92 protein-coding genes and 1 pseudogene (2 of these 93 cut by a window edge) are annotated in these 115,343 nt (G+C 73.0%); 48 read left to right on the forward strand and 45 right to left on the reverse strand.

Annotated features, from left to right (window positions below):
- Together LRS74_RS12755 and LRS74_RS12760 are read left to right on the forward strand one after the other, a co-directional pair.
- Positions 1–1,269, forward strand: the 3' portion of a protein-coding gene (locus tag LRS74_RS12755) for an FAD-dependent oxidoreductase (protein WP_277741120.1). Its footprint begins 561 nt before the window's first position; only the last 1,269 of its 1,830 coding nucleotides appear in the window; its start codon lies off the left edge, out of view; the stop codon is at positions 1,267–1,269.
- A 135-nt stretch (positions 1,270–1,404) separates the two neighbouring features.
- A complete protein-coding gene (locus LRS74_RS12760; RefSeq protein WP_277741121.1) occupies positions 1,405–1,815 on the forward strand; it encodes a hypothetical protein in 411 nt (136 codons plus the stop codon).
- Here LRS74_RS12760 and LRS74_RS12765 read toward each other — a convergent pair.
- The gene (locus LRS74_RS12765) at positions 1,796–3,352 is read right to left on the reverse strand and encodes an MFS transporter (protein WP_277741122.1); all 1,557 of its coding nucleotides are present in this window, start codon (positions 3,350–3,352) and stop codon (positions 1,796–1,798) included. The two genes, LRS74_RS12760 and LRS74_RS12765, sit on opposite strands and share 20 nt — an antisense overlap.
- 156 nt (positions 3,353–3,508) lie before the next feature.
- On the opposite strand from LRS74_RS12765, the gene LRS74_RS12770 reads away from it, so the two are divergent.
- Positions 3,509–4,105, forward strand: coding sequence for a CGNR zinc finger domain-containing protein (locus LRS74_RS12770; protein WP_277741123.1), 597 nt, complete (start codon positions 3,509–3,511; stop codon positions 4,103–4,105).
- Positions 4,106–4,643: 538 nt separating this feature from the next.
- Here LRS74_RS12770 and LRS74_RS12775 read toward each other — a convergent pair.
- The gene (locus tag LRS74_RS12775; protein WP_277741124.1) at positions 4,644–6,545 is read right to left on the reverse strand and encodes an MFS transporter; all 1,902 of its coding nucleotides are present in this window, start codon (positions 6,543–6,545) and stop codon (positions 4,644–4,646) included.
- Positions 6,546–6,867: 322 nt separating this feature from the next.
- On the reverse strand, positions 6,868–9,873 hold the full coding sequence (locus LRS74_RS12780; protein ID WP_277741125.1) for a D-alanyl-D-alanine carboxypeptidase: 3,006 nt from the start codon (positions 9,871–9,873) through the stop codon (positions 6,868–6,870).
- Positions 9,874–10,127: 254 nt separating this feature from the next.
- Here LRS74_RS12780 and LRS74_RS12785 point away from each other — a divergent pair, with 254 nt between their 5' ends.
- From LRS74_RS12785 to LRS74_RS12805, 5 genes are all read left to right on the forward strand, one after another.
- Entirely contained in the window at positions 10,128–10,865 is a 738-nt protein-coding gene (locus LRS74_RS12785) for a GPP34 family phosphoprotein (RefSeq protein WP_144381134.1), read from the forward strand.
- A gap of 368 nt (positions 10,866–11,233) precedes the next feature.
- Complete coding sequence (locus tag LRS74_RS12790; RefSeq protein WP_144381133.1) at positions 11,234–12,097, forward strand: helix-turn-helix transcriptional regulator; 864 nt, start codon at positions 11,234–11,236, stop codon at positions 12,095–12,097.
- Between the two features lie 204 nt (positions 12,098–12,301).
- Positions 12,302–12,508 (forward strand): DUF397 domain-containing protein, encoded by a 207-nt coding sequence (locus tag LRS74_RS12795; RefSeq protein WP_277741126.1) that lies wholly within the window; start codon positions 12,302–12,304, stop codon positions 12,506–12,508.
- Positions 12,509–12,805: 297 nt separating this feature from the next.
- The gene (locus tag LRS74_RS12800; protein WP_277741127.1) at positions 12,806–13,990 is read left to right on the forward strand and encodes a PLP-dependent aminotransferase family protein; all 1,185 of its coding nucleotides are present in this window, start codon (positions 12,806–12,808) and stop codon (positions 13,988–13,990) included.
- Between the two features lie 274 nt (positions 13,991–14,264).
- On the forward strand, positions 14,265–15,662 hold the full coding sequence (locus LRS74_RS12805) for a glycosyltransferase 87 family protein (protein ID WP_347178129.1): 1,398 nt from the start codon (positions 14,265–14,267) through the stop codon (positions 15,660–15,662).
- Here the strand turns inward: LRS74_RS12805 and LRS74_RS12810 are convergent.
- Positions 15,647–16,771, reverse strand: coding sequence for an ADP-ribosylglycohydrolase family protein (locus LRS74_RS12810; RefSeq protein WP_277741129.1), 1,125 nt, complete (start codon positions 16,769–16,771; stop codon positions 15,647–15,649). The two genes, LRS74_RS12805 and LRS74_RS12810, sit on opposite strands and share 16 nt — an antisense overlap.
- A gap of 292 nt (positions 16,772–17,063) precedes the next feature.
- Between LRS74_RS12810 and LRS74_RS12815 the strand changes: the two genes are divergently transcribed.
- Complete coding sequence (locus LRS74_RS12815) at positions 17,064–17,597, forward strand: GNAT family N-acetyltransferase (RefSeq protein WP_277741130.1); 534 nt, start codon at positions 17,064–17,066, stop codon at positions 17,595–17,597.
- A gap of 16 nt (positions 17,598–17,613) precedes the next feature.
- On the opposite strand, the gene LRS74_RS12820 is transcribed toward LRS74_RS12815, so the two are convergent.
- The 3 genes from LRS74_RS12820 to LRS74_RS12830 all read right to left on the reverse strand — a co-directional run bounded on the left by LRS74_RS12820 (position 17,614) and on the right by LRS74_RS12830 (position 22,590).
- Positions 17,614–18,918: an RDD family protein gene (locus LRS74_RS12820; protein ID WP_277741131.1), complete on the reverse strand. Its 1,305-nt coding sequence runs from the start codon at positions 18,916–18,918 to the stop codon at positions 17,614–17,616.
- Between the two features lie 53 nt (positions 18,919–18,971).
- Positions 18,972–21,566 carry a bifunctional FO biosynthesis protein CofGH gene (locus tag LRS74_RS12825; protein WP_277741132.1) on the reverse strand — a complete coding sequence of 865 codons (2,595 nt, stop codon included), beginning with the start codon at positions 21,564–21,566 and terminating at the stop codon, positions 18,972–18,974.
- Between the two features lie 169 nt (positions 21,567–21,735).
- On the reverse strand, positions 21,736–22,590 hold the full coding sequence (locus LRS74_RS12830) for a TIGR03619 family F420-dependent LLM class oxidoreductase (RefSeq protein WP_277744735.1): 855 nt from the start codon (positions 22,588–22,590) through the stop codon (positions 21,736–21,738).
- 180 nt (positions 22,591–22,770) lie between these two features.
- On the opposite strand from LRS74_RS12830, the gene LRS74_RS12835 reads away from it, so the two are divergent.
- The gene (locus LRS74_RS12835; RefSeq protein WP_277741133.1) at positions 22,771–24,327 is read left to right on the forward strand and encodes a CehA/McbA family metallohydrolase; all 1,557 of its coding nucleotides are present in this window, start codon (positions 22,771–22,773) and stop codon (positions 24,325–24,327) included.
- Between the two features lie 288 nt (positions 24,328–24,615).
- Here the strand turns inward: LRS74_RS12835 and LRS74_RS12840 are convergent, their stop codons facing one another.
- The 4 genes from LRS74_RS12840 to LRS74_RS12855 all read right to left on the reverse strand — a co-directional run bounded on the left by LRS74_RS12840 (position 24,616) and on the right by LRS74_RS12855 (position 30,998).
- On the reverse strand, positions 24,616–26,241 hold the full coding sequence (locus LRS74_RS12840; protein WP_277741134.1) for an APC family permease: 1,626 nt from the start codon (positions 26,239–26,241) through the stop codon (positions 24,616–24,618).
- A gap of 215 nt (positions 26,242–26,456) precedes the next feature.
- Positions 26,457–28,199: an amidohydrolase family protein gene (locus LRS74_RS12845; RefSeq protein ID WP_277741135.1), complete on the reverse strand. Its 1,743-nt coding sequence runs from the start codon at positions 28,197–28,199 to the stop codon at positions 26,457–26,459.
- Positions 28,200–28,549: 350 nt separating this feature from the next.
- Positions 28,550–29,674 carry an LLM class flavin-dependent oxidoreductase gene (locus LRS74_RS12850; protein WP_277741136.1) on the reverse strand — a complete coding sequence of 375 codons (1,125 nt, stop codon included), beginning with the start codon at positions 29,672–29,674 and terminating at the stop codon, positions 28,550–28,552.
- Positions 29,675–29,783: 109 nt separating this feature from the next.
- A complete protein-coding gene (locus tag LRS74_RS12855; protein WP_277744736.1) occupies positions 29,784–30,998 on the reverse strand; it encodes an MFS transporter in 1,215 nt (404 codons plus the stop codon).
- 279 nt (positions 30,999–31,277) lie between these two features.
- On the opposite strand from LRS74_RS12855, the gene LRS74_RS12860 reads away from it, so the two are divergent.
- Together LRS74_RS12860 and LRS74_RS12865 are read left to right on the forward strand one after the other, a co-directional pair.
- Positions 31,278–32,081, forward strand: a complete 804-nt coding sequence (locus LRS74_RS12860) for a helix-turn-helix transcriptional regulator (protein WP_277741137.1) — start codon at positions 31,278–31,280, stop codon at positions 32,079–32,081.
- A 48-nt stretch (positions 32,082–32,129) separates the two neighbouring features.
- Positions 32,130–32,540: a VOC family protein gene (locus tag LRS74_RS12865; protein ID WP_277741138.1), complete on the forward strand. Its 411-nt coding sequence runs from the start codon at positions 32,130–32,132 to the stop codon at positions 32,538–32,540.
- A 236-nt stretch (positions 32,541–32,776) separates the two neighbouring features.
- Here LRS74_RS12865 and LRS74_RS12870 read toward each other — a convergent pair whose 3' ends face one another.
- Both LRS74_RS12870 and LRS74_RS12875 read right to left on the reverse strand, forming a co-directional pair.
- Complete coding sequence (locus tag LRS74_RS12870; RefSeq protein ID WP_277741139.1) at positions 32,777–33,562, reverse strand: glucose 1-dehydrogenase; 786 nt, start codon at positions 33,560–33,562, stop codon at positions 32,777–32,779.
- A 47-nt stretch (positions 33,563–33,609) separates the two neighbouring features.
- On the reverse strand, positions 33,610–34,572 hold the full coding sequence (locus tag LRS74_RS12875) for a TIGR03619 family F420-dependent LLM class oxidoreductase (protein ID WP_277741140.1): 963 nt from the start codon (positions 34,570–34,572) through the stop codon (positions 33,610–33,612).
- Positions 34,573–34,733: 161 nt separating this feature from the next.
- On the opposite strand from LRS74_RS12875, the gene LRS74_RS12880 reads away from it, so the two are divergent.
- On the forward strand, positions 34,734–35,942 hold the full coding sequence (locus tag LRS74_RS12880) for an SMI1/KNR4 family protein (protein ID WP_277741141.1): 1,209 nt from the start codon (positions 34,734–34,736) through the stop codon (positions 35,940–35,942).
- A gap of 9 nt (positions 35,943–35,951) precedes the next feature.
- Here LRS74_RS12880 and LRS74_RS12885 read toward each other — a convergent pair whose 3' ends face one another.
- Positions 35,952–36,662 carry a hypothetical protein gene (locus LRS74_RS12885; RefSeq protein WP_277741142.1) on the reverse strand — a complete coding sequence of 237 codons (711 nt, stop codon included), beginning with the start codon at positions 36,660–36,662 and terminating at the stop codon, positions 35,952–35,954.
- Positions 36,663–36,895: 233 nt separating this feature from the next.
- Between LRS74_RS12885 and LRS74_RS12890 the strand changes: the two genes are divergently transcribed.
- The 9 genes from LRS74_RS12890 to LRS74_RS12930 all read left to right on the forward strand — a co-directional run bounded on the left by LRS74_RS12890 (position 36,896) and on the right by LRS74_RS12930 (position 41,541).
- The gene (locus tag LRS74_RS12890) at positions 36,896–37,762 is read left to right on the forward strand and encodes a helix-turn-helix transcriptional regulator (RefSeq protein ID WP_277741143.1); all 867 of its coding nucleotides are present in this window, start codon (positions 36,896–36,898) and stop codon (positions 37,760–37,762) included.
- A 2-nt stretch (positions 37,763–37,764) separates the two neighbouring features.
- Positions 37,765–38,004 (forward strand): DUF397 domain-containing protein, encoded by a 240-nt coding sequence (locus tag LRS74_RS12895; RefSeq protein ID WP_277741144.1) that lies wholly within the window; start codon positions 37,765–37,767, stop codon positions 38,002–38,004.
- A 100-nt stretch (positions 38,005–38,104) separates the two neighbouring features.
- Entirely contained in the window at positions 38,105–38,317 is a 213-nt protein-coding gene (locus LRS74_RS12900) for a hypothetical protein (protein ID WP_277741145.1), read from the forward strand.
- Positions 38,301–38,813 carry a DUF6879 family protein gene (locus tag LRS74_RS12905; RefSeq protein WP_277741146.1) on the forward strand — a complete coding sequence of 171 codons (513 nt, stop codon included), beginning with the start codon at positions 38,301–38,303 and terminating at the stop codon, positions 38,811–38,813. Before LRS74_RS12900 ends, LRS74_RS12905 begins: the two co-directional genes overlap by 17 nt.
- Entirely contained in the window at positions 38,810–39,643 is an 834-nt protein-coding gene (locus LRS74_RS12910) for a helix-turn-helix transcriptional regulator (protein WP_277741147.1), read from the forward strand. Before LRS74_RS12905 ends, LRS74_RS12910 begins: the two co-directional genes overlap by 4 nt.
- A gap of 111 nt (positions 39,644–39,754) precedes the next feature.
- Positions 39,755–39,877 carry a hypothetical protein gene (locus LRS74_RS12915; protein WP_277741148.1) on the forward strand — a complete coding sequence of 41 codons (123 nt, stop codon included), beginning with the start codon at positions 39,755–39,757 and terminating at the stop codon, positions 39,875–39,877.
- 77 nt (positions 39,878–39,954) lie between these two features.
- Positions 39,955–40,362, forward strand: a complete 408-nt coding sequence (locus tag LRS74_RS12920; protein ID WP_277741149.1) for a hypothetical protein — start codon at positions 39,955–39,957, stop codon at positions 40,360–40,362.
- A gap of 49 nt (positions 40,363–40,411) precedes the next feature.
- Positions 40,412–40,645 (forward strand): hypothetical protein, encoded by a 234-nt coding sequence (locus tag LRS74_RS12925; RefSeq protein WP_277741150.1) that lies wholly within the window; start codon positions 40,412–40,414, stop codon positions 40,643–40,645.
- A 41-nt stretch (positions 40,646–40,686) separates the two neighbouring features.
- Positions 40,687–41,541: an SDR family NAD(P)-dependent oxidoreductase gene (locus LRS74_RS12930; protein WP_277741151.1), complete on the forward strand. Its 855-nt coding sequence runs from the start codon at positions 40,687–40,689 to the stop codon at positions 41,539–41,541.
- A 51-nt stretch (positions 41,542–41,592) separates the two neighbouring features.
- Here the strand turns inward: LRS74_RS12930 and LRS74_RS12935 are convergent, their stop codons facing one another.
- Positions 41,593–42,837, reverse strand: coding sequence for an amidohydrolase family protein (locus LRS74_RS12935; protein ID WP_277741152.1), 1,245 nt, complete (start codon positions 42,835–42,837; stop codon positions 41,593–41,595).
- 328 nt (positions 42,838–43,165) lie between these two features.
- Between LRS74_RS12935 and LRS74_RS12940 the strand changes: the two genes are divergently transcribed.
- The 4 genes from LRS74_RS12940 (at position 43,166) to LRS74_RS12955 (ending at position 50,033) form a co-directional block, all read left to right on the forward strand.
- Positions 43,166–45,811 carry a BTAD domain-containing putative transcriptional regulator gene (locus tag LRS74_RS12940; RefSeq protein WP_277741153.1) on the forward strand — a complete coding sequence of 882 codons (2,646 nt, stop codon included), beginning with the start codon at positions 43,166–43,168 and terminating at the stop codon, positions 45,809–45,811.
- Between the two features lie 111 nt (positions 45,812–45,922).
- Complete coding sequence (locus tag LRS74_RS12945; protein ID WP_277741154.1) at positions 45,923–48,856, forward strand: BTAD domain-containing putative transcriptional regulator; 2,934 nt, start codon at positions 45,923–45,925, stop codon at positions 48,854–48,856.
- A gap of 240 nt (positions 48,857–49,096) precedes the next feature.
- Positions 49,097–49,447 carry a hypothetical protein gene (locus LRS74_RS12950; RefSeq protein WP_277741155.1) on the forward strand — a complete coding sequence of 117 codons (351 nt, stop codon included), beginning with the start codon at positions 49,097–49,099 and terminating at the stop codon, positions 49,445–49,447.
- 379 nt (positions 49,448–49,826) lie between these two features.
- On the forward strand, positions 49,827–50,033 hold the full coding sequence (locus LRS74_RS12955; protein ID WP_277741156.1) for a hypothetical protein: 207 nt from the start codon (positions 49,827–49,829) through the stop codon (positions 50,031–50,033).
- Between the two features lie 161 nt (positions 50,034–50,194).
- On the opposite strand, the gene LRS74_RS12960 is transcribed toward LRS74_RS12955, so the two are convergent.
- Positions 50,195–51,877 (reverse strand): FadD3 family acyl-CoA ligase, encoded by a 1,683-nt coding sequence (locus LRS74_RS12960; protein ID WP_277741157.1) that lies wholly within the window; start codon positions 51,875–51,877, stop codon positions 50,195–50,197.
- 272 nt (positions 51,878–52,149) lie between these two features.
- Here LRS74_RS12960 and LRS74_RS12965 point away from each other — a divergent pair, with 272 nt between their 5' ends.
- From LRS74_RS12965 to LRS74_RS12975, 3 genes are all read left to right on the forward strand, one after another.
- Positions 52,150–53,301 carry a lipid-transfer protein gene (locus tag LRS74_RS12965; protein ID WP_277741158.1) on the forward strand — a complete coding sequence of 384 codons (1,152 nt, stop codon included), beginning with the start codon at positions 52,150–52,152 and terminating at the stop codon, positions 53,299–53,301.
- 6 nt (positions 53,302–53,307) lie between these two features.
- A complete protein-coding gene (locus LRS74_RS12970; RefSeq protein ID WP_277741159.1) occupies positions 53,308–53,772 on the forward strand; it encodes an OB-fold domain-containing protein in 465 nt (154 codons plus the stop codon).
- 80 nt (positions 53,773–53,852) lie between these two features.
- Positions 53,853–54,620, forward strand: a complete 768-nt coding sequence (locus LRS74_RS12975; RefSeq protein ID WP_277741160.1) for an enoyl-CoA hydratase/isomerase family protein — start codon at positions 53,853–53,855, stop codon at positions 54,618–54,620.
- Positions 54,621–54,680: 60 nt separating this feature from the next.
- On the opposite strand, the gene LRS74_RS12980 is transcribed toward LRS74_RS12975, so the two are convergent.
- The 3 genes from LRS74_RS12980 to LRS74_RS12990 form a co-directional block, all read right to left on the reverse strand.
- The gene (locus tag LRS74_RS12980) at positions 54,681–55,232 is read right to left on the reverse strand and encodes a hypothetical protein (protein ID WP_277741161.1); all 552 of its coding nucleotides are present in this window, start codon (positions 55,230–55,232) and stop codon (positions 54,681–54,683) included.
- Between the two features lie 692 nt (positions 55,233–55,924).
- Positions 55,925–58,603, reverse strand: a complete 2,679-nt coding sequence (locus LRS74_RS12985; RefSeq protein ID WP_277741162.1) for a PQQ-binding-like beta-propeller repeat protein — start codon at positions 58,601–58,603, stop codon at positions 55,925–55,927.
- A gap of 193 nt (positions 58,604–58,796) precedes the next feature.
- Positions 58,797–59,594 (reverse strand): VOC family protein, encoded by a 798-nt coding sequence (locus tag LRS74_RS12990; RefSeq protein ID WP_277741163.1) that lies wholly within the window; start codon positions 59,592–59,594, stop codon positions 58,797–58,799.
- Between the two features lie 463 nt (positions 59,595–60,057).
- On the opposite strand from LRS74_RS12990, the gene LRS74_RS12995 reads away from it, so the two are divergent.
- Positions 60,058–60,705 (forward strand): TetR family transcriptional regulator, encoded by a 648-nt coding sequence (locus tag LRS74_RS12995; protein ID WP_277741164.1) that lies wholly within the window; start codon positions 60,058–60,060, stop codon positions 60,703–60,705.
- A gap of 408 nt (positions 60,706–61,113) precedes the next feature.
- Here LRS74_RS12995 and LRS74_RS13000 read toward each other — a convergent pair.
- Both LRS74_RS13000 and LRS74_RS13005 read right to left on the reverse strand, forming a co-directional pair.
- Positions 61,114–61,575, reverse strand: a pseudogene (locus LRS74_RS13000) (nitroreductase family deazaflavin-dependent oxidoreductase); the annotation flags it as partial.
- Positions 61,572–63,374 carry an acyl-CoA dehydrogenase family protein gene (locus LRS74_RS13005; RefSeq protein WP_277741165.1) on the reverse strand — a complete coding sequence of 601 codons (1,803 nt, stop codon included), beginning with the start codon at positions 63,372–63,374 and terminating at the stop codon, positions 61,572–61,574. The gene LRS74_RS13005 and the pseudogene LRS74_RS13000, both read right to left, overlap by 4 nt.
- A 280-nt stretch (positions 63,375–63,654) precedes the next feature.
- On the opposite strand from LRS74_RS13005, the gene LRS74_RS13010 reads away from it, so the two are divergent.
- The 4 genes from LRS74_RS13010 to LRS74_RS13025 all read left to right on the forward strand — a co-directional run bounded on the left by LRS74_RS13010 (position 63,655) and on the right by LRS74_RS13025 (position 67,167).
- Positions 63,655–64,431 carry a VOC family protein gene (locus tag LRS74_RS13010; RefSeq protein WP_277741166.1) on the forward strand — a complete coding sequence of 259 codons (777 nt, stop codon included), beginning with the start codon at positions 63,655–63,657 and terminating at the stop codon, positions 64,429–64,431.
- Between the two features lie 79 nt (positions 64,432–64,510).
- Complete coding sequence (locus LRS74_RS13015) at positions 64,511–65,773, forward strand: acetyl-CoA acetyltransferase (protein ID WP_277741167.1); 1,263 nt, start codon at positions 64,511–64,513, stop codon at positions 65,771–65,773.
- A 512-nt stretch (positions 65,774–66,285) separates the two neighbouring features.
- The gene (locus LRS74_RS13020) at positions 66,286–66,996 is read left to right on the forward strand and encodes a pyridoxal 5'-phosphate synthase (RefSeq protein WP_277741168.1); all 711 of its coding nucleotides are present in this window, start codon (positions 66,286–66,288) and stop codon (positions 66,994–66,996) included.
- A gap of 42 nt (positions 66,997–67,038) precedes the next feature.
- Complete coding sequence (locus tag LRS74_RS13025; protein WP_277741169.1) at positions 67,039–67,167, forward strand: hypothetical protein; 129 nt, start codon at positions 67,039–67,041, stop codon at positions 67,165–67,167.
- On the opposite strand, the gene LRS74_RS13030 is transcribed toward LRS74_RS13025, so the two are convergent.
- Entirely contained in the window at positions 67,139–67,723 is a 585-nt protein-coding gene (locus LRS74_RS13030; protein ID WP_277741170.1) for a GNAT family N-acetyltransferase, read from the reverse strand. The genes LRS74_RS13025 and LRS74_RS13030 overlap by 29 nt on opposite strands.
- 99 nt (positions 67,724–67,822) lie before the next feature.
- Positions 67,823–68,287: an OB-fold domain-containing protein gene (locus LRS74_RS13035; protein WP_277741171.1), complete on the reverse strand. Its 465-nt coding sequence runs from the start codon at positions 68,285–68,287 to the stop codon at positions 67,823–67,825.
- Positions 68,288–68,437: 150 nt separating this feature from the next.
- Between LRS74_RS13035 and LRS74_RS13040 the strand changes: the two genes are divergently transcribed.
- The 4 genes from LRS74_RS13040 (at position 68,438) to LRS74_RS13055 (ending at position 74,175) form a co-directional block, all read left to right on the forward strand.
- Positions 68,438–69,595, forward strand: a complete 1,158-nt coding sequence (locus tag LRS74_RS13040; protein ID WP_277741172.1) for an NAD(P)/FAD-dependent oxidoreductase — start codon at positions 68,438–68,440, stop codon at positions 69,593–69,595.
- Between the two features lie 220 nt (positions 69,596–69,815).
- On the forward strand, positions 69,816–72,047 hold the full coding sequence (locus LRS74_RS13045; RefSeq protein ID WP_277741173.1) for an acetate--CoA ligase family protein: 2,232 nt from the start codon (positions 69,816–69,818) through the stop codon (positions 72,045–72,047).
- Positions 72,048–72,357: 310 nt separating this feature from the next.
- Entirely contained in the window at positions 72,358–73,188 is an 831-nt protein-coding gene (locus LRS74_RS13050) for an enoyl-CoA hydratase-related protein (protein ID WP_277744737.1), read from the forward strand.
- A 342-nt stretch (positions 73,189–73,530) separates the two neighbouring features.
- Complete coding sequence (locus tag LRS74_RS13055; protein WP_277741174.1) at positions 73,531–74,175, forward strand: flavin reductase family protein; 645 nt, start codon at positions 73,531–73,533, stop codon at positions 74,173–74,175.
- On the opposite strand, the gene LRS74_RS13060 is transcribed toward LRS74_RS13055, so the two are convergent.
- From LRS74_RS13060 to LRS74_RS13075, 4 genes are all read right to left on the reverse strand, one after another.
- Complete coding sequence (locus LRS74_RS13060; RefSeq protein ID WP_277741175.1) at positions 74,150–75,307, reverse strand: Zn-dependent alcohol dehydrogenase; 1,158 nt, start codon at positions 75,305–75,307, stop codon at positions 74,150–74,152. The two genes, LRS74_RS13055 and LRS74_RS13060, sit on opposite strands and share 26 nt — an antisense overlap.
- A 91-nt stretch (positions 75,308–75,398) precedes the next feature.
- On the reverse strand, positions 75,399–76,967 hold the full coding sequence (locus LRS74_RS13065) for an aldehyde dehydrogenase family protein (RefSeq protein WP_277741176.1): 1,569 nt from the start codon (positions 76,965–76,967) through the stop codon (positions 75,399–75,401).
- Positions 76,968–77,012: 45 nt separating this feature from the next.
- On the reverse strand, positions 77,013–78,200 hold the full coding sequence (locus LRS74_RS13070; RefSeq protein WP_277741177.1) for an acyl-CoA dehydrogenase family protein: 1,188 nt from the start codon (positions 78,198–78,200) through the stop codon (positions 77,013–77,015).
- A 24-nt stretch (positions 78,201–78,224) separates the two neighbouring features.
- Positions 78,225–79,136, reverse strand: a complete 912-nt coding sequence (locus LRS74_RS13075; RefSeq protein ID WP_277741178.1) for an SDR family oxidoreductase — start codon at positions 79,134–79,136, stop codon at positions 78,225–78,227.
- Positions 79,137–79,379: 243 nt separating this feature from the next.
- Here LRS74_RS13075 and LRS74_RS13080 point away from each other — a divergent pair, with 243 nt between their 5' ends.
- A complete protein-coding gene (locus LRS74_RS13080) occupies positions 79,380–80,306 on the forward strand; it encodes a cyclase family protein (protein ID WP_277741179.1) in 927 nt (308 codons plus the stop codon).
- A gap of 255 nt (positions 80,307–80,561) precedes the next feature.
- Here LRS74_RS13080 and LRS74_RS13085 read toward each other — a convergent pair whose 3' ends face one another.
- The 4 genes from LRS74_RS13085 to LRS74_RS13100 all read right to left on the reverse strand — a co-directional run bounded on the left by LRS74_RS13085 (position 80,562) and on the right by LRS74_RS13100 (position 85,291).
- Positions 80,562–81,041 (reverse strand): ATP-binding protein, encoded by a 480-nt coding sequence (locus tag LRS74_RS13085; RefSeq protein WP_277741180.1) that lies wholly within the window; start codon positions 81,039–81,041, stop codon positions 80,562–80,564.
- Between the two features lie 458 nt (positions 81,042–81,499).
- Entirely contained in the window at positions 81,500–82,696 is a 1,197-nt protein-coding gene (locus tag LRS74_RS13090) for an acyl-CoA dehydrogenase family protein (RefSeq protein ID WP_277741181.1), read from the reverse strand.
- Positions 82,697–82,704: 8 nt separating this feature from the next.
- The gene (locus LRS74_RS13095; RefSeq protein ID WP_277741182.1) at positions 82,705–83,991 is read right to left on the reverse strand and encodes an acyl-CoA dehydrogenase family protein; all 1,287 of its coding nucleotides are present in this window, start codon (positions 83,989–83,991) and stop codon (positions 82,705–82,707) included.
- A gap of 7 nt (positions 83,992–83,998) precedes the next feature.
- The gene (locus LRS74_RS13100; protein WP_277741183.1) at positions 83,999–85,291 is read right to left on the reverse strand and encodes an amidohydrolase family protein; all 1,293 of its coding nucleotides are present in this window, start codon (positions 85,289–85,291) and stop codon (positions 83,999–84,001) included.
- Positions 85,292–85,464: 173 nt separating this feature from the next.
- On the opposite strand from LRS74_RS13100, the gene LRS74_RS13105 reads away from it, so the two are divergent.
- Positions 85,465–87,060, forward strand: a complete 1,596-nt coding sequence (locus LRS74_RS13105; protein WP_277741184.1) for an AMP-binding protein — start codon at positions 85,465–85,467, stop codon at positions 87,058–87,060.
- A 104-nt stretch (positions 87,061–87,164) separates the two neighbouring features.
- Here LRS74_RS13105 and LRS74_RS13110 read toward each other — a convergent pair whose 3' ends face one another.
- Together LRS74_RS13110 and LRS74_RS13115 are read right to left on the reverse strand one after the other, a co-directional pair.
- The gene (locus tag LRS74_RS13110; RefSeq protein ID WP_277741185.1) at positions 87,165–89,630 is read right to left on the reverse strand and encodes a protein kinase; all 2,466 of its coding nucleotides are present in this window, start codon (positions 89,628–89,630) and stop codon (positions 87,165–87,167) included.
- Between the two features lie 235 nt (positions 89,631–89,865).
- On the reverse strand, positions 89,866–91,812 hold the full coding sequence (locus LRS74_RS13115) for a protein kinase (protein ID WP_277741186.1): 1,947 nt from the start codon (positions 91,810–91,812) through the stop codon (positions 89,866–89,868).
- Positions 91,813–91,971: 159 nt separating this feature from the next.
- Here LRS74_RS13115 and LRS74_RS13120 point away from each other — a divergent pair, with 159 nt between their 5' ends.
- A complete protein-coding gene (locus LRS74_RS13120; protein WP_277741187.1) occupies positions 91,972–93,147 on the forward strand; it encodes a serine hydrolase domain-containing protein in 1,176 nt (391 codons plus the stop codon).
- A 205-nt stretch (positions 93,148–93,352) separates the two neighbouring features.
- Here LRS74_RS13120 and LRS74_RS13125 read toward each other — a convergent pair whose 3' ends face one another.
- Positions 93,353–95,074 carry a glycerol-3-phosphate dehydrogenase/oxidase gene (locus LRS74_RS13125; protein WP_277741188.1) on the reverse strand — a complete coding sequence of 574 codons (1,722 nt, stop codon included), beginning with the start codon at positions 95,072–95,074 and terminating at the stop codon, positions 93,353–93,355.
- A 240-nt stretch (positions 95,075–95,314) separates the two neighbouring features.
- On the opposite strand from LRS74_RS13125, the gene LRS74_RS13130 reads away from it, so the two are divergent.
- Complete coding sequence (locus tag LRS74_RS13130; protein ID WP_277741189.1) at positions 95,315–96,577, forward strand: nucleotide sugar dehydrogenase; 1,263 nt, start codon at positions 95,315–95,317, stop codon at positions 96,575–96,577.
- Between the two features lie 172 nt (positions 96,578–96,749).
- Here LRS74_RS13130 and LRS74_RS13135 read toward each other — a convergent pair whose 3' ends face one another.
- Entirely contained in the window at positions 96,750–98,972 is a 2,223-nt protein-coding gene (locus LRS74_RS13135) for a DUF6049 family protein (protein ID WP_277741190.1), read from the reverse strand.
- 336 nt (positions 98,973–99,308) lie between these two features.
- On the reverse strand, positions 99,309–100,463 hold the full coding sequence (locus LRS74_RS13140) for a rod shape-determining protein (RefSeq protein ID WP_277741191.1): 1,155 nt from the start codon (positions 100,461–100,463) through the stop codon (positions 99,309–99,311).
- Between the two features lie 92 nt (positions 100,464–100,555).
- Here LRS74_RS13140 and LRS74_RS13145 point away from each other — a divergent pair, with 92 nt between their 5' ends.
- Complete coding sequence (locus LRS74_RS13145; RefSeq protein ID WP_277741192.1) at positions 100,556–100,777, forward strand: hypothetical protein; 222 nt, start codon at positions 100,556–100,558, stop codon at positions 100,775–100,777.
- A 290-nt stretch (positions 100,778–101,067) separates the two neighbouring features.
- Complete coding sequence (locus LRS74_RS13150) at positions 101,068–101,724, forward strand: hypothetical protein (RefSeq protein ID WP_277741193.1); 657 nt, start codon at positions 101,068–101,070, stop codon at positions 101,722–101,724.
- Positions 101,725–101,784: 60 nt separating this feature from the next.
- Here LRS74_RS13150 and LRS74_RS13155 read toward each other — a convergent pair whose 3' ends face one another.
- The 5 genes from LRS74_RS13155 to LRS74_RS13175 form a co-directional block, all read right to left on the reverse strand.
- Positions 101,785–102,051 carry a hypothetical protein gene (locus tag LRS74_RS13155; RefSeq protein WP_277741194.1) on the reverse strand — a complete coding sequence of 89 codons (267 nt, stop codon included), beginning with the start codon at positions 102,049–102,051 and terminating at the stop codon, positions 101,785–101,787.
- A 177-nt stretch (positions 102,052–102,228) separates the two neighbouring features.
- Positions 102,229–103,356, reverse strand: a complete 1,128-nt coding sequence (locus tag LRS74_RS13160; RefSeq protein ID WP_144381039.1) for a GuaB3 family IMP dehydrogenase-related protein — start codon at positions 103,354–103,356, stop codon at positions 102,229–102,231.
- Between the two features lie 112 nt (positions 103,357–103,468).
- Positions 103,469–104,971 (reverse strand): IMP dehydrogenase, encoded by a 1,503-nt coding sequence (gene guaB, locus LRS74_RS13165; RefSeq protein ID WP_277741195.1) that lies wholly within the window; start codon positions 104,969–104,971, stop codon positions 103,469–103,471.
- A 132-nt stretch (positions 104,972–105,103) separates the two neighbouring features.
- Positions 105,104–105,679, reverse strand: a complete 576-nt coding sequence (locus LRS74_RS13170; protein WP_144381035.1) for a sigma-70 family RNA polymerase sigma factor — start codon at positions 105,677–105,679, stop codon at positions 105,104–105,106.
- A 354-nt stretch (positions 105,680–106,033) separates the two neighbouring features.
- Positions 106,034–106,645, reverse strand: a complete 612-nt coding sequence (locus tag LRS74_RS13175) for a response regulator transcription factor (RefSeq protein WP_003948568.1) — start codon at positions 106,643–106,645, stop codon at positions 106,034–106,036.
- Between the two features lie 388 nt (positions 106,646–107,033).
- Here LRS74_RS13175 and LRS74_RS13180 point away from each other — a divergent pair, with 388 nt between their 5' ends.
- Complete coding sequence (locus LRS74_RS13180; protein WP_144381033.1) at positions 107,034–107,351, forward strand: WhiB family transcriptional regulator; 318 nt, start codon at positions 107,034–107,036, stop codon at positions 107,349–107,351.
- 411 nt (positions 107,352–107,762) lie between these two features.
- On the opposite strand, the gene LRS74_RS13185 is transcribed toward LRS74_RS13180, so the two are convergent.
- A complete protein-coding gene (locus LRS74_RS13185; protein WP_277741196.1) occupies positions 107,763–108,686 on the reverse strand; it encodes a LysR family transcriptional regulator in 924 nt (307 codons plus the stop codon).
- An 80-nt stretch (positions 108,687–108,766) separates the two neighbouring features.
- Between LRS74_RS13185 and LRS74_RS13190 the strand changes: the two genes are divergently transcribed.
- Positions 108,767–109,429, forward strand: a complete 663-nt coding sequence (locus tag LRS74_RS13190) for an MOSC domain-containing protein (protein ID WP_277741197.1) — start codon at positions 108,767–108,769, stop codon at positions 109,427–109,429.
- A 61-nt stretch (positions 109,430–109,490) separates the two neighbouring features.
- The gene (locus LRS74_RS13195) at positions 109,491–110,258 is read left to right on the forward strand and encodes an SDR family oxidoreductase (protein WP_277741198.1); all 768 of its coding nucleotides are present in this window, start codon (positions 109,491–109,493) and stop codon (positions 110,256–110,258) included.
- A gap of 330 nt (positions 110,259–110,588) precedes the next feature.
- Here the strand turns inward: LRS74_RS13195 and groL are convergent, their stop codons facing one another.
- Together groL and groES are read right to left on the reverse strand one after the other, a co-directional pair.
- On the reverse strand, positions 110,589–112,217 hold the full coding sequence (gene groL, locus LRS74_RS13200) for a chaperonin GroEL (RefSeq protein ID WP_144381025.1): 1,629 nt from the start codon (positions 112,215–112,217) through the stop codon (positions 110,589–110,591).
- Between the two features lie 139 nt (positions 112,218–112,356).
- Complete coding sequence (gene groES, locus LRS74_RS13205; protein WP_006130737.1) at positions 112,357–112,665, reverse strand: co-chaperone GroES; 309 nt, start codon at positions 112,663–112,665, stop codon at positions 112,357–112,359.
- Positions 112,666–112,939: 274 nt separating this feature from the next.
- Between groES and LRS74_RS13210 the strand changes: the two genes are divergently transcribed.
- A complete protein-coding gene (locus tag LRS74_RS13210; RefSeq protein ID WP_277741199.1) occupies positions 112,940–114,115 on the forward strand; it encodes a class I SAM-dependent methyltransferase in 1,176 nt (391 codons plus the stop codon).
- 23 nt (positions 114,116–114,138) lie between these two features.
- Here LRS74_RS13210 and LRS74_RS13215 read toward each other — a convergent pair whose 3' ends face one another.
- Positions 114,139–115,343, reverse strand: the 3' portion of a protein-coding gene (locus LRS74_RS13215) for an MFS transporter (RefSeq protein WP_347178196.1). 274 nt of this gene lie beyond the right edge of the window; 1,205 of the gene's 1,479 nt are visible here — the last part of the coding sequence; the start codon falls outside the window, past its right edge; its stop codon occupies positions 114,139–114,141.

Raw genomic sequence — 115,343 nt, forward strand, 5'->3', positions numbered from 1 at the left:
ACCGGACTGCTGGACACCGCGCTCCGGCTGCCCGCCTCCGAGGTCGTCTACTTCGCCCAGCGGCTGCTCGTCTACCTGACCAGCGGTGAGCGGCGTCGCGTCGAGCAGTGGGAGCGGACCCGCTGGTGGGAGTACATCAGGGCCGAGCGGATGTCGGCGGACTACCAACGACTGCTGGCCATCGGGCTGACCCGCAACATCGTGGCCACCAAGGCGGAGGAGGCCAGCACCCACACGGTGGCGCACGTCCTCGAGGCGTTCCTCTTCTCCTTCCTCGGCCGCGGCAACGACGGCGAGCCCGACCGGGTGCTCAACGCACCGACCAACGAGGCGTGGATCGACCCCTGGCTGCGCTACCTGCGCGCGCACGGCGTGCGCTTCGAGACCGGCTCGCCCCTGCGCGAACTGCGCTACGAGAGCGGGCAGATCACCGGCGCGATCGTCGAGGACGCCGCGACCGGCGCCCGCCGCGCGGTCACCGCCGACTACTACGTGAGCGCCCTGCCGGTGGAGCACGCCCGCGGGACCTGGGGGCCGCGACTACGCGCCGCGGACCCGCAGTTGGGCCGCTGCGACGCACTGCAGACGGACTGGATGACCGGCGTCCAGTTCTATCTGCGCGAGCGCACCCCGATCGTGCACGGGCACGTCAACTACCTGGACTCCCCCTGGGCGATCACCTCCATCAGCCAGGCGCAGATGTGGCCCGGTCGCGACTTCGCCGCCGACTACGGCGACGGCACGGCGGCCGACTGCTTCTCGACCATCGTCTCGGAGTGGGACCAGCCCGGAATCCTGTACGGGAAGACGGCCAAGCAGTGCACCAAGGAGGAGATCGTCAAGGAGGTCTGGGCGCAGATCAAGGCCGCGCTGAACGACAGCGGCCGCACGGTGCTGCGCGACGACCTGGTCCACTCGTGGTTCATGGACCCGGCGGTGGAGGGCCTCGGTGGGCCGCGCCCGACCAATGACGAGCAGTTGCTGGTCCACCCGGCGGGCACCCTGCACAACCGCCCCACCGCGCACACCGCCGTCCCCAACCTCTTCCTCGCCGGCGACTACGTGGTCAACGACATGGACCTGGCCACCATGGAGGGCGCCAACCAGACGGGCCGCGCGGCAGCCAACGCGCTGCTGAAGACCGACGGGTCCAGCGCCGCGCCCTGCACCCTCCAGACCCTGTTCCAGCCCCCGGAGCTGGCCGGACTCAAGCGGCATGACGAGACCCGCTTCCGCCTGGGGCTGCCGAACGCCTTCGACCTCGGCTGAGCGCCCACAGGCAAAGCACCGGCAAAGCACCGGAGGCGCCCGAAAAACCCGTGCCACACCAGGCAACCCATCCTCATGTGTCCCCATCTATCAGGGCGAAGTTCGGTTAAACGTGCTGACACGGGAGGAACCACCATGAAGCGCACGCACCGTCTGGCCGTCGCCGCCACCCTCGCCGCCGCCCTCCTCACCGGTGGTGCCGCCACCGCGATGGCGGCCACCGCCCCGGCCAAGCCGGCCCCGGTCAAGACCGCCCCGGCCAAGCCGCAGGCCAAGACGACGATCACCGCCAAGTCGTCGGTGGACATCGTGCGCGCCTGGCAGGAGTTCCGGGTGACCGGCAAGACCACCGGCATCAAGGCGGGCAGCAAGGTCTCCCTCCAGCAGAAGCAGCGCGGCAAGTGGGTCACCCTGCCGGCGAGCACCGTGGTCAACAAGAGCGGTGCCTACAGCCTGCGCGTCAAGCTCGGCGCCAAGGGCAAGAACGAGCTGCGCATGGCGAGCGGCTCCACCCACTCCGCCGCCTTCACCGTGGCGGTGCGCTGACCGCGCTCGGCACGCCCCGCACCCCGTCCCCCGCCGGCCGGGCTCGACCACCGTCGAGCTCGGCCGGCGTCATGACCCGCAGGAACGGCACGACGGAGACGGCCACCAGGGCGGCGAAGACGAGGAACGCCGCCCGCGCGCCGAGCCCCTGCGCCAGCAGCCCCACCACCCCCGCGCCCACCGGCATGGCCCCCCAGCTGAACAGGCGCCCCACCGCGTTGCAGCGGCCGAGCATGGCGTCGGGGACGATCCGCTGGCTGATCGTCCGGGCGTTGACCGACCAGAGGGTGCCGCCCAGGCCGCCCGCGAAGGCCGCCGCCGCGACGGCCCACAGTTCGGTGCTCACGGCGGGCACGGCCATCATCGCGAAGGTACCCACCAGGTCGGCGAACATCACCCGACGACGACCGAAGAACCGGTTGATGTGAGTGACGGCGACCGCCCCCACCAGCCCACCCACCCCGAGCGCGCTGAGCAGCATGCCGTACTCGTGCGAGCTCAGCGCCATGGTCTCGGTGGCGTGGAGCGGCATCAGCGCCAGCCAGGCGCCCCAACAGGCACACAGCGCGGTGAGGATGAGCGACATCGTGCGCAGCAGCCGCTGCCGCCACAGATAGCGCAGCCCCTCGACGATCTGACGATGCACGGTCGCGGTCCCGGTCACGGCCACAGACCCGGCCACAGTCCCGGTCGCTGCCACACTCCCGGTCGCGGTCCCCGTCGCGGCCGCAGACCCGGTCGCGGTCCCCGTCGCAGCCACGGTCCCAGCCGCGGTCCCAGCCGCGGTCCCAGCCGCGGTCCCAGCCGCGGTCCCAGCCGCGGTCCCAGCCGCGGTCCCAGCCGCGGTCCCAGCCGCGGTCTCAGCCGCGGTCACGGTCCCGGTCATGACCTCGGCTCCGCCGCCGGCCCCCGCCCCCGACTCGACCGCGCCGCGCGCCGCGCGGAAACGGCCGGTGAGCAGCAGCAGGACGAGCGAGGCAGCGAGGTAGGCCACCCAGGTCGCACCGAGCGCGACCCCCGCGCCCGCGGCCAGCAGGAGTCCGCCGACGAACGGGCCGCAGAACTCGTTGCAGACCGTCTCGGCTCCCGCCAGCCATGCGTTGGCCCGCTCCCGCCCGTCCTCCGGCACCAGGGCGGGGACCAGCGCGGCGGCCGCGGTGAGCGCGACGACCTCGGCGACACCGAGCACGACCGCCGCCCCGCACAGCATCCAGATGCCCGGCCGCCCGGTCGCCGCGGCATGGAGCAGCACCCCGATCGCCGACAGCCGCATGCCGTCGGCCAGCCACAGCAGCCGCCTCCGGTCGAATCGGTCGACGAGCACGCCGACATGGAGCGCGACCAGCAGCCAGGGCAGCGTCAACGCCAGTGAGACGGCCGTCACCTGGGCCGGCGAGCCGGAGGCACGGGCGGCCAGCAGCGGCAGGGCGATCTTGGTGACGCCGTCCGCGAGGTTGGTGACCGCGGTGAAGAGCAGCAGTACGGCGGCGTTGCGGCGGGCGGACGCCTGCGGCGGGCGCGGCGCGTGGTCACTCATCGAGCGTCGGTTCCCCTCGTCCGTCGATAACCGTCTATCGACTTTTGCCGGTTACAGCGCGCAGAGGTGAGTCTGACACGGCACCCCACGCCGGCGCTACCGGTAAAACGAATGACTGGTTAGCGAAGGCGCTAGGCTGGGGCCGAGGAGGTGGCCATGCTGGAGGCCCCGGCCTCGGCCCTGCTGGTCGAGGCGTTCGCCAACACGGTCGATGTGGAAGAGGGGACCGACGACCTCTCCACGCCCGCACAGCTCGCCGACTGGCTGTGGGAGCGCGGGCTCACCGATCGCCACCGCCGGGTCGGCGCCGACGACCACGAGCTGTGCCTGCGGCTGCGCGCCGGGATCCGCGAGGAGCTCGGCACCCATGTCGGGGACGGCGCGGACGCGGCCGTCCTGGCGGCGGCCGACGCCGCGCTGCGCGAGCTTCCCGTCCTGGTGACGGTGGGCGGCGGCGCCTCCGCGCCCGCCCCCCATCTGCCGCCGGCGCGACAGGCCCTGGCCCGACTCGCCATCGCCTGGGCCGAGCTGATCGCCACCGGCGAGGCCCATCGCCTCAAGCGCTGCGCCGAGCACAGCTGCGCCTGGGCGTTCTGGGACGTGTCCAAAAATCGCAGCCGCCGCTGGTGTTCCATGCGGGTGTGCGGTAACCGCACCAAGGCTCGCAAGCACGCGGCCAAGCAGGCCGCTGCCGCCGGCGCCGACACCCCGACGGCGTCCACGCGGGCCGCGACCACGGAGGTACGCCCTTAGCGGCGGCCCACGGGCAGGGCCTCCCTGCCCCGTCCGGCGGTGTAGGCCGCCGGGTCCGCCGTACGCGCCCACTCGCGACCGCGCACGTCGGCACCGCATGGACACCCACCCGACGGCATCCGCGCGACGTCCCGCCCGCACGCGCCCAGGTCGCCGGCCCGCTCGTCCCCGCCCCCGTAGCCGCGGCCACGCCCCATAGCCGCGAGCACGCCCGGAGCCGCGGTCCCGTCCCGTAGCGGCGGACCACGCCCGCAGCCACGACCCCCCTCCGCTCGCTCGCGCGGGGAGCGTCCTCGCGCGTCGCGCGGATACGCGCCGCCGCGCGGGACGCCGCCACCCACCGGGCGCCACCGTCCACGCGAAGGCCCCTCACCCCGTCCCGGGGTGGCCGACAGCGCCGACCCCACGCCGGTCGGGCGCCGCGGGCACGGCCACGGCCGCCGCGACACGCCCGCACAACGCGACCGCGCGGCCGCGATGACGGCCCAAGGGGGGCCGAGATCGCGACCGCGCGGGTCGGGATGTCACCAGGCGCCGGCTACTCCACCAGCCCGTCCGGGCAGGGCGTGCCGCGCGGCAGCTCGTAGGGGGCGCCGATGCGGTAGAGGCCGGGGCGCGGGGCGTGCAGCACGGTCCACTCGTCCTCCGGCTGCCCCTCCTCGGCCTCCTGGACCTGCCGGGTCAGACAGCCGTCGCGGTTGACGAGCGGGGCGTCGCCCTCGCTGCTGGGCGGCTTGATCCGGTCGCCGTCTTCGTCGACCAGGGCCAGCCACGGCGAGTACTGCATGCGGATGAGCACCGGTCCCGGCGACTCGACCGAGATGACCAGTTCCTCCGCGCCGGCACGCCGCACCGTCGCCGGCGGGTCGGCGATCGGTGTCGGATTGGCGACCTTGAAGAGCTTCCAGTTGGCGTCGGACCAGACCTCGTGGAGGTACGGCAGCCCGCCCGCGATGAGCTCGGTCTCCTTCCTGGCCGCCGTGTCCGGCTCGTCCGCGGGCAGCACGACGTAGTGCACCGCCATGCGGTCCAGCCAGGCCCGGTAGCTGGCGGCCGTGAGCGGGGCGTCCTCGTCGTCGTAGAAGATCGGGTTCCGCTTCAGGTCGGCCTGGCGGTTCCAGCCGCGCGCGAGGTTCACGTAGTCGTCGAGCGCGGAGGACTCGCGGTGGCTGCGCACCGGGACCACCTCGACCCGGCCGCGGTCGGCGTCGACCCGGTCCAGTTGGTCGATCAACGGCGCCAGCTCCCGGTTCCAGGCCGCGGCGGGCGTGGTGTGGATGATGTCGTCGATGGTCTTCACCAGTTGCCAGGTGGTCACGCCGACCACCGCCAGCACCAGCGCGAGCCACTTGCGGCCGTTCACCGTCGTGCGCAGCTCCGCGCGGGCGGGCCTGCGGTAGTAGGGGAGCGCGGCGACCAGCACCACGCCACCGAAGATCATCCCGAGCCGGGTGATGTTGGTGCCGATCTGGGAGGGGATCAGCCAGGTGAGGAGGGTGCCCACGACGTAGAGCGCGCCACCGACCCGGACCGTCTTCCACTCCTTGGGCACCAGCGTGAATACCGCGACGCCGGTGAGCACCGGAAGTATCGTCGACGCGAAGCCCATCGGCTGCGTGCCCGAGAACGGGAACAGCCAGGACGACAGGCCGACCACCAGCGCCGGGGTGACGCCCAGCGCGTACCCGGCGGGGCGCCGCTTGGACAGCCACAGCGCCGCCGCCACCACGCCCACGAACAGGCCCGCCACCGGGCTGGACATGGTCGACAGCGCCGCCAGCACGCCGGCCAGCAGAGCCCGAAGTATCTTGTGCGTGTACTTCTGCGAGCGCCACCTGGTGGGCCACGCGAAGATCACGGCGATGGCCCCGAGGCCGAACATCGTGCCCAGCCCGAAGGTCACCCGGCCCGAGATCGCGTTGCAGATCAGCGCGAAGGTCCCGTAGAGCGTGGGCCACATCGGCCGGCGCACCCGGCTGCGCACCATCAGCAGGGCCAGCAGACCCGCCGAGATGGTGCCCGCGATCATCATCGTCGTACGAACGCCGAGGACGGCCATCAGATACGGCGAGATGATGCTGTAGGAGACCGGGTGCATGCCGCCGTACCAGGCGAGGTTGTACGCCGAGTCCGGGTGCTGGAGCGCGAACTCCGCCCACGCGTCCTGCGCCGCCAGGTCACCGCCGCTGTTGGCGAGCAGCGCGACCCACAGCAGGTGCAGCAGCGCTGCGAGGATCAATGCGGCGGGCACGGGATGGAAGACTACGCGCCGGAGCAGCCCCGCACGGCCGGCGCGCTGGGGTGCGGCCCCGGCGTCGGCGGCGGCGGGAGTCGGGTCGTCGACCTCCGGCCGGCGCGGCCCGGGTACCCGTATTCGCGCGGCGGCGCCACGCTTGTCGCTATCGCTCTCCTGGGCCCGCGTCGGATCCACGGTCGTCACTGCGGCACTCCCCGTCTACCCCCGAGATCTCCCCCACGCATCCACGTTGTCCCGGTTCGCTCCGGTTCCGCCGCGGCGGGGCGGAGCACGCGCGGAGGCGCTGGCGACGCTAGCACGCAGCGCCGCGCGGGCGCGCCCTCGGGAGAACGCGACCGGGGTGGCGACGGAGGTGAAAGCAGTGAGGGAGGCATAAGACACATGATTCGTGTGAAGGGAAGGACGCCATACGACCGCGCGGCGTTGAGTCGCACCGTGGTACGGCTCAACGCCGCGCGGCTGAACACCGCTGGGCTCAACGCGGGACGGACGGCCCCGGCACGGCTCAGCCGATCCTGGTCAGCTTCGTTCCGAAGGACGGCTCGGACAGATCACTCTTGAGGGCCACCGGCACGCTCGCGCTGCCCGGTCCGCCGCCCGCGGTCAGGTCGCCCACGACGGTGCCCGCCTTGGCCGTGTGCGGCAGCGACCGCCCGCCCGCGGCGAGGGAGAACCTGACCTTGTGACCGGCCCAGCCGACGCCCTTGAGGTCCTTGGTGGCCACCACCGGGGTACGGCCGCCGAGGCCGTCCTCGACATAGCCCACCACCTGGCCCTTCTTGACCAGGGTGTCCGCGACGAGGGCGCCGCGCGTCGCCGAGATCTGCTTCTGGACCTTGGCCAGGGCCACGGCCAGATGGGCGTTGGGGTCCTTGCTGTTGTGGTTGCGCTGGTCCAGGGTGACGCCGAGGATCAGCTGGTCCTTGCCGCCGACCGTCTTGTAGGCGGCCCACATCAGCGCGCCGCCGGCGGCCGAGCTGGAACCGGTCTTGATGCCGGCGGTGCCGGGCTCCGTGGTCACCAGGGAGTTGTTGTTGAAGATCCGGTCCTTGGTGACCGGGTCGTTGAGACCGGGGATCCGGATGTTCTCCGTGCGCACGACCTGCCGGAAGGTCCGGTCCTTCATGACCTCCTTGGCCAGCTTGAGCTGGTCCACCGCGGTGCTCTTGGTGGTGGCCGACAGACCGCTGGGGTCGGTGTAGACGGTGTTCTTCATGCCCAGCTTCTTGGCGGTGTCGTTCATCTTCTTGACGAACGCCTCCTCGGAGCCGGCGTCCCACCGGGCCAGCAGCCGGGCGATGTTGTTCCCCGACGGGATCATGAGCATCTCCAGCATCTGCCGCTGGGTGTACTCCTGCCCCGCGCTGACGGCGACCCGGGACTCGTCCGTGGCGTCCGACTCGTCGCCCGCCTGCGCGTCGACCTTGATCTTCGGGCCGGGCTTGTCCGCCTTGAGCGGGTGGTCCCGGAGGATGACGTACGCCGTCATCACCTTGGTGACGCTGGCGATCGGCACCGGCTTCTGCTCGCCGAAGGTGCCCACCATGCCCGCGCCCTGGACCTCCGCGGCCGCCTGACCCTCCTCGGGCCAGGGCATGGCGAACGGCGTGCCCTGGAAGGTGAACGCCGCCGAGTCCTTGGCGATCTCGAGCTGCGGAGTCGGCAGCGGGCGCATCGCCTGCACGGTGACGAAGATGATCGCCAGCAGGATGACCAGCGGGGTCCAGATCTTGATCCGCCGCACGATGGTGCGGGTCGGGGTCTCCGGGGGCGGCGGGGTGTTCGTGAGCTGCGCCAGCAGGTCCAGCGGCGCCGGGGCGCCGGCCCCCGGCGTGGGCGGCAGCGGCTGCTGCTTGGTCCGCTCGAAGTCGGGCAGCGGCGCCGGGGCGTTCTTGTCGGCCCCGGGCTTCGCGGGCGCGGCCGGCTTCGCCGGTGCGGTCGGCTTCGCGGGCGCGGCCGCCGTGGCCGCCGTGTCCGGCTTGGCCTCGGCGGAGCGGGCGGTCGCCGGCTTGGCGGGCGCCTGCCGCGCGGGCGCCGGGTCGTCGGCGGACCTCAGCGGCACGAAGGTGCTGGGCTTGCCACTCGGCGCGGCGGGCGCACCGGTCCCTGCGGCGGTACCGGCGCCGGCGGGCGCGGCCGCACCGGCGGCCCGACCGGCTTCCGCGGCCTTGCCGGCCTCGGCGCCCCTGCCCGCACCGGCGGCGGGAGCCTGCGGCGCCCGGAACGCGGTGGTCGGCTGGTCGGCGGGCCGACCGATCGCCGTGCCGGCGCCCACGCCGGCGGACCCCGGGGCATCCGTGCCGGCACCCTTACGGTCGGTGACGCCCCCCGCGCTCACGCTCTCCTTCTTATCCGCGCTCTTCACCGCGTCGGCCTCCGCGTCCGCGTCGGCGCCCCTGGCTCGCAGGGTGCCGAACACGGCGGTGGCACGGTCGACGCCGCCGGAGGAGGCGGGAGAACCGGAGGAGGCGGGAGCGGAAGCGGCGGCCGATCGGGAGGTCGCGGCCTGCTCGCCGCCGCCGGCGGACGCGCCCGCGCGGTCGGCCGTGGCGTCGGCGGCGCTGTCGGGCGACTTCTGGCGGAGCGCGCCGAAGAACGCCGTCGGCTGGTCGACCCGCCGGGCCGACGCCTTCTCGGCGTCCTTTGTGTCGGCCTCGTCGGCGCCCCGGTCCGTGCCCTCGGCCGCGTCCGCGTCGCCGGGCGCGGCGGAACCCGCGCCCGCGCGGGGCGCGGCGGAGTCCTTCGCGTTCTCCGCGCGGTCCGCGGTGCCGGCGCGGCCGGCCGCCGTCTTGCCCTCGGGTGCGTCGGCGTCGCGTGCGGCGGCGCCGGAATCAGCGTCGGAAGCAGAGCCCGCGGTGTCGGCGTCGGCGGGCTCGTTGGCGCTGGAGACCCAGGCCGCGACGGCCGCCCGAAGGCGTGCGTCGCCGCCCTCGACCGTCGCGGAGACGCCCGCGCGGTCGCTGGAGGCGGAAGCGTCCCGGCTCGTGGCCTCGGGCGCGGCCTTGGCCGCGTCGCCGCCCCGGCCCGCGGGGCGCATCGGCAGCGGCTCCACGTCGTCGCCGGCGCCGTCCGGCTTTCCGTCCGACTGCGCCGCGCGCTCGGTCACGTCGGCTTCACGCTCGCGAACATCATCCGCGGCGGCCTTGCCGCTCGCTTCGGCCGCGCCGCCCGAGCCGCCCGCGGGCGAACCGTGGCCCGCCGGCGAACGGTCACGCGTGGTCGCGTCCTCGTCCGTACGCAGGGTCCTGAGCACCGCGGTCGCGCGGTCGACCGGGGGCTCACCCGCCTCTGCCGCACCATCACCGGCGCCTGTCGCGTCGTCACCGGCGTCTGCCGCGCCGGTGCCGGCCGCACCGTCCGCGGCACCGGTGGCGCGGCTCGCCGCGCCGCGCTCACGCGCGACGGCGAGCCGCGGGTCGCGTTCGCCCTGAGTCGTCTCCCCCGACGACTTCTGCTGCTCCGACGTGTCGGGGGACTCGCCCGCCACCGATACCTCCTTGAAACTCGTCACGCGGCGATTCCCGCCGCCTCATGGCACGGCAATTTCACGCAGCGTTCTATCAAGTGTCCAGCGTCCCCACTACGCGTCAGCGCAGCGGGGCTGTCGTTACCGAACCGGTGCGCATTCACAGCACACCCGGGGCACCGCCGCCCTGCTAGACGAGAACGACATACCTGCTGGTTCCCACCCGAACCCCCCACGCACTCTCGACAGACCAATGTGAGAGGGGTCACCCTGTCATTCATCCACGCGGGGAGGCATGGATGGGCAGGAGCCGCAGAACAATTCCGGAGGAGCTTCTGCTGCTCGCCTTGGACCCGGCCACGGGCACCACGGCGCAGCCGCAGTCGCTCGACCTCGGTCTTGCCGGGGCGCAGCTAGTGGAGCTGGCTCTGGCAGGACGGATAGCCCCTGACGGGGATCGTATCGCCGTGGTGCTGCCACGGCCGACTGGAGATCCGACATTGGACTCCGCGCTCGAGTTGCTGCGTCGTCGTGGCAGCCCGGTGCGGGCGGTCCACTGGATCGGCGGGCCCCGACTGGGGCTGCGTCAGACCTACCTCACACATCTGGAGCGGTGCGGCATGGTGCATGCCGTGGCGGGCCAGATGTGTGGAGTTCTGCCGACGACTCGCTATCAGGCGACCGACACGGCCATCAGCCGGGAGATCAGGACCCGGTTGGACAGCGCGATCCGCACCGGCGTGCCGCCGGACCCGCGGACCGCGGCCCTCGCCGCCCTGGCCCACGCGGTCGGGCTCGGCAAGCACCTCTACCCCGGGAACGAGGGGCGTTCTTCGCGCTCCCGGCTCCGGGACCTGATCCGGCACGACCCGATGGGCGGGCTCGTGGCGCACGCCGTGATGGACGTGCAGAACGGTGTCGCGGCTCAGCCGAGGCGCGCGCCGGCCACGGCGCGACAGCCGGCGGTGCGTGCCACGGCCGGAGTTCCGGCCCAGCCGTCCCGCCGCGGGAGCATGGCCCGCGTGGGGGCCCGTTAGCACGCCGTCCCCAGGGCGTCGCGGGCCGTCGGCACAGCCATCGGCACGGCAGTACCACCAGTTCGAAGCAATCGGCAGTAATCCGCTCCACCGCGACCCGACCGCGACACAGTCGCCACTGACCCGGTACGGGAGCCGCTGTCAGCGCGCGGGGTGGTGGACCGGCCGCCCCGGACGACGGCCGATCCACCGCCCCGCGCGCACGCGTGCGTACGGCGCCCGCTTTCGTACGTCCTGCTTCGTTTACGGCCGTCGGCCACGCACCCGACGAACACTCTGTGGGGCCGTTTCCCAGCGCGCTCACGACCGTTGGTGGCAGTCTGCTGACCAGCAGAAGGCAGCAGTACGAAGCCGGAGGTGCACGTCCCGTGACGTCCAATGTCGGCCCCACCGTCAGGCGACGCCGGTTGGGTCAAGAACTGCGCAGGCTCCGCCAGGAGAAGGGCATGACGGCGGAGGAGGTCGCCGAGGAGCTGATGGTCTCCCAATCCAAAATCAGCAGACTGGAGAACGGCCGTCGCAGTATCAGTCAGCGCGATGTGCGCGATCTGTGTCGGGTCTACAAGGTCGAGGACAAACACCTCGTCGATTCCCTGATGCAAATGGCCAAGGAGTCGCGCCAGCAAGGCTGGTGGAATGCGTTCGGCGAGGTTCCGTACAGCGTCTACATCGGATTCGAGAACGACGCGGCATCGCTGCGGATCTATGAACCGCAGGGATTGCCCGGTCTGCTGCAGACCCCGCGATACGCGGAGGCGGCCGTCACCGGCGTGCTTCCGGAAGCCGCTCAGGAACAGATCTCCCAGCGCGTGCAGGTGCGACTCAAGCGGCAGGAGCGGATCAGCGACCCGCTCAATCCGCTGCGGCTGTGGGCGGTCGTCGACGAGGCGGCGCTGCGGCGCGTGGTCGGCAGCCCGCGCATCATGGCCGAACAACTGGAGCACCTGGTCCAGATGAGCCACGAGCCGCATGTGACCGTGCAGGTGCTGCCCTACGACGTGGGCGCGCACCCGGGAATGAGCGGCCAGTTCGCCATTCTGGAGTTCTCCGACGAGTCCGACACCAGCGTGGTCTACCTCGAAGGCGTCACCAGCGACCTGTACCTGGAGAAGCTCACCGACGTGCAGAGCTACAGCATGATGTACGAGCACCTGCGCGCCCAGGCGTTGAACGTCGAGCAGAGCCGTCGGTTCGTCCTGGAGGCGGCGCGCCAGCACCTGGAAGCCCGGTAAAACCGATCCATAACGTGCCGAACTGCCGAGGGAGGCCGGAGAGTACACCTCCGCGCCTGCCACACGGAAGAGGCCGATGGAATATGCCATCCGGTCGAGTGACGATCCCATTCTCCATCCGAGGCCGCCGAGTAGTGTCGATCACGCCTCCTTAACCGAGGCGGAACACCATCGACGAAACACCTCGAACGCATCGGAGTTGACGTGTCTATTCAGCCTGGAAAGCAGAGCATGTGGACCAAGTCCTCTTACTCGACCACCGGCGCCTGCGTGGAAGTTGCCTCTCCCACCGCGGTTGAGATCGCCGTGCGCGACTCCAAGAACCCGCAGGGGCCGGCGCTCGGCTTCGCCCCCGAGGCGTGGTCCGCATTCGTGGCGGACGTCAGCGGTGGGGCTTTCGACATCGATTGATAGCCGCTGTCGTCTCCCAAGCGACAACCGCGCAGAGCCCTCTCGACCGGCCGCCGTCCCTGCCGAGGGGGCTCATTGCCGCGCTCTTCCGCCCCGCCGGTGTGGGGTGGGTGCCGAGTTTCGCATTCCCACCCCACACCGGCCGGAATTCCCTTCCTCGGATCGGCAGCCGCTCGCGCCTCGATCCTTCGCTCCCCGCTCCGTCGCTCGACCTCCGGCGCCCACATCCCGGACGATGTCGTTTCATGGTGAATCCTTCGCCGTAGGCTGCGGTCACCCGAGCCGCGAAGGAGCACCATGCGCACCGCCGTTCCCGATCTCGCCGCCCGCGCCACCTCGGTCGCCGGTTCCCCGGTACGCGACATCCTCGCGCTCACCGCACGCCCCGAGGTGATCTCCTTCGCCGGCGGGCTGCCGGCTCCGGAGCTCTTCGACGCGGACGGCATCGCCGACGCCTTCCGCCATGTCCTCGCGGCCGGTCCGCGCGAGGCGTTGCAGTACTCCACGACCGAGGGCGACCCCGCCCTGCGGGCCGTCACCGCCGCCCGGTTGACCTCCCGCGGCCTGCCCACCGGGGCGGACGACCTCCTTGTCACCACCGGCTCGCAGCAGGCCCTGACGCTGCTGGCGGCGGCCCTGTTGGAGCCCGGCGACACCGTGCTGGTGGAGAGCCCGACCTACCTCGCCGCACTCCAGTGCTTCGGCCTCGCCGGCGCGCGCGTCGTCCCGGTGCCCTGTGACGAGCAGGGGCTCGACCCGTGGGCGTTGGAGGAGCTGACCGCGCGGGAGCGGCCGAAGCTGCTCTACACCATCCCCACGTTCCAGAACCCCACCGGGCGCACCCTCCCCGCCGAGCGGCGCCGCGCGGTCGCCGAGGTGGCCCTGCGACAGGGGCTGTGGCTGGTCGAGGACGACCCGTACGGCGAACTGCGCTTCGCCGGCGCACCGGTGCCCTGGATCGCCGCGGACCCGCGGGTCGCCGACCGCGCGGTGCTGCTCGGCAGCTACTCCAAGATCATGGCTCCCGGGCTGCGGCTCGGCTGGCTGCGTGCCCCCGAAACCCTGCGCCGCGCCTGCGTCGTCGCCAAGCAGGCCGCGGACCTGCACACCTCGACGGTGGACCAACGGGCCGCGGCGCGCTATCTGACCGTCGCCGATCTGGACGCCCACCTCGGGCGGGTCCGCGGCGCCTACCGCGAGCGTCGGGACGCGCTGCTCGCCGGGCTGCCCGACGCCCTGCCGGAGGGCTCGCGGTGGAACGAGCCGGAGGGCGGCATGTTCGTCTGGGCCTCGCTGCCGCGCGGGAACGACGCCACGGAGCTGCTGCGCGCGGCGGTGCGGCACGACGTCGCCTACGTCCCGGGCGCGCCGTTCTTCCCCGCCGAGCCGGACCCGGCGGCGCTGCGCCTGTCGTTCGTCACGCACACCCCGGAGGAGATCGCGGAGGGGCTGACCCGCCTGACGGCGGCGCTGCGCGTCTGAGCCGCGGAATCGGGGTGTGGCCTCTCCCGAAGGCGACCCCCGGGAGGGGCGCAGGGCGCCCCGGGGAGGGGCGGAGGGGCACCCCGGGAGCGGCACGAAGGGGCTCACTCAAGGGCAAAACGGATCATTCCGCGTTATCCTGCCGCTCGCCACCGCCTCGCCTCCCGGCAACCCTCCCGGCAACCGGGAGGCGAAGGCTCTCCTGTCGGCGGGTCACGGGATGTCGGCGGCCCGCGCGGACCGCCCGTGTCGCCCCCTGGATGGTGGAGCCCCCGTGAAAGCCCTGCCGCGCCGCCGCCCCACCCTCTGGGCGGCGGTCTTCTGCCTGCTGTCCTTCACCGGCCTGTGGCTGGCGCAACGGGCCGCGCAGGTCTCGATGGTCGACCTGATGGTCTACCGCGCGGAGGGCTGGGCGGTGCGGACCGGCACGGACCTGTACGACCTGCGGGCCACCCGCTATGAGCTGCCCACCACCTATCCGCCCTTCGCGGCCCTGCTGTTCACCCCGCTGAGCCTGCCGACGGTCGGTGTCGTGAAGGTGCTGGCGACGGCGGTCAACCTCGCCCTGGTGGCCGCCCTGACCCAGCTGTCGCTGCGGCTGGTCGGCGACCGCCTCCCGGTGCCCCGGCCGGCGGCCGCGCTGCTGGTGGCCGCCGTCGCGGTGTGGTGCGAGCCGGTGTGGTCCACCCTGCGGTACGGCCAGATCAATCTGCTGATCGCGGTGCTGGTGCTGTGGGACCTCACCCGGCGCCCCGGCCATCGCTGGGCCGGCGTGGGCATCGGGATCGCGACCGGGATCAAGCTCACCCCGGCGCTGTTCGTGGTGTTCCTGGCGCTGGCGGGGCTCGCGGCGCGGCGGGGGCGCCGGACATGGGGCCGACGGCACCGGGAACCGCGGCCCTCGGGGTCGCCGCAGCCCTCGGGGTCGCCACGGCCACGCGAGGGGCTACGGCGGGAGGAACTGCGGCGGGCGGGCGTGGCGACGGCCGCCTTCGCCGCCACCGTGGCGCTGGCGGGCCTGGTGCTGCCGCGCGACTCGCGACGCTTCTGGACCGACGTGGTGCTCTCCGCGGACCGGCCGGGCGACGTCGAGGAGGCCGGCAACCAGAACCTCCGCGGCGTCCTGGCCCGCGCCCTGCACACCGTCGACCCGGGCCTGTGGTGGCTCCTCGCCGCCGCCCTCGTCGGCTGCGTGGGCATGGCCGTCGCGGTCGGTGCCCACCGCGCGGGCGAGCGGTTGCCGTACGGCCGGGCCTGGTCCGCGCTGGCGTGCGCGATCACCGCGCTGCTGGTCAGCCCGGTCTCCTGGTCGCACCACTGGGTGTGGGCGGTGCCCGTGGCCCTGCTGCTGTGCGCGGAGGCGCGCCGCCGACGCACCGCGCGGTGGGTCGGCGGGGCGGCGCTGACCGGGCTGCTCTTCTGCTCGTACGCGATCTGGTACCCGCCGCACGTCGTGCCCCGCCACGTCGAACTGCGTCTCGGCTCGGGCCAGATGCTGCTGACCGCGGCCTACCCCCTGCTCGGGGTCGCCTTCCTCGCCGTGGCCGGCTGTCTGACCGTACGGGCCCTGCGCACCCCGCCGGCCGCGAGCCTCGCGCCGCAGGGGCCGCACGGACCGCGCGCCCGCGCGGAGGGCGTGTCGCGCCGGCGGCCGTCCTACGCCCGCGGGTAGCGCGCCAGCCAGGCGGGCGCGGAGGACCCCGGGCCGTGCAGGGACGGCCCCTGGGTCATCTCCATGGCGAAGTCGTCCGCCAGTTGCAGCACCGTGGCGCGCCCCTCCACCTCCGCCACCCACGCCGGGGGCAGCGCCGTGTCGCCGTGCAGCGCGCCCAGCAGGTTGCCGCAGAGGGAGCCGGTGGAGTCGCTGTCGCCGCCGTGGTTGACGGCCAACAGCAACCCGTGGCGCACGTCTTCCGCGACCAGCGCGCAGTACACCCCCATGGCCAGGGCTTCTTCCGCGACCCAGCCCTCGCCGAGGGACTCGACCCGCTCGGCGGTCGGCAGCCCCTGCCGCACGGCACCCAGCGCGTGCTTGAGGGCGTCCGTGGTCTCCTCGTGGCCGGGTCGTGTGGCCAGGTGGGCCAGGGCGCGCTGGATGGAGCCGTCGAGGGTCTCGCCGCGCGTCAGGCCGTGCACGATCAGGGCGAAGGCGCCGGCCGACAGATAGCCGGTGGGGTGGCCGTGGGTCTGGGCCGCGCACTCGATCGCGAGTTGGAAGACGAGTTGCGGCTCCCACCCCACCAGCAGCCCGAAGGGCGCCGAGCGCATGACCGCGCCACACCCCTTGGAGTCAGGGTTCTTGGGCCGCTCCAGGGTGCCCATGGTCTCGTCGGCCAGCCCCGCCAGACAGGCCCGTCCGGGGGCGCGCTGCGCGTACAGCCACTCCTCGCGGGCGAGCCAGCCGTCGTCGTCCCTCCGCTCGTCCGGGCCCCAGTCGCGCTGGGTGGCGTACCAGCGCCGGTGGGCGGCGTGGATGTCGGTGGGCGGGTGCCAGGCGCCGGTGTCGCGCCGCACCTGGGCGCGGATCAGACCGTCGACGGTGAAGAGGGACATCTGTGTGTCGTCGGTGACGGTGCCCCGCCTGCCGTACGCCGGGACGAAGTCGGTGACGCCCGAGGAGCCGTGCCGGCGCCGGATCTCGGCGAGCGAGTCGAACTCGATGCCCGCGCCCAGCGCGTCGCCGATCGCGCCGCCGAGCAGACAGCCACGCACCCGGCTGCGGAAGTCCTGCTGTTCGGCCCGGCCCCACGCGGCCGCGGCCGCGCCGACGGAAGCGCTCACGGCCCTGCCCCTTTCGTAGCTTTCCGTAGCGTGTCTTCGGCTTTCTGTAGGCATACGTACGGACCCGAACTCGTTCTGCACTGTAATAGACCGCGAACGATCCCTTACCGTCTGGCTCGAAATGTGAAAGACGTCATCACGGCAGGCTGTGACGGACCGTCCCATTCCGCTGAAGTCGCCGCAATCCCCACGTAGCCTGACCCCCATGGCACACGAAATTGCGGTGGCCGACGGGGGCCGAGTACGAGAACTGTCGGCGGTTTTGGCCAGGGCGTTTCATGAAGACCCGGTCATGGCATGGATATTTCCGGATTCCGCCGGGCGGCGTCGCGCCCTCCCCCGGCTCTTCTCCGTGATGCTGCGCTTTCAGCACCTGCGTCACGGAGCGAGTGAATTCATCACCAGCGAGGGCGGTGACCGGATCATCGGCGGCACGCTGTGGGACCCGCCCGGTCAGTGGAAGCAGCCCTTCTGGCGGGAGCTGCTGGCGCTGCCGCCCTACGTCTGGGCCTCGCGGACCGGCACCCCGCGAGCCATCACCGTCGTGAACGCCATGGCGGCCGCGCACCCCGCCGAGCCGCACTGGTACCTGTCCATCATCGGTACCGACCCCGACCCGCGGTTCCGCGGCACGGGCGGCGGCACGGCGCTGCTGCGCTCTCGACTCGACCGGTGCGACCGCGCGGACCAGCCCGCCTACCTGGAGTCGACCAACCTGGACAACGTCCCCTACTACGAGCGTTTCGGCTTCACGGTGGTGCGGGAGATCACCGTCCCGAAGGGCGGCCCGGTGGTCGCCGCGATGTGGCGCAAGCCGGGTGCGTGAGGCGGCACCGGCCGTACTACTCCATGCGCCGGTAGGTCGGGCAGTCTCCGGTGGTCGACTCACCACCGCACATCCGGAGCGTGTCCTGGTCCACGACCTCGATGGTCACATCGTGCGTCTGGTAGAAGCAGCTTCCGCCGCCCCCGGAGAGGGACACCGAGACGACCCGCCCCTCGTACCGGCTCCCCTCGCCGGTGACGACGGCCTCCGCCGGATCCGTGTCCGGGCCGAAATTCTGCTCGCACCCCGAGGGGTCGGTGCCGAAGGTCTCGGCCGTCGTCCAGGTCACGTGGTAGCCGCCGCCGTCGGCCGGCGTGACGAAGAGCTGGAAGCCTCCCGTCTCGTCCTCGTAGTCGCCGGCGAGCGAGGGCTCCTGGCCGGACGTCGTGGGCGGGGGTGGGGCTGAGGTCGGCGTGTCCTGGCCACCGTCGGCCTCCGGACCGTCACCGCCGCCCCCGGCGCCCAGCGCGACCCCGGCGGCCACCGCCGCCGTGACGGCGGCCGTCCCCATGAACAGCCCTACCGTGGCGGCGGTCGACAGGCCGCCGGACGGGGGCGTCTCGGCGGCCCGAGGGGCGGCGGCCAGGCGAGCGTCGCTCCAGCCCGCCGGGGCGCCCTGGGCCCCCTCCTCCCTGGCGTCGCGGCGCCTTTCGCGGCCCTCGGCCGGGGACGCGGTGACGGCGGCCTTGACGAACAGCAGCAGGGTGATCAGCACCGCGACGAACCTGGCCTGCCACCGCCAGAGAGAGAACGCCCAGCCGTACCTCTCCCTGAGCTCCTCGGACGCCGTCTCCAGGCGCTCTTTGAAGTCCGTCAGACGGGCGGTCGTCGTCCGCGGCAGGGAGGGATCATCGGCCTGGGACCGGCCCAACACCTCGCTGCCGAACGCGTAGTCGTGCAGACACCGGTGGCGTCGGTTGGCCAGCGAGACGAGTGTCCCGAGCCCGAACACGTCGACCACCAGATAGCCGACCGACTGCCGCGCGGTCGCCCAGCCCAGCCCGGCCGGGGTGCGCGCCGGAGCGGCCCCGTCGAGGCGGCGCACCGTCAGGCCCCGCATGGCCTTCCCCACGGTCTGGCCGGTCAGCCACACCTCGGTCGCGAGAAGGCTGATGAACGCCAGCGCGAAGATCAACAGGAAGATCGCGAGGAACCCGAGCGTTCCCCAGCCCGTGCCCCACACCAGCCCCCCGGCCGCGATCACCCCCGGCACCAGCACCGCCACGAGGACGAACAGCACGTCGGCGGCGAAGGCCGCCAGCCGTACGGAGTGGGGGGTCACCCGCAGCGCGTCCGCGCCCGGAGCTCGCGGGATCGCCATACCGATCACCTCCCGCACCTCCACCATGGCACGGGTCGGTGATCGGCGCAGGCTCAGTTCTCCAGCACCGGGAGCAGCTCCGGCAGGTGTCCGTCCGAGGCCAGCGCCGCCCGCTGCCGCTCCTCCGGGACCTCGCCGTAGGTGGTGGTCCGGGGCCGGGCCGGACGGCCGGCGGCGTCGGCGATGGCGACCAGGTCGCGGATGGAGCGGTAGGAGCCGTAAGAGGAGCCCGCCATACGGGAGATGGTCTCCTCCATGAGGGTGCCGCCCAGGTCGTTGGCGCCGGACCGGAGCATCTCGGCGGCGCCCTCGGTGCCCAACTTCACCCAGCTGGTCTGGATGTTGGTGATGTGCGGGTGGAGCAGCAGCCGGGCCATGGCGGTGACCGCGCGGTTGTCGCGGACGGTGGGGCCGGGGCGGGCGATCCCGGCGAGGTAGACCGGGGCGTTGGTGTGGATGAACGGGAGCGTCACGAACTCCGTGAAGCCGCCCGTCTCCTGCTGGATCTCCGCCAGCAGCCGCAGATGTGTCAGCCAGTGGCGCGGCTGGTCCACATGGCCGTACATCATCGTCGAGGAGGAGCGAAGGCCGAGTCGGTGGGCGGTCTTGATGACCTCCACCCAGGTGGCGGTCGGCAGCTTGCCCTTGGTGAGGATCCAGCGCACCTCGTCGTCGAGGATCTCGGCGGCGGTGCCGGGGATGGAGTCCAGGCCCGCCTCCTTCGCCGCGGTCAACCACTCCCGGATGGACAGCCCGGTGCGGCTGGCGCCGTTGACGACCTCCATGGGCGAGAAGGCGTGCACATGCATGCCGGGCACCCGCTCCTTGACCGCGCGGGCGATGTCGAAGTAGGCGGTCCCGGGCAGGTCGGGGTGGATGCCGCCCTGCATGCAGACCTCCACCGCGCCCACCTCCCACGCCTGCTCCGCGCGGTCCGCGACCTGGGACAGCGACAGGGTGTAGGCGTCGGCGTCGGTCCGGCGCTGGGCGAAGGCGCAGAACCGGCAGCCGGTGTAGCAGACGTTGGTGAAGTTGATGTTGCGGGTGACGATGTACGTCACCTCGTCGCCGACGACCGCCCGGCGCAGGTCGTCCGCGATCCGGCACAGGGCGTCCAGCGCCGGGCCGTCCGCGTGCAGCAGCGCCAGCGCCTCCGGGTCGGTGAGCTTCGTGGGGTCGTCGGCGGCCACCGACAGCGCCGCGCGGACGTCCGCTTCGATGCGCTGCGGCACCATGCCCGGTGCCGCAGCCTCGCGCAGCGCCTCCCAGTCGCCGTAGACCTCGTCGAAGTCGTCCCGGCGGTCGGAGGTTCGACCCTCGGTGTCGATGGTGCGGTGCAGCTCGGTGCGGCCGGAGGCGGAGAACACCTCCTCGGGCTCCTGCCAGGGTCGGCCCTCCACCGGAGCGTCCTCGCGGGCCAGCCCGCTCTCCGGGTCGGCCAGCGCGCGGACGTGCGGCAGCAGCCGCGGGTCCAGCCAGGGCTCGCCGCGCTGGACGAACTCCGGGTAGACACAGAGACGCTCGCGCAGCTCGAAGCCGGCGGCGGCCGACCGCGCGGCGAGCTCCTCGATCTGCGGCCAGGGGCGCTCGGGGTTGACGTGGTCCGGAGTGAGCGGGGAGACGCCGCCCCAGTCGTCGATGCCGGCGCGGATGAGCCGGACGTACTCGGCGTCCACCAGGTTCGGCGGCGCCTGGAGGCAGCCGGAGGGGCCCATGATGTGCCGGGCGACGGCGACGGTGGCGACCAGTTCGTCCAGCTCGGCGTCGGGCATGCCGCGCATCGCCGTGTCCGGCTTGGCGCGGAAGTTCTGCAGGATCAGCTCCTGGATGCCGTGGTACGCGCGGGCGACGCGACGCAGCGCGAACAGCGACTCCGCCCGCTCCTCGTAGGTCTCCCCGATCCCGATCAGCAGCCCGCTGGTGAACGGGACGGAGCTGCGGCCGGCGTCCTCCAGGACGCGCAGCCGAACGGCCGGCTCCTTGTCAGGGGAGCCGTGGTGCGGCCCGCCGGGCTCGCTCCACAGCCGTGTCGCGGTGGTCTCCAGCATCATGCCCATCGAGGGGGCGACCGGCTTGAGCCGCTGGAAGTCGGTCCAGGACATCACGCCGGGGTTCAGGTGCGGCAGCAGCCCGGTCTCCTCCAGGATGCGGATGGAGATCGCGCGGACGTAGGCGATGGTGTCGTCGTACCCCGCGGCCTCCAGCCATTCGCGCGCCTCGGGCCAGCGGTCCTCCGGCTTGTCGCCCAGGGTGATGAGCGCTTCCTTGCAGCCCAGTTCGGCCCCGCGGCGGGCGATGGCCAGCACCTCGTCGGGGGACATGAACATGCCGTGCCCCGCGCGGCGCAGCTTTCCCGGCACGGTGGCGAAGGTGCAGTAGTGGCACTTGTCGCGGCACAGCCGGGTGAGCGGAATGAAGACGCTCTTGGAGTACGTGATGACGCCGGGTCGGCCCGCGGCCTCCAGGCCCGCGTCCCGCACCCGCGCGGCGGAGGCGCACAGGTCCTCCAGGTCCGCACCGCGCGCCTGGAGCAGCACCGCCGCCTCGGCGACGTCCAGCGCGACCCCGTCACGGGCGCGCTTGAGCGCGCGTCGCATGGCGTTGGCGGTGGGGGCGGGCGACGGCGATCCCTGCGCGCTGGTGGTCATCCCCCGAGCATACGAGCGAGCGGTGACAACTCCCGGGTCGCCGTGCGGCAGATGGTGTGGGGCTGATCACGGCCTGTTTCACCCGGCCGGGGGAAACCCGCCGCCGCCTGCTGTCCGGCGTGGCCCGTCCGCCCGGACGGAATCGCCGCCGGACCGTCGGCGCGCCCCCTCACAGGAACTGCGCGTAGGCGTCCAGCGTTCGCAGCACCTCTCCCTCCTCGCCCGGCGGAAGCTGGACGACCACCTCCGCGATCCCCAGATCGCGGTAGTGCGCGAGCTTTCCCGCCGAGGGCAGCACGCCGTAGGGGACCACGGTCAGCGCCGCCGGGTCGCGCCCCGCCTCCTCCCACGCCCGGCGCAGCACGGGGAGGTTCTGGGTCAGCCCGCGGCCGCCGGTGGGCAGCCAGCCGTCGGCGTAGCGGGCGATGTGGGCGAAGAGCGTGGGGCCCGCGCCGCCGCCGAGGAGGGTGCGCGGGCCGGTCAGCGGGTCTCCCGCGGGCCGGTCGCGGCCGGGCTTGGGGTGGGCGTGGCTGGCCCGCACCGAGCCGAACTCGCCCTCGTACGCGGTGGGCTCCGGCGACCACAGCGCCCGCATCAGCGCCATCCGGTCGGCGACCAGGCGGCGCCGGGCGGACCAGTCCACACCGTGGTCGGCCGCCTCCTCCCGGTTCCAGCCGAAGCCGACGCCGAGGGTGAGACGGCCGTCGCTGAGGAGGTCGAGGGTGGCGACCCGCTTGGCGAGGGCGATCGGGTCGTGCTGGGCGACCAGGGTGACACCGGTGGCCAGCTCCAGCCGCTCGGTGACGGCGGCGGCCTGGGCGAGGGCGGTGAACGGGTCGAGCATCCGGCCGTACTCGCTCGGCGCGGGCTCGCCGGTGGCCGGTGCGCGGGAGGTCCGGGCGACCGGGATGTGCGTGTGCTCGGGGAGGTAGAGGCCGGCGAAGCCGCGCTGTTCCAGCTCTCGGGCGAGCCGGACGGGCCGAATGGTCTCGTCCGTGAGGAAGATGGTGGTGGCGATACGCAAGGTGGACATGGTGCGTGGCACCTCCCGCGTCGGCGGTGGGACGGTGGCTCTGGTCGCGGGCATGTTCCCGCACCGTCATCGAGTTATCCACAGGCGTTTCGCTTCGCGTCGCACCGGCGTACAACGGTGTCGTGCGGCACTTCCGACTCTCGGCTGATCCGATATCTGTGGGGGCACCGGATGCGAAGGCGAGACGTACTGAGACTCTCGGCCCTTGCGGGCGCGACGGGCGGGCTGACGCTCGACCCCGTGACGTTCGCGCATGCGCGGGATCCCGGCGACGCGGGCGAGGGGCCGGGCACCGAGCGGGACGGCGGCCGCGAGTCCGGGCGGGAGCGGAAGCGCACCGTCCGGGGCCATCTGCCCACCGGTTCTCCCGACTTCGTCTATCTGCCGGTCGACGTGCCTGTCGGGGTGCGCGAGATCGCCGTGTCGTACGCGTACGACAAGCCGTCCGTCCCCCCGGGCACCCAGGGGAACGCGTGCGATATCGGCATCTTCGACGAGCGGGGTGTCGAGCTGGGCGGGCGCGGCTTCCGGGGCTGGTCGGGCGGGGCGCGCTCGGAGTTCGCCATCAGCGCGGAGCGGGCGACCCCCGGCTATCTGCCCGGCCCGGTGCGCCCGGGCACCTGGCATGTGGTCCTGGGTCCGTACACGGTGGCGCCGCAGGGCCTGGACTACGAGGTGACGGTGGAGCTGCGGTTCGGGCCGCCCGGCGAGACCCCGGCGCCGGGATACCCGCCGCGGGCCAGGGGTCGCGGCCGGGCCTGGTACCGGGGCGACTGCCATCTGCACACGGTGTACTCCGACGGGCGGCGCACCCCCGCCGAGGTGGTGGCCGCCGCCCGCGCCGCCGGGCTGGACTTCATCACCACCACGGAGCACAACACCCATGCGGGGCATCGCGCCTGGGACGGTCTGTGGGGCGACGACCTGCTGATCCTCACCGGGGAGGAGGTCACCACGCGCAACGGACACGTGCTCGCCCTCGGCCTCGACCCCGGCACCTTCATCGACTGGCGCTACCGCGCCCGGGACAACGCCTTCGGGCGCTACGCCCGTGCGATCCGACGGGCGGGCGGCCTGGTCGTCCCGGCGCACCCGCACGGCACCTGCGTCGGCTGCAACTGGAAGTTCGGCTTCAACGAGGCGGACGCGGTGGAGGTCTGGAACGGCGTGTTCGGGCCGGACGACGAGGCGAGCATCGCGGAGTGGGACAACACCCTGGTGGCGGCCGTCCGGGGGGCCGGGCGCTGGCTCCCGGCGATGGGCAACAGCGACGCGCACCGCGAGCCGCAGCCCGTGGGCTCCCCGCAGACCGTGGTGCTCGCCGACGAGCTCTCGCGCGACGCGATCCAGAAGGGCATTCGAGCGGGGCGCAGTTGGCTGGCCGAGTCCTCCGCGGTCGAGCTGCGTTTCTCGGCGGCGGGCGGCCGGGGCCGGCACGCGGGCATCGGCGGCCGGCTGCGGGTCTCCCGCGAGGATCCGGTGACGGTGCGGCTGGAGGTCTCCGGGGTCGGCCCCGGCTGTTCGGCGCGGTTCATCACCGATCAGGGCCCGCTGTACGCGACGGCGCTGCCCGCTTCCGGGTCGGGCACGGTGGAGTGGCGGACGACGGCCTCGTACGCGGCGTACGTCCGGGCCGAGATACGCCGCGCCCCGGCGGACGGCGGGGCGTCCGGGCTGCCGGGGCCGATGGTCGCCATGACCAATCCGGTCTTCCTCGGCGAGGACTGAGCCGAGGACTGGCTACCGCCACCCGGCCGGGGATCGGGGCGTCGGGTCCCCGCCGACCGGCCGGGGTGCCGGAGGCTGAGCTACCGCCACCCGGCCGGGGCGCCGGAGCTGGACCGCCGCGGCCGGCGGGGCTGAGGGCTGGACCGCCGCGGCCGGCTCGGGGGCTGGGCCACCGCGAGCCGGCCCGGGGGCCCGGAGGGGGGACTGAGCTCCCCCGGGGACCTCCCGGAGGAACTCAGCCGGCGAGGGCCGCGCCCCGGGGACCTCCCGGGACACCGGCCCTCGGGTCTAGTCGGCGACGACCAGCGCCGGGGTGCTGCGGGTGAGCACCTCACCGCGGAAGAAGGCGGGGCTGCGGCGCTGCATCACCATCATGATCGCGACCCCGACCAGCAGCAGCCCCACGCCGATGACGAAGACGCTGCCGACGCCGAAGACGGAGCTGCCGGTGCCGTAGGCCGGGTCCCACATGTCGTACAGCGTCTTGCCGAAGACGGCGGCCAGCAGCAGGCCGCCGAGGACCGGGAAGACGCCCTTGAACAGCGCGTCGCGGACGGAGGAGCGCAGCTCGCGGCGGAAGTACCAGGCACAGGCGAAGGCGGTGATCGCGTAGTAGAAGCAGATCATGAGGCCCAGTGCGTAGATCGTGTCGATCAGCACGTTCTCGCTCAGGAAGGTCATCACGGCGTAGAAGACACCGGTGGCGACGCCCGCGGCGATGGTGGCAAGGCCGGGGGACTTGAAGCGGGGGTGGACCTTGGCGAAGGCCGGCGGCAGCGCCTGGTAGCTGCTCATGGCCAGCACGGTGCGGGCGACCGGGATGAAGGTGGTCTGGAGGCTGGCGGCGGCCGAGGCCAGCACGGCGACGAAGAGCAGCACGCCCAGTGCGGTGCCCATGACCGGGTCGGCCAGCGCGGCGAAGACGTTGTCGGAGGTGTCGGGGTTGCCGAGGCCCAGGCCCTTCTCACCGACGCCGGAGAACATCTGGGCGGCGACCGCGGTCAGCAGGTAGGAGCCGACCAGCACCACCATGGCGAGCAGCGCGGCCCGACCGGGGGTCTTCTCGCTGCCGGCGGTCTCCTCGTTGACCGTCAGGCAGGCGTCCCAGCCCCAGAACATGAAGATCGACAGGGAGAGGCCGGCGGTGAAGGCGGCGAAGGACTGGACGGCGAAGGGGTTCACCCAGGTCCAGGAGAAGTCGATGGACCCGGGGAGGTCGCCCGAGCGGGCCTTGCCGATGGCCATCACGACGAAGACGGCCAGCACCAGGAGTTGGAGGCCGACCAGGGCGTACTGCACGCCCTTGGTGGCGGTCATGCCGCGGTAGCTGATCGCGGTGGCGACGGCGATGAAGGCGAGGCAGGTGAGGACGTGGACGGGCTTGCTGTCGTCCAGGGCGGCGATCGAACCGCTGCCGGTGAGCTCGCCGAGCAGCAGATAGAAGAAGGAGGTGGCGACGCCGGCGAGGTTGGAGAGCACGATGATGGTGGCGATCACCAGGCCCCAGCCGCACATCCAGCCGATGCGGGGACCGAACGCCTTCACCGTCCAGGTGAAGGACGTGCCGCAGTCGGGGACGGCCTTGTTTAGCTCGCGGTAGGCGAAGGCCACCAGCAGCATCGGCAGAAAGCCGGCCAGGAAGACGGCGGGCATCTGGAGGCCCACCTCGCCGACCGTGGGGCCGAGCGTCGAGGTCAGGCAGTAGACGGGGGCGACGGTGGAGATGCCGATGACGGCGTTTCCCAGCAGCCCTACGGAGTTGCCGCTGAGCCCCTTGGCCCGCACGCCCTCCGCACCGGGTACGCGGGCGGCCGCGCCGTCCCCGGCGGCCCCGTCCCGCCCGGCCTCCGCACCGCGCCGACCGACTCCGGGTACCGCGCCTCCGGCCTGAGGCCGCGCTTCCACATGAACCATGAACAGGACGTTAAATGCTGCGGTTTCCTCATCCGGAATACTTGATTCCCCCAAGGGTTCCTTTAATCAAGGGACACAAAACGAACTTCGATCAAGAAATGAAAAGGAAAATCCATCCCTCGATCGGCATTCGCAAGGGATCACTCGGCGCTTCCGTCATACGAAAACCGCAGCGGTGTCCGATTTACCCCCTGGAAAAATTTCCCGCGGCCGTCTCACCCCTTGGTATGGACGCTCCGCGTGTCCCGCCCGGAGCGCAGCACCCGCCCGGGCACCGCACCCGTCACCACCTCGTCTCGGACGGTCTCCACCCCACCCACGCGCACGCTCACCACGCCCCGGGGACGCGAGTCCAGTCGGGGGCTGTCCCCGGGCAGGTCGCGCACCAGCGTCGCGGGTCCCGCGTCGATCCGTTCCGGGTCGAAGAGCACCAGGTCCGCGTGGTGGCCCGGGACGACCCGGCCGCGCTCGCGGAGCCCGAAGAGCCGCGCGGGGTCGTCGGTCAGCATCCGCACCGCCCGCTCCAGGCCCACCAGCCGCCGGCCGCGCAGGCAGTCCCCCAGGAACCGGGTGGTGTACGGGGCGCCGCACATCCGGTCCAGGTGCGCCCCGGCGTCCGAGCCGCCCAGCAGCACGTCCGGGTGTTCCCAGGTGCGCCGCCGCAGCTCCCAGCTGGCCGGGTCGTTGTCGGCGGGCATCGGCCACAGCACGGTGCGCAGTCCGTCCGCGGCGCAGATCTCCACCAGGCAGTGGAAGGGGTCCTGCCCGCGCTCGGCCGCGATCTCGCCCACCACGCGCCCGGTCAGGCCCGCGTTGGCCGGCGCGTAGGTGTCGCCGACGACGTACCGGTCGAAGTGGGCCAGCCGTCGGAAGACGCCCGCCTCCGGGCTCGCGGCGCGGCGCAGCAGCTCGGCGCGGACCCGCGCGTCCCGCAGCCGCTCGACGCGCCGCGGCACCGGCAGGGCGAGCACCTCGCCCCACCCCGGGATCAGGTTGAGCGCGCAGAAGCTGCCCAGCGACATGTTCATCGGGGTGAGGATCGGCATGGTCAGCGCCACGATCCGACCGCCCGCGCGGCGGGCCGCCGCGCTGGGCTCCAGCTGCCGCGGGACCCGCTCGGGCACGGCCGCGTCGATGGTGAGCACGTTCCAGTTCAGTGGGCGGCCCGCGGCGGCGGTCATCGCCACCAGCAGCTCGATCTCCGGGTCCGCGAACCGGTCCAGGCAGCCCGCCACGATCGCCTCGATCTGGGTCCCCTCGTGCTCCCCCACCGCCCGGGCGAGCGCGATGAGCTCCTCCGGCCGGGCGTGCCGGGAGGCGACCGGCCGCCCGTCCCCGTCGGTGTGGGTGCCCGACTGCGTGGTGGACAGCCCCCAGGCCCCGGCGTCCATGGCCTCGTGCAGCAGCCGCAGCATCCGCTCCAGCTGCGCCTCGGTGGGCTGCCCGCCCACCGCGTCGGCCCCCATCACATGGCGTCGCAGCGCGCAGTGCCCCACCATGAAGCCGGCGTTGACGGCGATCCGCCCGTCCAGGGCGTCCAGGTACTCCCCGAAGGTGTGCCAGCTCCACGGCGCCCCCTGTTCCAGGGCCACCAGCGACATCCCCTCGACCTTGCTCATCATCCGCCGCGTGTAGTCGGCGTCCTCGGGCCGGTCGGGGTGGAGCGGGGCGAGCGTGAAGCCGCAGTTGCCGCCGACGACGCTGGTCACCCCGTGCCCCATCGACGGCGTGGCGTACGGGTCCCAGAACAGCTGCGCGTCGTAGTGCGTGTGCGGATCGACGAACCCGGGGGTCAGCACCAGCCCGGTGACGTCCTCGACGCTCCGCGCCGGTTCGTCCGCCTCCCCGGCCGCCGTGACGACCGCGACCCGCCCGTCGCGCAGCCCGACGTCGGCCACCCGCGCGGGCGCGCCGGTGCCGTCCACGAGGGTCGCTCCGCGGATGAGGTGATCGAGCATGTTCGGCTCCCTTCACGGCGATGGGGCGCGGCTGGGTTCGCGGTCGCGCCGCGGCGGCGGGCCGGACGGACGCGGGTCGCCCGGCCGGGCGGGATCGCGGGGCGCGCCGCGGCGGCGGCTCGACCGGTTCCGCGGGCACGCCCGTTCCGCGGGGGCGACTGTTTCGGCCGGTTCAGCCGCGGCGACTGCTTCCGCCGGTTCAGCCGGTTCAGCCGGTTCGACTGGTCCGGCCGGCTCCGCCGGCTCAGCGGCTCGGTCAGCTCAACCGGGTCGGTCGGCTCAGCCGCGTCGGTCGGCTCAGCCGCGTCGATCGGGCGTCGGTCGGCTCAGCCGGGTCGGTCGGGCGTCCGTCAGCCGGCGGCCCGGCGGAAGCGGGTGGTGCGGTGCACGGGATCGGTGTCGATCTTGGGGATGACGTGCTCGCCGATGAGGCGGATGGTGTTCAGGGTGTCCTGGTACGGAATGCCCACCGGCAGTCCGAAGGCGAGCTGGTCGGCGCCGGCCTGCTCCCACCGCTTGCACTGCCGGAAGACCTCGTCGGGGTCGCCGCAGATCATCAACTCCTCGGCGATGAGCAGCTCGATGATCTCCTCGGTGTACTCCGGGAGCAGCTGCGGCCACTCGGGGATGCCCTCGGGCCGGGGGAAGGTGTCGTGGTAGCGGAAGAGCAGCGACTGGAGGTAGTGCAGCCCGCCCGCGGCCGCCACCCGCACCGCCTCCTGGTGGGTCTCCGCGCAGACGGCGGTCGAGGTCACCATGATGTTGTCGTTGACGAAGCCGCCGACCGGCCGGGCGCGGGCGATCGCGGTCTTGTACGCCTCCAGGACCCACTCCATGTCGGAGACCTTCTGCACGCTGAAGCCGAGCACCCCGAGCCCCTTGCCGGCCGCCATGGCGTACGAGGACGGGGAGCCGGCGGCGTACCACATGGCCGGGTGCGCCGGGCCGTACGGCTTGGGCAGCACCCGGCGGGGCGGCAGCGACCAGTACCGACCCGAGAACCCCTGGTACTCCTCCTGGAGCCACATCCTGGGGAACTCGGCGATGGTCTCCTCCCAGATCTCCTTGGTGCGGTCCATGTCGGTGATGCCCGGCAGGAAGCCGAGGATCTCGTGGCTGCCGGCGCCGCGCCCGGTGCCGAACTCGAAGCGCCCGCCGGAGAGGTGGTCCAGCATGGCGGCCTTCTCGGCGACCTTGGCCGGGTGGTTGACCTGCGGCAGCGGGTTGAAGATCCCGGAGCCGAGGTGGATGCGGTCGGTGGCGTGGGCGAGGTAGCCGAGGAAGACGTCATTGGCGGACAGATGGGAGTACTCGTCGAGGAAGTGATGCTCGCTGGCCCAGGCGTACTTGAAGCCGGACCGGTCGGCCTGGATGACGTACTCGCTCTCCTCCAGCAGCACATGGTGCTCGGCTTCGGGGTCGTCCCGGCGCCGGCTCCTGGGGACGTACCCCTGGACAAAGATCCCGAACTCCACGGAGGTTCACCGCCTCGGTCCGCCGAACCACTCGGTCTGACGCAGGCCCGATCTGACGCTGCGTCAGATATCAGATGTCGACCGACTCTGGCACCGGCCCCGACAGAGGTCAAGACGGCGTACGGGAGGAGGGGGAGGCCGCGGGGGTCGTCCCGGCGTCCGTGGCCACCCCGGGCCCCGGCAGCCGCTCCGGCGTCACGGGCTCCTCCAGGGGCCGCAGCAGGAGCCAGCCGAGCGCGGGCAGCGCGATCAGCGGCGCGAGGGCGGCCTGGAGCGAGGCGGCGTCGGCGGCGGCGCCGATGAGCGGGCTGGCGAGACCGCCGACGCTCACGGTCAGACCGAGGGTGACGCCGCTGGCGGTCCCCATCCGCCGGGGCAGATAGTCCTGGCCCAGGGTGACATGGAGGGAGAAGGGCACGTACAGCCCGGCGGAGGTGAGGGCGACGAACAGATAGAGCGGCGGGCCGGGCACGAAGACGACGCCGGCCACGGCGAGGACGGTCAGGGCGTAGGACCAGCGCACGACGGGCAGGCGGCCGAAGCGGGTGGCGAGCCGCCCGCCGGCCACCGTGCCGACCGCGCCCCCGAGATAGAGGACGAAGAGGGCGACGGTTCCGGAGACCTCCCCGCCTCCGGTGCGCTGCCGCACGTACAGGGACACGAACGCGCTCAGACCGACGAAGACGATCGAGCGGCACACCACAGCGCCGGACAGCCGGGCGAAGGAGGCCCAGTCGTCCCGACCGGCCGCACCCTCCGTGCCCGGCGCGCGGACGGCCGGCGACGCCACGGCGGTCGGGGCGATGCGGCGCAGCGCGACCACGCACAGCGCCGTGCCGGCGAGGGCGGGGAGGAACAGCAGCGGGGAGGCGCGCAGGCCGCCGGTGGCGACGACGGCGGAGACCAGCAGCGGCGCGACGGCGAAGCCGAGGTTGCCACCGAGCGAGAACCAGCTCATCGCGGTGTGGCTGCCTCGGCCGGCCACCCGTGCCACCCGGGCCGCCTCCGGGTGGTAGGCGGCGACGCCGATCCCCGACACCGCCACGGCCAGCAGGGTGAGGGCGTAGGAGTCGCCGACGCCGGCGAGCGCGACGCCGGAGCCGCCGACGAGGACGGCGACCGGCAGCAGCCACGGCATGGGCCATCGATCGGTGAGCACCCCGAACAGCGGCTGCACCACGGAGGAGAGCAGCGAGGCCGCCAGCACGATCCCGGACGCGGCGGCGTAGCCGTAGGCCCGCTCGGCGACGAAGTAGGGCACCAGCGCGGCCACCGCGCCCTGGTAGACGTCCACGCAGGCGTGACCCAGGGACAGCAGCCCGATCGGCCCGAAGCGCGGGGAGGTGCGAGCGCCCCGCCTCGGACGCCGCCGCGCCTCCGGTGGCGCGGCCCGGTCGGCGTTCCGCCGCCGTAGCCACCAGGAGGACGTACCAGAGCGCGCACGGAGGGACGTACGAAGGGACATACGACGGGACGCACGACGGGATGTACGACAGGACGCGTGGAGGGGCTCGTGGATCGGCTCTCGGGAGGTCTGATTCGTCGACACCCGGCCATCGTCGCCACGCCGCACCCTGGCGCGCTTTCGATAAAGTGCCAAAGTATGCCGGTTATCCGCCACACCCCCGAGGCGCCCACCCGTACCCAGACGCTCGCCCCGGGCGAGAGCATCGACGCGCACCGCCACGACGACCACCAGATCATCTACGCCGGCTCCGGTGTCCTGGCCGTCACCACCGACGCGGGCACCTGGTTCGCCCCCGGCACCCGCGCCATCTGGGTGCCCGCCGGCTGCGCCCACGCCCACCGCGCCTACGGCCACCTCGACCTGCGTCTGCTCGGCCTGCCCGCCGACACCAACCCGCTCGGGCTGGAGGCCCCCACCGTCCTCACCGTCAGCCCGCTGCTGCGCGAGCTGATCCTCGCCTACACGCGCGACCCCCACGACGACACTCCCGAGCGGCGGCGGCTGCGCGCGGTCCTCCTCGACCAACTGCGCGCCTCACCACAGCAGCCCGTCCAGTTGCCCGCCCCCGCCGATCCCCGGTTGGCGGCCGTCTGCGAGCTGCTGCACCGCGACCCCGCCGATCCGCGCACGCTGGCGGGGCTGGGCGCCGCCACCGGCACCGGAGAGCGGACCCTCAGTCGTCTCTTCCGCCGCGACCTGGGCATGACGTTCCCGCAGTGGCGCACCCAGCTGCGCCTCTACCACGCCCTGCGTCTGCTCGCCGACGACGTGCCGGTGACCACCGTCGCCCACCGCTGCGGCTGGTCCTCCGCCAGCGCCTTCATCGACGTCTTCCACCGCGCGTTCGGCTACACCCCCGGCACCCACAACCGCCGCCACGGGCCACACGGGCCACACGAGGGTGACCACGACGCTCCGGTCATCCGACTTCACCGCTGACGCACGTAGGCTGCCCGCACCGACCATTCGTCACGATTGGGGTTATCCGTGACTTCTCGCCTCAACCCGTACATCAGTTTCTCCGGCGACGCGAAGCAGGCCATGGAGTTCTACCAAGAGGTCTTCGGCGGGGGCCTGGCCGTCAACACCTACGACGCCTTCGGCGCGGAGGCACCCCCCGGATACGCCGACAGGATCATGCACGCCATGTTGGAGACCGCCAGCGGCTTCACGCTGATGGGCGCCGACAGTCCGCCCGGTATGGAGCACCGCCCCGGGAACAACATCTCGGTGAGCCTGAGCGGCGACGACGCGGCGGAACTGCGCGGCTACTGGGACAAGCTCTCCGATGGCGGCACCGTGTCCGTCCCCCTGGAGAAGCAGATGTGGGGCGATGTGTTCGGCATGTGCACGGACAGATTCGGCATCACGTGGATGGTCAACATCAGCGGACAGTAGAGCTGATCCGGCGTCCGCACGCCGACGACCCCGACGGGTCGACGACGGGCCGTCGACGGGCGTCCGCGTCCGGTTCCCGCTGGAGCGCGTCACCCGGGTCCGCCACCCGTCCGGTCGACCGGGCGGCCGTGGATGAACCGGACCCCGGCCGGTCGACCGGGCGACCGGGTGGCGGGGTGGCCGGGTGGCGGGGTGGCCGCTGCTGAACGCCACCCCGGCCGCCGGACCGGGAGGACCTAGACGACCGAGGCCCCGGCCAGCCAGCCGCCGTCGACGACGAAGGGCTGTCCGGTGATGTAGGAGGAGTCGGCGCAGGAGAGGAAGAGGGCGAGGGAGGCGATCTCGCTCGGCTGCCCGATCCGGGCGAGCGGCACCAGCTTGCGGTAGAGCTCGTCCACCGCGCGGGCCGTCTCGGCCGGGTCGGCGTCCGGGTCCAGCAGCGCGGGGTTGGTCATCGGCGTGTCGACGGCCCCCGGGCACACCGCGTTGACCCGGATCCCCCGCCCCGCCAGCTCTATCGCGGCCACCCGCGTCATCGCCACCACGGCGCCCTTGCTCGCCGCGTACGCCGTGAGCAGCGCCATGCCGGAGAGGGCGACGTACGAGGCGGTGTTGACGATCGTTCCGCCGCCGGCCGCGGCGAGCTCGGGCACGACGGCCCGCATCCCCAGGAAGGTGCCGGTCTGGTTGACCCGCACCACCGCCTCGAACTCGGCCAGCGGGGTCTCGGCCAGCTCGTTGAAGCGCAGGATCCCGGCGTTGTTGACCAGCCCGTCGACCTTCCCGAAGGCGTGCTTGGCGAAGGCCACGGCCGCCTCCCAGTCGCCCTCCTCCCCCACGTCCAGATGGACGTAGCGCGCGGACTCCTCCCCCAGCTCCTTGGCGAGCGCCTCGCCCTGCCCGTCCAGCACGTCCGCCAGCACCACCCGCGCGCCCTCGGCGACGAACAGCCGCGCCTCCTGCTCGCCCTGCCCGCGCGCCGCACCGGTGACGATCACCACGCGCCCGTCCAGCTTGCCCATACCGGCCTCCCGTCGTCGAGGTGCGGCTAGCCCGCGAAGTGCGGCGGCTAGTCGTTGAGGTGTGGTGCGACCGTCGCGGCGAACGCGGCCATCTGGTCGGTCAGTTCGTGGACGCTCCGACTGCGGAAGCGCACCTGGATCTGGTCCACGCCGAGCGCGGCGTACCCGCGCAGCGAGTCGGCTATCCGCTCTCCGCCGCCGCACAGCGTCCGTCGCCCGACGCGCCAGGTGGGTTCGCCGATGTAGCAGGGCTCGGTGATGGCCCCGATCTCGGCGGGCTCGGCGCAGTCCGGATCGTGCTCGGCGGCCCGCTCGCGCAGCGCCCGCAGCCGCACGATCCGCCCGGCCAGCAGGTCGCGCGGGTCACCCTGCGGCAGCCAGCCGTCGCCGCGTGCGGCCGCCCGACGCACGGCGGCCGGGGAGGACCCGCCGACCCACACCGGCGGCCTGGGCCGCTGTACGGGCCGCGGTGCCTGCCCCAGCCCGTCGAAGGCGAAGCGTTCCCCCGCGAACTCCGGGAACTCCCCCGGTCCGAGCGCCGCCTTGAGCGCGTCGATCGTCTCGTCCAGCAGTGCGCCGCGGGCGTGGAAGTCCACCCCGAGGGCCGCGAACTCCTCCGCCACGTGCCCGGCGCCCACCCCCAGGATCAGCCGTCCACCCGAGAGGTGGTCCAGCGTCGCGTACTGCTTGGCGGTCAGCAGCGGGTGGCGCAGCGCCGCGACGGCGACATGGCTGAGCAGCCGCACCCGGGTGGTGGCCGCCGCCAGATACGCGAGGGTGGCCACCGGGTCGTACCAGACCGTGCCCATCGCGGCCGCCAGCCGCCGTGGGATGGCCACGTGGTCGCAGCAGCCGATGTAGGCGAAGCCCAGCCGGTCCGCCGCCCGCGCCACCGCCACCAGCTCGGCCGGCCCCGCCGCGGCCTCCCACCCCTCCGCGTACAGGGAGCTCTGCGACTGGACGGGCAGCTGCATGCCGTAGCTCAGTCGCCCCTTCGGAAGGACCCGCATGCCGCCTCCCCGCGCCGTCCCGGCCGGACCACCGCCATCGTGATACCTGACTCCCCATCAGACAAGGGGATGTCGAAGACGACCTGCCGGGGGGAACCATGTCAGACCACCGTGCTGTCCTTGACGCCACTGACACCGACACGGAGAGGGCAGAGCACCCCATGAACCGCGAGCAGTGGCGACCGTTTCTCAAGCGCTGGAGCGAGGAGTGGGTCGACGCACACGATCCCGAGCAGGACCAGCCGCTGGAGGCCGAGGTCGCGCGGGACCGCTGGCTCGGGTTCGCCCCGGCGACGGCCGAGAAGGTCGCGGCCGCCGAGGCCCGCCTGGGCCGCGCGCTGCCGCCCTCGTTCCGCGAGTTCCTCCTGACCACCGACGGGTGGCGGGACGCGGGGGTCTTCATCTACCGCCTCGCGGGCGCCGCCGAGCTCGCCTGGCTGGCCGACGCCGACGAGGACTCCGGCTGGATCGAGGCGTACAGCGACACCGAGTTCTATGACGAGGAGGAGGACGAGGAGCCGGAGGGCACGATCCTGGCCCGCTCCCTGCGCCTGTCCCTCGAAGGCGACGCCGCCGTCATGCTCCTCGACCCCGAGGACGTCGACGAGCGCGGCGAGTGGGCCGCCTACTGGCTCGCCTCGTGGTCGGGCAGCGGCCCCCAGCGCTTCGACTCCTTCCACGACCTCATGCACGACCAGTACGTCTCCTTCCACGCCCTCCGCCGCCCGCCGGGCGCCACCCGCGACCACTGGGACGCGGAGGTCGAGCGGGCCCGGCTCGCCGCGCTCGCCGGAGAGGTGGAAGCGCCTCTGGCGGTGCTGGAGGAGGCGTCCCGGTTCGGAAGCGACCGGGCCCGCCTGCTGCGCTTCCAGATCCTCACCATGCTCGGCGACACGGACACCGTCCGCCTGGACCGGGTCGCCGTCGTCAAGGAGGAGCGGGCGGCCTTCCTGCACGCGCCCCTCTTCACCCGCGAGCTGCTCCCCCTGGTCTACGCGGAGGAGCGGCAGGCCCCGATGTGGGGGAGCACCACCCTGAGCCTCCTCAAGAACTGCGGCCTGGAGGAGGGACGCGCGATAGCCCTCGCCTTCGACCCCGACGAGTTCGACCCGAACCGCCTGACCTACGGCAACCCGGAGTTCGACGCGGCGGTGCACGACATCCTCGACCGGCTGGACGCCGGCCCCGAGGGGTCCGACGAACAGACCCTGGACGCCCTGTGGCCCGAGCTCCGGGCGGCCATCGCGCTCTGGCGCCCGATCAGCGAGGACCACGTCGCGCCGGTCGCGCTCCGGGCGCACCCCGCCCTGGCCGCGATGATCACCGAGGAGCGCGGCCGGGAGATCCTCTCGACGCGCCGGGGCTCCTGAGCCGGAGGCTCACCAGCCCACCTTCACGCAGACGCAGTCGGCGTACCGCAGCAGCGTCGGAAGCACGGCCAGGCACTCCCGCCAGTCGGCTTCCGGCGCGTCGCGCAGACTCCGCACCCGGTCGAGGAACAACCGCAGCGTCTCCCGACCGGGGTCGTCGGGCGCGAGCCCGGCGTAGTACGCCTCGGCGTACGAAAGGAGCGTCCGCGTCGACCCGCGCAGCACGCGCAACACGGAGCGCCAGGTGCGCGGGTCCGCCTCCGCGCCCTCCGCGCTCTTCGCGCTTTCCGCGTGCGCGATGGCCTCCAGGATGCGATCCCGGTCGTACGTGCGCAGCGCGCGCTCGATGTGCGCCCAGTCGTAGCTGTCCCGCACCACCGGCACCGTGCACCAGGTCCGCGCCCCGCCATGGCTGGTACCCCACGCCCGCGCCACGGCCGCCATGGTGAACACCCCACGGACCCGCGCCTGCCCCGGCGTACGGTCCCCGACCTCGATCCGCAGCTCGCGGTCGCTCTCCGCGTACGTGAGCGTGAGGGTCACCGTCTCGCCGCGAGGGTGGTCCAGCGTGCTGGTCACTATTTCGCTGATCAGCAGCTCCACCCCATGGAGGTCCAGGCGGCGCCGGAGACCCCAACGCTCCAGACAGGCCACACCCGTTCGGCGTAGCTCTCGAACGTTTTTCGGATCGGCGGCGACGGAGGCGCTGCTGCGCTTCATCTGACTGCCCCTCATTTTAGAAAACTGCAGATCAATGCACCATCGACACGAGCAAATGAGCTCGCCAACTACCGTTCCCCAAGGTCGACTTAAGGTGCAAGCGATCTGCGGCAACCTCTAGAATTGGCATGTGCCACGGGGCTAACACTGGATCGCCGAAGGGGATCAGACGTCACCCTCACTCGGCACAGGAGCGCGTCGACGCCAGACTGGGGATCGCGGAGGGCAGACAGGTGGCAGCACGACGAGGGGCAACATTTCGACGCCGAGAACTGGGCAAGGAACTGCGACGCCTGCGAGAGAAGTCCCGTCTCACCATCCAGGAGGCGGCTGAGGGGCTCGGCTTCTCAGAGACCAAGCTGAGTCGAGTGGAGACCGGCCACAACGCCCTCCCCCGTGTGAAAGACATGGAGGATCTGCTCGACCGGTACGGCGTGACCGACATCGACGACCGGGAATCGCTCCTGACCCTTCACCGCGAGTCACTCAGCAGTGATTGGTGGACTCCGTATCGCGCAGTCATGCCTTCAGGCATGCACATGTGGGTCGGCTTGGAGATGGATGCCCGAGCGATGCGCGCATGGCACTGCCAGTACGTCATCGGACTGCTTCAGACTGAACGTTACGCGCGCTCCATGTTCACGACGGCAAAGCCCGTGGAGGAGAGAACCACGGACTTCGTTGAGTACAACACGAAGATTCGCATGGAGCGCAAGCAGCTCATCACACGCGACGACGACCCTGTGGAACTCAAGGTCGTCCTGGACGAATCCGTTCTTCGCCGAGTCATCGGCGGGCCAGACGTGATGCGGGAGCAATACGAGACGATCGCCGAGCTGAACCAACTCGATCACGTCACGGTCCAGATTCTTCCATTATCCCTCGTCACCTACAGGGCTGAAGGCAACTTCACCATCCTCGACTTCGGCGGCCACCTGGGGTCCGTTGTCCAGATGGATCTCCCAAACACCATCAGCGTCACCGATAAACAGCGCGAGGTATGGCAGTACAACCGCCGCTTCGACGCTTTGCGAGAGGGAGCCCTGGCGCCTGCGGAGACCACTGGCTTCCTGAAGGAACTAGCACGAGAGTTGGACTAGTCATGAATGGGCAAACAAAGGCCATCACCGTGGCCCCCAAGGGCGTCTGGTTCAAGTCCTCCTACAGCGGTCCACAAGGGGGGACCTGCGTAGAGATATCCCCCCGCCCCACCGACATCGCTATCCGCGACTCCAAAAACAAGACCGGCCCCATCCTCGTCGTCCCCACTCCCGCCTGGGCGGCCTTCGTCGACGGCCTCCGCGCCGGCGGTCTCGGCTCCAGCGGCCCCGGTGATCATTAGTCGAGTACGGGAATATTCACGCGCCGACGTGGACGCCCGGACGCGCGGCTCCCTACCGTTCTCGGCAGGGCCGGGAGGCTCCCGGCCAGGAGGAGCCACCATGAGCGGTCACGCAAAGCTCACCCGCCTCACAGGTAGTGGTTCGGGCGAGTGCGGGCAGAACGACTGCCCCAATATCTACCGGGACGAGGCGGACGGCATGCTCGTCGTCCAGGGCCTGACCTATCGCGGCTTCGCGCCGCCGTCCGGAGAAGCTCTGGTGAAGATTCCCGAGCGGGTTCTTCGGGAGGCCGCCCGTGCTCTTGGCTGGTGACCGCTGGCAGGCCATGTTCCGGGACTTCCGGAGCGAGGCGTGGCGACTGGAGACGCTGCCGGTCTACCGGGTGCCGCAGGAAGCAGATGAGTTCGCGCGCTTCCTGGCCGGAGAGCCGCTGGTGGTGCCGGAATCCGATGACTGGACGAAACTCGTTCGGCGCCACCGGCGGAACGGCGGGACTGTAGGGCGCGTGCACGTCCTCCGCCGCCCGCTGTCCGATTACCTGCGCTTCGAGTTCGCGCGCTACTACGCGCCTCAGGTTCGAGTCGGGGAAGACATCCGCATCCTCGATGTCACGGACCGGGGCAACCCGCTGGCCGACGTGCAGGACTTCTGGATGTTCGACCGGCGGACCGTGGTGCTTATGAACTACGACTCGGACGGCACGCAGAGAAACCGCCGGCTGTATGACGGCGACCCGCGCCCGTTCATCGAGTACCAGCGCATCGCCTTGACCGAATCCGTGCCCTTCGAGGAGTACGTGAAGGGTTGACGTTCGAACCGGAGCGGTTGGGCCAGTCGAAGGCGGACCTGGCCGAGACACTGCGGGACCTTCGCAAGCGAGCCGGTCTGAGCGGAGACCGGCTCGCCCGGCGTTGCGCCATGTCCCAGTCCAAGATCTCCAAGATTGAGACCGGCAAGACCACTCCCACCCTCGTGGACGTCGAGCGGATCTTGCGGGCCCTCGAGGCTCCACCTCAGCTCATCACCGAGGTGACCGCGCTCGCCAGGATCGCCAACACCGCATGGCAAGACGCCAGGGCGCTCCGGCGTAAGGGGCTGGAGAAGAAGCAGGCGGAGCTGGCCGACCTGGAAAGGACGTCCACCGAGTTCCGCTTCTTCCTGCTTTCCATGATTACCGGATTGCTCTCCACCCCCGAATACGCGAAAGCCAGCCTGGACCACATCCCGGGGGATCACAGCAAGGCGATTGCGAAGAAGATGGCCCGACAAGCCGTCCTCTACGACGAGACGAAGAGTTTCACCTTTCTCCTGACGGAGCAGGCGGCACGGTGGCCCGTCCTTCCGGCACCGGCCATGGCCGTGCAGATCGATCGCCTGACATCACTCTCCCATCTACTCAATGTCAGACTCGGCGTACTTCCCCTGGCGGGCTACATGCCCGGCTGCCCCCTCAACACCTTCACGGTCTACGACGACCGCATAGCGACCGTGGAGGCGTCCAACGGTGCGTTGGTGTTCCGTGACGCGCGGGACGTCTCTGCCTACCTCGAAGAGTTCGCCACCTACGAGCGCCAAGCCCTATTCGGAGACGAGGCCAGGGAACTCCTCACCAAGTGGGCCGCCGAATTCCGCCGTTGATCTTTAGGCGAGAAGAGGAATGCCCCTGGGAATGCCGCGACGGTTATCGCCATTCTGTGCACCACAACGCGGGGAATTCCCCCGTGGCGACAGCGCAGAAGGGATGCGGCGATGCGGCGATTCACCACCGAGGACACCGCGGCCGTCCTCCGGCAGGACCCGGAGGACGACGGGCCCACCGAGGGCGGCCAGCAAGGCGGCTGCGGCGAGGGCGACGGCTGCGGCCGTCAGTGACCCGCTCGGCAGAGACAGGACAGCGCCCGGCAGCCTCGCCCCGCGGCGGGGCTGCCCCGCATCGACGAAGGCGGGACATGCACCACCACGGCTACACCTGGCTCGGGTCGGGCCTCGACCTGCTCAAGGACGGCCCTCGGCGGCCCGTTCACCCCGAGTTCAGCGCGAACAAGATCGTCCCACTGGAGCTGGCCCACTGGCTCCTCAAGCCCGCCACCCTGATCCAAGGGACATGGACCGAACCGACGGAGGCGGCCGAATGGTTCACGGCGCGTGTGCGTATGCACGCGCCGTCGTTCGCCTCAGAACACCACCGCGACCAGAGCCGGCTCGCTGAGAGAATCAGCCGCGCCGTGGAGGCGATGAGCAACGGGGAGGACGTTGCGGGCGGCTGGTACCTCACGGGGCAGAGGTTCCTGTCCGTATGCCTGATCGCATGCAGTCCGCACCGGGTGCGGCCCGACATCGCCTGCCCTCGGCGATAGACGAGCCACGTACCGCGCCATCGCCCACCCGACCCCCGGAGGAGACCCCGTGCGACGTAGGCAGCTTCTCGTACTCACCGCCCAGGCGGCCGCCGCCGCCGCTCTGCACGGCCTCCTTCCGGCGGAGGCCGCAGCCGCTCCCGGAGGCGCCGGCCCCGAACCGGTGGCGGACCCGGGCCCGGAGGGTGGGGCGTTACCGCCCCTGATCGCGCCGGGCGCCGTGAACGTCGAGCAGGCCGTCATAGCCGCCCGACTCGCCCTGACGGGCTCGCTCCTGGAGTGAGCCGCACCCTCAGAGGGGTCGTAAACGGTATAAACCAGACCATGAACGTTGACGGCTACACCCCGCCCGACCTCCACGGCACGACCGTCCTCGTCACCGGGGCCACCCAGGGCATGGGCAGGGCCCTGGCCCAGGCGCTGGCCGGGGCGGGGGCGAGCTTGCTGCTGCACGGGCGGCGGCACGTCCGCATGGAGGAGGTCGCCGAGGAGCTGCGGGAGCGCCATCCGGGGGTCGCGGTGCGGACGTACCTGGCCGATCTGGCGGACCTGGAGCAGGTGCGGGGCCTGGCCGACTTCGTCCAGGCGGCGGAACCGCGGCTGCACGTGCTGGTCAACAACGCGGCCGTGGGCGGCGGCAGCGACACCTCGCGGCGGGAGGTGAGCCGGCAGGGGCACGAGCTGCGGTTCGCCGTGAACCATCTGGCGCCGCACGTGCTGACCCGCGCACTGCTGCCGCTGCTGTCCGTGTCCGCGCCCGCGCGGGTGGTCAACGTGGCCTCCCTGGGGCAGGCGCCGATCGACTTCCATGACGTCATGCTGGAGCGCGGCTACGAGGGGATGCGGGCGTACTGCCAGAGCAAGCTGGCGCTGATCATGGACACCTTCGAGCTGGCGGCGGAGCTGGCGGACACGGGGGTGACGGTCAACGCGCTGCACCCGGCGACGCTCATGGACACGCGGATGGTCCGGGAGATCGGCTACCCGCCGGAGGCCACCCTGGAGGACGGTGTGGGGCCCACGCTGCGGCTGGTCGCCGACCCGGAGCTGGCCGGCGTCACCGGCCGCTACTTCGACCGGTTCGACGTGGGGCGCGCCGACGAGCAGGCGTATGACGCCTCCGCGCGGGCGCGCCTTTCCGAACTGACCGAACGGCTCACCGCGCGGTACCTCGCCTGAGGTGTCCGACCACGCGCCCGCCGATGGACCCGGGGCTCAGCCCCCGGCCGCTCAGGCCCCGGCCGCCCCGGCTCCGGCCGCTCCGGCCCAGAGTCCGTCCTCCGTCAGGCCGAGCAGCTCGATGGCGTTGCCCCGGACGATCCGTTCCACGACGTCCGGCGCCAGGTGGCCCATCTGGGCCTCGCCGACCTCCCGGGACCTCGGCCAGGTGGAGTCGGAGTGCGGGTAGTCGGTCTCGTAGAGGACGTTGCCGACGCCGATCGCGTCCAGGTTGCGCAGGCCGAAGGCGTCGTCGAAGAAGCAGCCGTAGACGTGCTCGGCGAAGAGCTCGGACGGCGGACGGAGCACCTTGTCGGCGACGCCGCCCCAGCCGCGGTTCTCCCGCCAGACCACGTCGGCGCGCTCCAGGATGTAGGGGATCCAGCCGATCTGCCCCTCGGCGTACATGATCCGCAGGCTGGGGAAGCGATCGAAGGCCCCGGACATCAGCCAGTCGACGAGGGAGAAGCAGCAGTTGGCGAAGGTGATCGTGGAGCCGACCGCCGGGGGCGCGTCCGCGGAGGTGGAGGGCATGCGGGAGGAGGAGCCGATGTGCATGGCGATGACCGTCCCGGTCTCGGCGCAGGCCGCGAAGAACGGGTCCCAGGCGTCCGTGTGCACCGAGGGCAGTCCCAGGTGGGGCGGTATCTCCGAGAAGCAGACGGCGCGCACGCCCCGCGCGGCGTTGCGGCGCACCTCGTCGGCGGCCAGCGCGGCGTCCCACAGCGGGATCAGGGTGAGCGGGATCAGCCGCCCGCGCGCCCGCGGCCCGCACCACTCCTCGACCATCCAGTCGTTGTAGGCCCGCAGGGCCAGCAGCCCCAGTTCGCGGTCCTTGGCCTCGGTGAAGGTCTGGCCGCAGAAGCGGGGGAAGGTCGGGAAGCAGAGCGCGGACTGGACGTGGTTGAGGTCCATGTCCGCCAGCCGCTCGGGGACGGAGTACGAGCCGGGGCGCATCTGCTCGTAGGTGATCGCCTCCAGCCTGACCTGGTCCCGGTCGTATCCGACCGCCGTGTCGAGCCGGGTCAGCGGGCGCCGCAGGTCCTCGTAGACCCACCAGTCCGCCGGTGGTCCGTCGTCGCCGGGCTCCCCCATCCGCGGGGTGAAGCGCCCTCCGACGAAGGTGAGTTCCTTCAGGGGCGCCCGCACGACGCGCGGTGCGACGTCCCGGTACTTCGCGGGGAGCCGGTCCCGCCAGACGTGCGGGGGCTCCACCGTGTGGTCGTCCACCGAAATGATCTTCGGGAAGCTCTCCATGGGGGCACGGTAGCGCCGATCTGACGGTACGTCAGGAACCTGGACAGGGTTCGGTGGTCGCACTCGACTTCGCGTGTCGCGCGAGCGGGTTCGCGTCCCGGTTCGGGTGTCGCGCGCCCCGGCGGCGGCCGCCGGCGCGGACCGCCTCCCCCGCCGATCTCCGCTCGCGAGCCCGCGCGGCCCGCCGCGCCGTGGGGTGCACCCATGGCCCGTCCCGGGGTGTCGTTGTCACCCCGGGAGCAGGGCCGGCCAACCCCCCTGACGCCGGGACGGGAACACGGCAGACTGACGAGTGCAGCGAGGCACGTACGCGCGGGGGAGTAACACCATGGCCCAGGACGAGGGGCACAGAGACGGTCAGGAGCACGGGCATCGCGCGCACGCGATGCTCCGGGGTGAGGTCGGACCCTGGGACGGTCGGGACCACCTCGCCATCGTCGAGACGCGGCTTGGCCTGGCGCTGGAGCGCGGGCGCCACACGGAGTCGGTCTCGGAGCTGACCGCGCTCACCGCGGCACACCCGCTCCGGGAGGGGCTGCGCGAGCAGCTGATGCTGGCCCTCTACCGCAGTGGGCGGCAGGCCGAGGCGCTGGCCGTCTACGCCGACACCCGCCGGCTGCTGGCCGAGGAGCTCGGCGTCACACCCTCCGCGCGGCTCACCGAGCTCCAACGGCGCATCCTCCAGGGGGACGCGGGGCTGGCGGTGCGCGGTGCCGCGGTGGCGCCGGGGCTGGCCGGGGCGGCGCCGGTCACTCCGGCGCAACTGCCGGCCACGGTGGTCGACTTCACCGGGCGGGAGGCGTTCGTGGACGAGCTGTGCGAGCAGCTCGCCGGGGCGCGGGACCGCGCGACGGCCGTGGTGGCCGTCGCCGGCACCGGCGGGATCGGCAAGACCACCCTGGCCGTGCACGTCGCGCACGCCGCGCGGCACCACTTCCCCGACGGGCAGCTCTACGTCGACCTCAGGGGCGCGGGCGGCTCCCCCGCCGACACCGACGCGGTCCTCGGCGGCTTCCTGCGCGCGCTGGGCACCCCGGACGCGGCCATCCCGGACAGCCCCGAGGAGCGCGCCGCGCTCTACCGCTCCACGCTCGACGGCCGTCGGGTGCTGGCGCTGCTCGACAACGCCCGGGACGCCGCCCAGATACGGCCGCTGCTGCCCGCCGCGAAGGGCTGCGCCGCGCTGGTGACCAGCCGGGCCCGGATGGCCGATCTGGAGGGCGCCCACCTCGTCGACCTGGACGTGATGTGCCCCGACGAGGCGTTCGCGCTCTTCACCCAGATCGTCGGCGAGGAGCGGGCGGTCATCGAGTACGAACACTCCACGCGGGTGGTGGCGGCCTGCGGGTTCCTGCCGCTGGCGATCCGCATCGCCGCCTCCCGGCTGGCCACCCGCCGCACCTGGACGGTCTCCGTGCTGGCCCGCAAGCTCGCCGACGAGCGGCGTCGCCTGGACGAGCTGCGCGCCGGAGACCTCGCGGTCAAGGCCAGCTTCGAACTCGGCTACGGCCAGCTCGAACCCCACCAGGCCCGCGCCTTCCGCCTGCTCGGCCTCGCCGACGGACCCGACATCTCGCTCGCCGCCGCGGCGGCCGTGCTCGACCTCCCCGTCGAGGAGACGGAGCCGCTGCTGGAGTCCCTGGTGGACATCTCGCTGCTGGAGTCGCCCGTTCCCGGCCGCTACCGCTTCCACGACCTGGTGCGGCTGTACGCGCGCGCCTGCGCCGAGCGCGACGAGCGGCCCCCGGCCGCGCGGGACGCGGCGCTCTCCCGGCTGCTGGACTTCTACCTCGCCACCACCGCGCGGGTGTACGCGATCGAGCGCCCCGGCGACCGCACCGTCGACCACCTCCAGGCCACCGCGCGGGCGGGGCTGACCTTCGCCACCCCGGCCGAGGCGGTGGACTGGCTCTTCGCCGAGGGCGACGGCCTGATCGCGTGCGCGCGGCAGAGCCTCGGCGAGGGCATGCTGCGCCGGGCCGCCGATCTGTTGCTGATCGCCCTCAACCTCGCCGAGTCGGGGGCCAAGCTCCGGCCGTACGAGAGCGCGACCGAGGTGATCAGCGAGGCGGCGCGCGCCGACGGCGACCTGTGGGCCGAGGGGCGCGCGCGGCTGACACGGGGAATCGTCTACCACTTCGTCGAGCGGTTCGAGGAGGCCGACGCGGAGTTGCGGCGTGCCCTGGAGGCCGGCCTCGGCGTCGGCGACCCGACCGTCGCCTGCCGGGCCGCCAACCAACTCGGCATCACGGCGCTCAACATGAACCGTCAGCATGACGCGGAGGAGTCGTTCCAGCGGGCGCTGCACTCCTTCCGCGCCATCGGCGACGAGGCCGGCGAGGCCAGCGCCCTGTCCAACCTGGCTCGGGTGCGGCTCAACCTGGGCCATACCTGTGACGGCCTGGAGCTGGCGGAGCAGTCGCTGGCGATCTATCGCAGGCTCGGCGTCTCCTTCCGGCTCGCCAACGGGATGTACGCGCTCGGCATCGCGCTCACTCAGGCGGGCCGATACGACGAGGCGGTGCGGCAGTTCACCGATGCGTTGCAGATCTTCCACGACAGCCGACAGCAGCGTTGGGAGGGCGTGACCCACTTCCGGTTGGCCGAAACACATCTGGCGGCGGAATGCCCGGCCCTGTCCGCCGAGCACGCCGAACGGGCCCTGGCCCTCCAGGGAATCGGCGGCGTCTGGCGACGCGGGACCTTCCTCACGCTTCTCGGGCGGGCCCTGCACGCGATGGGACAAACGGATCGAGCCCGCGCATGCTGGTACGAAGCGTTGACCATCTACGAGAATCTGGGGTCGAGCGAACGAGAAGAGGTGCGCGGGCTGCTGTCCGGAGGGCCACACGGCGGCGGCCACGGCGCCATGCCGAGCGAGGGCGAGGACGGCCACGCCTCGCCCTCCCTGAACCTGATAAATGGAACAGACCTGATATCCAGGCCCAAATCTGACGGCTCGCCAGCTACGTGACTTCGGACAACTCTTCCGGGCCGGGCCCGGACATCAAGCCCCTACTGACGCACGGGGCGACGACAAGGCAAACTGACCGGTGCGACTAGCAGGCACAGGCAGGGGGAGACCATGACCGGCGACAGGGAGCACGGGCAGCAGTTCCGCTTCGCCGTGCTCGGACCGGTCCGGGCCTGGCGGGACGGCGAAGCCCTCAACCTGGGCTCGCCGCAGCAGCGCGCCCTGCTCGCCGCCCTGCTGCTGCGCCGCGGACGCACCGCCACCGCGCCGGAGTTGGTCGACGCGCTGTGGGGCGAGGAGCCCCCGCAGGCCGCCATCGCGGCGCTGCGCACCTACGCGTCCCGGCTCCGGAAGGCGTTCGGGCCGGAGTCGGAGGTGCTGACGAGCGAGGCCGGCGGCTATGCGATCCGTGCGGGCACCAGCGCCCTCGACACCGAGATCGCCGAGCAGTTGGCGGCCGAGGCCGACAAGGCACGGCACTCCGGCGACCGGGCGCGGTCCCGCGAGTTGATCAACGAAGCGCTGGCGCTCTGGGACGGCGAGCCGCTCGCCGGACTCCCCGGACCGTACGCGGACACCCAACGCGCCCGGCTCGAGGAGTGGCACCGCTCCCTCATCGAGACCCGCCTGGACCTCGATCTGGAGGTCGGCCACCACGCCGAGGCGGTCTCCGAGCTGACGGCGCTCACCGCCGCCTACCCGCTGCGGGAGCGGCTGCGCGAGCTGCTGATGCTGGCGCTCTACCGCAGCGGTCGACAGGCCGAGGCGCTCGCCGTCTACGCCGACACCCGCCGGCTGCTCGCCGACGAGCTGGGCGTCGACCCCTGCCCGGAGCTCTCGGAGCTGCACCAGCGCATCCTGCAGGCCGACGCCGATCTGGCCGCCCCCACCACGACAGCCCTGGCCTCCGGCGAGAGCCTGGGCCCGGTGTTCGTGAAGCCCGCGCAGCTTCCGGCCACGGTGGCCGACTTCACCGGACGGACCTCCTTCGTCGCCGAGCTCAGCGAGGAGCTCGCCACCGCCGACGGCAGTGTCATGGCCGTGTCAGCGCTGGCGGGCATCGGCGGTGTCGGCAAGACGACGCTGGCCGTCCATGTCGCGCATGCCGCGCGCCCCCACTTCCCCGACGGCCAGCTGTATGTGGACCTCCAGGGCGCGGGCCCGACCCCCGCCGAGCCGGAAGCGGTACTCGGCGCCTTCCTGCGGGCTCTGGGCACTCCGGACGTGGCCATCCCCAACGGCGTCGAGGAGCGGGCCGCGCTGTACCGCTCCACGCTCGACGGTCGCCGGGTGCTGGCACTGCTCGACAACGCCCGCGACGCCGCCCAGGTCCGCCCGCTGCTGCCTGGCACGGAGGGCTGCGCCGCCCTGATCACCAGCAGGAGCCGGATGGTCGACCTGGAGGGCGCCCACCTCATCGACCTGGACGTGATGAGCCCCGACGAGGCACTCGTCCTGTTCACCCGCATCGTCGGCGAGGAGCGGGTCCGCGCGGAGCGCCAGGCCGCCATGGACCTCGTGGCCGCCTGCGGGTTCCTTCCGCTGGCGATCCGCATCGCCGCCTCCCGGCTGGCGGCCCGCCGCACCTGGACCGTGTCCGTACTCGCCCGCAAGCTCGCCGACGAGCGCCGTCGGCTGGACGAGCTGCGCGCCGGGGACCTGGCCGTCAAGGCCACCTTCGAGCTCGGCTACGGCCAGCTGGAACCGCGCCAGGCCCGCGCCTTCCGCCTGCTCGGTCTCGCAGACGGACCGGACATCTCCCTCGCCGCGGCCGCCGCCGTGCTGGACATGGACATCCACGACGCGGAGGACCTGATCGAGTCCCTGGTGGACACCAGCCTCCTGGAGTCGGCGGCTCCCGGCCGCTACCGCTTCCACGACCTGGTGCGACTCTTCGCGCGGGCCTGTGCCGAGCGGGACGAACAGCCGCCCGCCGAGCGGGACGCGGCCATGTCCCGGCTGCTGGATTTCTACCTCGCCACCGCGGCCCAGGTCTACGCCGTGGAGCGCCCGGGCGACCGGCTCATCCACCACCTCGCGCCCACCGAGCTCGCGGGCCTGGGCTTCCCCGACAAGGACGCCGCGCTGGACTGGCTGTTCGCCGAGGCCGAAACCCTCTTGGCGTGCGCCTACCAGTCCGCCGCGAACGGCATGCTGCGGCGGGCGGTGGACCTGCTGCTGGCCGCCCGGGACCTGGGCGAGTGGGGTGCCAGCGCGCGCCGCTACGAGCATGTGGCCACGGCGATCCGGGACGCCGCAGGAGACGTGCACGACGCGCTGTCAGAGGCGCGCGCCCGTACGGTCCTGGCCTACGTCCACGGCGTGACCGGGCGCTTCGACCAGGCGGACGTGGAGGCGCAGCACGCCATGCTCCTCGCGGTGGTCGCCGAGGATCCGGTCTCGCAGGGAAACGCGCCGATCGAGCGCGGCATCGTCGCCTTCTACGAGGGCCGGTTCGCGGACGCCGAGGCGTATCTCGCCCAGGCGCTGGCGGCCTTCCGAGCCGACGACAACAAGCCGGGTGAGGCGAGCGCCCTGAGCAATCTGGCCCGTGTGTACCTGGACATGGGCCAGGTACCGACCGGGGTGGAGCTCGCCGAGCGGGCGCTGTCCATCTATCGCGGGCTCGGTGTCTCGCTGCGGCTGGCCAACGGGATGTACGCCTATGGGCTCGCCCTCACCCGAGCGGGCCGGCTCGACGAGGCCCTCGCGCACCTCACCGAGGCGCTGGCCATGTTCCATGAGAACCGCCAGCGGCTCTGGGAGGGCATGGCGCACTACCGGCTGGCCGAGGCGCAGCTGGCGTCGGACCGACCGGCCCGAGCCGCCGAACACGCCGAGCAGGCCCTGGTGCTGCGCGGGCTGGGCGGCGAGTGGCGGCAGGGGCAGTTCCTGACCGTCCTGGGACGGGCGCTGGACGCCATGGGGCAGACCGACCGCGCCCGAGCCTGCTGGAGCGAGGCGCTGGCCATCTACGAGCGCCTGGGGTCGCCCGCCGAGCGTGAGGAAGTGCGGAGGCTGCTGGCCCCCGTAGCGGTCGCCTAGAACCGCGCCGGGTCGATTGGCGTCTCCTATCACGCGTTCATCGATCGTTTATCGCCGCACGCCACTCTTTAGCTATCGATCCGTCGCGTCGGGGGGCAGATGGGTCGACGTGAGGGCTCACCGCTCGGGGATCCATCTGACCGGTGCAGCGGCCCTGAGCGTCCGTCCGGCGACCCACGGGGGAGTTGCCGGGCGGGCCTCGCCGACCCCCTTGCACTGCTAGACATGGAGTTGACGGACATGAGTGACACCAAGAAGCCCGAGACCGACGAGTACCGCCCCATGGACAACCACGCGGGGAGCGTCGGTACGGACTTGATCACGGCGCCGGTGGTCAAGGCGGGGGGCGGCGGACTCCAGAGGGACGCCGCGCGCAAGGACAACCACGCCGGCTCACCCGCCGGCGGGATCCTGCCCATGGACAACCACGCCGGCAGCGTGGGAGCCGACCTGATCACTCCGGAGGAGAGGCAGCCGGGTGACACCGGCGTCGACAAGGAGAAGATCGGCACCAAGGACAACCACGCCGGCAGCGTCGGCATCGGTGAGGCCAGCCCGGAGGACAACCACGCGGGTTCGGAGAAGCCGTAGCCCTGCCGCCGCCCGTCCACCCATGAGCCACGGGGGAACACGGGGGATACGGGGGAACACGGGGGACACGGGGGAACCAACGGGGGACGGGGGAAAACGGGGGACACGGGGGAACCAACGGGGGACGGGGGAAAACGGGGGATACGGGGGAACCATCGGGGGTGCGCAGGGATCGACGACGATGGCAAGAGGGGGGAGCCATCGACGTCGATCCCTGCACTTCTAGGGGCCCCGCACGGACCGCTCCCCGTCACGAGGGATCGTTCCGATCAGGCCAAGAAACCTGCCGGTTTCCGCCGCTTGGCCAGACCTTTATTCCCATGCGCCACGTGACTCCCATGATGGAAGGCGAAATCGTGGCTTTTGCAAAGGAGTTGGAATGACTCGCACCAGGAAGGCCGCCGTTGTGCTTGCCATCGCCATAGCCGCAACAGTGGGCGCGGTGGTCTCGGCGACAGCCGGCTCCCGCACCCCGGCACAGGGTTCCACCGCGTCGAACTCCCCTGCCACCAGGGCGCTCACGCCTCCGGACAACCACGCGTCCGGCCCCGTCATCGATCGTCCCCATGACAACCACGCCGACTGAGCGGAGACCGCTCCCCCCTCAAGGGGTCGAGTCCCGTGGACTCGACCCCTTACATATTCGCTAAGTCTTCGCAGCCTTGCCCCTCGCATGGATGTCAGGGTGAGGAAAACGGCCAGAGCAGGGCCGACGGCGACCTCCGGGAGGGGGCGGGGAACGCGCGCTCAGCCGCGCGCCCGCAGCTCGGCCTTGAGCACCTTGCCGTTCGCGTTGCGCGGCAGCTCGGCCACGAACGAGACCCGGCGGGGGACCTTGTAGTTGGCCATCTCCCGGCGGGCCCAGGCGATCAGGTCGTCGGCGGTCAGCCGCGAGCCGGGGCGGCGGACCGCGTACGCCTTGCCGACCTCGCCGAGACGCGGGTCGGGAACACCGACGACGGCCACGTCCATGAGGTCCGGATGGCGGCCGAGGAGCCGCTCGATCTCCGCGGGATAGGCGTTGAAGCCCCCGACGACGAACATGTCCTTGATCCGGTCGGTGATCCGCAGATTGCCCGCCTCGTCGAGGACGCCGACGTCGCCGGTACGCAGCCAGCCGTCCGGAGTGACGGCCCGCGCGGTGGCGGCCTCGTCCTCGAAGTAGCCGGACATCACGTGGTAACCGCGGACCAGGACCTCGCCGGGCGCGCCCGGCGGCAGGGGGTTTCCGTCGGCGGAGACCACCATGACCTCGGTGCCGGGGATCGCCCGCCCGGACGTCCGGGCCACGGTGGGGTCCGGGTCGCCTCGGCGGCACATGGTGACGGTGCCGGACGCCTCCGTCAGGCCGTACGCGGTCAGCACCGTGGGGACGCGCAGCTCCGTGCGGAGCCGTTCGACCAGCTCCAGCGGCACGACGGAGGCACCGGTGACGACCAGGCGCAGCGTCGACAGGTCGTGGGCGGCGCGGCCCGGGTGGTCGAGCAGCGACTGGAGGAGGGTCGGCGGCCCCGGCAGCACGCTGATGCGCTCGGCCGCGATGGCGGCGAGCGCCGCGTCCACGGAGAAGACCGACTGGGGCACCATCACCGCCCCGCGCGTCAGACAGGCGATGACACCGGCCTTGTAGCCGAAGCTGTGGAAGAACGGGTTGACGATCAGATAGCGGTCGCCCGTGCGCAGCCCCGCCAGCTCGCTCCAGGTGTCGTACACCCGCAGGGTCTGTGCGTGGCTGACGACGACCCCCTTCGGATGTCCGGTGGTACCCGAGGTGAAGGTGATGTCCGAGGGGTCGTGGGGGCGTATCGCCTCCGCTCCGGCCCATACGGCGGACGACGGGATCGACTCCCCCGCCGCCAGGAACTCCCGCCAGCCGCGGAAGCCCTGGGGGACGTCCGCGTCGACGCCGGTGTCGGAGGTGGCGGCGGCACCGGGGCCGCCCGATCCGGGCAGGACGACGGCGTGGCGCAGATGCGGCAGGCCCGGCAGCGGGCCGCCGCGCCCCGGGCCGCTGGCCGCCGCGCGACGCAGAGCGGCCACATAGGACGTGCCGAGGAAGCTTCCGGTGACGAAGAGGACCGTGACGCGGGTGCGGTGCAGCGCGTAGGCCGCCTCGACGCCCTTGAAACGCGTGTTGACGGGGACCAGCACGCCGCCGGCCGTCACCGCGCCCAGGGCGCAGACGATCCAGTCGGCGGTGTTGGGCGCCCAGACCGCCACCCGGTCGCCCGGCCGCACCCCCGCCGCCAGACAGCCCGCGGCCGCCCGCTCGACGCGTCGCCCCAGCTCGGCGTAGGAGATCCGGGTGCGGCCCTCGACCACCGCGTCCGCCGGTCCGTGTCGCCGGGCGGCGGCCCGCAGCAGCGCGGGGATCGTGTCGGGGCTTCCCCCGGCGCCCGCCCCCTTCTCCGAGCCGGCCGCTGCGCGCATCGCTCCGCCTCCCCGTGTGCCTCGTGGCCCGGCTGTCGGGGGTTCCGCGGCCGCGCCGACAGCCCTCGCCATCGTCGTCGCCGTCGCCACCGACGTCCCCGCCGCCCCAGCTCCCGCCGTCGCCGCCGTCGCCGTCGCCGGAACCACGGTTACCGCGCGGGACATTGCCGCGCCCACCGTTGCTGACTGTCCGTCAGATTAGCGCTAGCGTTGACCGCTGTCAGGACCGAGGCCGCCGGCCCGGGCGCCGCGGCCGGCCACGGAGGTGGACGATGGCGGCAACCCTCAAGGACGCGACGGCGATCGCCGGCATCGGCGAGACCGCCTTCGCCCGGCACCTTCCGGAGCCCGAGAAGACCCTCGCCTGCCGCGCCGTCCTGGCCGCCCTCGACGACGCCGGGATCCACCCGTCCGAGGTGGACGCCTTCGCCTCGTACACGATGGAGGAGACCGACGAGGTGGAGGTGGCCAAGGCCATCGGGGCCGGCGATGTGACCTTCTTCAGCAAGGTGGGCTACGGCGGCGGGGGCTCCTGCGCCACCGTCGGCCACCTCGCCGCCGCGATCGCCACCGGACAGGCGGACGTGGGCGTGGCCTGGCGCTCACGCAAGCGCGGCAGCGGGCCACGCCCCTGGACGGACACCCGCACGCAGCTGCCGGTGCCGGCGCAGTGGACCCGGCCCTATGGACTGCTGCGCCCGGCCGACGAGATCGCGCTGCTCGCCCGGCGCTATATGCACGAGTACGGCGCCACCCGGGAACACCTCTTCCACGTCGCGCTGGCCTGCCGCAACCGGGCCAACCAGAACCCCGCCGCGATCATGTTCGAGCGCCCGCTGACCCGCGAGATGTACATGAACGCGCGCTGGATCAGCGAGCCGCTGTGCCTCTTCGACAACTGCCTGGAGACGGACGGCGCTCTGGCCTGCGTCGTCGTCTCCGCACGGCGGGCGCGCGACTGCCGGCACCGGCCGGTGTATGTGCACGCCACCGCGCAGGGCCTGCCCGCGCAGCACCACGGCATGGTCAACTACTGGACCGACGACCCGCTCGCCGGCCCCGCGTGGACCGCCGCCCGCAAGCTGTGGAAGTCCGCCGACCTGGGCCCCCAGGACGTCGACGTGGCGCAGATCTACGACGCGTTCACCCCGCTGATCCCGCTGTCCCTGGAGGGCTACGGCTTCTGCGGGCGCGGCGAGGGCGCCGCCTTCACCGAGGGCGGAGCCCTGGAGATCGGCGGCCGACTCCCGATCAACACCGGCGGCGGCGGGCTGAGCGAGGCGTACGTCCACGGCTTCAACCTCATCACCGAAGGCGTCAAGCAGCTGCGCGGCACCAGCACCGCGCAGGTGCCGGGCGCCGCCACCTGCCTGGTCACGGCCGGCGAAGGTGTCCCCACCTCCGCGCTGCTGCTGAGGAGTTGACCGCTCATGAACCCCAGTGTGAGGGCGACCACTGACAACGGTCTGCTGCTGCCGGTCCCCGATGCCGACGGAGCGCCGTTCTGGGCCTACGCCGCGCGCGGCGAGCTGCGCGTACCGGCGTGCGCGGACTGCGGCGAGCCGCGGTTCCCACCCCGGCCCTGCTGCCCGCACTGCCAGTCCTTCGCCGCCACCTGGCAGCGGATGAGCGGCCGTGGCCGAATCTGGTCGTATGTGCTGCCCCATCCCCCGCTGCTCCCCGCCTACGCCGCCCAAGCGCCGTACAACGTGGTCCTGGTGGAGCTCGTGGACGCTCCGCGCATCCGACTCGTGGGCAACCTCGTCCCCGCGGCCGACGCCCCGCTGGGCGGCCTGGACCCCGCGCGGCTGCGCATCGGCGCACCGGTCAAGGTCGTCTTCCACGAGTTGGCGGACGGCGTGACCGTGCCGCGCTGGCTGCTGGAGCGGCTGTGAACGCGGGGCCGGGGCCGACGGAGGGCGGAGTGCGCGCGGAGGGCACGGCGCGGGGGCGGGGGCTTCCGGGCGGCCGGGGCGTGCGCAGCGAGCGTCTGGAGAGCGGCGTCGTCGTCGTGACCCTGGACCGGCCCGAGCGGCACAACGCCATCGACCTGGAGACGGCGGCGCGGCTCCGCGCGGTGTGGCGCGAGGTCCGCGGGGACGACGCGGTGCGGGCCGTGGTGCTCGCGGGCGCCGGCGGACGGGCCTTCTGCACCGGCGTCGACCGGTCGGTACGGATTCCGCAGCCCTCGTCGCCGTACGCGCTCGACGACCCGCTGCTGGACATCGGCCCGAAGGCGAACGACCTGTGGAAACCGGTGGTCGCCGCGGTCGAGGGCATGGCCTGCGGCGGGGCCTTCTACCTGTTGGGCGAGGCCGAGTTCATCGTGGCCGGCGCGGACGCGACCTTCTTCGACCCGCACACCTCCTACGGCATGGTCAGCGCCTACGAATCGGTGTTCATGGCGCAGCGCATGCCGCGCGGCGAGGTGGCGCGGATGGCGCTGATGGGCACGGCGGAGCGGATCTCGGCGCGCAGGGCCCATGAGATCGGGCTGGTCAGCGAGGTCACCCCGCGCGGTGAGGCGTTGCCGGCGGCGCTGCGTGCCGCCTCCGTCATCGCGACGTATCCGACGGAGGCGGTGCAGGGGACCGTACGGGCGGTGTGGGCCGCGGGAGAGGCCGCGCGGGCCCAGGCCCTGGCCCACGCGCCGCAACTGATCGCGCTCGGCAACCTGCCGCCGGAGCGGCAGGCCGAGCTGTTCGCGGGCCGCGACCGCGCGAAGGACGTCAGGGTGCGCTGAGCCGTGGGCCGTCAGCTCCCGCTGGGAGAACTCCCTTGGCCGGACTCCCCCCGCGCGGGCTCAGCTGACCGGGGACTTCATGGCCAGGCTGATCTGGCAGGTGAAGTTGGTCTGCTTGCTGAAGGTGTACGGAGACTCCGCCGTGAACGACTGGTTGCTGTTCGGCAGCACCGTGACGGACTGCGAGTCGTAGCCGAGGAGGCCGCTGGTCGCGTCGTCGGTCCACTTGACGCTGATCGAGTAGCGGAAGCTCCGCGACGGGTCGGTGTTGGTGACCTTGACGTCGTAGACCAGCTTGCCCGACGACTGGTTGTAGTCGCAGTTGGTGGCGCTGGTCTCGCTGGTCGCGTCCGGGTTGTACGTGGGCGGCGCGGAGTAGGTATAGGAGGGCGTCGGGTCGAGGCTGGGAATGTCGGACGGCCCGCCGGTGAGACCGGTGGAGGACGAGGCGTCGCCGCCCGTGCTGTCGCCGCCACCGGAGGAGACGCCGCCCGAGGTGAAGCCGCCGGAGGAGCTGCTGCCGCCGCCGTCGTTGTCGTCGTCGCAGCCGCCGCCACCCGAGCGCCGAGCTCCGGTCAGCGCCACGAAGACGACCGCGACAGCCGCGACCACGCGTATATGACGGCGTTGCATCGGTGAAACCCCCGTTGTACAGACAGAATCCAGCCAACCAGAGAGCGGTTGACAAGTGCACGCCACCATAGCCAACGGCCCTTGCTACCCCCAAGTCACCTGCTCAGCGGGTGGACAGGCGGGGAAACCACGGGAAACACCGCCTGCCGGCCCGCCGCGACGGGGCGCCCACCAGGCACTCGGCGGCCCTCCGCGGGCCTCAGCGGACCGCCGCGGCCCCCAGCGGACCGCCGCGAAGGGCCGCCCTCGGGGCCGCCTCTCCCCGAGGAGCCTGAAGCCGCCTCAAGTCGGTCGTGAGCCGGGCGACGGCAGAGGAGGTTGACGACAGAGGTCGGTGAGGGCGCCACAGCGCCCCGTGCGACGCCCACCAGCGGCAGCGGACGCCGTGGCGGCACCCCGCGCGGGCGACGGCGACACCGGGTTCACGACGGAAGCAGGCCCACCACAGCGCCGGGCCCCGCGGCGCCAGACCGCGGCCGTACCCGGCCCGGCGGCGGACGCCCGCGCTACGGCGCGCCGCCGCGCGGAGACGGACGTCCTCGCTACCGGCCTACGGCCACGCCACGGCGTACACCCCGCTACCGACCTGCGGCCACACCAAGGCAGGCGTCCGCGCTACCGACCTGCGGTCACACCACGGCGGGCGCCCGCGCTACGGGCCCGCGGCCGCGCTACTGGCGCGCCGAGCGGGACTGGCCGGTGCCCTTCACCGCGTCCAGGGCGTACACGCAGCGGTCCTTGCTGCACGCGTACACGACGCCCCCGGCGGCCACCGGCGAGCCGGTGATCTCCCCACCGGTCGCCAGCTTCCAGCGCAGCTGGCCGCCGGCCGCGTCCACCGTGTAGAGGCAGTGGTCGGCGGAGCCGAAGTGCACCCGGCCGTCGGCGACGACCGGCGCCCCGATGACCTCGCCGCCCGCCGCGAAGCGCCACTTGGGCGTGCCGGTGACCGCGTCCAGGGTGTACAGCGCGCTGCCGCTGCCCAGGTGGATGGAGCCGCCGGCGATGAGCACCGGCGCGATCGACTGACGCGACTCGGTGGCGATGCGCCACCGGTCGCGGCCGTTGGCCGCGTCCAGGGCGTACACCGTGCCCAGGTAGTCGGCGATGTAGACACCGCCGCCGGTGACCGCCGGGCCCGGCGCGTACGCGGGCGGGCTCAGGAACACCGCGGGGGCCTCGAACCGCCAGCGCACGTCGCCCCGCGCGACGTCGATGGCCAGTACGCGCGTGCCCGCGGCGACGTACACGACGCCGTCGGGGGCGGACAGCAGCCGGATCGGGACGCCTCCGCAGGAGGCGGCGTCGCCCACCGGGTAGGACCAGCGCTCGGCGCCGGTGCGCGCCTCCAGCGCGCGCAGCCGCGCGTCGGCCCACACGTACACCGTGCCGTCATGGACGACCGGGCCCGACTCCGGGGTCTCGAAGTCGGTCTGGGCGCCCTGCATCTCCCACAGCAGCTCGCCGTTGGCGGCCTCCCACGCCTGGACTCCGCCACCGCGCGTGCCGGTGACCACGGTGCCGCGGTCCACCTTCAGGGAGTACACCCAGCCGTCCGTGGACAGTCGCCAGCGCTCGGCGCCGTCCGTGGCGTCCAGCGCGTACAGCGTCGGGCCGTCGGAGGCGTGGATGCGGCCGTCGGACACGTCCATCGCCCAGGCCACGTCGCGGGTCTTGAACTGGCGGCGGCCGGTGGCCACGTCCAGCGCGTGCACCTCGAAGGAGGTGACGTAGAGCAGCCCGCCGGCGACCGTGGGCGTGCCCCAGACGTCGTTGGACATCCGGAACCGCCACGGGCGCCAGCGCGGCGGGCCGGGCGGCTCCTGGGGCGCGGCGGGCCCGGCCTCGTCCGCTCCCGGCGGAGCGGCCGGCGGCGGGGGCACGGCCCCCAGCGGTGCGCCGTCGGCGCCCGCGCGGGGCCCGGCACCGCTCGACGAGGGCGCGCCGGCGGGCGGCCGCACCCACTGCGTGGACTGGCCGGCGTCCTGCCGCGGCGGGGCGTCGAGCGCGTCGGAGACCCGCGGCCCAGGGCCGATGGGCACCTGTGAGCCGGGCAGCCGCACCTGTCCCTCGGGCCCGGGCGAGCCGACGGCGGGCTCGCCGCCATGCAGCGGCGCCCGCGCGGGGGCCTGCTGCGGGACGGGGCCCTGATGGGCGGCGTGTGCGGGGGCGTGGGCGGCCGCAGCGGCGGCCGGGGCCGCGTGGCGCCCGGGCGGGCTCGCGGAGCTGACCTGGCTGGCCGGGCTCGCGGCCTCGGGCGCGCGCAGCCCGCCACGTGGGTCGCCCGCCGGCGAAGGCTCCCAGCCGGAGCCGCCGGCGGGCGCACCGGCGCCCTGCGGGGCGTATGCGGGCGGCCGCTCGGGTCGCTGCGGCACGGCCGACCGGCCGCCGGGTCCCGCCGGCGCGCCCGCTCCAGCGCCGGGCCCGGACGAGCCGCCAGCTCCGCCGCTGGGCCGCCCGCCGCGCCGGCTCTCGATGAGCGCGACCGCGCTGGCGGGCAGCCAGGCGGAGGCGGTGCCGCTGTCGTCGCCGCCGGAGGCGAACAGGTGCGGCGCCAGCTGCGACTGGAGGTCGGCGGGGCTGGGGCGGCGGTCGGCCTCCATCTGCATGCAGGACTCGATCAGCGGCCGCAGCTCCTCCGGCAGCCCGGACAGGTCCGGGCCTTCCCGGAGCAGCATGAAGACGGTCTCGACCGGGTTGGCGCCGTGGAACGGGGCGTGCCCGGTGGCGGCGAAGGTCAGGGTCGAGCCGAGCGAGAAGATGTCGCTGGCGCCCGTCACGCTGCGGGAGTCGCGCGCCTGCTCGGGCGACATGTACGCCGGCGTGCCCACGGCGACGTTGGTCATCGTCAGCCGGGTGTTGGAGACGCCGGAGGCGATACCGAAGTCGATCACGCGCGGGCCGTCCTCGACGACCAGCACGTTGGACGGCTTGAGGTCACGGTGGACCAGACCCGCGCCGTGGATGGACTGGAGCGCCTCGGCGATGCCGGCCGCCAGCCAGCGCACCGCCTGGGCCGGCAGCGGCCCCGCCTCGTTCACTATCTCCTCGAGGGAGGGTGCCGGGACGTACGCGGTGGCCAGCCAGGGCACGGCGGCGCGCGGATCGGCGTCCACGACCGCGGCCGTGTAGAAACCGCTGACCGCGCGGGCGGCCTCCACCTCGCGGGTGAAGCGCACCCGGAACAGTTGGTCCTCGGCGAGCTCGGTCCGCACCGTCTTGATCGCCACCCGCCGGCCGGATGCCGAGCGGGCCAGATAGACCAGCCCCATGCCGCCCGCACCGAGCCGGCCCAGGACCTCGAACGGGCCGATCCGTCTCGGGTCGTGCTGCGTCAGCTGCTCCACCACTTGCCTGCCACCTCCCCGTAGGGGCTCGAAACTAACAGCCCCGTGCAGCGTCTCACCGACAAACCAACCGGCGGCACGCATCCTGCATTGTCCCTGGCGAAGGCGACCGTTGCGAACCCGGGGCCGATTCGTCGTGTCATCGACGGATACGACGAAGCCCGACACACCGCTCCAAGCGGTCCACTTCGTGCTGTTACGCCCCCTTGGTCACCCGGTCTGTGTCGATGACGGCGAACATCGCGCCCTGATTGTCGGCGACGATCGCGAATCTCCCGTACGGCGTGTCTTGCGGCGCGGCCATCGTCCGGCCGCCGAGCCGGGCGGCCGTCTCCACCGCCCCGTCACAGTCGGAGACCCGGAAGTAGACGAGGAAATGGGCCGGCATCTCGACGGGGACGGCCTTGGGCAGGACCGCGCGACCCATGACCGCGGCGTCGGGTCCCGGCCGCGTGCCGGCCGGCGACCACACCGCGAAGTCGATGCCCTCCTCGCTCGCGTCCAGGCCCTCGTAGGCGAACACCGCGGAGTAGAAGGCGTCGACGGCCTCTTTGTCGCGATCGCGGATGTACACCTCGGTCCAGACGTAGGTGCCGGGCTCGCCGCTCTCCTGGAAGCCGGCGTGGGTGCCCGCCTGCCAGAGACCGAAGACCGCGCCCCCGGGGTCGGCCGCCGTCGCCAGCACCCCGAACTCCCCCACCGCCATCGGCGCCGTGATGATCTGACCGCCCGCCGCGGCGATCCGTGCGGCGGCGCCGCTCGCGTCAGGCGTGGCGAAGTAGACGTTCCATACGGTGGGCATCCGGCCGTCCGGCTTGGGCGTCAGCGCGGCGACGTTCTCACCGTGGTGGAACGCCTGGATGTACGAGCCGTGCCGCTGGCCGCCCGCCTGGAAGGTCCAGCCGAACAGCTCGCCGTAGAAGCGCTTGCCCGCCTCGACGTCCGGCAGCAGCGCGTCCACCCAGCAGGGCACGCCTTCCTGGAATGTGGCCATGGGTCCGGTCCCTCCCGTGTGCGGGGCTCACGGCGACTGCGGGTTCGCGGGAGCGCGCGGGTTCGCAGGTTCGCGGCGAATGGATGGTTTACATGGTTTGCAGGGTTCGCGAGATACCTAGGGGATTACAGAAAATCACTGAGGATCACAGAGGATGACACGGGATTACAGAGAATGGTGATGAATGCGAGGAGTATCCCCGTCGACACGCTAACGGGGGATCGTCACCAAAGGGCTCATCTGAGCGCGTGGCGCGCTCGTCCACCATTGTTGTCCACAGGCTGTTGATAACAACATTCACCCGTATGGCGGAGGCGCTTGCCCACTGCCTGACGTCTGCCCCACACGTAGCGTATGCCCCTACAAAGCGCCTGCTCAGCGCGGTAGCCGCGGAATCACGGGGGCTAACCCCATTTGCACGCAGCCGAATCGCGCTCAGATCACCCCTCGGTAAGCTGACGGCATGACAGGACAAGTACGAACCGTCGACGGCCGAGTGGCCGGACGGCGCGGGCAGGCGACGCGGCAGAAGCTGCTCGACTGCCTCGGCGAAATGCTCAGCTCTTCCCCGTACCGAGACGTCAAGGTCATCGATGTCGCGCGCAAGGCCGGTACGTCACCCGCGACCTTCTATCAGTACTTCCCCGACGTCGAGGGCGCCGTCCTCGAGATCGCCGAGGAGATGGCGAAGGAGGGCGCGGCACTGACCGATCTGGTCGCCGGGCGCTCGTGGGCCGGCAAGGCAGGCTCGCAGGCGGCGGAGGAACTGGTGGACGGCTTCCTCTCCTTCTGGCGCAGGAACGACGCGATCCTGCGCGTGATCGACCTCGGCGCCGCGGAGGGGGACAAGCGGTTCTACAAGATCCGCATGAAGGTGCTCAACGCGGTCACCAACTCCCTCACGGACGCGGTGAAGGACCTCCAGGCCAAGGGCAGGGTCGACAAGGACTACAACCCCGCCGCCATCGCGGGCTCACTGGTCGCGATGTTGGCCGCGGTCGCCAGCCACCAGAAGGGCTTCCAGAGCTGGGGCGTCAAGCAGGCAGAGCTCAAGCCGAGTCTCGCGCTGATCGTGCACCTCGGTATGACCGGCCGAAAGCCGACCAAGTAGGCGCACCCGAGGCCCTATGAGGCGCGCCGATCGCATGGCGATCGAAGCCGTCGACTTATAGGACATTCCGATGAGGGTCTCCCAGCGAGTCCCCCGGCGGACGGGTTCGGCCACCCCCCACCTCCGCACCCCCCGCCCACGCCTCCACGGCCCCGCCGCCCACGTGGGACGGCCCTGACGGGCCCGTCGCCCCGTGTCCTGTCATCGCGGCGCCGGCCCTGGATCGTGCCCCAGACTCCCGCCCGGACGTCCGCCTGGGCCTCCGCCTGGACGTCCGCCTGGGCCTCCTCCCGGGCCTTGTCCCGGACCGCCTCCCGGGCCTTGCCCCGCGCCGCCCGTCAGGCGGCGGCCCGCCCCGCCCGCGCCGCTCCGCCCGCCCTCGGGGTTCCACCCGCCCTCGCGGGCGGTGAGTCGGAAGAGCCGAATCCGTCGGCCCGCGCGCGCCTGGTACGTCGCGTACGGCGGCCAGAAGGCGAGCACCTCCCGCCACACCGCCTCCCGCTCGGCGCCCTCCAGCAGCCGCGCCCGCACCAGGATGTCGCGCCCCCGCCAGCTGATCTCCGCATCCGGGTGCCTGAGCAGGTTCCCCGTCCAGGCCGGTTCGACGGGGCGTCCGAAGTTGCTGCCGATGACGATCCACGAGCCGTCGGCCTTCGGCAGACAGGCCAGCGGCGTACGACGGGGCAGGCCGCTCCTGGCGCCCGTCGTCGTCAGGATCACCCCCGGCAGCATGGAGGTCAGCGGCAGCACGCGGCCACGGGTCACCCGGTGTACCGCACGGTCCATGACCGGGATGACACGCGGGGCGAACCTGGCGAACGCCCTGCTCGACGAGACCTTCTGCACCCAGCGTCCGGCACGCGTCGTCACACCGTCACCGCCTCCCGAGCCGAGGCCCTGGCCCCGGCCCTCGTCGTCGGCGCGAACAGCCCCGCCCGCTCCGCCGCGCCCGCACGCAACCGGTGCACGGGCCCGAAGAGGAGCTCGTCGGAAGCCGCTCGCTTGAAGAACAGATGCGCCTCGTGCTCCCAGGTGAAGCCGATACCTCCGTGCAGTTGGACGGCCTCCCCCGCCGCGATTCGCAGCGCCTCCAGCGCCTGAGCAAGGGCCAGTCCGCCGGCCACCGCGGCTCCGGCTCCGACTCCGGCCTTGGCTTCGACCTCGGCTTCGACCTGGGCTTCGCGTTCGGCTTCGGCTTCGGCTTCGGCTTCGGCGGCACCGTAGGCGGGTTTTCTGGCGCTGGCGCCTGTCCTGACGCCGCCGCCCGCGGCGGTCCGGGCGCCGCCGGCCGCGGCCGCTCGGGCCCGGCAACCGCCGTCGCCCATGCCGGCCCGGGGGCGGTCGGTGGAGGCGTCCTCCCGGGTGCCGCCCGTGGCGGCGCCCGCCCGACTCCCCTCGGCCGCGCCCTGTGTGTCGTCATCGGCCACGCTCGCCGCCCAGGCCGCGTAGTACGCCGCGGAGCGGGCCGCCTGCACGCGGACGTGGACGTCGGCCAGACGGTGCTTGACCGCCTGGAAGGAGCCGATGGGTCGCCCGAACTGCTCGCGCGTCCGCGCGTAGCGCACCGTCCGCTCCAGCACCTGGTCCGCGGCGCCCACCGCCTCCGCCGCCAGCACCGCCGCCGCGATCCCGCCCAGCCGCACCAGCTCCGCGGCGCACGCGGCCCAGTCGCCGGGGCCCAGCAACTCCGCCGGAGTGTCGCGCAGTTGGATACGGGCCTGGGCGCGGGTCTCGTCCAGCGCGGTACAGCGGGTGCGCACAAGACCGGACGCCGCGCGGGTCGGTCCGGGCGAGGTCTCATCCCGCGCGGAACGCCGTTCGGGGCTCGCGCCGGACCACGCCCCGGGGCGACCATCAGCGCCCGCTTCAGAGTGGCGACCGGACCCCGCTCCGGTGTCCCGCGCGAGCGCCTCGGGGTGCCGTGGGGGCGCTCCGGCGGCCCGCGCGGGCGGCGATTCGGGGTGCCGGGCGGCCGCCGATTCGGGGTGCCGGCAGGGCGGCGATTCCGCGTCCCGCGCGGGCCGCGATTGAGCGTGCCGGCCGGGCCGGTCCTCGGCGTGGACGAGGAACAGCAGGGTGCGACCTCGCGTATAGCCTCCGGTGCGGGCTGCGACCAGCAGCAGGTCGGCGCGGTGACCGTCGAGGACCTGGTCCACCTGCCCGTACAGCCGCCATCCGGCCGCCGTCTCGCGGGCCTGCACCCCGCCGGCCCGGCCGCCGCCGGCCCAGTCCCCGGCGCCGGGTGTGCCCGTGCCGACCAGGCCGAGCGCCGTCGGGAGCCACTCGCCGGGCACCGCGAGGGCGGCCGTCAGCCGGCCGTCGGCGATGCGTGGCAGCAGGGCGGCGCGCTGGGCGGGGGTACCGAGCCGGGCGATGAGCGGGACGACCAGGACGGCGGTGGCCAGCAGGGGCGAGGGCAGCAGGGCGCGGCCGGCCTCCTCGGAGGCCAGCGCCAGCTCCAGCGGGCCGCAGCCCACGCCCCCGTACGCGCGCGGTACCGCCAGACCGGCCAGCCCCAGGCGTCCGGCGAGCTGCCGCCACAGCTCGACGTCATAGCCCGGGCCGGTGCGGACCGCGGCCTTGACGTCATCGGGCGTGCAGCTTCGGGACAGCAGCGCGCGCAGAGTACGGCGCATCGCGTCCTGTTCCCGGGTGAATGCGGCGTCCATGGGCGCACCCCCTCGGTTTCTGACGGAGCGTCATAGTAGGGAGCTCGCGCGCACTTTCCCAGACCTCCGCCCATCGGAGTGAGCCGCGTGGGAGGCACCGCGCGCCCGCGCGGGGCGGCGGGGCCCGTTTGCCAGCATGAGCGGCGGCAGGCCGGCCGCCACGGCTCGCCTGAAGCGCCGGCGCCCCGCGCGACGGAGCGTCGAGCGTCCCGCGCGACACGCGCCGGCGCCCCGCGCGGCGCGCTTGCCCGCCCGAGGACGCGACGAGGATCGAGGAACGATGAGCGAGGTCAGCTCGTACGCCCAGGGGACACCGTGCTGGGTGGACCTGAACGCCTCCGACCGCGAGGCGGCGATGGAGTTCTACGGCGGACTGTTCGGCTGGGAGTACGAGGTCGGCCCGGCCGAGTTCGGCCACTACACACAGGCCCAGCGCGACGGCAAGCCCGTGGCGGGCATCGTGCGGCGCTCGGCCGCGGAGAACGGCGAGCCCCCGGCGGTCGCCTGGACCCCCTACCTGGCCTGCGACGACGCCGAGACGACGCTGTCCGCGATCCGCGCCGACGGCGGCGAGCAGATCACCGAGCTGATGGACGTCCGGCCGATGGGCCGGGTGCTGGTGGCCATGGACCCCACGGGGGCGGTCTTCGGCGTCTGGGAGGCGGGGCTCCACATCGGCGCCGCACTCGTCAACGAGCCGGGCACGGTGGTGTGGAACGAGCTGGTCACGGGCGACGCCCCACGGGCGCGCCGGTTCTACTCGACGGTCTTCGGCGTGCGGGTGGGCGAACCCGTAGCCGGCAGCCACGACTACACGCCCTTCTGCGTCGACGACCGCGAGGTCGGCGGCATCACGACGATGGGGGAGAAGCATCCGCCCGGGATCCCCCCGCACTGGAGGACCTACTTCGCGGTGACGGACCCCGACGCCACGACCGCCGAGGTCACGCGCCGCGGCGGCACGGTCCTCCGTGCGCCGAGGGACACCCCGTACGGGCGCACGGCCGCGCTCCGCGACCCGCAGGGCGCCGCCTTCACGGTGATCACGGCCCCCTGACGCTGCCCTGACGCCACCCGCCGCGCCCCCATCGCCGCACCCTGGGCGGGTCCGGATTATCTGATGTACCGTCAGATTCATGGCTGACGGCACGGGCGGCACCCACGGCGGCGGCAGCGGCGGTTCCAGCAGCGGCAGCGACGCGGGTGGCACCGGCCGCCTCGGCGGCGCGATACGGAAGGGCGGGCGGCGCGTCTCCGTCGTGGGGGTCGCGCTCGCGGACTGCGGACGCGTCGCGGACACCACGCCCTACGCGCTGCACGCCCAAGCGGCCCGCCGCGCCCTCGCGGACAGCGGCCTGGACCGCTCCGTGGTCGACGGCTTCGCCTCGGCCGGCCTCGGCACCCTGGCCCCGGCGGAGTTGGCCGGCTACCTGGGGCTGCGGCCCACCTGGGTCGACTCCACCTCCGTCGGCGGGGCCACCTGGGAGGTGATGGCCGCCCACGCGGCCGACGCCATCGCCGCCGGCCAGGCGCGCGCCGTACTCCTCGTCTACGGTTCCACCGCCCGCGCGGACCTGGCCGCGGGCCGTCGCACCGCCAACCTCTCCTTCGGGACGCGCGGGCCGCTGCAGTACGAGGCCCCCTACGGCCACACCCTGATCGCGAAGTACGCGATGGCGGCCCGCCGCCACATGCACCGGTACGGCACCACCCTGGAGCAGCTCGCCGACATCGCCGTCCAGACGCGGGCCAACGCCGCGCACAACCCGGACGCGCTGTTCCGTACGCCGATCACCGTGGACGAGGTGCTCGACGGCCCGATGATCGCCGACCCCTTCACCAGGCTGCACTGCTGTGTCCGCTCCGACGGCGGCTGCGCGGTCCTGCTCGCGGCGGAGGAGTGCGTACCGGACACCGCGACACCACCGGTGTGGGTCCTGGGCTCGGGGACCTGCGTCTCGCACGGCGCCCTGTCGGAGTGGGAGGACTACACCGTCTCCCCGGCGGCCCGCGCGGGACGCGCCGCCTTCGCGCGGGCGGGCGTACGGCCCCAGGACATCGAGGTGGCCGAGGTGTACGACGCCTTCACCTACATGACCCTGGTGACCCTTGAAGACCTGGGCTTCTGTGCCAAGGGCGAGGGTGGGGCGTTCGTCGCCCAGGGCCGGCTGACCCTCGGCGGGGCCCTGCCCACCAACACCGACGGAGGCGGCCTCTCCGCCTGCCACCCGGGGATGCGCGGACTCTTCCTCCTCGTCGAGGCGGTACGACAACTCCGCGGGGAGGCCGGGTCCCGGCAGGTGCGCCGTCCGGACGGCGGACCACCACGGCTGGCGGTCGCCTCGGGAACGGGCGGCTGGTTCTGTTCCGCCGGGACGGTCGTCCTGGGGCGCGACTAGCGCCGCACGGCGCCCAAAGGGGAGAGGGTCGCTCGCCCAGCACCGGCGCACGGGACGCGGGCGGCGCACGGGCGCGCGGCAGACGGACCGGCACACGGCGGACAGGCAGACAGGCGGTCAGGCACACGGGCACACGGGCACACGGGCACACGGCGAGTGCCGTACGGTCGCCCGGTCACGCGCAGCCAGCCCCGACCGCCGCAACGGCGCCACGGCGGCACAGCGGCACAGCGGCACAGCGGCACAGCGGCACCGTGCTGCACTATGGCGGGGACCACGACACGATCACCGCCGTCACCTCCCCCATACCGGGAAACGCGCTACCGCGCGGGCCGGACGGCGAGCCGCGGGCGCCCGCGCGGCGAGCGCGCGCAGCGGGCCCCCGCGCGGCGGACGACGCACGACGTGGCTACCGCGCGAGCGGGCTACCGCGCGAGCGGGCTACCGCGCGAGCGGGCTACCGCGCGAGCGGGTGGCAGTGGCGGACGGCGAGCACAGGCGAAGGGCGGGCGATGGACGCGGAACAGGACGGCCGTAGGGGCGGAGACGAGGACGAGGAGGGGCGCGCCTTCCGGCAGCTGCTGCACAGCCTCCGCGCCGGCGCCGGCGAACTGCCCGGGTTCGTCCCGGAGGAGGCCCCCGTGGAGCCGCTGCCGCTCTTCCGTCGCTGGCTGCGCGAGGCCGCCGAGGCGGGCGCGCCCGAACCGCACACCATGACCCTCGCCACTGCCGACGCCGACGGCCGGCCCTCCCTGCGCACGGTGATGCTGCACGACGCCGACGAGCGGGGCTGGCACTTCGGCAGCCACCGTACGAGTCGTAAGGGGCGCGAACTGGCACACCGCCCGTATGCCGCGCTGGGCTTCTACTGGGCCGCGGTGGGCCGCCAGGTGCGCGTCAGCGGGCCGGTCACGACCGCCGGACCGGAGGAGAGCGCGGCGGATCTGCGTCGCCGATCCCCCGACGCGCTGGTCGCCGCCCTGGTCGGGCGGCAGAGCGAGGTCCTCGACTCGTACGAGGAGCTGATCCGCGCCTTCGACACCGCGCGGGCGCGCGTGGCGCGGGAGCCCGACGCGGTGGCCCCGACCTGGACGCGGTATCTGCTGGTGCCCGACGAGGTGGAGTTCTACCAGGGCGATCGACAGCGCCGGCACGTGCGGCTGCGCTACCGCCGCGCGGGGGCCGCGGGCACGGGATGGCGTCGCGAACTGCTCTGGCCCTGAGGCGCGGCGCGCGGGCTCGCGCCGGCGGTGACGATCGGCGCGGTGACGATCGGCGCGGTGACGATCGGCGCGGTGACGATCGGCGCGGTGACGATGCCGGACCACGTGGGAGCGACCAAGATGCCGACCGGGTTCGGCGACGTCAGGTGGGGCGAACGGCGATGCCGGTGAGCCGTGGGAACGGGTCGGTGGCGAGTCGGCCGTGGACGTGGATGTCGCGGGGCACTCCCCCGGTGTCGAACATCGCCCCGCGCAGCTCGCCCTCGTAGCGGTAGCCGCATCGCCCGGCCACCCGACAGGAGGCGTCGTTGCCCACCGCGTGCCCCAGCTCCAGCCGGTGCAGCCGCAGGTCGCCGAAGGCCCAGCGGGTCATCGCCTCCAGGGCGTGGGAGGCGATGCCGCGGCCTCGGGCCTCGGGCAGCACCCAGTAGCCGACGCGCCCGCTGCGGTGCGCGTCGAAGTCGATCATCCCGATGTTGATGTGGCCCAGCACGACGTCGCCGGTGGGGTCGGTGACGGCGAAGGAGGCGCCGACTCCGCGCTCCCAGTTGGCGGTGCGGGACGCCAGGAACTCACGGGCGCCGTCCTCGTCGGGCGGTGGCGAGTCCACGGTGTTCCAGCGCCGGAAGTCCGGGTCGGCCAGTCCGCGCCTGACGGCGTCCAGGTCCCGTCTCTCCCAGGGACGCAGCAGGAGCCCGTACATCTCCAACGCGACCGGCTTGAGCACGCGCCTCTCCTCCCGGTTCCGCCACACCCGGGGACAACCCGACCGCGGCCCACGCCGCAGTCCACCCCCGGCCACCCCAGTGGCCACCCCCGCGGCCATTCAACACGGCCGGAAGACGGGGACCGTCAACGGGGTTTCGGCGGCCACCTGGCAGAAGGCGACACGGAGCGGCATGCCGACGCGCAGGTCCTCCGCCGCGCAGTCGACGACCTCGGTCGCCATCCGGGGCCCCTCGGCGAGGTCGACCACGGCGGCGGTGTACGGAACGCGGGCGGCGAACGGCGGCAGGTCGTTCCGGTGCACCACCGACCAGGTGTAGAGGGTGGCCGCGCCGTCGGCGCGCTCCCATCGGACGTCCTCGCTCCAGCAGTGCGGACAGAACTCCCGCGGGTAGTGGTGCGCCCGCGCGCACGTCGAGCAGCGACGTATCAGCAGCCGGCCCCGCGCGGCCGCGTCCCAGTACACGCGGCTGAACGTGTCGACGTCGGGCAGGTCGAAGCGCGGCCCGTCACCGATCGGCGCAGTGGAGCGCGGTGGCGCCCCCTCCGACGAGTCGGAGCCCATGTCAGCACCCCCTCCTCCTGACACTGTGTCAGTTCAGCGGAATGCACGCACCGGCGCAAGAGGGCGCATGCGCGGCCTGTGACCCATCCGCAACCGATTCGGAATCACTTTGACCGATACTCGTCAATTATCCGACTACGCTCACCTCCCATGGCCGACACAACCACCCACACCCCCTCCACACCCGTGTATGTGATCGGCGCCGGACCCGGCGGGCTCGCCACGGCGGCCGCCCTCCAACGGCGGGGCGTCCGCACCATCGTCCTAGAGCGGACCAACGCCGTCGCCTCGTCCTGGAGGGGCCACTACGACGAGCTGCGACTCCACACCACGCGTCGCCTGTCGGCACTCCCCGGCCTGCCGATCCCCCGCGCGTACGGGCGCTGGGTGTCGCGCGACGACATCGTCCGCTACCTGGAGCAGTATGCGGAGCACCACCGTCTGGACATCGTCACCGGCGTGGCCGTGTCCCGCATCGACCGGACGGCGGACGGCAAGGGGTGGCTGCTGCGCGCCACCGGCGGACGCGAGCTGACCTCGCGCGCCGCGGTGATCGCCACCGGCTTCAACCACACCCCCCGGATGCCCAAGTGGCTGGGCCGCACCGCCTTCACCGGCCAACTGCTGCACGCCAGCGAGTACCGCAACGCGCGCCCCTACGCGGGCATGGACGTGCTCGTCGTCGGCGCCGGCAACACCGGCACCGAGATCGCCGTCGACCTCGTCAACGGGGGCGCCGCGCGAGTGCGGCTCGCCGTGCGCACCGTCCCGCACATCCTGCGCCGCTCCACGGCCGGCTGGCCCGCCCAGGCGTCGGGCATCATGATGCGTCGCATGCCGCCCTGCGTGGTGGACCGCGCGGCGCGCACCCTGGCGAAGGTGAGCATCCCGGACCTGGCCGACCGCGGGCTGCCACGACCGGCCACCGGGCTGCACTCCCGAGCCCTCCAGGGGGCGATCCCGGTTCAGGACATCGGACTGGTCGCCGCGGTACGCGCGGGCCGGATCGAGATCGTCCCGGCCGTCGACTCGTTCGAGACGGACAAGGTCATCCTGGCCGACGACAGCCGGATCAACCCACAGGTCGTGATCGCGGCGACCGGCTACGAGCGCGGCCTGGACCGCGTCGTCGGACACCTGGGCGTGCTCGACTCCCGCGGCCGCCCGCTCGCCCACGGCCCCCGCACCATCCCGGCCGCCCCCGGCCTGCACTTCACCGGGTACACCAACCCCATCAGCGGCATGCTCCGCGAGCTGGCCATCGACGCCCGCAAGATCGCCAAGGCCATCGCCCACGGCGACAGCTGACCCTGCCGCCGACGCCAGACCCCAACCAGGCCCGAGCCGGGTCCGAACCGGGTCCGAACCGGGTTCGAATCAAGCCCGAAGCGGGTCCGAACCGGACGCCGATCGTCACCGTACGTGATATTCACACCACCCCCATTCCTGACGTTACGTCAGTTCAGTAACCTGACATTGCGTCAGCTCTTCCTATTGGGCCAACCAGCAGGAGTGGGGCGAGATCACGATGCTCGGATCGACTCACGGCACCCTCACCACCAACTCCCGTCACGCCCGTGTCGTCGCCTGTGGCGAACACCCCGGGCCCGCCGTCCGCGTGCACGGCGTGGCCGCTCAGGACGGGGACGCGGACGTCAGCGGCCGGCCGCTGCACCGAACCATCCCCGACCTGGACCGTCTCTTCCGCCCCGAGTCGGTGGCGGTGGTCGGGGCGTCCGACGCCGAGGGGCGCCCCAACACCGGCATCACGCGCCAGCTGATCGGCTGGGCCGAGCGGGTAGGCGCCCGGATCCACCCGGTCCACCCCACCCGGTCCAGCGTCTTCGGCCTCCCCTGTGCCGCCTCCGTGGCCGACCTGCCCGGACCGGTCGACCTTGCCGTGCTGCTCGTCGCCGACCCGCTTCCGGTGATCGAGCAGCTCGGCGAGGCCAAGGCGGCCTTCGCCGTCGTCTTCGCCGCCGGCTTCGCCGAGACCGGTCCGGAGGGCGCCGCCGCGCAGGAGCGACTGGCGGACGCGGCGCACCACTCCGGGCTACGGCTGCTGGGTCCCAACACCAACCTCAACGCCTTCGAGCGTTTCCGCGACGACCTCGACGGTCCGGCCATCGCCCTGATCACCCAGTCCGGCCACCAGGGGCGCCCCGTCTTCGCCCTCCAGGAGCTCGGCATCCGGCTCAGCCACTGGGCCCCGACCGGCAACGAAGCCGACCTGGAGTGCGCCGACTTCATCTCCTACTTCGCCGCCCGGCCCGAGGTGGGGGCGATCGCGCTGTATGCGGAGGGGCTCAAGGACGGCCGCTCCTTCCTGCTGGCCGCCGACCAGGCCGCCCGCGCCAAGGTGCCCGTCGTCGCGGTGAAGGTCGGCAGGACCGAGGCCGGGGCCCGCACGGCCGCCACCCACACCGGAAAGCTGACCGGCGCGGACGCGGTGGTGGACGCGGCCATGCGGCAGTTCGGCGTGGTCCGCGTGGACGGCCTCGACGAGCTCCAGGACACGGCCACCCTGCTGGCCCGCGCCCGTCCCCCGCACGCCGAGGGCGTCGTCGTCTACGCGATCTCCGGCGGCACCGGCGCCCATGTCGCCGACCTCGCCGCGACAGCGGGGCTCCCCCTCCCCCTGCTTTCCGCCGCGAAGCAGGCCGAACTCCACCAGTGGATACCGGAGTATCTGAGCGTCGCCAATCCGGTCGACAACGGCGGCCACCCGGTGGGCGACTGGCGTGGCCGGAAGATCATCGACGCGATCCTGGCCGACCCGGCGGTGGGGGTGCTGATCTGCCCCATCACCGGACCGTTCCCCCCGATGAGCGACAGGCTGGCGCAGGACCTGGCGGACGCGGCGGAGCAGACCGACAAGCTGGTGTGCGTGGTGTGGGGGTCTCCGGTGGGCACCGAGGACGCCTACCGCACCACCCTGCTCGGCTCGTCCCGCCTGGTCACCTTCCGCACGGTATCCAACTGCCTCACCGCCGTCCGCGCGTATCTCGACCACCATCGCTTCACCGCCGCCTATCGCTCCCCGTTCGAGGAGGCGCCCCGCGCCCTGTCTCCCTCCGCCCGCAAGGCGCGGGCGCTGCTCCGGCCGGGCCAGCAGCTCAGCGAGCACGCCGCGAAGCAGCTGCTGCGCGCGTATGGCATCCGCGTGCCGCGCGAACAGTTGGTCACCAGCGCCGCGGCGGCGGTGCGCGCCGCCGGGCTGGTCGGCTACCCGGTGGTCCTGAAGGCGTCGGCCCCGCACCTCGCCCACAAGACCGAGCTGGGCCTGGTCAAGATCGGACTGACCTCCGCCAGCCAGGTCCGCGACGGCTACCGCGAGCTCCTCGACATCGCCCGATACGAGGAGGTCGAGCTCGACGGCGTACTGGTGTGCCAGATGGTGCGGCAGGGAGTGGAGATGATGCTGGGCGTCACCCATGACGACCTCTTCGGGCCCACCGTGACGACCGGCCTCGGCGGTGTGCTGGTCGAGGTGCTGGACGACGCGGCGGTGCGGGTGCCGCCCTTCGGCGAGGACCAGGCGCGCGCCATGCTCGGCGAACTCCGCGGCCATCGACTGCTGGAAGGTGTCCGGGGGGCGCCCCCGGCCGATGTGGACGCCCTCGTGGAGACCATCCTGCGCGTCCAGCGGATGGCCTTGGAACTCGGCGATGACGTGGCCGAACTCGACGTCAACCCGCTGATGGTGTTGGAGCGCGGGCAGGGCGCGGTGGCTCTCGACGCCCTGGTGATCTGCCGCTGAACCGCCCCACCGGACTCCATGCCGTCCCGACGGACCACGCACCGGTACACCGCGCCATCCCGACTGACCACGCACCCGTACACCGCGCCATTCCGACGGACCACGCACCCGTAGACCACCCCGTCGGGCCGCGCGCCACCCCGGCAGAGCCCACGCCCGTGAACCGCGCCACCGATATCCGCACCACTCCAACAGGCGCCGCACTCGGGCACCGCCCCGCCGGAGCCCGCGCCGTACCGACGGTCCACGTGCCCTCACGCACCCGGCCACGCCCGGCCCCGCACGCTGGAAAGGGGACCTCCCCATGTCCATGCACGACTCCCCCGTGTCCGTCGGCGCCTCCCCCGAAGCGCCGCCTGACTCCGTTGTACGGCACGCCACTGACAACGGCGTCTCATGGCTCACCCTCAACCGCCCGTCGGTGCTCAACGCCATCACCCCTGACCAGCGCGAACTGCTGATCCAGCGGCTCGGCGAAGCCTCCGCCGACCCCGCCGTGCGGGCCGTCGTCCTCACCGGCACGGGCAGGGGTTTCTGCGCGGGCGCGGACCTCGGCCGGTCCGCGACGGCCGAGCGCGTCGCGGGAGACGTGGCCCGGACGATCCGCGGTGGCGCGCAGCGCCTCATCGCCGCCGTCCTCGACTGCGAGAAGCCGGTGGTCGCCGCGGTGAACGGCACGGCGGCCGGACTCGGCGCGCATCTGGCGTTCGCGTGCGACCTGGTCCTGGCGGCCGAATCAGCGGTGTTCATCGAGGTTTTCGTGCGCCGCGGCCTGGTGCCCGACGCCGGCGGCGCGTATCTGCTGCCCCGCCTCGTCGGCCCGCAGCGCGCCAAGGAGCTGATGTTCTTCGGCGATGCGCTGCCCGCCACGGAGGCCGAGCGTCTGGGGCTGGTCAACCGGGTCGTCCCGGACGCCGAACTGACCGACACCGTCCGTGCCTGGGCGCTCCGCCTGGCCGACGGTCCGACCCGCTCCCTGGCCCTGACCAAGCAGTTGGTCAACGCCTCGCTGGAGACCGACCGTGCGGCAGCCTTCGCCGCCGAGGCGGCCGCGCAGGAGATCAACATGACGACCGCGGACGCACAGGAGGGCGTACGGGCCTTCGTCGAACGCCGCACCCCCGAGTACCGAGGCCGCTAGGCCCCGCCCCGGACCAGCCGGAACCTCTCCGCCCTAGGGGCGGCATCCGGGGGTGCGGCGGCCGCGATGCCCCGCCGGCCCAACCCACACCCGTCCGACACCGACCAGCCGGGGAGCCCTTCCGGCCCGCACCCGCCCAGCCCGGACCGGCCCCTTCCGTCCCAGCCCCTCCTGGCCCGGCCCGGGACCCTCATGGCCCGGTCCCTGACATCGTCCGGCCCGACCTCGGGGCACGGACCGGCCCGGGAACCGGGCGCCGGCCGGCCCGAACGGGCCGCAGTGGTACACCATCGGCGCGCCGCACACCTTCACATCTGACGGTCCATCAGTTTAACTGGCGCCATGATGGGACACGCCGCGATGGCGGTCACCGCGGTCCGCTACCTGCGGTCGGCCGGGGCGCCGATCACGTCCCGGCGGCCGGTCGATCCGCTCCCGCCTCCCGAGCTGCGCGCCGTGCGCGACGACGAACACCCACCGCCGGATCAGAAGGAGTTCCGCCGTGTGCTGGGCCACTTCGCGAGCGGCCTCACGGTGATCGCCGCGGAAGACGAGACAGGGCCGACGGGCTTCGTCTGCCAGTCCTTCGCCTCGCTCTCCCTCGATCCGCCACTGGTGGCCTTCATGGTGGCGCGTACGTCCACCACCTGGCCGCGCATCGCCCGCGCGGGGGCGTGCTGCGTGAACATCCTGGGCGCGGGCCAGGAAGCGTTGTGCCGCACGTTCGCGGTGAGCTCCGCGCGACGACCCGACAAGTTCGCGGGGGTGGCGTACCGACCGGCACCCGCGACCGGCTCCCCCCTCCTCGACGGCGTGCCGGCGTGGCTCGACTGCGTGGTGCACGCCGTGCACACCGGCGGCGACCATCTCATCGTCGTCTGTCGGGTGTCCGCGCTCGGCACCGACGAGTCCGCGGCGCACACCGGCCCGCTGCTCTTCCACCGGGGCGGCTACGGGGGGTTCATGCCCCGATCCGAGGACCGCTGACCTCCCCGTCCGACCCCGCGCGCCCACCTCCACGCACCGGCGCGCGTCCTCCCTCGTACGTCGGGAAGGTGAGCACCGCGCGGGCCACGCGGCCGCGGCGGGTGTCGTCCACCGCCTTCGCGAAGTCGGCCAAGGGGTAGGTGCGGGTGACGAGTTCGTCCAGCATCAGCCGGCCGGCGCGGTAGAGCCGCGCGTAGAGGGCGATGTCGCGCTGCGGGCGGGACGAGCCGTAGCGGCAGCCGAGGATCGACTTGTCGAGGTACATCGAGGAGACGCGGAAGGACGCTTCGGCGGTGGCGGGCGGTACGCCCAACAGCACGGCCTGGCCGTGCCGACCGAGCAGGTCGACGGCCTGCCGGACGAGGCGTGCGCTGCCGACGCACTCGAAGGCGTGGTCAGCCCCGTGCGGCAGGATCCGGCGGACCTCGGCGGAGGAGTCCGGGGTGGCGGTGGCATCGATGAAGTGGGTGGCGCCGAAGCGTCGGGCCGGCTCCTCCTTGTCCGGATTGGTGTCGATGGCGACGATCAGCGACGCGCCGGCGAGGCGGGCCGCCTGGAGCACGTTGAGCCCGATGCCGCCGACACCGATGACGATCACGGTCTCGCCGGGGTCGACCCGCGCCCGGTTCAACACCGCCCCGACGCCGGTCAGGACGCCACAGCCGATGAGCGCGGCCGAGGTGAAGGGGATATCGGAGGGGATCTTCACCGCCTGCACGGCCTTGACGACGGTGTGCTCGGCGAAGGCGGAGCAGGCCGCGAAGGCGTAGAGCGGGGCCCCGCACGGTCGGGTGAAGGGCTGGCCCGGTCGGCCGATCGTCGCCCGGCACATGGTGGGGCGGCCACGGGCACAGTCGGCGCAGTTACCGCAGTTGGCGACGGTGGACAGCGCGACGTGATCTCCGGGAGCCACATGGGTGACGTCGGAGCCGACCGCCTCGACCACGCCCGCGCCCTCATGGCCGAGTACGACCGGTACGGGGAAGGGGATGGTGCCGTCGATCACCGACAGGTCGCTGTGGCAGATCCCGGCGGCGACGAGCGCCACCCGCACCTCGCCGGGGCCGGTGCCCCGTATCTCCAGGTCCTCGGCCACCCGGGCGCGGCGGCCGTCGAAGACGACACCCCTCATGGCTGCTGAGCTCCCCTCGTGTCCCCTCGGCGACGCGCCGTGTCTCGTGCGGCGTCCCGGACTCTCTCCCCCGATCCGGACCAGGTCATGGTCAGGACGGCCAGACAACGGACTGGAGTTCGCTGTACGCGTGCAGACCGAACGAGCCGCCGTCGCGGCCGACGCCGCTCTCCTTGAAACCCCCGAACGGCGTCTCGGGGTGGCGTTGGACGGTGTTGATGCCGATGTTGCCGCTGCGCAGCCGGGCGGCGAGTTCCCAGGCCCGGCCGGCGTCGGCGCTGTAGAGGTAGTCGTAAAGCCCGTAGGGGGTGCCGTTGGCGATCCGGACCGCCTCGTCCTCGTCATCGAAGGGGAGGGCGACCACGACCGGGCCGAAGATCTCTTCCTGCGCCACCGCCATGTCGGGGGTGGCCTCCGTGATGAGGGTCGGCGGTACGGAGAAACCGGGGCCACGGGGACCGGACTCGGGGACACCACTGCCACCGCCGCCCCGGCCGTCGCCGCCGCTCGTCCCATTACCGCCGCTCGTGCCATCGGCGCCGATCGTGCCGTCGCCGCCGATCGTGCGGCCCCCGCGGATGACCCGGGCGCCCTGTTCTCGGGCTCCGGCGACGTACGCCTCGACCCGGTCCCGCTGGGCGGCGGAGATCAGGGGGCCGACGATCGTGGAGTTATCCACAGGGTCACCGACCGTGAGCGACGCGGCGTAATCTGTGAGTGCGGCGACGAACGGCTCGTACAGCGATCGATGGACGAGTACCCGCGTCGGCGCCGTGCAGATCTGCCCACTGTGGAACGCCCAGGTCGAGCCGACCCCTCGCACCGCCGACAGGATCGTGCTCTCGTCGGCGTCCTCGAGGACGACGGCGGCGCCCTTCCCGCCCAGCTCCATCAGGGTGCGCGTCATCGTCCTTCCCGCGGACTCGGCGATCCGCTTTCCCACGGCGGTGGATCCGGTGAAGCTGACCATGTCCGTGTCCGGGTGGGCGACCAGGGCCGCGCCCACCTCGGCACCCGAGCCGGTGACGACGTTGAAGACGCCGTCAGGAAGCCCTGCCTCCTGGAATATCGGGCCCAGTTCCAGGCAGGCCAGGGGATCTTGCGGGGCGGGTTTGGCGACGACGGTGTTGCCCATGGCGAGGGCGGGAGCGACCTTGCCCGCGAGATTGACGACAGGGAAGTTGTAGGAGGTGATGCACGCGACGACACCCACGGGGCGGCGGACGGCGGCCGCGCCGAGCAGCCCACCGACGGCGAGCGGCGTGGCCCTGACGGGGCGCGGCGCGAGCGGGATGGTGTCGGACTCCACGGCACCGCGCGCATAGCGGCGGAACCGGTCCACGGCGGGAGGAAGTTGCATGGTGGTGGCCACGCGCATCGTCGCGCCGGTCTCCGCCTGGAGGAGCGGCACCAGCTCATGGGCACGCTCGAGGAGCAGATCGGCGATCCGGTCGAGGATCGCGGCGCGCTCGCTCGGCGCGGTGCGCGACCAGCGCTCCAGCGCCGCGCGGGCGGCACGCGCCGCCGCGTCGACCTCGACGGGGTCGCCGTCGGAGGCGTACCCGACGGGCTTCTCCGTCGCCGGGTTGATGATCGGGTAGTGGCCCCTGACGGGCGCCCGCCAGGAGCCACCGATCCACTGCCCATAGCTCTTCGTCATGCCCGTGAGTCCTTCCGCCCGGGTGGGGGCAGCCCGTCGTACGCCCTAGGTGTCGGCGTCCGCGGCGCCCCGTCCACCGCCTGGTCCGGGTTCTCGTTCCTTGGGGAGGTGAAGCACACGCTCGGCGATGATGTTGCGCTGGATCTCGTCCGAGCCGCCGTAGATCGTGTCCGCGCGCGAGAAGAGGAAGAGGCGTTGCAGGGCGTCGAGTTCATAGGGACGATCGGGCTCCCAGTCCGTCGGCCCGAGCGCCGCCGTGGCGCCCCGCACCTGCACGGCCAGCTCGCCGAGCCGCTGGTGCCAGCCGCCCCACAGCAGCTTGGCGACGCTGGGGGCGCCGGGATCCGCGGAGGCGCCGAGCGTGCGCAGGGCGTGCCAGCGCATGGTCTGCAGTTCGGCCCACTGCCGCACCAGCCGATCGCGTACCACGGGGTCGCGCGCTGCACCGGTGGCCAGGGCCAGCCGCACGATCCGGCTCAGCTCCTGGGCGAAGCCGATCTGCTGGGCCAGGGTGGAGACCCCGCGCTCCACGGCGAGCAGGCCCATGGCCACCCGCCAGCCGTTGCCCGGCCCACCGACGAGGTGTTCGGAGCGGGCCAGCGCGCCGTCGAAGAACACCTCGTTGAACTCGGCCGTCCCGGTCAGCTGGCGGATGGGACGGACCTCGACCCGACCGGGCTGGTCCATCGGAACCAGTAGAAAGGAGAGACCATGGTGGCGTTGTGAACCGGGCTCGGTGCGCGCCAGGACGAAGCACCAGTCGGCCTCCTGGGCCAGCGACGTCCAGACCTTCTGTCCGGTGACGCGGTAGCCGCCGGCCGCGTCGCGGACGGCTGCGGTGCGCAGGCCGGCGAGGTCGGAGCCCGCCCCGGGCTCCGAGTAGCCCTGGCACCACAGCTCCTCGCCCCGCGCGATGGGCGGCAGGAAGCGGTGGCGCTGCGGCTCGTCGCCGAAGGTCAGCAGCGTGGGCGCGAGGAGGTTCTCGCCGATGTGCCCGAGGCGGGCGGGGGCGCCGGCGCGGGCGTACTCCTCCGCCCACACCACCTGCTGGGTCACGGTGGCGGCGCGGTTGCCGAAGCCGCCGTGGCCGCGGTGCCAGCCGAGGCCGATCCAGCCGCCCTCCCCCAACCGGCGCTCCCAGGCGCGCGGGGTGTCGTCGGCGGGGTGTGCGGCGAGCCAGCCGCGCGCCTCGGCGCGGAACCGCTCGTCCTCCGGTCCGAATGCGAAGTCCACGACGTCACCCGCCCTCTGGTGGTCTCATGCGTTGGGGCGGCGGTCGGCGGCCGCGGCGGCGGCCAGCTCCTCCAGGTGGGCCAGCAGGGGCATCGGGTCGGTGCCCACGGTGCCGGGGAGGAGTTCGGCGATGCGCTCCGGGGTCCAGCCGCCGTCGACGTACGCGGCGCGCAGCTCGCGGGGCTGCGCCCAGACAGCGATCTTGGACCCGGCGACGGTGTAGACCTGCCCGGTGATGCCCTCCCGGCGCGCCGGCTCGCTGAGCAGGTAGACCACCAGGGCGGCGACGTCCTCCGGTTCGCCGATCTCGGTCAGCGCCATCGGCACCTGGGCGGACATGCGGGTGCGGGCCACCGGGGCGACGCAGTTGGCCGTGACGCCGTACCTGTGCAACCCGAGGGCGGCGCTGCGGACCAGGGAGATGATGCCGCCCTTGGCGGAGGCGTAGTTGGCCTGGGCGACGCTGCCCTGGTGGTTGCCGCTGGTGAAGCCGATCAGGGTGCCGGAGCGCTGGCGGCGCATCACGGCCGACGCGGCACGGAAGACGGTGAAGGTGCCCTTCAGATGGGTGGCGATGACCGGGTCCCACTCCTCCTCGGTCATGTTGAAGAGCATGCGTTCGCGCAGGATTCCGGCGACGCAGACGGCACCGTCGAGCCGGCCGAAGCGCTCCAGCGCGGTGTCCACCACGCGCTGGCCGCCCGCCATGGTCGACACGTCGTCCGTGACGGCCGCCGCCCGGCCGCCGCCCGCCTCGATCTCCTTGACCACCGCGGTGGCGACCTCGCTGGTGGGCTCGCCGCCGGCGAGCGAGACGCCGTAGTCGTTGACGACGACCTTCGCGCCCTCGGCCGCACAGGCCAGGGCCACGGCCCGGCCGATGCCGCGACCGGCGCCGGTCACGGCGACCACCTTCCCTGCCAGGAAGCCGTCCACGCCGCATCCCCTTCCGTCCGATGCCGCCCCTCCGCTGCCGTCCGCCCGCCGCGGTGCGTCCGCCGCGGTGCGCCCTCTGCGATGCGTCCGGGCGGTCCCTCCGCCGCGGTGCATCCGTTGCGGTGCGCGTCCGCTGCGATGTGTCCGCCGCGGTCCCCTCCGGGATTCCCCTCCCGGAGTTTCTGACGGCCCGTTAGATTTTTGGGCAGACGACAGTCGAGCGCAAGCCCCGAGGAGGCCCCCATGCCCATGCCGGCCGCGTTCCACGAGATCGCCAAGCGCGTCAACAACTGGGGCCGCTGGGGAGCGGAGGACGAGATCGGCACGCTCAATCTGGTCACCGACGCGGTGGTGCGGTCGGCTGCCGCCACCGTGACCACCGGCCGCCGGATCCCGCTCGCCGTGCCGCTCCAGCACGACGGCGTACAGACCGGGTTGATCCCCGGGCGGATCAACCCGCTGCACACCATGATCGGCGTCAATGTCGAGCTGTTCGGCGCCGGCACGGTCGCCACCAGCGACGACGTCGTGACGATGGGACTCCAGGCCGGCACCCACTGGGACGCCCTGGCCCATGTCTCGCACTCGGGTGTGCTCTACAACGGACGCCCCGCCGACTCCGTCAGCCCCCACGGGCGGGCGGCGTTCGGCGGCATCGGCACCGTCCGGCACCTCGTCACCCGCGGTGTGCTCCTCGATGTGGCGCGTGCCCACGGCGTGCCGGCGCTCCCCGGCGACCACGCCGTCACGCCGGAGGACCTGGAGGCGGCGGAGGAGTTGGGCGGGGTCCGGGTCCGGGCCGGGGACGTCGCGCTCGTGCGGACCGGGCAGATGCGGCGGTATCTGGAGGGCGACAGGCAGGGGTACGCCTTCCCCTCACCCGGTCTGTCGATCCGCACCCCGGAGTGGTTCCACGCCCGGGACGTCGCCGCCGTCGCGAACGACACGCTGACCTTCGAGATCGTCCCGCCCGAGATCGAGGACCTCTGGCTGCCGGTGCACGCGCTCGACCTCGTCGAGATGGGCATGCCACAGGGGCAGAACTGGAATCTGGAGGAGCTGGCGGCGGCCTGCGCGCAGGAGGGACGGTACGCGTTCCTGCTGTCGGCGACGCCCGAGCCGTTCACCGGCGGAACGGGCGCGCCGGTGGCCCCGGTCGCCGTGCTCTAGCCACGCCGGCCTCGTCACGAGGGGACGGGCGGATCGGTCGGGCGGCGGTGCGCCCATGCGCACCCCGAGCACGGCACGTCGCACCGCCACCCGTCTCCGGCGCCAACGCCCTGGTGTCGCGCCGGGACGCGACCCGCACTCGCCGAGGACCAACCCTGCCGACGCAGGGGCCTCGGCGTCCCCTCACGACGAATCGCTGCATCCAGGGTGATCACGGCGGCACGCCGCGTCAACACCTGGTCTGGACTTTGTTGGCTACACGCGGTTCGGCACGGCGCACGACGGCTCGTACGCCCCCGCCAGCACCGGCTCGCAGCGGTCCACTTCGCACCAGATGCGCTTGCCGGCGCCCTCGCGGTGCCAGCCCCAGCGGTCGGCGAGGCCGTCGACGAGCTCCAGCCCGCGCCCGTTGGTCGCCGCCTCGTCGGCGTGCCGCTGCCGGGGCGCGCGGGCGCTGGTGTCGGCGACCTCGACGCGCACGGTGCTCACTGCGGAGGAGCCGACCGACGGCGCACCCTGGGACTGGCGGGGCAGGTGGATCACCAGCACGGCGGAACAGCCGGTGTGCACGACGGCGTTGGTGACCAGTTCGGAGATCAGGAGGATGAGGGTCTCGGCCAGCGGCTCATCGACGCCTATTCCCGAACCGGCGAGCCGCGAACGGGCCCACCGCCGGGCCCGACCCACTTCTGCGGGGTCAGGCCGGACCTCCATCTGCACCTGAAGCACCTGCACCGTTCACACCATCCGAACCGGCGGACACATGGCGTCACACCTCGAAAGGGTCACGGACTGTGACTCTCCTGCGAGACAGCATGGTTGACGTACAGTCACGCCAACAAGCGCTTCGGGCATATTCCAGCGCCAAGGAGTACGGGTGCTGCATACTGTGCGACGCACACCGCCGGGAGTCGAACAATGGCGCGCCACGCGCCCCCGCTGCCCGCAAGCGGCGGGCATTGCATGCTCCGGCGCCGCCCTCCTGGCGACTCCGGGAACATTGCGCCTCGCAACCACTCGCACCCCACGGAGGGTACCCGAGCGGAACGCCGACTCCCCCTTGTGACGAGTCACACCTAGGACACAACCCGATATCAACGCTCGGTAACCTGCCCGGACCGAGAAGCCCGGAGGCACACAACGCCATCCCTCTCGCGCCACCAATCCCCCTAAAACCACCCAAAAGCTATATCTCACCCGTCCGTCAGCAGCGCCCTCGCGAGCTCCTCCTCCGCCTCGGCGGCGGTCGTCCACCGACTCGCCCGCAGCCACGCCCGCTTGAGGTGGAGATGGACGTCGGACTCCCAGGTGAAGCCCATTCCTCCGTGCACCTGGAGGCAGTCGCGGGCGTTGCGCACCGCCGCCTCGTCCGCGAGCAGCTTGGCCGCCGCGACCTCCGTCGGATCTGCCGTCACGGCGGCGGCGTAGACGGCGGCACGCGCCAGCTCCACCCGGACGAGCATCCGTGCGCAGCGGTGCTGTACGGCCTGGAAGGCCCCGATGGGCCGGCCGAACTGGCGGCGTCGGCGAGCGTGCTCCACGGCCGTCTCGACGGTACGGGCCGCGCTGCCCAGCTGTTGGGCGGCGGTGAGCAGAACGGCCTCCCGGCGCAGCACGGCCGCCGTCGGCGCGGAACACCCACCCGCCGCCTCGCCACCGTCGGCCGCACCGGCCTCGGCCCCGACCCCGCCCCCAGCCCCGGCCCCGGTCCTCCGCCCGGTCGCGCTCGGCGCGGCGACCCGGTGCAACGGAGTGGCCGGATCCAGCGAGCGCAGCGGCCGCGCGGAGCGCGCCAGCTCCTGGGCGGGCAGGACGCGCACCGTGGCGTCGTCGAGCACGAGCACGGCGTCGGAGGCGGTCAGATGCTCGACGAGCCGTCCCCGGGTGGACCCCGGGTCGTACGCCGTGACCACCGTGTCGCCCCGTGCCGCGCCCGGGACCAGAGGCGCCGCCAGGTGGGTGGCGACGAGCGGCCCGGGGAGCAGGAAGCGCCCGGTCTCCTCGAAGGCCAGCACCGCCTCCGGCAGCGCCAGGCCGACCCCGCCGTCGGCCTCGGGAAGCCGTAACCCGAAGAAGCCGGCCACGCCCAGCTCGCGCCACCACCTACCGACCGCCCCGGACGCCTCCCCGATCGCCCCGGAGGTCTCGCCGGCCACCCCGGAGACCGGCCCGACCGCCCCGGAGGCGGCACCCACCGGCCCTGCTGGCCCTGCTGGCCCCTCTAACCCCTCTGGTCCCTCCGGCCCCGCTGCTCCCGGGGGCCGCCCGGCCGCCTCCTTGGGCGGGCCGTCCACGTACGCGCGCAGCGCCGCGCGGTCGGCATGACGGGACAGGATGTCCCGCACTCCGGCCCGCAGAGCCCGTTGGTCATCGGTGAGCTGGAAGTCCATGCTTCGGTTCACCGTCCCCGCGGCAGGCCGAGGACGCGCTCGGCGACGATCGTCCGCTGGATCTCGGAGGTGCCGGCGGCGATGGTGTACGCGAGCGCGGAGAGCCGGGCCGCGACCCATTCCTCGTCGGCGTCGAGGGCGTCCGCGCCCAGCACCTCGGCCGCCGCTTCGAACAGCTCCTGCCGGGCGTCGGCGTAACGGAGCTTGAAGACGGAGGCGCCGGCACCCGGCACACCGCCCGTGCGCTGGGCCGCGGCGACGTTCCACTGGGTGAGCCGCCACAGCGCGGTGAAGTCGGCGTGCAGCCGCCCCAGGCGGCGGCGCAGCACGGGGTCGTCCCAGGTGCCGTTGGCCCGCGCGGCGCGGGCCAGCTCCCCCAGTACGCGCCGGCAGCCGACGACCTCCCCCACGAAGGCGGTGCCGCGTTCGAAGGACAGGGTCACCATGCTCACCCGCCAGCCGTCGTTCTCCGCCCCGATCCGGTGGCCGACCGGCACCCGCACCTCGTCCAGGAAGACCTCGGCGAACTCCGCCGTGCCGGCGAGCGTGCGCAGCGGCCGCACCGTCACCCCCGGCGCGTCCATCGGCATCGCCAACCAGGTGATGCCCCGGTGCCTCGGCCCACCCCCGCCCGCGCCCGTGCCTCCGCCCGCGCCCGTACGTCCGTCCCCATCCGCAGCGCCGGTCCCGCCCGCGCCACCGCTCCCGCCCGTACGTCCGCCCCCGCGCGCGTCGGCGCTCCCGCCGGCCTCCGGCGCGGGGCCCGTGCGCACCAGCAGTTCGCACCAGTCGGCGACCTCCGCGTGCGAGGTCCAGATCTTGGAGCCGGTGACCGTGTACGCGTCGCCGTCCCGCACCGCGCGGGTGCGCAGGGCGGCCAGGTCGGACCCGGCCTCCGGCTCGGAGAAGCCCTGGCACCAGACCTCGTCGCCGCGCAGGATCGGCGGCAGCCAGCGCGCCCGCTGCTTGGCCGTGCCCTCGGCGGCGATCGTCGGCCCTGCGTGCAGCAGGCCGACGAAGTTCGCGCCCACATAGGGCGCCCCGGCCAGCTCCGTCTCCTCCAGGAAGATCAGGTGCTGGGTCGGGGTGGCCCCCCGGCCGCCCGCCTCGACCGGCCAGTGCAGCCCGGCGTACCCGGCCTCGTACAGCATCCGCTGCCAGCCGCAGTCGTAGGCCCGCCGAGCGGGCCAGTCGGTCGGGTCGGGCCGGGGCGGCAGCTCGCGCAGCGCCTCGCCCAGCCAGGCGCGCAGCCGCGCCCGGAAGTCCTGTTCCTCCTCGGTGTACGCCAGCTCCACCCGCGCCTCACCCGTCCAGGTCCCGAGCCACGTCCGGGTCCCCCGCCACGCGCGGGTCCCCCACCCCGTCCAGCCCCCGACCCACGTCCCGGTCCAGGTCCCGACCCGCGTCCCGGTCCAGATCCAGGTCGAGCATCCGGATCGCGTTGCCCCGCATCAGCTTGTGGATCGTCTCCTGGTCCAACCCCCGCACATGCTCCAACGCGACCTGCTTGGTGTGCGGGAAGGTCGAGTCCACGTGCGGATAGTCGGTCTCGAAGGTGGCGTTGTCGCGTCCCACCACATCGAGTGAGGCGACTCCGTGTTTGTCGCGGAAGAAGCAGCAGAAGATCTGCCGGTAGTAGTACGTGGACGGCGGCTCGGGGATGAGGTCGCGGACGCCGCCCCACGCGCGGTGCTCCTCCCAGACGTCGTCCATCCGCTCCAGGGCGTAGGGGATCCAGCCCATCTGGCCCTCGCTGTAGGCGAGCTTCAGCCGGGGGAAGCGGACCAGCACCCCGCTGAAGAGGAAGTCGGCCATCGACGCCATGGCGTTGTTGAAGGACAGCGAAGCCTGCACGGCGGGCGGGGCGTCCGGGGAGGCGGCGGGCATCTGCGAGGACGAGCCGATGTGCATGTTGACGACCGTGCCCGTCTCCTCGCAGGCGGCGAAGAAGGGGTCCCAGTAGCCCGAGTGGATGCTGGGCAGCCCGAGGTAGGTGGGGATCTCGCTGAAGGTCACCGCGCGGACCCCGCGCGCCGCGTTCCGGCGGATCTCCGCGACGGCCAGCTCCACGTCCCACAGCGGGATGAGGCAGAGCGGGATCAGCCGCCCCGCGCTGTCGCCGCACCACTCCTCGACCATCCAGTCGTTGTAGGCGCGCACGCAGGCCAGGGCGACCTCCTTGTCGTGCGCCTCGGCGAAGGTCTGCCCGCAGAACCGCGGGAAGGTGGGGAAGCAGAGCGACGCCTCGACGTGGTTGAGATCCATGTCGGCCAGCCGTGCCTTCGGGTCCCAGCAGCCGCGCCGCATCTCCTCGCGCGTGATCCCCTCCAGCGTCATCTCGTCCCGCGAGAAGCCGACGGCCGCGATGATCCGCTTGTACGGGAACAGCTGCCCCTCGTACTCCCACCAGTCGGTCGGTGGACCGTCGGGGTCGGTGGTGATCCGGTACTTCCCGCCGACGTAGGCCAGCTCCCCGATCCCGGCCGTGAGCGGCCTGGGGCCACGGTCCCGGTACTTCGCCGGCAACCACGTCTCGAAGAGGTGCGCGGGTTCGATGACATGGTCGTCGACGCTCACGATGCGCGGCAGCTCCATGGCGCCTCCGTCCGATGGGCTCGGATGCCGGCGACCGGGTCCGCACCCACCCGAGAATCTGATACACCGTCAGAAATACGCTAACCGCGCCACCCCTGGACCAGCAAGGCGCGACGCCCTACCCTCCCCCGCAGCGCGCATATCTGACTAACCGTCAGCCAACGGAGGCGGCCATGCCCGACACCATGGCGGAACTCGGCACGTCGGCCACGCTGTGGGAGTTGCTCGACCGCCGCGCGGAGCTCACCCCCGACGCCCCCGCGCTGCTCCAGGCCGCCGACTCCGCCCGCCACGACCGGCGGATGACCTTCGGCATGCTGCGCGCTCGCGCCGAGCGCGTGGCCGCCGGACTGTACGAGTTGGGTGTCAGGCCCCGTACCCGAGTGGCCTGGCAGCTGCCCACCCGCATCGAGACCGTCGTCCTGGCCATGGCCCTGGCCCGGCTCGGCGCGGTCCAGAGCCCGCTGATCCCCGCCTACCGCGACCGCGAGGCCGGCTTCGCGCTGCGCGCCGCGCGGGCCGCGTACTTCGCCGTCCCCGCGCGGTGGCGCGGTTTCGACCACACGGCCATGGCGCACCGACTGGCCCTGCGGCTGCCCGACCCCCCGCTGGTCTTCCCCGCCTACGACACCCTCCCCGAGGCCGATCCGGCCTCCGTGGCGCTGCCCCCGCCGCCCGCCGACGGGACCGAGGTCCGCTGGATCTACTGGACCTCCGGCACCACCTCCGACCCCAAGGGCGTGCTGCACACCGACCGCGGCCTGATCGCCGCCGGCCGCTGCCTTGCCCGGGCGCTACGGCTGCGCCCCGACGACGTCGGCTCGATGGCCTTCCCGTACGCGCACGTCGCGGGGCCCGACTACACCGTGCTGCTCCTGCTGACCGGCATCCCGGCCGTACTGCTGGAGCACTTCGCGTTGCCCGGCTCGCTCGACGCCTATCGCCGCCACCGGGTGACGACCGCGGGCGGCTCCACCGCCTTCTACGCGATGTTCCTGGCCGAGCAGCGCAAGGACCCCGCGCGGCGACTCCTGCCCAGCCTGCGGCTGCTGGCCGGCGGCGGCGCGCCCAAGCCGCCCGAGCTCTACCACGACGTCGTCCGCGAGCTGGGCTGCCAGCTCACCCACGGCTACGGCATGACCGAGGCGCCGATGATCACCATGGGCGCTCCGGACGACACCGCGGAGCACCTCGCCACGACCGAGGGCCGACCGCCCGAGGACATGGAGATCCGGGTCGTGGACGCCGCCGGCCTACCGCTGCCGGCGGGGGTGGACGGCGAGATACGGCTGCGCGGCGAGGCCGTGTGCGCGGGCTACCTCGATCCGGCGCAGACCGCCGCCGCCTTCGACGCGGACGGCTTCCTGCGCACCGGCGACCTCGGCCACCTCACGGCCGACGGCCACCTGGTGCTCACCGGCCGCGCCAAGGACGTCATCATCCGCAAGGGCGAGAACATCTCCGCCAAGGAGATCGAGCACCTGCTGTACACGCACCCCGGCGTCCGGGACGTCGCCGTCATCGGGCTGCCGGCGCCGGACGGGGTGCGGGGCGAGCTGGTGTGCGCCGTCGTGGAACAGCCGTCGGGGGCTCGCCCGCTGACCCTCGACGACGTCACCGCCCATCTGCGCGCCGCGGGGCTGGCCGCGCACAAGCTGCCGGAGCGGCTGGAGGTCGTGGACGCGCTGCCGCGCAACCCCACGCTCCACAAGGTCCTCGCCTACAAGCTGCGCGAGCGGTTCACGGCTCAGCCGCCGAAGACGCGGTAGGCGGTGCCCCAGCGGTGGCGACGCCCCAGCCGCGACCGACGCCCCAGTGGTAGGCGGTGGGCCAAGGCCCGGCGCTGGGCGACGCCCCGGCGTCGGGCTGGGCCTCAGCCGCCCGGGGTGCGGTAGGTCGCCATCGCCTGCTCGAAGAAGCGCGCCACCGCGCGGCGTTCGCTGTCGGGGCCGATCACCTGGACGAGGTGGTAGCGGCCGTCGAGCAGCATCGCGAGATTGCGCGCGTACACCTGGCGGCCGCTGCTGTCGCGCCAGCTGAAGGCGCCCTCCGCCATCGCCGTACGGCCGACGTCGGTGCGGCGCAGCCGGGACGAGGAGGACCACTCGGACTCCCGGAAGGCGGCCAGCTCGGGCTCCCTGTCCTGCTGGTACGCCATCGGGTCGGCGCCGAACCGCGACGCCTTGTCCCGCCCGGCGACGACCACCAGCTCGAAGTCGCCGCCCCGGTCCACGTAGCGGATCTGGCCGCGCGCGTTCTCCTCACGGCGCTGCCAGTCCTCGTGCACCGCGATCTGGAAGCCCTTGGGGTCCTTGCGGACCACGAAGCCCTTGGCGAGCCCGTCCGGCGTCGTGGACTGCGGCTGCCGGGCGCTGGAGCCCGCCGATCCGGCGCCGGTCTCGCCCTCGCCGCCGGCCGTGGTCCGGCTGGGCACCGCGGAGGTCCGGGTGCCCGTGGAGCCGGTGCGGTCCTCGCCCTCGCCCTCCTTCTCGGGCATGAACAGCATCGCGTACAGCATCACGGCCGCGAGCAGCAGCAGTATGGCGGTGAGCAGGATCCGGCCCAGATGGCGTGGACCGCGCGCGCCGCTCGGGCCGCGGGACCCGCCGCGACCGCTGCCGAGCCGGGGCTCACGGCTGATCCTGGGCTCCCGCTCCCGCCGGGGTTCACGGCCGCGGAGCGACTCGCGGTTGCGGAGGGGCTCTCGCGGGCCGCCCGACAGCCGCGCGGTACGCGGCTCGCGCGGATCACCGCCCGTCCGGCCCGCCCGGGGCGTCTGCGCCCGCCCCCGCTTGTGCCGCCCGTGTGAGGCCACGCCCGCGCCGGCGTCGTCGCCCCGGCCGCGGCCCCTGCGCACCAGCCAGCCGCGCCGCCGGACGATGGGCAGCCGCTTGGGGTCGGCAGGACCGCCCGCGCCCGTGGAGGGCACGACGACCGTACGGCTGCCGACGTCCGGCTCCGGCGCCGACCGGATCAACGAGCGCAGCCAGCCGCGCAGCTCCTCGACGTCCGGCCGCTCGGAGGGCTCCTGGCGCATCAGCGACTCGACGACGGGGCGCAGCGGACCGCACTCCTCGGCGTACGCGGGTGCCTCGGCGCACACCAGCTGCACCAGCTCGGCGGCGCTCTCCTCCGGGTACGGGGCGTGGCCCTGGACCGCGCGGAAGAGCAGCACGCCGACGGCCCACAGGTCGGTGGCCGGGCCGACCGGCGGCGCCAGCTGCCAGTTGGCGTGCACCGGGCCCGCCTGCTCGGGCGCCCACCGCTCGGTGACCGCCCCGACCACCAGGATGCGTGCCTGGCGGGCCCGCTCCGCGGCGAGCGCGCCGGCGGGGCCGTGCCCGTCGGCGCCGGCTCCGGCGGCCGCGCCGGGTGAGCCCGTCGGCTCGGCTCCCGGGAACCCCGTCTCGGGGAACGGCCGCGCGGCGGACGCCTCTCCCGGGAACGGGTCGTCGGGATCGGTCCCCCGCGCGCCCGCGCGATAGGCCGCGACCTTGCCCGCGCGGGGCGCGCTCAGCGGCTCGCGGTCGGCGTCGCCGGCGGACTCCCAGTCGCGCTCGGGCTCCTCGCCCCCGTCCCCCTCGGGCCCCTCCGCCGGGTCCGCAGCGGGGTCGCGGTCGGCTCCGAAGGCGAGCGGGCCGTGCCCGGACGCCGGGCCGGGGCCGGTGGCGGACTCGGCCCCGGAGCCCTGCCCGGTGGCCACCACGACCGCCGGCACCGGGTCGTAGCCGCACAGCGCCTCCTCCGCCGCGCCGGCCGCCAGGCCGGTGAGCATGGCGTGGCCGTCCTCGCAGACCAGGACCGTACGGGCGGTGATGTTGCGGTGGACCCAGCCGTGCGCGTGCAGGGCGCGCAGGGCGGTGAGGACGTCGGCGGCGATCTCGGCCGCGCGATGGGGCGCCAGGGTGCGCTCCGCGAGCAGCGCGGCCAGCGGGCGGCCGGCGACGAACTCGCTCACTATCCACAGACTGCCGTCCTCCACGAAGACGTGGAAGACCTGGTCGAGCCGCGGGTGGTCGGGCAGTGCCGCGGCGGCCGTGGCCGCCTCGACGGCGCGCCGCACCAGGGGGTCGTCGACGCTCCGCGCGCCCGACCGCCCCATCCGACCGAGGGGGCCGCCGGCGAGCCCGCCGGCTCCGGGGCCGGCGCCGAAGCGTCCGTCCGCGCCGGCGCCCAGCACCTCCGCGTCGACGACCTCGGGCAGCGGGATCTGCCGGAGCTGGACCTCCTGGCCGCTGTAGGTGTCGAACGCGCGGGTCTCGACGAGCTCGTACTCGTCGGAGGGCGGCAACGGAAGGCGGTAGCGGTCGGCGAGCACACGTCCCGCGTAGTCGTCCACGACGCCTCCCCCAGCGCGCGCTTCCCGGCCCCCACGCGCAATCCCAGTCGTTTTCCCGCCTGTTGCGGCGTCATACCGCCCACCGCTTATCACCATAGTGCCCGGGGCGGACGCCGGGGGCCGGTCCGCTCAGCCCGTCCGCGATTCCCGGTCCGGGGTTACCCGTCCACGATTGCCGATCCGCGATTCCCCGATCCGCGGTTACCCGTCCGCGGTGTGCCGGCAGCGCCCCGGATCAGTCGACGGACTTGAAGGACGCGAACGCGGTCTTGCGGAGCGCCTGGCACTCCTCGTCGTCCCACTTGTCCTTCTCGCAGGTGATCATGATGGCGTAGCCGTGCGAGTCGTCCACCTTGAAGCCCCGGTTGAGCACCCGCACCCGCGTGCCGCCCTGGTCGCGCTCGAACTGCCAGTCGGCGACGGTCGGGAAGCCGCGCCAGTCGACCTCCTTGATGCCCAGCCCGCGGTAGCCGCTCATCGTCTGCCGGGCGCCGGGTTCGGCCGCCCGCCAGGCCGCCGCCGCGTCGTCCTTCGGGTTGGGGTTGAAGTCGATCTGCACCCGCGGGAACTGGTCCGAGGAGCGGTATATGCGACCGCCGCTGTAGTTCGGGACGGGGTGGCCGTCCCACCCCTTGGGCAGACCCATGACGAAGTGGAACGCCTCGTCCTGGAGTCGCTCGTAGCCGCTCGGCAGCGCGTCCTTGCCGGCGTCGCCCTTGTCGGCGTCCTTCTCGGCGTCGTCCTCGGGCTTCTTGTCGTCGGACTCGGCGTCGTCCGAGCCCTCCTCGGCGTCGCTCTGCGGCTCCTCGCCGGCCTGCCCCTGCTGGGAGTCGGCGGACGAGCCCGAGCCGTCCTTGTTCTCCACGCCCTTGTCGCCGGCGTCGCCCTGGTCCTTGTCGGCGCCCGCGCCGGCCCCGGTCGAGGCGGAGGTGTTCTTCGCACCGCTGTTGTCGGAATCGCCGCCGCTGAGGACGATGGCGAGCACGGTGCCCACGATGGCCAGCGCCACCACCACGGCGATGATCACCAGGGTGCGGCGAGGCACCACATCGGTGATCGAGGCACGCGGCGGGGACGGCGGCGCGGGCGGGGAGACGGACGACGGCTCGGAGCGCCGGACGGAGGACGCCGCGCCGCGCCCCGACCGCAACCCGCCGCGTGTGCGGTCCGGGCGGTCGGCAGCCGTGCGGTCGGTGCGCTCCGGTCGGTCGGCGCGCTCCGCGCGGGGCGCGGCGGTGGGCCGGCGGGGAGCGGCGGGCGGCTGCGCCGGGGGCGGCGGCGTGGGCAGCGCCATCGTCCGGGTCGGTTCGGCGATCGCCGACACGCCCTGGGGCTCCTCCCGCGCGTTCATCGCCTCGGTCAGCAGCGCCCGCGCGCCCGCGTCGTCCAGCCGCCGCTGCGGGTCCTTGTCGAGCAGGCCGTAGATGACCTCTTCCAGGGCGGGACCGGCGTTCTTCGGCGGGTCGACCGGCTCGGTCATCACCGCGGTGAGGGTGGCGATCGCGCTGCTCTTGTCGTACGGGGGGACGCCCTCCACCGCGGCGTAGAGCAGTCCGCCCAGCGACCAGAGGTCGGCCGGCGGGCCGGGCTTGTGGCCGCGGGCCCGCTCCGGGGAGATGTACGAGGGCGCGCCGACGAGCATGCCGGTGGAGGTGACCGACGGGTCGCCCTCCACCTGGGCGATGCCGAAGTCGGTGAGCACGACCCGGCCGTCGTCGGCGATCAGCACGTTGGACGGCTTCACGTCACGGTGCAGGATGCCCTCGCGGTGCGCGGCGCGCAGCACGTCGAGCACGGCCAGACCGACCTCGGCGGCGCGGCGCGAGGCCAGCGGCCCGTCGTCCCGCACCACGTCGGCCAGTGAGCGGCCCTCGATGAGCTCCATGACGATCCACGGCCGGTCGTCCTCGTCGACCACGTCGTAGACGGTGACGGCGCCGCTGCTGCGGATGCGGGCGATCGCCTTCGCCTCGCGCAGCGTGCGGGTGATGAGCCGTCGCTTCTCGTCCTCGTCGACGCTGGACGGGAAGCGCAGCTCCTTGACCGCGACGACACGCCCCAGCGTCTCGTCCCGTGCCCGCCAGACCGTGCCCATGCCGCCTCGGCCGAGGACCCCGTCGAGCCGGTACCGCCCTGCGAGGAGGCGCCCGGTCGTGTCCTGCGTCTGCTCCGCCTCCGACATGCGACCCCTCTGGAAATTCTGCTAATCAACCCACCCTGGCAGAGCGACCATTGTCTCTCATCCGAAGAGCTGCGGAAGTCCCGGGTCCGCTCCGCGGTCCGGCAAGGGGGGAACGACCTGGGACGATCGGGTAATTCCGTACGAGACGAAGGGCCGGCGATGCAGAACCGCAACCGAGCGCTCCGCGTGGCGGCCGCGGTACTCGCGCTCGTCCTGGCGGCGACGGCGAGCGGTTGCGGGGCGGCCGTGGAGCCGCGCGACGGGCGGGACGGCGACCGGGGCGAGGGGCGCGTCGCGGCCGCGCTGCGGCGGATGGTGACGGAGGGCCCGGCGCCCGGCGGCGCGGTGCTGACGGCGGTCGGCGGCCGGGCCCGCTTCGCCGCCGCGGGGACGGCGGACCTGCGCACCGGACGGCCGGTGGGCCGCACGGACCGGTTCCGGGCCGGCAGCCTCACCAAGACCTTCCTCGCCACCGTGGTGCTGCAACTGGCGGCGGAACGGCGGCTCGGGCTGGAGGACACGGTGGAGGCGCACCTGCCGGGCCTGGTGCGCGGCCGGGGCAACGACGGCCGGAAGGTCACCGTGCGTCAGCTGCTGTCCCACACCAGCGGGCTGTACGACTACACCCGAGACCCGGCCTTCGCGCGGCGCGCGTTCGGGGCCGACTCCGCGGGGCACCGACTCGACACCCACGCGCCGCGCGCCTTGGTACGGACCGCGCTGGCCCATCCGCCGTCCTTCGCCCCGGGCGACGGCTGGCGCTATTCCAACACCAACTACCTGCTCCTCGGTCTGATCGTGGAACAGGTGACCGGGCACCCGTACGCGGCCGAGGTGCGGCGCCGCGTCATCCTCCCGCTCGGGCTGACCGGCACCAGCCTCCCGGGCACCCGCGCGGCGCTACCCGCGCCGCACGGCCGCGCCTACTCGGCCCGCGCGGGGGCCGACACCGGTTCAGGGGCCCCGCGCGACGTCACGGAGCTCGACCCGTCCGTGGCCGGGGCGGCGGGAGAGCTGGTCTCCACCCTCGACGACCTGGCCCGCTTCTTCGGCGCGCTGCTGGACGGCCGACTGCTGCCGGGCCCTCAACTGCGGGCGATGCGCGACACGGCGGCCTCCGACGGTCGGTACGGGCTCGGGCTGTATCCCGTGCGGCTGCCCTGCGGGGTGACGGTGTGGGGGCACAACGGCGTCATCAGCGGCTCGTACGCGCTGGTCGTCGGCGCGCCCGGCGGCCGACGGGTGCTGGCCTACCGGCTGAACGACGACGCGCGTCCCGCGCGGACGAGCGAAGGCGCACTGCTGCGGGCCGAGTTCTGCCCACCCGGGGCATAACGCCACACAAGCCGCGGCGTCGCACGACGGCGGCCGGCCGGTCGGCCTCCGACGACCGCGCCACGCCCCGACCGACGGGACACCGGGCCCCGACCGCCGCCCGCGCGGGAGAGCGACGGGACACCGGGCACCGGCCACCGCCCCGCGGCCAGAGCACTGCCGGACCGGCTGGACTGGACACCGGGCCCCGACCGCCGCCCCGTGTCTAGACCGGCTGGATGTCCGGCGCCCCCAGTCGCGCCGCGTCCGCCGTCTGGTCGTCCGGCTGCCGCTGCGACTCGCGCTCCGCCTCCACCCGCTTCTCGTAGTGCTCGACCTCCTTGTCGACGTGTTCCCGCTCCCAGCCCAGCACCGGCGCCATCAGCTCGGCGACCTCCCGGGCACTGCGGGTGCCGCGGTCGAAGGTCTCGATGGAGATCCGGGTGCGCCGGGTCAGCACGTCGTCCAGGTGTCGGGCGCCCTCGTGCGAGGCGGCGTGGACGGCCTCCGCGCGGAGATAGTCCTCGGCGCCGCCCAGCGGCCGGCCGAGGCCGGGGTCGGCGGCGATGAGCTCCAGGAGCTCGTCGGCCAGCGAGCCGTACCGCCGCAGCAGGTGCTCCACGCGGGCGACGTGCAGGCCGGAACGCCGGGCGATGCGGGCGCGGGCGTTCCACAGTGCCGCGTAGCCCTCGGCGCCGGCCAGTGGGACGTCCTCGGTGCAGCACTCGGCGACCCGGCGGTCGAGGCCGTGCACCGCCTCGTCCACGGCGTCCTTGGCCATCACCCGGTAGGTGGTGTACTTGCCGCCCGCGACCACCACCAGGCCCGGCGCCGGATGCGCCACGGTGTGCTCGCGCGAGAGCTTGCTGGTGGCGTCCGACTCCCCGGCCAGCAGCGGGCGCAGCCCGGCGTACACGCCCTGGACGTCCTCGCGGCTCAGCGGCACCGCCAGGACGGAGTTGACGTGGTCCAGGAGGTAGTCGATGTCGGCGCTGGAGGCGGCCGGGTGCGCCTTGTCCAGGTCCCAGGGGGTGTCCGTGGTGCCGACGATCCAGTGCCGGCCCCAGGGGATCACGAACAGCACGCTCTTCTCGGTGCGCAGGATCAGCCCGGTGGTGGAGTGGATGCGGTCCTTGGGCACCACCAGGTGGATGCCCTTGGAGGCGCGGACGTGGAACTGTCCGCGTTCCCCGATCATCGCCTGGGTGTCGTCCGTCCACACCCCGGTGGCGTTGACCACCTGCCGGGCGCGGATCTCGAACTCGGCGCCCTCCTCCGCCGCCGGCGCCTCCAGGTCGCGCACCCGCACGCCGACCACCCGCTCGCCCTCGCGCAGAAAGCCGACGGCGCGGGTGCGGTTGGCGACCCGCGCGCCGTAGGAGGCGGCGGTGCGCACCAGGGTGGTGACGAAGCGCGCGTCGTCCATCTGGGCGTCGTAGTACTGCAGGGCGCCGACCAGGGCGTCCTTGCGCAGGCACGGGGCGACGCGCAGCGCGTGCCCGCGGGTGAGGTGGCGGTGGACCGGCAGGCCGCGGCCGTGGCCCGAGGAGACCGACATGACGTCGTAGAGCGCCACGCCGGAGCCCGCGTAGAGCCGCTCCCAGCCGCGGTGCTGGAGGGGGTAGAGGAACGGCACGGGCCGCACCAGGTGCGGGGCGAGCCGCTCCAGCAGCAGCCCGCGCTCCTTGAGCGCCTCCCGCACCAGCCCGAAGTCCAGCATCTCCAGATAGCGCAGCCCGCCGTGGATGAGCTTGCTGGAGCGGCTGGAGGTGCCCGCGGCCCAGTCCCGCGCCTCGACCAGACCGGTGGACAGCCCCCGGGTGGCCGCGTCCAGCGCGGTGCCCGCGCCGACCACCCCGCCACCCACGACCAGCACGTCCAGCTCCCGGTCCGCCAGCTGGGCCAGTGCCTCGGCACGCTCGGCCGGCCCCAGAGTCGGTGTCCTCATCGCTGCCTCCCGTTGCGGTGGCGGTGGGTGATCGGAGTCCCGTCCTCTTGTTGCTCTTGTTGCCGTCTTGTCGATTCTGACCGCGGGCCGGGCGGACAGCCAGCCTGTGCGGGCCGCACGGGTCCGACACCCGGCCCGACATCGACGCAATACTGAATACGAGTCATATTTCCGCTTAGTCTGCAATTGAGCCCTGTCATTGCGCCATCCGGAACGTCCCGGGAAGGACCGCACGACGCCATGCCCGCAGATCTCGCCGTCATCGGACTCGGCCACCTCGGCCTCCCGCTCGCCCAGGCCGCCACCGCCGCCGGCCTGCGCACCGTCGGCTTCGACCCCGACCCGGACGCCGTGGCCGAGCTGCGCGCCGGCAGACCCCCGGTCGAGGGCTCGCTGTCCGCCGCCGAGGTGCGCCGGATGGTCTCCCGGGACTTCCTGGCCACCACCGACCCCGCCGCGCTGGGCCGGGTGCGCACCGCGGCGATCTGCGCCCCGACCCCGCTCGGCGAGGACCGGGCACTGGACCTCACGGCGGTCGGCGAGGCGGCGCGCACCCTGGCCACCCGGCTCGGCCCGCACACCACCGTTCTCCTGGAGTCCACCGTCTACCCCGGAACGACCGAGGAATTCCTCCGGCCGCTGCTGGAGGAGGGCTCCGGGCTGCGCGCCGGGCGCGACTTCCACCTCGCCTACGCCCCCGGCCGGCTGGACCCCGGCAACCGGACGTACTCCCTCGCCAACACCCCCAAGGTGATCGGCGGCCTCACCCCCGCCTGCACCGAGGCCGCGGCCGCCTTCTACGGGCGCCTCGCGGAGAAGGTGGTGCGCGCCCGCGGCCCGCGCGAGGCCGAGACGGTGAAGGTGTTGGAGACCAACTACCGGCACGTCAACATCGCACTGGTGAACGAGATGGCGGTGTTCTGTCACGACCTGGGCATCGACCTGTGGGACGTGATCCGCTGCGCCGAGACCAAGCCCTTCGGCTTCCACGCCTTCCGCCCCGGCCCCGGAGTGGGTGGCCACGGCGTGCCGATCGACCCGAACTACCTCGCCTACCAGGGCCGCAGCCTGGGCTATCCGCTGCGCATGGTCGAGCTGGCGCAGGAGGTCAACGGGCGCATGCCGCGGTACGTCACCCAGCGCTGCGCGACCCTGCTCAACGAGCACGGGAAGTCCGCGCGCGGCGCCCGGGTGCTGCTGCTCGGCGTCAGCTACAAGGCGGACGTGGCCGACCAGGAGGGCTCCCCGGCCCGCGAGATCGCCTCCCGGCTGCTGGAGCTGGGCGCCCAGCTGAGCTACCACGACCCGCACGTCCCCCAGTGGCGGGTGCTCGGCCAGCCGGTGCCGCGGGCCGACTCGCTGTACGAGGCCGCGGCCGCCGCCGACCTCACGGTGCTGCTCCAGCCCCACCGCACCTACGACCTCCAGGGGCTGGCGGTCAAGGCACAGCTGCTGCTGGACACGCGCGGCGCGAGCCCGGCGGGCGCGGCACACCGACTGTGAACCGCGCGGTCGCCGATACCGCCGCGCCCCGCACACGCCGGCCGGCCCCCCGACCGTACGGCTCTCACGCCGTCGGCTGCCCCGCGCCGGGCCGCGGCGGGCCGCGGCGGGCCGGGCCGCTGAACGTCCGCGGTGGGCGGGCGCCGCTCGCCACCCGCCCACCGCGCGGGGGTCAGCCAGGCCCGTCCCCCGTCCCACCCGCCCTCTCGGCCTGGACCCGGGCCCTCCTGCGCCGTCTGCGGCCGAGTTGGAAGAGCACCGCCAGCACGATCAGCAGCAGTCCGCCCAGGACGATGATCACCGCGCCCGAGTCCACCTCGCGGACGTCGGCGGTGAAGCCGATCGGATCGCCCCAGGGGCGGCCGTCGACGGTGGTGTAGAGGCGGGCGGTCATCCGCACCGGGCCGTTGGCATGGGCGCGGACCTCCACCCGTACGGTGCGGCTGGCCGCCCGTGGCACCCGTACCGGCACCGAGCCGTTGTCGACGCTCAGTCGCTCGGGCCGGCCGGAGGTCACCCGCACCTCGACCCCGTCGATCGCCTGCTGGAGGCCGTTCTCCACGGTGACCGGGATGGTGGCGGAGTCGCCGGCCACCGTCACGGTGGACTTGGGCACCAGCCGCACCGACTCGGTGGAGGCGACCAGGAAGCCGGACAGGCCCTCCTCGTACGCACGGGCTCCCGCGCGGTCGCCGCGCCAGCCGGTGGAGACCGCGCGGGCGAGCGCGGCCCGCACCGCCTCGGTGGTGGCCTCGGCCTCGGACAGCACCTTGACCAGCGTGTGCAGCCGCCGCTCGTCCCGGGCGACCGACCGCAGATAGCGGGGCGTCAGCTCGGTGGCGCGCAGCGGGAGGGGATAGTCCGCCATCGGGCCCACGGCGCCGCCCGGGGTCGGATCCGCGAGCGCCGCGTCGAGCCGGGTCGGCTCCAGCCAGCCGGCCCGCTCCCCCTCCGTCAACGCCTCGGCGAGCGCCCGCGCGGGGGTGCCGGCGAGCTCGCGCGGGGGCACGACGACCAGTCCGCGCCGCGCGTTGGGCGCCTCCTCCACGGCCGTCAGGGTCTCGGCCATCAGCCGCTGCCGGGCGGGCACCCGCGCGGTGCGCCGGCCCAGCAGCCCCCGGAGGGTGGTGTCGAAGGTGAGCGCGGTGAGCGAGCCGCCGAGCGCGACCGGGGCGTCGTCGGTGGCGCCCCACGGGCTGGTCGGCGCGCCGGCCAGCCCCTCCCCCGAGGCGAGCACCGCGGGCAGACCGAGCCGCCGGGCCAACCCGGTGATCCGGTCGTCCAGCGCGCCGGCCACCGGCCAGCCCAGCCCGCCGCGCACCCGGACGTCCAGCTCGCCCTCGACCAGCGCCGCGCCCTGCCGCACGGACGGCCAGGACGACGCCGGCAGGGCGCCGTCGTTGTGGGCGAGCGAGGCCAGGTCCAGGTCGGCGTAGGGCAGCACCACCACCTCCCGCCCGCGCACCGCCTCCCGCAGCGCCACCAGCCACTCGTCCGCCGCCTGGCCGCCCTCGCCGGCCCGGCTGTCCCGTGGGTCGGTGGTGTCCGGCGTACGGGCGACCCGGTAGCCGTCGACCATGGCGCGCGCCTGGGCGATCAGATCGGGGTCGACGACCCAGGTGACGGGCTTGCCGGCGCCGGTCTCCACCAGCCTCCGCAGCCGTCCGCCCGGCCCGAGCGAGGCGGCCAGCGCGTCGTCCCGGAAGACCGGCTCGGCGCGCTCGCCGGTGCCCAGCGCCAGGGCCTGCATGTGCGGGACGTCGGTGAGCGGCCACAGCACGGTGGTGCGCAGCGGCAGCGCCTCCGGCGCGTCCCCCGGATACCAGGGCAGAAACGTGCGGGCCAGGCCGCGTACGGTCCCCTCGCCGTCGGTCAGCGTCACCGTCAGGGCGTATGCGCCGGGCGTCTCCAAGCCCAGCTCGTCCACCGGCAGGGTGAGCCGGAACCGGGCCTCGTCCCGGTCCCGGAGGGTGCGGACCCGCGCGGTGTGCCCGGCGACCTCCTCCCCGTCGGCCTCCGTCAGCTCACCTCGGGCGGCCACGGCTTCCAGGTCGCCGCGGGTGCCCAGCGCCCCCGCCGTCCCGATGCGCACCCCCACGTGCGCATCGGTCACGTCCCGGTCCGAGGAGTTGGCGAGCGTGCCGCCGACGGTGAGCTCCCCACCCTCGCGCGGCACGGCGGGGGTGACGGCGTCGAGCCCGAGCGCCACCGGATAGTCCGCCCGCGCGGACGCCGACAGGTGCGGGGCCCACGGCGCGTGCGCCGCCTCGACCAGCAGCGACGCGAGGCCGAGCAGCGCGGCGCAGACCACCACCCGCGCGTACCCCGCGCCACCCCGGCCCACCGCCACCACCTCGCCGCCCGCGCGCCCTTTCGCTCCGTACGCAACGAGCATGGCCAGTCGGAGAGCGCGACGCGCGCCGACTACGTCAAACGCGGCGTGTACGGGCGCCAGGCGCGTGATCTCTCAAGGTCTCCCGAGGTCTCGCGCGGCGACGGCACGGCCCCCTCCGAGCGGAGAACAGCGCCCGCCCCCGCCCGAACCCGCTGGCCCCTCCCGCCGCGACGGCGAGAACCGCCGCGGCGGAGCTGCGGTTCGGCAGCGCCCGGACGGGGCGCGGGGCCGCGGTTCGACGCGGCTGCCGCCGCGTGGGCGCGACCAGCCCCGACGGGCCGCAGATGATCGACGGCCCATCACGACACTCCCCGCCGGGCGCTCAGCCGCCGGGCGTCACCGCACGGAGGCGATCCCCGCCGTCCGCGCGTGCGCGTCCAGGACGGTCCGCAGGGCGGCGAAGTTCTCCACACAGCGGCCGGTGCCGACGGCCACGCAGTCGAGCGGGTCGTCGGCGATCAGCACCGGGATGTCCAGCTCGCGGCTGAGCCGCGAGTCCAGGCCCCGGAGCAGGGCGCCGCCGCCGGTCAGCACGATGCCGCGGTCCATGATGTCGCCGGAGAGCTCCGGCGGGGTCTCGTCCAGGGTGGCGCGCACCGCCGCCACGATGGCGTCGACCGGCTCGGTCAGCGCGTGCCGGACCTCGTCGGCGGTGAGTTCGAGCAGCTTGGGCAGCCCGCTGACGTGGTCACGGCCGCGCACCGTGCACCGCTCCGGCGGCTTGAGCGCCTGCGTCTGCTCCGAGTCGCCTTCGCCGTCGCCCTTGGGCAGCTCGATGTGCTTGGTCCCGGACTTGCTCGCCAGCCCGGCGGCGAGCCAGGAGGCGGTGGGCGCGGCCGAGCCGATGTTCATCTTGATTTCCTCGGCGGTGCGTTCGCCGATGGCCATCGCGTACTGCTTCTTGACGTACGTCATGATGGCGGCGTCCATGGCGTCGCCGGCGGTGCGCACGGAGCGGGCGGTGACGATGCCGCCCAGCGAGATGACGGCGACTTCGGTGGTGCCGCCGCCGATGTCCACGACCATGCAGCCGGTGGGCTCGCTGACGGGCAGTCCGGCGCCGATGGCGGCGGCCATCGGCTCCTCGATGAGATGCACCTGGCGGGCGCCGGCCTGGGTGGCGGCCTCGATGACCGCGCGGCGCTCGACACCGGTGATGCCGGAGGGTACGCAGACCACGACGCGGGGCCGCGCGAACAGCCGATTCCCCGTCACCTTCTTGATGAAGTGCCGCAACATGCGCTCGGCGATTTCGAAGTCCGCTATGACGCCGTCGCGTAGCGGACGGACCGCCACGATATTCGACGGCGTGCGGCCTATGGTTTCCTTCGCGTCGAAGCCGACGGACAGGACACTGCCGTCAATCGCGTCGACCGCCACGACGGACGGCTCGTTGAGCACCACCCCCTTCCCTCGCACATACACCAGCGTGTTCGCGGTGCCGAGGTCGATGCCCATGTCTCGTCCGGTGAACGACTTACTTTGCGCCATAAGTTGACATTATCTCTTATGCCCGATTCTTATCCATCGCCTACCCGTGGCCCTCGGTCACGGATCCATTCGACCGCTGCTAGCGTGCGTTCATGATCATGTCCGCGACGCGGACCCGCCGCGGAATCGCGGCAGGCGCGGCAGCCGCACTCCTCGGCGCTCTGGTGTTCGGCTTCTTCCAGGGTAAGGCCGGCGACCGCGGACCGGAGCTCGGCTACTGGGCCCTGTGCATCGGGCTGTTGGTCGGCGCCGCCCTCGGCAAGCCGGGCAATCAGGACCCGTTGCCGGCGGACCCGTTCGGCGAGACGAGGTAATGGCCCGGAACGACATCACCTTCTACGGCGTTGCAGGGGCAGAGGGTTTCCTCGCCGCCAAGCGGATCGCCGAATAGGACAGCCGAACAGAGCGCCCGAATCCGCATATTGCGGACGGTCAGTCACCGGACGTGTATCCGTCCGGTCCCAGGCATGTCACGGACGCCGAATCGACTTGTCTGGTTGTCATGGCCTCCTGTTACGTTGTGGCTCTGTTTTCCGCCGCGCTCCAAGAAGATGCACATCCCCGGAGTGCGGTTCCATCACCTTCATCCCCGGGGGATTTCGTCATGAGCCAGAACTGGCAGCAGCCTGGGCAGCCGCCGCAGCAGCCCCAGCCCGGCTACGGCTACCCGCAGCAGCCCACCGCTCCCCAGCCCCAGTACGGCGCTCCCCAGCCGCAGTACGGCGGCGGCTTCCCGCCGCCCCCGCCGCCGGCCGGCCGCCAGGGCAACGCGGGCCTCGCCATCGGCGCCGCCGTGGTCGCCGCCCTGGTGGGCGGGCTCCTGTACGCGTTCCTGCTGAGCGCCTTCGCCGACACCGACGGCAAGGCCGAGCCCGAGATCACGCAGTTCGCTTACGCAGGTGTCCTGGTCGGCGCCCTCGTCGGCGCGGCAGTCGGCAAGTTCGGCGGCCGCAACACGGGCCTGTGGGTGGTCGGCGCGGTTCTGGCCTTCGTCGGCGTCTTCATCGGCGAGCTGTTTGGCTACGCGATGATCCTGAGCGACTTCCTGGGCAACTTCGAGACACAGCTTGGCGCCGCCGGCAAGGAAGTGCCCTCCTCGACCGAGATCTTCTTCGAGCACTTCAACTCGCCTGTGTTCGGCGGCCCGGGCGACGAGGGCCTCTTCCACCTCTGGAAGGAAGACGCCGACGCCATCACCTGGATCTTCATGGCCCTGGCTCCGGTGGCCTCCTTCGGCGCCGCCAAGAAGCTCGCGGGCTGATAGCGCGACTCACACAACGAGGGCCTCGACCGCGGCGCGGTCGAGGCCCTCGTGCATGCATTACGCGCTTGCCAGATCGCAAGCGAGCTCTGCGTGACGCTCCTTGACGCCGAGGTCCTTGAGGTCGATCCGGCACAGCATCTTCGGTATACCCCCGCCCGGCTCACCCTTCTTACAGGCCAACCGCACCTTGGACTTCACGACGTAACCGTGATTCCGCAGGAACCCCTCACAGTCATTGGTATTGGCCTGCGCCGGAGAAGCCAGCGTCAGCATCCCTCCGACCAGCGCAGCAGTACCCACGAACCCGGCGAGCACCCTCTTCATACGGACCCCCGTACATCACACGGGACCAAGCCCCGCACCCTCCAAGATCAACTCGCGAGACCGTACAGACACCCCACTCCGCACACCAGTACGCACGTCGAAAACCGGCCACAACAGCCGAAGGGTCCCGACCAGCCACTGGTCGGGACCCTTCACACAAAACCGTCCGTCAGGACGTCACCGCTGGTCGTGCTGCGACGGCGCCACCGTCACCTCGACCCGCTGGAACTCCTTCAGGTCGCTGTAGCCGGTGGTGGCCATGGCGCGGCGCAGGGCGCCGAAGAAGTTCATGGAGCCGTCCGGGGTGTGGGAGGGGCCGAGGAGGATCTCCTCCGTCGTGCCGACCGCACCCAGGTTCATCCGCTTGCCGCGCGGCACGTCCTCGTGGACGGCCTCCATGCCCCAGTGGTGGCCGCGGCCCGGCGCGTCGGTGGCGCGGGCGAGCGGGGAGCCCATCATGACCGCGTCGGCACCGCAGGCGATCGCCTTGGGCAGGTCGCCGGACCAGCCCACGCCGCCGTCGGCGATGACGTGGACGTAGCGGCCGCCGGACTCGTCCAGGTAGTCGCGACGGGCCGCGGCGACGTCCGCCACCGCCGTCGCCATCGGGACCTGGATGCCCAGGACGTTACGGGTGGTGTGCGCGGCGCCGCCGCCGAAGCCGACCAGGACGCCGGCCGCGCCGGTGCGCATCAGGTGCAGGGCCGCGGTGTAGGTGGCGCAGCCGCCGACGATCACCGGGACGTCGAGCTCGTAGATGAACTGCTTCAGGTTGAGCGGCTCGGCGGCGCCCGAGACGTGCTCGGCCGAGACCGTGGTGCCGCGGATGACGAAGATGTCCACGCCCGCGTCGACGACGGCCTTGGAGAACTGCGCGGTGCGCTGCGGGGAGAGCGCGGCGGCGGTGACGACGCCCGCGTCGCGCACCTCCTTGATCCGCTGCCCGATCAGCTCTTCCTTGATCGGCTCGGCGTAGAGCTCCTGCATCCGGCGGGTCGCGGTGCGCTCGTCCAGCTCGGCGATCTCCGCGAGCAGCGGCTCCGGGTCCTCGTACCGGGTCCACAGGCCCTCGAGGTTCAGCACCCCGAGGCCGCCCAGCTCGCCGATGCGGATCGCGGTCTGCGGCGAGACGACGGAGTCCATGGGGGCGGCGAGGAAGGGCAGCTCGAAGCGGTAGGCGTCAATCTGCCAGGCGATCGAGACCTCCTTCGGGTCCCGGGTACGACGACTCGGCACGACGGCGATGTCGTCGAACGCGTACGCCCTGCGGCCGCGCTTGCCGCGCCCGATCTCGATCTCAGTCACGTTGTGGCCTTTCCCTCTACGTATGCCGTTCCAGTATCCCCGACACGCGTCCGCGACACGGCGGAGCCCGCGGCCTGGCGGTCGCGGGCTCCCTCAAACGCCTTGCGCACTCCTACCGGCGGGAGTAGTTCGGCGCCTCCACCGTCATCTGGATGTCGTGCGGGTGGCTCTCCTTGAGCCCGGCCGCGGTGATCCGCACGAAGCGGCCCTTCTCCTTCAGCTCCGGGACGGTGGCCGAGCCGACGTAGCCCATGGAGGCGCGCAGGCCGCCGATGAGCTGGTGGGCGACGGAGCCCAGCGGGCCGCGGTAGGGCACCTGGCCCTCGATGCCCTCGGGCACCAGCTTGTCCTCGGAGAGGACGTTGTCCTGGAAGTAGCGGTCCTTCGAGAAGGAGCGGGCCTGGCCGCGCGACTGCATCGCGCCCAGCGAGCCCATGCCCCGGTAGGACTTGAACTGCTTGCCGTTGATGAAGACCATCTCGCCCGGAGTCTCCTCACAGCCGGCGAGCAGGCTGCCCAGCATGACCGTGTCGGCGCCGGCGGCGATCGCCTTGGCGATGTCGCCGGAGTACTGGAGGCCGCCGTCGCCGATCAGCGGCACGCCGGCCGCGGAGCACGCCTGCGCCGCCTCGTAGATCGCCGTCACCTGCGGCACGCCGATGCCGGCGACCACGCGGGTAGTGCAGATCGAGCCCGGGCCGACGCCGACCTTGACACCGTCCACGCCGGCGTCGATCAGCGCCTGGGCGCCGTCGCGGGTGGCGACGTTGCCGCCGACCACATCGACGTTGATGTTGGACTTGACCTTGGCGATCATGTCGAGGATGCCCCGGCTGTGGCCGTGCGCGCTGTCCACGACGAGGAAGTCGGCCCCGGCCTCGACCAGCGCCTGGGCGCGGTCGTACGCCTCGTCGCCGACGCCCACCGCGGCGCCCACGATCAGTCGGCCGCCGGCGTCCTTCGCCGCGTTCGGGTACTTCTCGGCCTTGACGAAGTCCTTGACCGTGATCAGGCCCTTGAGCACGCCGGAGTCGTCGACCAGCGGCAGCTTCTCGATCTTGTGGCGACGGAGCAGCTGCATCGCCTCCTCGCCGGAGATCCCGACCTTGCCGGTGACCAGCGGCATCGGGGTCATGACCTCGCGGACCTGGCGGCCCCGGTCCAGCTCGAAGGCCATGTCGCGGTTGGTGACGATGCCCAGCAGCTTGCCGGTCTCGTCGGTCACCGGGACGCCGCTGATGCGGAACTTCGCGCACAGCGCGTCCGCCTCGTGCAGCGTGGCGTCCGGGCGCACCGTGATCGGGTCGCTGACCATGCCGGACTCGGACCGCTTGACCAGGTCCACCTGGTTGGCCTGGTCCTCGATGGACAGGTTGCGGTGCAGCACGCCCACGCCGCCCTGCCGGGCCATGGCGATGGCCATCCGGGCCTCGGTGACCTTGTCCATGGCGGCGGACAGCAGCGGGATGTTGACCCGCACGTTGCGGGTGACCTTGGACGAGGTGTCGACCGCGTTCGGCAGCACCTCGGAGGCGCCCGGCAGCAGCAGCACATCGTCGTACGTCAGCCCGAGCATCGCGAACTTCTCAGGCACTCCGTCGACGTTGTCAGTCATGACACCCTTCCCATGCTCTTGCCCCAGCGAGGACTCCCATGCTAACGGGCTTCTGTGGTGTCCCATTCCACGACCGCTGAGGGCCGCATCACTTGGAGGTTCGTACGGAACACCCGCACTCCACCGCCTTCACTACTGCTCCGCGAGCGCCCTGAGCCTGCTCAGCGCCCGGTGCTGGGCCACCCGCACCGCGCCCGGGGACATCCCCAGCATCTGCCCGGTCTCCTCGGCCGTCAGCCCGACCGCGACCCGCAGCAGCACCAGCTCGCGCTGGTTCTCCGGCAGGTTCGCCAGCAGCTTCCGGGCCCACTCGGCGTCGCTGCTCAGCAGCGCGCGCTCCTCCGGGCCCAGCGAGTCGTCCGGCTGCTCCGGCATCTCGTCCGAGGGCACGGCGGTGGAGCCGGGGTGGCGCATGGCGGCCCGCTGCAGATCGGCGACCTTGTGCGCGGCGATGGCGACGACGAAGGCGTCGAAGGGGCGGCCGGTGTCGCGGTAGCGCGGCAGCGCGCACAGCACCGCCAGGCAGACCTCCTGCGCGAGATCGTCCACGAAGTGGCGGGCATCGCCCGGCAGCCGCGACAAGCGGGTGCGGCAGTAACGCTGGGCGAGCGGGTGAACGTGGGCGAGCAGATCGTGCATGGCACGCTCGTCGCCCTCGACGGCGCGTCGTACGAGGGCGCCGATGGCCTGGTTCTCCTCGTCGCGCATCGGTCCATGGTGCCTTGGCGCCACCCGGTCCACGGCACCGCCCTCGTAGTTGTGCACCGAACCGTTACGCGTCGGTGTTTTCGCACTCACGTCCCGTGCCTCCCCCTTTCGGGTATTCCCACCCCGCGCCCACGACTCCACCGATGGCCGGTGCACCGACACCGCTGACCGGTGCACCGATGGCTCGCGCCCGCGCCTTGGGGCACCTGAGGACACGGCCTGTCCGTCGTGAGGTCTCATCTGACCGAGCGAGGAGCCTCGGTCTCAGCCGGGGAGGAGTCACACCTCTAAGGATGCGGCATCCCGTGAGGTTTCGGCGTCCGGCGCCGGCGCGGTGCCGGCGCCGCACCGCGATCAGCGCACCAGACCCCAGCGGAAGCCCAGCGCCACCGCATGCGCCCGGTCCGAGGCGCCGAGCTTCTTGAACAGCCGCCTGGCGTGCGTTTTCACGGTGTCCTCGGAGAGGAAGAGCTCGCGCCCGATCTCCGCGTTCGACCGGCCGTGGCTCATCCCCTCCAGCACCTGGATCTCGCGCGCGGTGAGGGTGGGCGCCGCGCCCATCTCCGCCGAGCGCAGCCGGCGCGGGGCCAGCCGCCAGGTCGGGTCGGCCAGCGCCTGGGTCACGGTGGCGCGCAGCTCTGCCCGGGACGCGTCCTTGTGCAGATAGCCACGGGCGCCGGCGGCGACGGCGAGCGCCACCCCGTCCAGGTCCTCGGCGACCGTGAGCATGATGATCCGGGCGCCGGGGTCGGCGGACAGCAGTCGGCGCACGGTCTCGACGCCGCCGAGCCCGGGCATCCGTACGTCCATCAGAATGAGGTCCGAGCGGTCGGCGCCCCAGCGGCGGAGGACTTCCTCGCCGTTGGCCGCCGTCGTCACACGCTCGACGCCGGGCACGGTCGCGACCGCGCGGCGCAGCGCCTCTCGGGCAAGCGGGGAGTCGTCGCAGACGAGGACGGATGTCATGGCCGTCCTCCGCAGCTGATGCGCGTCACCTTGAGCCTCCAGGCTGGTACGTATCGTCACCTGAGCGATTGACCGCCTCGGACATCCGTCCGAGAGCTTTATTCATCAACCGCCTCCGCCCTCTCAACGACGGTCACCCGAAAGAGTTACGGGTTCGGCGGCCACCTTCGACACTCTACGTGAGGGCGCCGTCACGGAGCAGCTTCATCGCGCGGGCCGTCCCCTTCGGCCTTCATGCCCTGTTCGGTGGCATTTGGCGACTTTGCTTCCAATCTGACGCGATGTGTGGCTACATTCGCAATGAGTCATATTTTCATCTGCTTACACAGCAGATGTACGGTCATGAGCACTGCGTCCGCACGAGATCGCAACGAGGGGATACGAAGCAATGGCCGATTTCTCCCGCCTTCCCGGTCCCAACGCAGACCTGTGGGACTGGCAGCTCCTGGCCGCCTGCCGCGGGGTCGACAGTTCGCTGTTCTTCCATCCCGAAGGAGAGCGCGGCGCGGCCCGCAGCGCTCGCGAAGCGTCGGCCAAGGAGGTGTGCATGCGCTGCCCGGTGCGCGCGCAGTGCGCGGCCCACGCCCTGGCGGTGCGGGAGCCCTACGGCGTATGGGGCGGACTCACCGAGGACGAGCGTGAAGAGCTGATGGGGCGCGCACGCCACCGCGCCATCGCGGCCTCGGGCACCGCGGCGCACCACTGACGCTCCTGACGCCCCTGACGCCACCGACCCCGCCGCTACCGCCCCGGAGACCCCGCCCGTACCCGCACACCCGCACCCACGGCCGCCCGATCCGCGCCCGTCAGCGGCCACCCGTGCCCGGCCCCCGTATCCGACAGACCCGTCCCCAGCAACCCGCCAGCCGCGCCTCCGGCACCTCCGGCACCGGGCGCCGGCCGGTCGACCCGGCCCCCGCCCGGGACGGCCAGGGCACCCGTACAGCCGCGGCTCAGCGGTGGGGTGTGTCCGGCTCCCCGCGCGGGCGCGCCCCGTCACCAAGGCCCCGCGGCCGGCTGTGCCCTGCTCCGCCGCGCCGGCGCGACCCGTCGCAAAGGCCCCGCGGCCCGTCGACGGCCGTCACGGCACCGCGCGGGGAGCGCTCCGCCCGCCGGGTCAGCGGCGCGCCGCGTGCTCCAGTCGGTCCAGGGTCGCCACGACCGCCGGCACCCGGGCCAGGTCCGGCAGCGTCAGCGCCACCACCTCGCGCCGCACCACGGGCTCCACCTGGACGGTGACGGTCCCCTTCATCCGTACGGACTCCAGCGCCAGCTCGGGCAGCACCGCCACCCCGAGCCCCGCCGCCACCAGGCCGACCACCGCCGGCACGTCGTCCGTCGCGAAGTCGATGCGTGGGGTGAAGCCCGCGCTCTCGCAGATCTTCACCAGGTGGCGCCGGCAGCGCGGGCAGCCCGCGATCCACGGCTCGCTCTCCAGCTCGGCGAAGCCCACGGTGCCCGCCCCGGCCAGCCGGTGGCCCTCCGGGACGACGCCGACCAGTCGGTCGCCGAGCAGCGGGCGCACCGCCAGGTCGTCCCACTCGGCTTCCGCGGCCACCTCGGTTCCGGGGACCGCGCCGGGCAGCGTGGGGTAGCGGAAGGCCAGCGCCACCTCGCAGTCGCCCGCGCGGAGCATCTCCACCGAGCGCGGCGGCTCGGCCTCCACCAACGAGACCCGGGTGCCGGGGTGGGCCGCGCGCAGCTCGGCCAGCGCGGTGGGCACCAGGGTGGAGCTGCCGCTGGGGAAGGAGACCAGCCGCACCCGGCCGGCGCGCAGCCCCGCGATCGCCGCGACCTCCTCCTCGGCGGCGGTCAGCCCGGCGAGGATGCCGGTCGCATGCCGCACCAGCGCCTCGCCCGCCTCGGTCAGCCGCATCTCACGGCCGGTCCGGATGAGCAGCGGAGTGCCCGCGGACTGCTCCAGCGCCCGCATCTGCTGGCTGACGGCGGGCTGGGTGCAGCCCAGCTCGCGCGCGGCGGCCGAGAAGGAACCGGTGACGGCCACGGAGCGCAACACCCGCAGATGACGTGCCTCGATCATGCTTCGAGCATAAGCACCTCTTGGGGCGGAGCGGAAAATCCAGCTCGCCGCTTTGGCCCGGTTCGGACTAACGTGCGGGCATGCAGCTGCTTTCGGTGAACCTGGCCCACCCCCGCTCCCCCGACTACACCGACGCCGCCTTCACCGGCATCGACAAGCGTCCGGCGTCCGGCCCGGTGGCGGTCTCGCCCCCGGGGCCCAAGGGGGTCGCGGGCAGCGGGCTCGCGGGGGACGAGATCGGCGACCTGCGCCACCACGGCGGCGACGACCAGGCCGTCTACGCCTTCGCCCGCGAGGACCTGGACATCTGGGAGCGGGAGCTGGGGCGCGAGCTGCCGGGCGGCGTCTTCGGGGAGAACCTCACCACCGCCGGGCTGGACGTGAACGGCGCGCGGATCGGCGAGCGGTGGCGCGTCGGCCGGGAGCTGGTCCTGGAGGTCAGCTCGGCGCGCGTCCCGTGCCGCACCTTCGCCGGCTGGCTGGGCGAGCAGGGGTGGATCAAGCGGTTCACCGAGGCCGCCGCACCCGGCGCCTACCTGCGGGTGATCCAGCAGGGCGAGATCCGAGCCGGCGATCCGATCGAGATCGTGCACCGGCCGGAGCACGAGGTGACGGTCTCCTTCCTCTTCCGCGCCACCACCACCGAGCGCACGCTGCTGCCGCGCGTGCTGGCGGCCGGCGACGCGCTGCACCCCGAGGCGCGCCGCAAGGCGCTGGCCTACGTGGCCAAGCAGGGCTCCTGACCCCGCGTCACGTCGCCGGGCTTCCCGCGCCGGTGCCGCCCTAGGCCGATAGCGTGCGGGTATGACGACTGCACTGATTACGGGATCGACGGCCGGGATCGGCGCGGCCTTCGCGCGCCGGCTCGCGGCCGACGGGCACGACGTGGTGCTGGTGGCGCGGGACGAGAAGCGACTGCGCGAGCAGGCCGCCGAACTGCACGACCGGCACGGGGTCGAGGCGGAGGTGCTGCGCGCCGACCTGGCGGAGGACGCGGGGATCGAGGCGGTGGCCTCCCGACTGTCCGACCGCAGGCGCCCCGTCGACCTGCTCATCAACAACGCGGGGTTCGCGCTGCGCGGCCGCTTCCTGGAGGTGCCGGTCGCCGACGAGCTACGGATGATCAAGGTGCATGTCGAGGCGGTGCTCCGGCTCACCACCGCGGCCACCGACGCGATGCGGGAGCGTGGCCGCGGCGGCGTCATCAACGTCGCCTCCGTCGGGGCGTTCTTCCCGCGCGGGACGTACGGGGCCGGCAAGGCGTGGGTGGTGCAGTTCACCCAGGGGGCGGCGCGGGACCTGGCCGTCTCGGGGGTGCGGCTGATGGCCCTGTGCCCCGGCTTCGTGCGGACCGAGTTCCACCAGCGTGCGGGGGTGCCCACCGACAACGTCCCCGGCTGGATGTGGCTCGACGCGGACCGCGTGGTCGCCGCCGCCCTCAAGGACTTCGCCCGCGGCAAGTCCCTCTCCGTCCCCGACCCCCGCTACAAGGCCCTCATGGGGATCGCGAAGATAACGCCCCGCGCCGCGGTGTCCCGCATCTCCAACAACGCGGCGCGCCCCAAGAGGTGAGCCGTGCCGGCGGCGCCGCCGGGTGAGTGAACGCGCCCTGCATATGCCGGAGGGTTGCGCCCGGTTCGGCCCCGCCGAACACCACCGTCGGACGCCTCGCCGTCGGGGCGGAACGATGGCCCCCACCGGTGGAAGCCACGTCCCAGGACGCGAACCACGTCCCGCCGCGACGGCGAGCAACCCGATTGGCGCAGTCCGGCGGGGCCGAACCGCCCCCCGGCCACCGGCCGGAACGAACCCCTGGCCACCGGCCGGAAAAACGGGCTTGGCCCGGACCCCTCAGCGAGGGGTCCGGGCCAAGCCCGTTGCGTACGGTCCCTGACCGGGAGGTCAGTGCGCGTGGCCGTGACCGTGGCCGTGGCCACCGTCGGCCTCTTCCTCTTCCTTCTTCTCGACCACGAGGGTCTCGGTGGTGAGGAGGAGGGAGGCGATGGAGGCGGCGTTCTCCAGGGCGGAGCGGGTGACCTTGACCGGGTCGATGACGCCGGACTTCACCAGGTCGCCGTACTCACCGGTGGCGGCGTTGAAGCCCTCGCCCTTGTCGAGCTCGGCCACCTTGGAGGTGATGACGTAGCCCTCGAGGCCGGCGTTCTCGGCGATCCAGCGCAGCGGCTCGACGGCGGCGCGGCGGACCACGGCCACACCGGTGGCCTCGTCGCCGGACAGGCCGAGGTTGTCCTCCAGCACCTTGACGGCGTGCACGAGCGCGGAGCCACCGCCGGAGACGATGCCCTCCTCGATCGCGGCGCGGGTCGCGGAGATCGCGTCCTCCAGGCGGTGCTTCTTCTCCTTGAGCTCCACCTCGGTGGCGGCACCGACGCGGATCACGGAGACGCCGCCGGCCAGCTTGGCCAGGCGCTCCTGGAGCTTCTCGCGGTCCCAGTCGGAGTCCGTGGCCTCGATCTCGGCCTTGATCTGCGCGACGCGACCGGCCACGTCCTCGGCGTTGCCGGCACCGTCGACGACGGTGGTGTCGTCCTTGGTGACGGTCACGCGGCGGGCGCTGCCCAGCACGTCCAGGCCGACCTGGTCGAGCTTGAGGCCGACCTCCTCGGCGACGACGGTGCCGCCGGTGAGGGTGGCGATGTCGCCCAGGATCGCCTTGCGGCGGTCGCCGAAGCCCGGGGCCTTGACGGCCACCGCGTTGAAGGTGCCGCGGATCTTGTTGACGACCAGGGTGGAGAGCGCCTCGCCGTCCACGTCCTCGGCGATGATCAGCAGCGGCTTGGAGCCACCCGCCTGGATGACCTTCTCCAGCAGCGGCAGCAGGTCCTGGATGGCGGAGATCTTGCCCTGGTGGATCAGGATGTACGGGTCGTCCAGGACCGCCTCCAGGCGCTCCTGGTCGGTGACGAAGTACGGCGACAGGTAGCCCTTGTCGAAGGCCATGCCCTCGGTGAAGTCCAGCTCCAGGCCGAAGGTGTTGGACTCCTCGACCGTGATGACGCCGTCCTTGCCGACCTTGTCGATCGCCTCGGCGATCAGGTCGCCGACCTGCTTGTCCTGGGCGGACAGCGCGGCGACGGCGGCGATGTCGGACTTCTCGTCGATCGGGCGGGCGGTGGCCAGCAGGTCGTCGGAGACGGCCTTCACCGCGGCGTCGATGCCCTTCTTCAGGGCGGCCGGGGAGGCGCCGGCGGCGACGTTGCGCAGACCCTCGCGGACCAGCGCCTGGGCCAGCACGGTGGCGGTGGTGGTGCCGTCACCCGCGATGTCGTTGGTCTTGGTCGCCACCTCCTTCACGAGCTGGGCGCCCAGGTTCTCGTACGGGTCCTCGATCTCCACCTCACGGGCGATGGTGACGCCGTCGTTGGTGATGGTCGGGGCGCCGAACTTCTTGTCGATGACGACGTTGCGGCCCTTGGGGCCGATCGTCACCTTCACGGTGTCGGCAAGCTTGTTGACGCCACGCTCAAGGGCGCGACGGGCGTCTTCGTCGAACTTCAGGATCTTCGCCATGGGAGCTCTCAAGTCCTCTCGTTGCGATCCCAGGCCGCTTCGCCAGCGGCCACCATCGCGTGAAAAAAGAACTGCGCCCCCGCCCCGGCCGTGTCAGACGCGGGAACCAGGGGCGCAGTTCGAAGGCAAAACTCGGTGATTACTTCTCGACGATCGCGAGCACGTCGCGAGCCGAGAGGACGAGGTACTCCTCGCCGTTGTACTTCACCTCGGTGCCGCCGTACTTGCTGTAGAGCACGACGTCGCCGACCTTGACGTCGAGCTCGACGCGCTTGCCGTCCTCGAAGCGGCCCGGGCCGATGGCCAGGACGACGCCCTCCTGGGGCTTCTCCTTGGCGGTGTCCGGAATGACCAGGCCAGAGGCCGTGGTCTGCTCGGCGTCCAGCGGCTGGACCACGATGCGGTCCTCAAGCGGCTTGATGGCAACCTTGGAGCTGGCGGTCGTCACGATCCGACCTCCCCCTTCGGAGATCTCACGGGGTTAACTGTCTGAGGTGGCGACCAGGTGGATCCGTCGTCGCGGGTGCCGGACCTGCCCGTCGCTGTGTTGGCACTCCCCTGTGTGGAGTGCCAGCCCCGAGACTAGGACGCGGTTAGCACTCAGTCAACTAGAGTGCCAATCGCGGGGGCGCGCCCACCCCTTTCACACCACCCCCGACGCCCCCACACGCTGAGGGAACCGTGTGTACGCGGCCCGGGTTCCCGACCGGGAGAATGAGCGTGTGGATGTTGACGTCTTCGACCGACTGACCCGTTCGGATGAGGGGCAGGCGCTGCTGGCCGCGCTGCGCGACTTCGAGCCGAGGCAGGAGCTCGCGATCGCCACCCGGCTGCGCCGGGACCACCCGGCCGAGCTGGTGTCGGCGGCGTTGGAGCAGGCGCGGCTGCGGCAGCGGGCGGAGCCGAAGTTCGGCGCCGACGCCTATCGGATGTACTTCACCCCCCACGGTGTGGAGCAGTCGACGCGGGCGCGGGTGGCGAACTACCGCGCGGAGCGCCTCGCCGCCCTGGGCGTCGCCTCCGTGGCCGACCTGTGCTGCGGCATCGGCGGCGACGCGGTGGCGCTGGCCCGCGCGGGGATCGCGGTCCTCGCCGTCGACCGCGACCCGGCCACCTGCGCGGCCACCCGCGCCAACGCCGCGGCGCTGGGGCTGGAGTCGCTGATCGAGGTGGTCTGCGCCGATGTCGCCGAGATCGACACGACCCCGTACGACGCGGTCTTCGTCGACCCCGCGCGGCGCGGCGGCCGGGGCCGGATCTTCGACCCCGAGGCGTACTCCCCGCCGCTGTCCTGGGCCGTCGCCACGGCCCGCGCCGCGCGGTACGCCGCCCTCAAGATCGCACCCGGGGTGCCGCACGAGGCGATCCCGGACGAGGCCGAGGCGGAGTGGATCTCGGACGGCGGGGAGGTGAAGGAGGCGGTGCTGTGGTTCGGCACCGCGCCGGGCGCTCGGCGCGCGACCCTGCTGCCGCGCGGCGAGTCGCTGACCGGCCGGGGCCTGCCCGATCCCCCGGTCCGCCCGGTCGGCCGCTTCCTCTACGAGCCGGACGGCGCCGTCATCCGCGCCCATCTGGTGGCGGAGGTGGCCGAAGAGGTGGACGGCGGCCTGATCGACGAGACGATCGCGTACGTCACCTCCGACGAACTGCGCCCCACCGCGTACGCCACCGCCTACGAGATCACCGATGTGCTGCCGTTCAACGTCAAGCGACTGCGCGCGCTGCTGCGCGAGCGCGGGGTGGGCGTGGTGACGGTCAAGAAGCGGGGGTCTGCGGTGGAGCCGGAGGAGCTGCGCAAGAAGCTCAAGCTCGACGGGTCGCGCGGGGCGACGTCCTGCACGGTCTTCCTGACCCGGGTCGCCGGGCACCCGAGCATGCTGCTGGGGCACCCGGCCTGACCCGCCGCCTTCAGGCCACCACCTCAGGCCACCGCGCCGGGCACCTTGCCGGCGCCGCCGGGGGCCTCCGAAGGGTCGCCCGCGCGGGCGTCCGACCGGTCGCCCGTACGGCCCTCCGAAGGGTCGCCCGGACGGTCGCCCGACCGGTCGCCCGGACGGCCCTGCGGGCGGGGCTCCACGCGGTCGCCCCGGAGGAGGAGCCAGGCGACCAGCGCCGCCACCGCCAGGAGGGCGCCCGCCCAGAGGTAGGCCGTGGCGTAGCCGTCGACGAGACCGCGCGGGGTGGCGTCGTCGCCGGTGGTGTGGGAGGCGACCGTGGCGAGCACGGCCAGCCCCAGCGAGCCGCCGATCTGCCGGGAGCTGTTGATCAGACCGGAGGCCATGCCGGTCTCGGGCGCGGCGACCCCCGCGGTGGCGGCCGTGCCCATCGGCACCACGCACAGCCCGATCCCGACGCTGGCCGCCAGCGAGGGGCCGAGGACGGAGTCGGCGAAGCCGCCGTCGACGCCGACCGCGAGCCCGAACCAGACGAAGCCGGCCGCCCCCAGCAGTCCACCCGCCAGCAGCAGTGTCGCCGCGCCCAGCCGCGCCATCGCGCGGGTGGCGAGCAGCGAGCCGACCACCACGCCGGCGCTGAAGGGCAGGAAGGCGACGCCGGTGGCGATCTCGCCGTAGCCCAGGATCCGCTGCATGTAGAGCGAGGTGAAGTAGAAGGCGGCGAACTGGCCGGAGAAGAGCAGCAGGGTGAAGAGGTTGGCGGCCAGCACCGGGCGGAGCGTCAGCAGGCCCAGCCGCAGCAGCGGCTGGCGCACCCGCAGCTCGGCGACGGCGAACGCGGCCAGCAGCACCGCCGCCGCCCCCAGGGTGCCCACGGTCCACGCCGAGGCCCAGCCCTCGGTCTCGGTCCGCACCAGCCCCAGCACCAGCGCCGTCATGCCGGTGGTGACCAGCAGCGCCCCGGCGACGTCGAGTCGGGGCGCGGGCCCGTCACGCCGGTCGCGCGCCACCGAGCGGACGGCGGCCACGAGCGCGAAGGCCACGATCGGCACGTTGACCAGCAGCACGGCGCGCCAGCCGGTCCACTCGGTGAGCACCCCGCCCACCAGCACCCCGACCGCGCCGCCCGCGGCGCCGGCCATGCCCCACAGACCCAGCGCGCGGGACCGGGCCGGCCCGGCCGGGAAGGTGACGGTGATCAGCGCGAAGGCGACGGGCGCGAGCGCGGCGG

Source organism: Streptomyces sp. LX-29 (assembly GCF_029541745.1).
Lineage (GTDB): Bacteria > Actinomycetota > Actinomycetes > Streptomycetales > Streptomycetaceae > Streptomyces.

Excerpts from the sequence above, each read along its gene's own strand:
- LRS74_RS13195 (WP_277741198.1), top strand. The coding sequence starts at position 109,491 with ATGACGACTGCACTGATTACGGGATCGACGGCCGGGATCGGCGCGGCC.
- LRS74_RS12815 (WP_277741130.1), top strand. The coding sequence starts at position 17,064 with ATGGCATGGATATTTCCGGATTCCGCCGGGCGGCGTCGCGCCCTCCCC.
- LRS74_RS13155 (WP_277741194.1), bottom strand. The coding sequence starts at position 102,051 with ATGAAGAGGGTGCTCGCCGGGTTCGTGGGTACTGCTGCGCTGGTCGGA.
- LRS74_RS12935 (WP_277741152.1), bottom strand. The coding sequence starts at position 42,837 with ATGGAGAGCTTCCCGAAGATCATTTCGGTGGACGACCACACGGTGGAG.
- LRS74_RS12960 (WP_277741157.1), bottom strand. The coding sequence starts at position 51,877 with ATGCGCGCAGCGGCCGGCTCGGAGAAGGGGGCGGGCGCCGGGGGAAGC.
- LRS74_RS12940 (WP_277741153.1), top strand. The coding sequence starts at position 43,166 with ATGGCCCAGGACGAGGGGCACAGAGACGGTCAGGAGCACGGGCATCGC.
- LRS74_RS12885 (WP_277741142.1), bottom strand. The coding sequence starts at position 36,662 with ATGAAGCGCAGCAGCGCCTCCGTCGCCGCCGATCCGAAAAACGTTCGA.
- groL (WP_144381025.1), bottom strand. The coding sequence starts at position 112,217 with ATGGCGAAGATCCTGAAGTTCGACGAAGACGCCCGTCGCGCCCTTGAG.
- LRS74_RS13120 (WP_277741187.1), top strand. The coding sequence starts at position 91,972 with ATGCAGAACCGCAACCGAGCGCTCCGCGTGGCGGCCGCGGTACTCGCG.
- LRS74_RS13115 (WP_277741186.1), bottom strand. The coding sequence starts at position 91,812 with ATGTCGGAGGCGGAGCAGACGCAGGACACGACCGGGCGCCTCCTCGCA.
- LRS74_RS12770 (WP_277741123.1), top strand. The coding sequence starts at position 3,509 with ATGCTGGAGGCCCCGGCCTCGGCCCTGCTGGTCGAGGCGTTCGCCAAC.
- LRS74_RS13135 (WP_277741190.1), bottom strand. The coding sequence starts at position 98,972 with ATGCTCGTTGCGTACGGAGCGAAAGGGCGCGCGGGCGGCGAGGTGGTG.
- LRS74_RS13190 (WP_277741197.1), top strand. The coding sequence starts at position 108,767 with ATGCAGCTGCTTTCGGTGAACCTGGCCCACCCCCGCTCCCCCGACTAC.
- LRS74_RS13175 (WP_003948568.1), bottom strand. The coding sequence starts at position 106,645 with ATGACATCCGTCCTCGTCTGCGACGACTCCCCGCTTGCCCGAGAGGCG.
- LRS74_RS12765 (WP_277741122.1), bottom strand. The coding sequence starts at position 3,352 with ATGAGTGACCACGCGCCGCGCCCGCCGCAGGCGTCCGCCCGCCGCAAC.
- LRS74_RS12785 (WP_144381134.1), top strand. The coding sequence starts at position 10,128 with ATGGGCAGGAGCCGCAGAACAATTCCGGAGGAGCTTCTGCTGCTCGCC.
- LRS74_RS13150 (WP_277741193.1), top strand. The coding sequence starts at position 101,068 with ATGAGCCAGAACTGGCAGCAGCCTGGGCAGCCGCCGCAGCAGCCCCAG.
- LRS74_RS12930 (WP_277741151.1), top strand. The coding sequence starts at position 40,687 with ATGAACGTTGACGGCTACACCCCGCCCGACCTCCACGGCACGACCGTC.
- LRS74_RS12840 (WP_277741134.1), bottom strand. The coding sequence starts at position 26,241 with ATGGTTCATGTGGAAGCGCGGCCTCAGGCCGGAGGCGCGGTACCCGGA.
- LRS74_RS12845 (WP_277741135.1), bottom strand. The coding sequence starts at position 28,199 with ATGCTCGATCACCTCATCCGCGGAGCGACCCTCGTGGACGGCACCGGC.
- LRS74_RS12835 (WP_277741133.1), top strand. The coding sequence starts at position 22,771 with ATGCGAAGGCGAGACGTACTGAGACTCTCGGCCCTTGCGGGCGCGACG.
- LRS74_RS13035 (WP_277741171.1), bottom strand. The coding sequence starts at position 68,287 with ATGGGCTCCGACTCGTCGGAGGGGGCGCCACCGCGCTCCACTGCGCCG.
- LRS74_RS13005 (WP_277741165.1), bottom strand. The coding sequence starts at position 63,374 with ATGGACGCCGCATTCACCCGGGAACAGGACGCGATGCGCCGTACTCTG.
- LRS74_RS13140 (WP_277741191.1), bottom strand. The coding sequence starts at position 100,463 with ATGGCGCAAAGTAAGTCGTTCACCGGACGAGACATGGGCATCGACCTC.
- LRS74_RS13090 (WP_277741181.1), bottom strand. The coding sequence starts at position 82,696 with ATGGACTTCCAGCTCACCGATGACCAACGGGCTCTGCGGGCCGGAGTG.
- LRS74_RS12995 (WP_277741164.1), top strand. The coding sequence starts at position 60,058 with ATGACAGGACAAGTACGAACCGTCGACGGCCGAGTGGCCGGACGGCGC.
- LRS74_RS13050 (WP_277744737.1), top strand. The coding sequence starts at position 72,358 with ATGCACGACTCCCCCGTGTCCGTCGGCGCCTCCCCCGAAGCGCCGCCT.
- LRS74_RS12900 (WP_277741145.1), top strand. The coding sequence starts at position 38,105 with ATGAGCGGTCACGCAAAGCTCACCCGCCTCACAGGTAGTGGTTCGGGC.
- LRS74_RS13055 (WP_277741174.1), top strand. The coding sequence starts at position 73,531 with ATGATGGGACACGCCGCGATGGCGGTCACCGCGGTCCGCTACCTGCGG.
- LRS74_RS13020 (WP_277741168.1), top strand. The coding sequence starts at position 66,286 with ATGGACGCGGAACAGGACGGCCGTAGGGGCGGAGACGAGGACGAGGAG.
- LRS74_RS13105 (WP_277741184.1), top strand. The coding sequence starts at position 85,465 with ATGCCCGACACCATGGCGGAACTCGGCACGTCGGCCACGCTGTGGGAG.
- LRS74_RS12950 (WP_277741155.1), top strand. The coding sequence starts at position 49,097 with ATGAGTGACACCAAGAAGCCCGAGACCGACGAGTACCGCCCCATGGAC.
- LRS74_RS12920 (WP_277741149.1), top strand. The coding sequence starts at position 39,955 with ATGCACCACCACGGCTACACCTGGCTCGGGTCGGGCCTCGACCTGCTC.
- LRS74_RS13040 (WP_277741172.1), top strand. The coding sequence starts at position 68,438 with ATGGCCGACACAACCACCCACACCCCCTCCACACCCGTGTATGTGATC.
- LRS74_RS12860 (WP_277741137.1), top strand. The coding sequence starts at position 31,278 with ATGCCGGTTATCCGCCACACCCCCGAGGCGCCCACCCGTACCCAGACG.
- LRS74_RS13010 (WP_277741166.1), top strand. The coding sequence starts at position 63,655 with ATGAGCGAGGTCAGCTCGTACGCCCAGGGGACACCGTGCTGGGTGGAC.
- LRS74_RS13045 (WP_277741173.1), top strand. The coding sequence starts at position 69,816 with ATGCTCGGATCGACTCACGGCACCCTCACCACCAACTCCCGTCACGCC.
- LRS74_RS12875 (WP_277741140.1), bottom strand. The coding sequence starts at position 34,572 with ATGCGGGTCCTTCCGAAGGGGCGACTGAGCTACGGCATGCAGCTGCCC.
- LRS74_RS13060 (WP_277741175.1), bottom strand. The coding sequence starts at position 75,307 with ATGAGGGGTGTCGTCTTCGACGGCCGCCGCGCCCGGGTGGCCGAGGAC.
- LRS74_RS13125 (WP_277741188.1), bottom strand. The coding sequence starts at position 95,074 with ATGAGGACACCGACTCTGGGGCCGGCCGAGCGTGCCGAGGCACTGGCC.
- LRS74_RS13170 (WP_144381035.1), bottom strand. The coding sequence starts at position 105,679 with ATGCGCGACGAGGAGAACCAGGCCATCGGCGCCCTCGTACGACGCGCC.
- LRS74_RS12870 (WP_277741139.1), bottom strand. The coding sequence starts at position 33,562 with ATGGGCAAGCTGGACGGGCGCGTGGTGATCGTCACCGGTGCGGCGCGC.
- LRS74_RS13130 (WP_277741189.1), top strand. The coding sequence starts at position 95,315 with ATGCCCGCAGATCTCGCCGTCATCGGACTCGGCCACCTCGGCCTCCCG.
- LRS74_RS13145 (WP_277741192.1), top strand. The coding sequence starts at position 100,556 with ATGATCATGTCCGCGACGCGGACCCGCCGCGGAATCGCGGCAGGCGCG.
- LRS74_RS12945 (WP_277741154.1), top strand. The coding sequence starts at position 45,923 with ATGACCGGCGACAGGGAGCACGGGCAGCAGTTCCGCTTCGCCGTGCTC.
- guaB (WP_277741195.1), bottom strand. The coding sequence starts at position 104,971 with ATGACTGACAACGTCGACGGAGTGCCTGAGAAGTTCGCGATGCTCGGG.
- LRS74_RS12760 (WP_277741121.1), top strand. The coding sequence starts at position 1,405 with ATGAAGCGCACGCACCGTCTGGCCGTCGCCGCCACCCTCGCCGCCGCC.
- LRS74_RS13015 (WP_277741167.1), top strand. The coding sequence starts at position 64,511 with ATGGCTGACGGCACGGGCGGCACCCACGGCGGCGGCAGCGGCGGTTCC.
- LRS74_RS12880 (WP_277741141.1), top strand. The coding sequence starts at position 34,734 with ATGAACCGCGAGCAGTGGCGACCGTTTCTCAAGCGCTGGAGCGAGGAG.
- LRS74_RS12895 (WP_277741144.1), top strand. The coding sequence starts at position 37,765 with ATGAATGGGCAAACAAAGGCCATCACCGTGGCCCCCAAGGGCGTCTGG.
- LRS74_RS13065 (WP_277741176.1), bottom strand. The coding sequence starts at position 76,967 with ATGACGAAGAGCTATGGGCAGTGGATCGGTGGCTCCTGGCGGGCGCCC.
- LRS74_RS13100 (WP_277741183.1), bottom strand. The coding sequence starts at position 85,291 with ATGGAGCTGCCGCGCATCGTGAGCGTCGACGACCATGTCATCGAACCC.
- LRS74_RS12965 (WP_277741158.1), top strand. The coding sequence starts at position 52,150 with ATGGCGGCAACCCTCAAGGACGCGACGGCGATCGCCGGCATCGGCGAG.
- LRS74_RS12955 (WP_277741156.1), top strand. The coding sequence starts at position 49,827 with ATGACTCGCACCAGGAAGGCCGCCGTTGTGCTTGCCATCGCCATAGCC.
- LRS74_RS12915 (WP_277741148.1), top strand. The coding sequence starts at position 39,755 with ATGCGGCGATTCACCACCGAGGACACCGCGGCCGTCCTCCGGCAGGAC.
- LRS74_RS12800 (WP_277741127.1), top strand. The coding sequence starts at position 12,806 with ATGCGCACCGCCGTTCCCGATCTCGCCGCCCGCGCCACCTCGGTCGCC.
- LRS74_RS13180 (WP_144381033.1), top strand. The coding sequence starts at position 107,034 with ATGGCCGATTTCTCCCGCCTTCCCGGTCCCAACGCAGACCTGTGGGAC.
- LRS74_RS12820 (WP_277741131.1), bottom strand. The coding sequence starts at position 18,918 with ATGGCGATCCCGCGAGCTCCGGGCGCGGACGCGCTGCGGGTGACCCCC.
- LRS74_RS12825 (WP_277741132.1), bottom strand. The coding sequence starts at position 21,566 with ATGACCACCAGCGCGCAGGGATCGCCGTCGCCCGCCCCCACCGCCAAC.
- LRS74_RS13080 (WP_277741179.1), top strand. The coding sequence starts at position 79,380 with ATGCCCATGCCGGCCGCGTTCCACGAGATCGCCAAGCGCGTCAACAAC.
- LRS74_RS12970 (WP_277741159.1), top strand. The coding sequence starts at position 53,308 with ATGAACCCCAGTGTGAGGGCGACCACTGACAACGGTCTGCTGCTGCCG.
- LRS74_RS12990 (WP_277741163.1), bottom strand. The coding sequence starts at position 59,594 with ATGGCCACATTCCAGGAAGGCGTGCCCTGCTGGGTGGACGCGCTGCTG.
- LRS74_RS13185 (WP_277741196.1), bottom strand. The coding sequence starts at position 108,686 with ATGATCGAGGCACGTCATCTGCGGGTGTTGCGCTCCGTGGCCGTCACC.